The 110,892-nt window shown below is 58.5% G+C and carries 112 protein-coding genes, 1 tRNA gene, 1 other RNA gene, 1 pseudogene and 1 riboswitch (2 of these 116 running past the window's edge); of the genes and pseudogenes, 61 read left to right on the forward strand and 54 right to left on the reverse strand.

Going from position 1 to position 110,892, the window contains the following annotated elements:
* The 3 genes from ACVWVQ_RS00535 to ACVWVQ_RS00545 all read right to left on the reverse strand — a co-directional run.
* Positions 1–372 carry the 5' end (the start) of a GAF domain-containing protein gene (locus tag ACVWVQ_RS00535; protein ID WP_457506328.1) on the reverse strand. Its footprint begins 2,508 nt before the window's first position, so 372 of the gene's 2,880 nt are visible here — the first part of the coding sequence; its start codon is at positions 370–372; its stop codon lies beyond the left edge, outside the window.
* A gap of 356 nt (positions 373–728) precedes the next feature.
* Positions 729–1,304 carry an NADPH-dependent FMN reductase gene (locus tag ACVWVQ_RS00540; protein ID WP_457506474.1) on the reverse strand — a complete coding sequence of 192 codons (576 nt, stop codon included), beginning with the start codon at positions 1,302–1,304 and terminating at the stop codon, positions 729–731.
* Positions 1,305–1,491: 187 nt separating this feature from the next.
* On the reverse strand, positions 1,492–3,813 hold the full coding sequence (locus tag ACVWVQ_RS00545) for a spermidine synthase (RefSeq protein ID WP_457506330.1): 2,322 nt from the start codon (positions 3,811–3,813) through the stop codon (positions 1,492–1,494).
* Positions 3,814–3,995: 182 nt separating this feature from the next.
* Between ACVWVQ_RS00545 and ACVWVQ_RS00550 the strand changes: the two genes are divergently transcribed.
* Complete coding sequence (locus ACVWVQ_RS00550; RefSeq protein ID WP_457506332.1) at positions 3,996–4,949, forward strand: alpha/beta fold hydrolase; 954 nt, start codon at positions 3,996–3,998, stop codon at positions 4,947–4,949.
* A 66-nt stretch (positions 4,950–5,015) separates the two neighbouring features.
* Here ACVWVQ_RS00550 and ACVWVQ_RS00555 read toward each other — a convergent pair whose 3' ends face one another.
* Positions 5,016–5,498, reverse strand: a complete 483-nt coding sequence (locus tag ACVWVQ_RS00555; RefSeq protein ID WP_414357271.1) for a pyridoxamine 5'-phosphate oxidase family protein — start codon at positions 5,496–5,498, stop codon at positions 5,016–5,018.
* A gap of 199 nt (positions 5,499–5,697) precedes the next feature.
* On the opposite strand from ACVWVQ_RS00555, the gene ACVWVQ_RS00560 reads away from it, so the two are divergent.
* The gene (locus ACVWVQ_RS00560; protein ID WP_414349692.1) at positions 5,698–5,919 is read left to right on the forward strand and encodes a high light inducible protein; all 222 of its coding nucleotides are present in this window, start codon (positions 5,698–5,700) and stop codon (positions 5,917–5,919) included.
* A gap of 579 nt (positions 5,920–6,498) precedes the next feature.
* Here ACVWVQ_RS00560 and ACVWVQ_RS00565 read toward each other — a convergent pair.
* From ACVWVQ_RS00565 to ACVWVQ_RS00575, 3 genes are all read right to left on the reverse strand, one after another.
* Complete coding sequence (locus ACVWVQ_RS00565) at positions 6,499–8,658, reverse strand: CHASE2 domain-containing protein (RefSeq protein ID WP_457506334.1); 2,160 nt, start codon at positions 8,656–8,658, stop codon at positions 6,499–6,501.
* Between the two features lie 175 nt (positions 8,659–8,833).
* Entirely contained in the window at positions 8,834–10,972 is a 2,139-nt protein-coding gene (locus ACVWVQ_RS00570) for a polyribonucleotide nucleotidyltransferase (RefSeq protein WP_414349690.1), read from the reverse strand.
* A gap of 59 nt (positions 10,973–11,031) precedes the next feature.
* Complete coding sequence (locus tag ACVWVQ_RS00575) at positions 11,032–11,313, reverse strand: MoaD/ThiS family protein (RefSeq protein WP_414357275.1); 282 nt, start codon at positions 11,311–11,313, stop codon at positions 11,032–11,034.
* A gap of 251 nt (positions 11,314–11,564) precedes the next feature.
* On the opposite strand from ACVWVQ_RS00575, the gene ACVWVQ_RS00580 reads away from it, so the two are divergent.
* Positions 11,565–12,482 carry an arylamine N-acetyltransferase family protein gene (locus tag ACVWVQ_RS00580; RefSeq protein WP_457506336.1) on the forward strand — a complete coding sequence of 306 codons (918 nt, stop codon included), beginning with the start codon at positions 11,565–11,567 and terminating at the stop codon, positions 12,480–12,482.
* Positions 12,483–12,553: 71 nt separating this feature from the next.
* The gene (locus tag ACVWVQ_RS00585; RefSeq protein WP_457387587.1) at positions 12,554–14,194 is read left to right on the forward strand and encodes a 2-isopropylmalate synthase; all 1,641 of its coding nucleotides are present in this window, start codon (positions 12,554–12,556) and stop codon (positions 14,192–14,194) included.
* A 130-nt stretch (positions 14,195–14,324) separates the two neighbouring features.
* Here ACVWVQ_RS00585 and ACVWVQ_RS00590 read toward each other — a convergent pair whose 3' ends face one another.
* The 4 genes from ACVWVQ_RS00590 to ACVWVQ_RS00605 form a co-directional block, all read right to left on the reverse strand.
* Complete coding sequence (locus ACVWVQ_RS00590; protein ID WP_457506338.1) at positions 14,325–15,353, reverse strand: ABC transporter ATP-binding protein; 1,029 nt, start codon at positions 15,351–15,353, stop codon at positions 14,325–14,327.
* A gap of 132 nt (positions 15,354–15,485) precedes the next feature.
* On the reverse strand, positions 15,486–15,689 hold the full coding sequence (locus tag ACVWVQ_RS00595; RefSeq protein WP_011433055.1) for a phycobilisome linker polypeptide: 204 nt from the start codon (positions 15,687–15,689) through the stop codon (positions 15,486–15,488).
* Between the two features lie 166 nt (positions 15,690–15,855).
* Entirely contained in the window at positions 15,856–16,341 is a 486-nt protein-coding gene (apcB, locus tag ACVWVQ_RS00600) for an allophycocyanin subunit beta (RefSeq protein ID WP_011433054.1), read from the reverse strand.
* A gap of 63 nt (positions 16,342–16,404) precedes the next feature.
* Positions 16,405–16,890, reverse strand: coding sequence for a globin family protein (locus ACVWVQ_RS00605; protein WP_011433053.1), 486 nt, complete (start codon positions 16,888–16,890; stop codon positions 16,405–16,407).
* A 342-nt stretch (positions 16,891–17,232) separates the two neighbouring features.
* On the opposite strand from ACVWVQ_RS00605, the gene hslO reads away from it, so the two are divergent.
* Both hslO and ACVWVQ_RS00615 read left to right on the forward strand, forming a co-directional pair.
* Positions 17,233–18,123 (forward strand): Hsp33 family molecular chaperone HslO, encoded by an 891-nt coding sequence (gene hslO, locus ACVWVQ_RS00610; protein ID WP_457506476.1) that lies wholly within the window; start codon positions 17,233–17,235, stop codon positions 18,121–18,123.
* Between the two features lie 52 nt (positions 18,124–18,175).
* A complete protein-coding gene (locus tag ACVWVQ_RS00615) occupies positions 18,176–19,186 on the forward strand; it encodes a glycosyltransferase family 2 protein (protein ID WP_457506340.1) in 1,011 nt (336 codons plus the stop codon).
* Positions 19,187–19,202: 16 nt separating this feature from the next.
* Here the strand turns inward: ACVWVQ_RS00615 and ACVWVQ_RS00620 are convergent, their stop codons facing one another.
* A complete protein-coding gene (locus ACVWVQ_RS00620; protein ID WP_457506342.1) occupies positions 19,203–20,426 on the reverse strand; it encodes a YcjF family protein in 1,224 nt (407 codons plus the stop codon).
* A gap of 287 nt (positions 20,427–20,713) precedes the next feature.
* Between ACVWVQ_RS00620 and dpsA the strand changes: the two genes are divergently transcribed.
* From dpsA to ACVWVQ_RS00640, 4 genes are all read left to right on the forward strand, one after another.
* Positions 20,714–21,265, forward strand: coding sequence for a DNA starvation/stress protection protein DpsA (gene dpsA / locus ACVWVQ_RS00625; RefSeq protein ID WP_414343201.1), 552 nt, complete (start codon positions 20,714–20,716; stop codon positions 21,263–21,265).
* 124 nt (positions 21,266–21,389) lie between these two features.
* On the forward strand, positions 21,390–21,668 hold the full coding sequence (locus ACVWVQ_RS00630) for an Asr1405/Asl0597 family protein (RefSeq protein ID WP_457506344.1): 279 nt from the start codon (positions 21,390–21,392) through the stop codon (positions 21,666–21,668).
* Complete coding sequence (locus ACVWVQ_RS00635) at positions 21,652–22,272, forward strand: (2Fe-2S) ferredoxin domain-containing protein (protein ID WP_414408127.1); 621 nt, start codon at positions 21,652–21,654, stop codon at positions 22,270–22,272. Before ACVWVQ_RS00630 ends, ACVWVQ_RS00635 begins: the two co-directional genes overlap by 17 nt.
* A 135-nt stretch (positions 22,273–22,407) precedes the next feature.
* Positions 22,408–23,415, forward strand: coding sequence for a Gfo/Idh/MocA family protein (locus ACVWVQ_RS00640; protein WP_457506477.1), 1,008 nt, complete (start codon positions 22,408–22,410; stop codon positions 23,413–23,415).
* Positions 23,416–23,434: 19 nt separating this feature from the next.
* Here the strand turns inward: ACVWVQ_RS00640 and ACVWVQ_RS00645 are convergent, their stop codons facing one another.
* From ACVWVQ_RS00645 to ACVWVQ_RS00670, 6 genes are all read right to left on the reverse strand, one after another.
* Entirely contained in the window at positions 23,435–24,685 is a 1,251-nt protein-coding gene (locus tag ACVWVQ_RS00645) for an LL-diaminopimelate aminotransferase (protein ID WP_457506479.1), read from the reverse strand.
* Positions 24,686–24,718: 33 nt separating this feature from the next.
* Positions 24,719–24,994, reverse strand: a complete 276-nt coding sequence (locus ACVWVQ_RS00650; RefSeq protein WP_414358425.1) for a hypothetical protein — start codon at positions 24,992–24,994, stop codon at positions 24,719–24,721.
* A gap of 166 nt (positions 24,995–25,160) precedes the next feature.
* Complete coding sequence (locus ACVWVQ_RS00655) at positions 25,161–27,047, reverse strand: AAA family ATPase (RefSeq protein ID WP_457506346.1); 1,887 nt, start codon at positions 27,045–27,047, stop codon at positions 25,161–25,163.
* A gap of 122 nt (positions 27,048–27,169) precedes the next feature.
* Positions 27,170–27,859 carry a hydrogenase nickel incorporation protein HypB gene (hypB, locus tag ACVWVQ_RS00660; protein WP_457490425.1) on the reverse strand — a complete coding sequence of 230 codons (690 nt, stop codon included), beginning with the start codon at positions 27,857–27,859 and terminating at the stop codon, positions 27,170–27,172.
* 35 nt (positions 27,860–27,894) lie between these two features.
* Positions 27,895–28,464: a phycobiliprotein lyase gene (locus ACVWVQ_RS00665; protein ID WP_457502483.1), complete on the reverse strand. Its 570-nt coding sequence runs from the start codon at positions 28,462–28,464 to the stop codon at positions 27,895–27,897.
* A gap of 64 nt (positions 28,465–28,528) precedes the next feature.
* Positions 28,529–29,056 (reverse strand): HNH endonuclease, encoded by a 528-nt coding sequence (locus ACVWVQ_RS00670; protein WP_457506348.1) that lies wholly within the window; start codon positions 29,054–29,056, stop codon positions 28,529–28,531.
* A 167-nt stretch (positions 29,057–29,223) separates the two neighbouring features.
* Between ACVWVQ_RS00670 and ACVWVQ_RS00675 the strand changes: the two genes are divergently transcribed.
* From ACVWVQ_RS00675 to ACVWVQ_RS00695, 5 genes are all read left to right on the forward strand, one after another.
* On the forward strand, positions 29,224–31,431 hold the full coding sequence (locus ACVWVQ_RS00675; RefSeq protein WP_457506350.1) for a glycoside hydrolase: 2,208 nt from the start codon (positions 29,224–29,226) through the stop codon (positions 31,429–31,431).
* A gap of 27 nt (positions 31,432–31,458) precedes the next feature.
* Positions 31,459–32,409, forward strand: a complete 951-nt coding sequence (pip, locus tag ACVWVQ_RS00680; RefSeq protein ID WP_457506352.1) for a prolyl aminopeptidase — start codon at positions 31,459–31,461, stop codon at positions 32,407–32,409.
* Positions 32,410–32,672: 263 nt separating this feature from the next.
* The gene (locus ACVWVQ_RS00685; protein ID WP_414373387.1) at positions 32,673–33,212 is read left to right on the forward strand and encodes a PDZ domain-containing protein; all 540 of its coding nucleotides are present in this window, start codon (positions 32,673–32,675) and stop codon (positions 33,210–33,212) included.
* Between the two features lie 35 nt (positions 33,213–33,247).
* The gene (locus ACVWVQ_RS00690; protein ID WP_457506354.1) at positions 33,248–33,553 is read left to right on the forward strand and encodes a hypothetical protein; all 306 of its coding nucleotides are present in this window, start codon (positions 33,248–33,250) and stop codon (positions 33,551–33,553) included.
* 10 nt (positions 33,554–33,563) lie between these two features.
* Positions 33,564–35,159 carry a hydantoinase B/oxoprolinase family protein gene (locus ACVWVQ_RS00695; RefSeq protein ID WP_457506356.1) on the forward strand — a complete coding sequence of 532 codons (1,596 nt, stop codon included), beginning with the start codon at positions 33,564–33,566 and terminating at the stop codon, positions 35,157–35,159.
* On the opposite strand, the gene ACVWVQ_RS00700 is transcribed toward ACVWVQ_RS00695, so the two are convergent.
* Complete coding sequence (locus tag ACVWVQ_RS00700) at positions 35,096–35,488, reverse strand: thioredoxin family protein (protein ID WP_041437173.1); 393 nt, start codon at positions 35,486–35,488, stop codon at positions 35,096–35,098. The two genes, ACVWVQ_RS00695 and ACVWVQ_RS00700, sit on opposite strands and share 64 nt — an antisense overlap.
* Before the next feature lie 34 nt (positions 35,489–35,522).
* Positions 35,523–36,263, reverse strand: coding sequence for an NnrU family protein (locus ACVWVQ_RS00705; protein ID WP_457506357.1), 741 nt, complete (start codon positions 36,261–36,263; stop codon positions 35,523–35,525).
* A 65-nt stretch (positions 36,264–36,328) separates the two neighbouring features.
* Here ACVWVQ_RS00705 and psb27 point away from each other — a divergent pair, with 65 nt between their 5' ends.
* A complete protein-coding gene (gene psb27, locus ACVWVQ_RS00710) occupies positions 36,329–36,730 on the forward strand; it encodes a photosystem II protein Psb27 (protein ID WP_414329352.1) in 402 nt (133 codons plus the stop codon).
* Between the two features lie 185 nt (positions 36,731–36,915).
* Positions 36,916–37,419 carry a YHS domain-containing (seleno)protein gene (locus ACVWVQ_RS00715; protein WP_457443243.1) on the forward strand — a complete coding sequence of 168 codons (504 nt, stop codon included), beginning with the start codon at positions 36,916–36,918 and terminating at the stop codon, positions 37,417–37,419.
* 24 nt (positions 37,420–37,443) lie between these two features.
* Here ACVWVQ_RS00715 and ACVWVQ_RS00720 read toward each other — a convergent pair whose 3' ends face one another.
* From ACVWVQ_RS00720 to ACVWVQ_RS00730, 3 genes are all read right to left on the reverse strand, one after another.
* Positions 37,444–38,226 carry a sensor histidine kinase gene (locus ACVWVQ_RS00720; protein WP_457506359.1) on the reverse strand — a complete coding sequence of 261 codons (783 nt, stop codon included), beginning with the start codon at positions 38,224–38,226 and terminating at the stop codon, positions 37,444–37,446.
* Between the two features lie 120 nt (positions 38,227–38,346).
* Positions 38,347–39,234: a peptide chain release factor N(5)-glutamine methyltransferase gene (gene prmC / locus ACVWVQ_RS00725; protein WP_457506361.1), complete on the reverse strand. Its 888-nt coding sequence runs from the start codon at positions 39,232–39,234 to the stop codon at positions 38,347–38,349.
* A 12-nt stretch (positions 39,235–39,246) separates the two neighbouring features.
* Positions 39,247–40,095, reverse strand: a complete 849-nt coding sequence (locus ACVWVQ_RS00730; RefSeq protein ID WP_457506363.1) for a Tic22 family protein — start codon at positions 40,093–40,095, stop codon at positions 39,247–39,249.
* An 888-nt stretch (positions 40,096–40,983) separates the two neighbouring features.
* On the opposite strand from ACVWVQ_RS00730, the gene ACVWVQ_RS00735 reads away from it, so the two are divergent.
* From ACVWVQ_RS00735 to ACVWVQ_RS00745, 3 genes are all read left to right on the forward strand, one after another.
* Positions 40,984–42,084: a serine hydrolase gene (locus ACVWVQ_RS00735; protein ID WP_457506365.1), complete on the forward strand. Its 1,101-nt coding sequence runs from the start codon at positions 40,984–40,986 to the stop codon at positions 42,082–42,084.
* A gap of 126 nt (positions 42,085–42,210) precedes the next feature.
* Positions 42,211–43,596 (forward strand): NAD-dependent succinate-semialdehyde dehydrogenase, encoded by a 1,386-nt coding sequence (locus ACVWVQ_RS00740; RefSeq protein WP_457506367.1) that lies wholly within the window; start codon positions 42,211–42,213, stop codon positions 43,594–43,596.
* Complete coding sequence (locus ACVWVQ_RS00745) at positions 43,596–43,847, forward strand: RNA-binding S4 domain-containing protein (protein WP_457506369.1); 252 nt, start codon at positions 43,596–43,598, stop codon at positions 43,845–43,847. The genes ACVWVQ_RS00740 and ACVWVQ_RS00745 overlap by 1 nt, the downstream gene beginning before the upstream one ends.
* A 5-nt stretch (positions 43,848–43,852) precedes the next feature.
* Here ACVWVQ_RS00745 and ACVWVQ_RS00750 read toward each other — a convergent pair whose 3' ends face one another.
* The 3 genes from ACVWVQ_RS00750 to ACVWVQ_RS00760 all read right to left on the reverse strand — a co-directional run bounded on the left by ACVWVQ_RS00750 (position 43,853) and on the right by ACVWVQ_RS00760 (position 45,676).
* Positions 43,853–44,380 carry a hypothetical protein gene (locus ACVWVQ_RS00750; protein ID WP_414399642.1) on the reverse strand — a complete coding sequence of 176 codons (528 nt, stop codon included), beginning with the start codon at positions 44,378–44,380 and terminating at the stop codon, positions 43,853–43,855.
* Positions 44,381–44,389: 9 nt separating this feature from the next.
* The gene (locus ACVWVQ_RS00755) at positions 44,390–44,776 is read right to left on the reverse strand and encodes a plastocyanin/azurin family copper-binding protein (RefSeq protein ID WP_457506371.1); all 387 of its coding nucleotides are present in this window, start codon (positions 44,774–44,776) and stop codon (positions 44,390–44,392) included.
* Between the two features lie 234 nt (positions 44,777–45,010).
* Positions 45,011–45,676 carry a DUF4439 domain-containing protein gene (locus ACVWVQ_RS00760; protein ID WP_414329579.1) on the reverse strand — a complete coding sequence of 222 codons (666 nt, stop codon included), beginning with the start codon at positions 45,674–45,676 and terminating at the stop codon, positions 45,011–45,013.
* 247 nt (positions 45,677–45,923) lie between these two features.
* On the opposite strand from ACVWVQ_RS00760, the gene ACVWVQ_RS00765 reads away from it, so the two are divergent.
* The gene (locus ACVWVQ_RS00765; protein ID WP_414329577.1) at positions 45,924–46,673 is read left to right on the forward strand and encodes a WecB/TagA/CpsF family glycosyltransferase; all 750 of its coding nucleotides are present in this window, start codon (positions 45,924–45,926) and stop codon (positions 46,671–46,673) included.
* A 205-nt stretch (positions 46,674–46,878) separates the two neighbouring features.
* Positions 46,879–47,565 carry a cell division ATP-binding protein FtsE gene (locus ACVWVQ_RS00770; RefSeq protein WP_011433482.1) on the forward strand — a complete coding sequence of 229 codons (687 nt, stop codon included), beginning with the start codon at positions 46,879–46,881 and terminating at the stop codon, positions 47,563–47,565.
* A gap of 177 nt (positions 47,566–47,742) precedes the next feature.
* On the opposite strand, the gene metE is transcribed toward ACVWVQ_RS00770, so the two are convergent.
* Positions 47,743–50,007, reverse strand: coding sequence for a 5-methyltetrahydropteroyltriglutamate--homocysteine S-methyltransferase (gene metE / locus ACVWVQ_RS00775; RefSeq protein ID WP_457444495.1), 2,265 nt, complete (start codon positions 50,005–50,007; stop codon positions 47,743–47,745).
* Positions 50,008–50,464: 457 nt separating this feature from the next.
* Positions 50,465–50,669, reverse strand: a riboswitch (cobalamin riboswitch).
* A 248-nt stretch (positions 50,670–50,917) separates the two neighbouring features.
* Here metE and ACVWVQ_RS00780 point away from each other — a divergent pair.
* The 16 genes from ACVWVQ_RS00780 to ACVWVQ_RS00855 all read left to right on the forward strand — a co-directional run bounded on the left by ACVWVQ_RS00780 (position 50,918) and on the right by ACVWVQ_RS00855 (position 70,857).
* Positions 50,918–52,543, forward strand: coding sequence for an ABC transporter substrate-binding protein (locus ACVWVQ_RS00780; RefSeq protein WP_457466966.1), 1,626 nt, complete (start codon positions 50,918–50,920; stop codon positions 52,541–52,543).
* Positions 52,528–53,529: an ABC transporter permease gene (locus tag ACVWVQ_RS00785; protein ID WP_011429070.1), complete on the forward strand. Its 1,002-nt coding sequence runs from the start codon at positions 52,528–52,530 to the stop codon at positions 53,527–53,529. The genes ACVWVQ_RS00780 and ACVWVQ_RS00785 overlap by 16 nt, the downstream gene beginning before the upstream one ends.
* On the forward strand, positions 53,526–54,419 hold the full coding sequence (locus ACVWVQ_RS00790) for an ABC transporter permease (RefSeq protein WP_011429071.1): 894 nt from the start codon (positions 53,526–53,528) through the stop codon (positions 54,417–54,419). Before ACVWVQ_RS00785 ends, ACVWVQ_RS00790 begins: the two co-directional genes overlap by 4 nt.
* Before the next feature lie 4 nt (positions 54,420–54,423).
* Entirely contained in the window at positions 54,424–55,353 is a 930-nt protein-coding gene (locus ACVWVQ_RS00795; protein ID WP_457506372.1) for an ABC transporter ATP-binding protein, read from the forward strand.
* The gene (locus tag ACVWVQ_RS00800; RefSeq protein WP_011433476.1) at positions 55,340–56,014 is read left to right on the forward strand and encodes an ABC transporter ATP-binding protein; all 675 of its coding nucleotides are present in this window, start codon (positions 55,340–55,342) and stop codon (positions 56,012–56,014) included. The genes ACVWVQ_RS00795 and ACVWVQ_RS00800 overlap by 14 nt, the downstream gene beginning before the upstream one ends.
* A 93-nt stretch (positions 56,015–56,107) precedes the next feature.
* Positions 56,108–57,019, forward strand: coding sequence for a cell division protein FtsX (locus ACVWVQ_RS00805; protein ID WP_457491087.1), 912 nt, complete (start codon positions 56,108–56,110; stop codon positions 57,017–57,019).
* Positions 57,020–57,080: 61 nt separating this feature from the next.
* Positions 57,081–57,683, forward strand: a complete 603-nt coding sequence (locus ACVWVQ_RS00810) for a hypothetical protein (RefSeq protein WP_238376736.1) — start codon at positions 57,081–57,083, stop codon at positions 57,681–57,683.
* Between the two features lie 57 nt (positions 57,684–57,740).
* Positions 57,741–58,925 (forward strand): pyridoxal phosphate-dependent aminotransferase, encoded by a 1,185-nt coding sequence (locus ACVWVQ_RS00815; RefSeq protein WP_457506374.1) that lies wholly within the window; start codon positions 57,741–57,743, stop codon positions 58,923–58,925.
* 130 nt (positions 58,926–59,055) lie between these two features.
* Positions 59,056–59,856, forward strand: coding sequence for a ParA family protein (locus ACVWVQ_RS00820; RefSeq protein ID WP_414351212.1), 801 nt, complete (start codon positions 59,056–59,058; stop codon positions 59,854–59,856).
* A 1-nt stretch (position 59,857) separates the two neighbouring features.
* Positions 59,858–60,685 carry a hypothetical protein gene (locus ACVWVQ_RS00825; protein ID WP_457506375.1) on the forward strand — a complete coding sequence of 276 codons (828 nt, stop codon included), beginning with the start codon at positions 59,858–59,860 and terminating at the stop codon, positions 60,683–60,685.
* Positions 60,686–60,979: 294 nt separating this feature from the next.
* On the forward strand, positions 60,980–62,605 hold the full coding sequence (locus tag ACVWVQ_RS00830) for a peptide chain release factor 3 (protein WP_457506377.1): 1,626 nt from the start codon (positions 60,980–60,982) through the stop codon (positions 62,603–62,605).
* Between the two features lie 270 nt (positions 62,606–62,875).
* Positions 62,876–64,027, forward strand: coding sequence for an aminotransferase class V-fold PLP-dependent enzyme (locus ACVWVQ_RS00835; RefSeq protein WP_457506481.1), 1,152 nt, complete (start codon positions 62,876–62,878; stop codon positions 64,025–64,027).
* 162 nt (positions 64,028–64,189) lie between these two features.
* Entirely contained in the window at positions 64,190–66,847 is a 2,658-nt protein-coding gene (locus ACVWVQ_RS00840) for a TIGR03960 family B12-binding radical SAM protein (protein ID WP_457506482.1), read from the forward strand.
* A 1,075-nt stretch (positions 66,848–67,922) separates the two neighbouring features.
* Positions 67,923–70,094, forward strand: a complete 2,172-nt coding sequence (locus ACVWVQ_RS00845; protein WP_457506378.1) for an Rne/Rng family ribonuclease — start codon at positions 67,923–67,925, stop codon at positions 70,092–70,094.
* A gap of 35 nt (positions 70,095–70,129) precedes the next feature.
* Positions 70,130–70,771 (forward strand): ribonuclease HII, encoded by a 642-nt coding sequence (locus ACVWVQ_RS00850; RefSeq protein WP_457506380.1) that lies wholly within the window; start codon positions 70,130–70,132, stop codon positions 70,769–70,771.
* 12 nt (positions 70,772–70,783) lie between these two features.
* Positions 70,784–70,857: transfer RNA gene (locus ACVWVQ_RS00855), tRNA-Arg, on the forward strand.
* Between the two features lie 17 nt (positions 70,858–70,874).
* Here ACVWVQ_RS00855 and msrP read toward each other — a convergent pair.
* From msrP to gvpA, 6 genes are all read right to left on the reverse strand, one after another.
* Positions 70,875–71,831: a protein-methionine-sulfoxide reductase catalytic subunit MsrP gene (gene msrP, locus ACVWVQ_RS00860; protein ID WP_457506382.1), complete on the reverse strand. Its 957-nt coding sequence runs from the start codon at positions 71,829–71,831 to the stop codon at positions 70,875–70,877.
* 324 nt (positions 71,832–72,155) lie between these two features.
* On the reverse strand, positions 72,156–72,575 hold the full coding sequence (locus ACVWVQ_RS00865) for an LptA/OstA family protein (protein WP_414408152.1): 420 nt from the start codon (positions 72,573–72,575) through the stop codon (positions 72,156–72,158).
* Positions 72,576–72,647: 72 nt separating this feature from the next.
* Complete coding sequence (locus ACVWVQ_RS00870; protein ID WP_414408153.1) at positions 72,648–72,983, reverse strand: gas vesicle protein; 336 nt, start codon at positions 72,981–72,983, stop codon at positions 72,648–72,650.
* Between the two features lie 41 nt (positions 72,984–73,024).
* Positions 73,025–73,909: a gas vesicle protein GvpN gene (gene gvpN / locus ACVWVQ_RS00875; protein ID WP_011433426.1), complete on the reverse strand. Its 885-nt coding sequence runs from the start codon at positions 73,907–73,909 to the stop codon at positions 73,025–73,027.
* A gap of 79 nt (positions 73,910–73,988) precedes the next feature.
* Entirely contained in the window at positions 73,989–75,011 is a 1,023-nt protein-coding gene (gene gvpC / locus ACVWVQ_RS00880) for a gas vesicle protein GvpC (RefSeq protein ID WP_457506384.1), read from the reverse strand.
* 289 nt (positions 75,012–75,300) lie between these two features.
* Positions 75,301–75,519 (reverse strand): gas vesicle structural protein GvpA, encoded by a 219-nt coding sequence (gvpA, locus tag ACVWVQ_RS00885; protein WP_011429717.1) that lies wholly within the window; start codon positions 75,517–75,519, stop codon positions 75,301–75,303.
* 304 nt (positions 75,520–75,823) lie between these two features.
* Between gvpA and ACVWVQ_RS00890 the strand changes: the two genes are divergently transcribed.
* The 6 genes from ACVWVQ_RS00890 (at position 75,824) to aroH (ending at position 79,328) form a co-directional block, all read left to right on the forward strand.
* Positions 75,824–76,144, forward strand: a complete 321-nt coding sequence (locus ACVWVQ_RS00890) for an Hfq-related RNA-binding protein (protein WP_414415719.1) — start codon at positions 75,824–75,826, stop codon at positions 76,142–76,144.
* A gap of 323 nt (positions 76,145–76,467) precedes the next feature.
* Positions 76,468–77,151 carry a V4R domain-containing protein gene (locus ACVWVQ_RS00895; RefSeq protein ID WP_457404021.1) on the forward strand — a complete coding sequence of 228 codons (684 nt, stop codon included), beginning with the start codon at positions 76,468–76,470 and terminating at the stop codon, positions 77,149–77,151.
* Positions 77,148–77,399, forward strand: a complete 252-nt coding sequence (locus tag ACVWVQ_RS00900) for a hypothetical protein (RefSeq protein ID WP_414399553.1) — start codon at positions 77,148–77,150, stop codon at positions 77,397–77,399. The genes ACVWVQ_RS00895 and ACVWVQ_RS00900 overlap by 4 nt, the downstream gene beginning before the upstream one ends.
* 36 nt (positions 77,400–77,435) lie before the next feature.
* The gene (locus ACVWVQ_RS00905) at positions 77,436–77,894 is read left to right on the forward strand and encodes a globin family protein (RefSeq protein WP_414330903.1); all 459 of its coding nucleotides are present in this window, start codon (positions 77,436–77,438) and stop codon (positions 77,892–77,894) included.
* Positions 77,895–78,163: 269 nt separating this feature from the next.
* Positions 78,164–78,850: a V4R domain-containing protein gene (locus ACVWVQ_RS00910; protein ID WP_457404022.1), complete on the forward strand. Its 687-nt coding sequence runs from the start codon at positions 78,164–78,166 to the stop codon at positions 78,848–78,850.
* Between the two features lie 103 nt (positions 78,851–78,953).
* Positions 78,954–79,328 (forward strand): chorismate mutase, encoded by a 375-nt coding sequence (aroH, locus tag ACVWVQ_RS00915; RefSeq protein ID WP_457506386.1) that lies wholly within the window; start codon positions 78,954–78,956, stop codon positions 79,326–79,328.
* Between the two features lie 350 nt (positions 79,329–79,678).
* On the opposite strand, the gene ACVWVQ_RS00920 is transcribed toward aroH, so the two are convergent.
* The gene (locus tag ACVWVQ_RS00920) at positions 79,679–80,080 is read right to left on the reverse strand and encodes a hypothetical protein (RefSeq protein ID WP_414522792.1); all 402 of its coding nucleotides are present in this window, start codon (positions 80,078–80,080) and stop codon (positions 79,679–79,681) included.
* 181 nt (positions 80,081–80,261) lie between these two features.
* On the opposite strand from ACVWVQ_RS00920, the gene ACVWVQ_RS00925 reads away from it, so the two are divergent.
* The gene (locus tag ACVWVQ_RS00925; protein WP_414408159.1) at positions 80,262–81,065 is read left to right on the forward strand and encodes a Ycf66 family protein; all 804 of its coding nucleotides are present in this window, start codon (positions 80,262–80,264) and stop codon (positions 81,063–81,065) included.
* Positions 81,066–81,146: 81 nt separating this feature from the next.
* Here the strand turns inward: ACVWVQ_RS00925 and ppc are convergent, their stop codons facing one another.
* Positions 81,147–84,083, reverse strand: a complete 2,937-nt coding sequence (gene ppc, locus ACVWVQ_RS00930) for a phosphoenolpyruvate carboxylase (RefSeq protein ID WP_457506388.1) — start codon at positions 84,081–84,083, stop codon at positions 81,147–81,149.
* A 288-nt stretch (positions 84,084–84,371) separates the two neighbouring features.
* Here ppc and ACVWVQ_RS00935 point away from each other — a divergent pair, with 288 nt between their 5' ends.
* The 6 genes from ACVWVQ_RS00935 (at position 84,372) to ACVWVQ_RS00960 (ending at position 88,735) form a co-directional block, all read left to right on the forward strand.
* Complete coding sequence (locus ACVWVQ_RS00935; protein WP_457506390.1) at positions 84,372–84,734, forward strand: hypothetical protein; 363 nt, start codon at positions 84,372–84,374, stop codon at positions 84,732–84,734.
* On the forward strand, positions 84,731–84,925 hold the full coding sequence (locus ACVWVQ_RS00940) for a hypothetical protein (RefSeq protein ID WP_457406572.1): 195 nt from the start codon (positions 84,731–84,733) through the stop codon (positions 84,923–84,925). The genes ACVWVQ_RS00935 and ACVWVQ_RS00940 overlap by 4 nt, the downstream gene beginning before the upstream one ends.
* On the forward strand, positions 84,922–86,064 hold the full coding sequence (gene ribD / locus ACVWVQ_RS00945) for a bifunctional diaminohydroxyphosphoribosylaminopyrimidine deaminase/5-amino-6-(5-phosphoribosylamino)uracil reductase RibD (protein ID WP_457506392.1): 1,143 nt from the start codon (positions 84,922–84,924) through the stop codon (positions 86,062–86,064). Before ACVWVQ_RS00940 ends, ribD begins: the two co-directional genes overlap by 4 nt.
* 346 nt (positions 86,065–86,410) lie before the next feature.
* Complete coding sequence (locus tag ACVWVQ_RS00950) at positions 86,411–86,962, forward strand: hypothetical protein (protein ID WP_457506394.1); 552 nt, start codon at positions 86,411–86,413, stop codon at positions 86,960–86,962.
* A 17-nt stretch (positions 86,963–86,979) separates the two neighbouring features.
* The gene (locus tag ACVWVQ_RS00955) at positions 86,980–88,173 is read left to right on the forward strand and encodes an RNA-guided endonuclease InsQ/TnpB family protein (RefSeq protein ID WP_457506396.1); all 1,194 of its coding nucleotides are present in this window, start codon (positions 86,980–86,982) and stop codon (positions 88,171–88,173) included.
* Positions 88,174–88,327: 154 nt separating this feature from the next.
* A complete protein-coding gene (locus tag ACVWVQ_RS00960; protein ID WP_457506398.1) occupies positions 88,328–88,735 on the forward strand; it encodes a hypothetical protein in 408 nt (135 codons plus the stop codon).
* 114 nt (positions 88,736–88,849) lie between these two features.
* Here ACVWVQ_RS00960 and ACVWVQ_RS00965 read toward each other — a convergent pair whose 3' ends face one another.
* On the reverse strand, positions 88,850–89,071 hold the full coding sequence (locus ACVWVQ_RS00965) for a hypothetical protein (protein WP_011433444.1): 222 nt from the start codon (positions 89,069–89,071) through the stop codon (positions 88,850–88,852).
* A gap of 67 nt (positions 89,072–89,138) precedes the next feature.
* Positions 89,139–89,519, reverse strand: a complete 381-nt coding sequence (locus ACVWVQ_RS00970; RefSeq protein ID WP_011433445.1) for an Npun_F0494 family protein — start codon at positions 89,517–89,519, stop codon at positions 89,139–89,141.
* A 95-nt stretch (positions 89,520–89,614) separates the two neighbouring features.
* Here ACVWVQ_RS00970 and ACVWVQ_RS00975 point away from each other — a divergent pair, with 95 nt between their 5' ends.
* Positions 89,615–89,863, forward strand: a complete 249-nt coding sequence (locus ACVWVQ_RS00975; RefSeq protein ID WP_011433446.1) for a hypothetical protein — start codon at positions 89,615–89,617, stop codon at positions 89,861–89,863.
* Positions 89,864–90,178: 315 nt separating this feature from the next.
* Here the strand turns inward: ACVWVQ_RS00975 and ACVWVQ_RS00980 are convergent, their stop codons facing one another.
* Complete coding sequence (locus tag ACVWVQ_RS00980) at positions 90,179–91,009, reverse strand: DUF1350 family protein (RefSeq protein WP_457506399.1); 831 nt, start codon at positions 91,007–91,009, stop codon at positions 90,179–90,181.
* Between the two features lie 319 nt (positions 91,010–91,328).
* On the opposite strand from ACVWVQ_RS00980, the gene ACVWVQ_RS00985 reads away from it, so the two are divergent.
* Both ACVWVQ_RS00985 and ACVWVQ_RS00990 read left to right on the forward strand, forming a co-directional pair.
* Positions 91,329–92,384, forward strand: a complete 1,056-nt coding sequence (locus tag ACVWVQ_RS00985) for a TauD/TfdA family dioxygenase (RefSeq protein ID WP_457506401.1) — start codon at positions 91,329–91,331, stop codon at positions 92,382–92,384.
* Positions 92,385–92,584: 200 nt separating this feature from the next.
* A complete protein-coding gene (locus ACVWVQ_RS00990) occupies positions 92,585–92,767 on the forward strand; it encodes a hypothetical protein (protein ID WP_414342619.1) in 183 nt (60 codons plus the stop codon).
* A gap of 89 nt (positions 92,768–92,856) precedes the next feature.
* Here the strand turns inward: ACVWVQ_RS00990 and ACVWVQ_RS00995 are convergent, their stop codons facing one another.
* Genes ACVWVQ_RS00995 through crtE form a run of 4 tightly spaced genes read right to left on the reverse strand, consistent with a single transcriptional unit; the run spans position 92,857 to position 95,831 of the window.
* Entirely contained in the window at positions 92,857–93,699 is an 843-nt protein-coding gene (locus ACVWVQ_RS00995) for a SirB1 family protein (protein ID WP_414350903.1), read from the reverse strand.
* 45 nt (positions 93,700–93,744) lie between these two features.
* Positions 93,745–94,392 carry a hypothetical protein gene (locus ACVWVQ_RS01000; RefSeq protein ID WP_414356278.1) on the reverse strand — a complete coding sequence of 216 codons (648 nt, stop codon included), beginning with the start codon at positions 94,390–94,392 and terminating at the stop codon, positions 93,745–93,747.
* A gap of 13 nt (positions 94,393–94,405) precedes the next feature.
* The gene (locus tag ACVWVQ_RS01005; protein WP_414328881.1) at positions 94,406–94,888 is read right to left on the reverse strand and encodes a divergent PAP2 family protein; all 483 of its coding nucleotides are present in this window, start codon (positions 94,886–94,888) and stop codon (positions 94,406–94,408) included.
* Between the two features lie 49 nt (positions 94,889–94,937).
* Positions 94,938–95,831: a geranylgeranyl diphosphate synthase CrtE gene (crtE, locus tag ACVWVQ_RS01010; protein WP_414350897.1), complete on the reverse strand. Its 894-nt coding sequence runs from the start codon at positions 95,829–95,831 to the stop codon at positions 94,938–94,940.
* Positions 95,832–96,073: 242 nt separating this feature from the next.
* On the opposite strand from crtE, the gene hemE reads away from it, so the two are divergent.
* Both hemE and ACVWVQ_RS01020 read left to right on the forward strand, forming a co-directional pair.
* Positions 96,074–97,168: a uroporphyrinogen decarboxylase gene (hemE, locus tag ACVWVQ_RS01015; RefSeq protein WP_457506403.1), complete on the forward strand. Its 1,095-nt coding sequence runs from the start codon at positions 96,074–96,076 to the stop codon at positions 97,166–97,168.
* Between the two features lie 77 nt (positions 97,169–97,245).
* Positions 97,246–98,229 (forward strand): glycosyltransferase family 2 protein, encoded by a 984-nt coding sequence (locus ACVWVQ_RS01020; RefSeq protein WP_011433457.1) that lies wholly within the window; start codon positions 97,246–97,248, stop codon positions 98,227–98,229.
* Here the strand turns inward: ACVWVQ_RS01020 and ACVWVQ_RS01025 are convergent.
* Positions 98,184–99,065: an inositol monophosphatase family protein gene (locus ACVWVQ_RS01025; protein WP_011433458.1), complete on the reverse strand. Its 882-nt coding sequence runs from the start codon at positions 99,063–99,065 to the stop codon at positions 98,184–98,186. The genes ACVWVQ_RS01020 and ACVWVQ_RS01025 overlap by 46 nt on opposite strands.
* 141 nt (positions 99,066–99,206) lie before the next feature.
* Here ACVWVQ_RS01025 and ACVWVQ_RS01030 point away from each other — a divergent pair, with 141 nt between their 5' ends.
* The gene (locus ACVWVQ_RS01030) at positions 99,207–101,183 is read left to right on the forward strand and encodes a protein kinase domain-containing protein (protein WP_457506405.1); all 1,977 of its coding nucleotides are present in this window, start codon (positions 99,207–99,209) and stop codon (positions 101,181–101,183) included.
* 207 nt (positions 101,184–101,390) lie between these two features.
* Here the strand turns inward: ACVWVQ_RS01030 and ssrS are convergent.
* Positions 101,391–101,578, reverse strand: a non-coding RNA gene (gene ssrS, locus ACVWVQ_RS01035) — 6S RNA.
* Positions 101,579–101,663: 85 nt separating this feature from the next.
* Between ssrS and ACVWVQ_RS01040 the strand changes: the two genes are divergently transcribed.
* Entirely contained in the window at positions 101,664–102,188 is a 525-nt protein-coding gene (locus ACVWVQ_RS01040) for a YIP1 family protein (RefSeq protein WP_414356283.1), read from the forward strand.
* A 262-nt stretch (positions 102,189–102,450) separates the two neighbouring features.
* Here ACVWVQ_RS01040 and ACVWVQ_RS01045 read toward each other — a convergent pair whose 3' ends face one another.
* The 4 genes from ACVWVQ_RS01045 to ACVWVQ_RS01060 all read right to left on the reverse strand — a co-directional run bounded on the left by ACVWVQ_RS01045 (position 102,451) and on the right by ACVWVQ_RS01060 (position 105,544).
* Positions 102,451–102,678 carry an indolepyruvate ferredoxin oxidoreductase subunit alpha gene (locus tag ACVWVQ_RS01045; protein WP_011434056.1) on the reverse strand — a complete coding sequence of 76 codons (228 nt, stop codon included), beginning with the start codon at positions 102,676–102,678 and terminating at the stop codon, positions 102,451–102,453.
* A gap of 395 nt (positions 102,679–103,073) precedes the next feature.
* Positions 103,074–103,718, reverse strand: coding sequence for a rod shape-determining protein MreD (gene mreD, locus ACVWVQ_RS01050; protein WP_011434054.1), 645 nt, complete (start codon positions 103,716–103,718; stop codon positions 103,074–103,076).
* The gene (mreC, locus tag ACVWVQ_RS01055; RefSeq protein ID WP_457506407.1) at positions 103,696–104,448 is read right to left on the reverse strand and encodes a rod shape-determining protein MreC; all 753 of its coding nucleotides are present in this window, start codon (positions 104,446–104,448) and stop codon (positions 103,696–103,698) included. The genes mreD and mreC overlap by 23 nt, the downstream gene beginning before the upstream one ends.
* 67 nt (positions 104,449–104,515) lie before the next feature.
* On the reverse strand, positions 104,516–105,544 hold the full coding sequence (locus tag ACVWVQ_RS01060; RefSeq protein ID WP_414356309.1) for a rod shape-determining protein: 1,029 nt from the start codon (positions 105,542–105,544) through the stop codon (positions 104,516–104,518).
* 193 nt (positions 105,545–105,737) lie between these two features.
* Between ACVWVQ_RS01060 and ACVWVQ_RS01065 the strand changes: the two genes are divergently transcribed.
* The 3 genes from ACVWVQ_RS01065 to ACVWVQ_RS01075 are packed head-to-tail and all read left to right on the forward strand — an operon-like array spanning position 105,738 to position 107,338.
* A complete protein-coding gene (locus tag ACVWVQ_RS01065; RefSeq protein WP_414356286.1) occupies positions 105,738–106,118 on the forward strand; it encodes a Rid family hydrolase in 381 nt (126 codons plus the stop codon).
* A gap of 27 nt (positions 106,119–106,145) precedes the next feature.
* On the forward strand, positions 106,146–106,859 hold the full coding sequence (locus ACVWVQ_RS01070; protein WP_457506410.1) for an isochorismatase family protein: 714 nt from the start codon (positions 106,146–106,148) through the stop codon (positions 106,857–106,859).
* A gap of 53 nt (positions 106,860–106,912) precedes the next feature.
* Positions 106,913–107,338, forward strand: coding sequence for a VOC family protein (locus ACVWVQ_RS01075; protein WP_414408175.1), 426 nt, complete (start codon positions 106,913–106,915; stop codon positions 107,336–107,338).
* On the opposite strand, the gene ACVWVQ_RS01080 is transcribed toward ACVWVQ_RS01075, so the two are convergent.
* From ACVWVQ_RS01080 to ACVWVQ_RS01105, 6 genes and pseudogenes are all read right to left on the reverse strand, one after another.
* Complete coding sequence (locus tag ACVWVQ_RS01080; protein WP_457506412.1) at positions 107,335–107,928, reverse strand: SAM-dependent methyltransferase; 594 nt, start codon at positions 107,926–107,928, stop codon at positions 107,335–107,337. The genes ACVWVQ_RS01075 and ACVWVQ_RS01080 overlap by 4 nt on opposite strands.
* 133 nt (positions 107,929–108,061) lie before the next feature.
* On the reverse strand, positions 108,062–108,829 hold the full coding sequence (locus tag ACVWVQ_RS01085) for an RNA polymerase sigma factor SigF (RefSeq protein ID WP_457506414.1): 768 nt from the start codon (positions 108,827–108,829) through the stop codon (positions 108,062–108,064).
* Complete coding sequence (locus tag ACVWVQ_RS01090; RefSeq protein ID WP_457506416.1) at positions 108,819–109,010, reverse strand: hypothetical protein; 192 nt, start codon at positions 109,008–109,010, stop codon at positions 108,819–108,821. Before ACVWVQ_RS01090 ends, ACVWVQ_RS01085 begins: the two co-directional genes overlap by 11 nt.
* Positions 109,011–109,381: 371 nt before the next feature.
* Entirely contained in the window at positions 109,382–110,560 is a 1,179-nt protein-coding gene (locus ACVWVQ_RS01095; RefSeq protein ID WP_457506417.1) for a tetratricopeptide repeat protein, read from the reverse strand.
* 52 nt (positions 110,561–110,612) lie between these two features.
* A pseudogene (locus tag ACVWVQ_RS01100) lies at positions 110,613–110,796 on the reverse strand (hypothetical protein); the annotation flags it as partial.
* Positions 110,797–110,866: 70 nt separating this feature from the next.
* Positions 110,867–110,892, reverse strand: partial view of a hypothetical protein gene (locus ACVWVQ_RS01105; protein ID WP_414413414.1) — the end only. It continues 280 nt past the right edge of the window; the window shows 26 of its 306 coding nt (coding positions 281–306); its start codon lies beyond the right edge, outside the window; its stop codon occupies positions 110,867–110,869.

Here is a 110,892-nt window from a genome sequence, read left to right on the forward strand (position 1 = left end):
CAGTCGCCTGGCCTCCCGCTGCCAAATGCCCATGCGCGGCTCCTGAGAGAGGTCAGGCAGGCTGATCGGTCGCTGCTCGATCACCACCTGCTCCAGGATCTCCCCCGGCTGTAGAGGATGCACCGCCCGCAGTAGGGTTTGATCCTCAAGAAGGGTCACTCCCCCCTGGCCCACCAACTGGTGATTTTGATAATCGTAAAAGGCCAGCCAGACCAGCGGCGCCCCAAACACCGCCCCGACATAGTCGAGGGTGAGCTGAATTAGCCCATTGGCATCCGTTTGCTCTCGCATCTGTTGCAATGTCGCTTGCAGGGCCACCAGGGGAGATATTGGCCCAGCTCTATCGGAATGAGGGGGAACAGACTGAACCATACCTGTGTGGAGCTATTCTGCGGGTTCCTCTGCAAGTCAATGCCCTCTCAGCCAGATCTCCGTCGGATCTGAGCCTTATTTGTTGCTGGGCAACGCTGAGGCAACAGGTGAGAAGAAGAGGGCCCGGACTTGTTGCTGTTTGGAACAACTTTGGCATACTCTCCGCCCCAAGGGGCAAGGATTCTCGACGTCGGGCGTTCGCCCCATCCTCGACGCAGTGAAAGATTTGGTTTTCATCTCTCACCCAGCCCCAGTGTAGTCTGTCTGCAGCCGTCCTTCATGGCTTCCTAACTTCCCTGGGGTTGGTCGCGGAACGCTTGGAGAGTGTCTCAATCTAGTTTGGAATGACTGTAATTTCAGGAAGGCTTCACCACTGGGATCCCGCGCAGCTTGTGAGTGTGGGTCACCAAGCTCTGGACAAAGTGTTGAAAGCGCTGTTTTAGCTTCTCATCTTTGAGATTGCCTTGCTCGTCAAAAGCGCTCCAAGCCCGACCGATGGCGATCTGCTCGGGGATCACCCAGCCATGCACCCAACGCACAATCAAGCGCATCTGGTTCAGGGTATTGCTGTTGCTCTCGCCGCCCAAAACGCTGATTAACCCAAAGACCTTACCCTCCAGTTGCTCAAAGCTCAACAGATCCAGTGCATTTTTCAGGCTGCCGCTGATGCCGCCGTGGTACTCCGGGCTGGCTAGGATGATCCCATCCGCCCGCTTCATGGTTGCTCGTAGGACTGCCACATCGGGATAATCCGCATAGGACTCTGAGCCATCCACAAAGGGCAACTTCATCTGCCGCAGATCGAGGATGTGCAACGGGGTCCCCAACTTCTCAAACTCGCGCCGCGCCACCTCCAGCGCCTGGTACGTTAAGGAATTGGGCCGCAGGCTGCCCCCGATTGCCACGAAACGGGCCTCAGAGGCTTCAGCCATGGTGGTTTGAGGATCGACAGTAAGGGCTTGCAGAGGAGACATGAGCCGGGTTCCTGAGCAGACATTAGTTACGTTGCAAACAATCATAACTCATACCAACTCCGAGTTGTAAAGATTTCTTTAACTTTTCTGCTCCCCAACCCTAATGCATTCGCCGAAGCGTTGCATAGCGATAACAGCCGGATTCCTATCCAGAACTGGGGATCTGGATACCTCTCGGCAAAGGGATCCAAGGCCAGCGGATCACCTGCAGCAGGTTGGAAAAGTCATCCCGCCAGACGGGATCCCCGGCCTGGGGCAAAAGGGGCTGCCAGGGATCCAGTTCCTGCAGGACTCCAGAGTTTTGGGCCAAAGGGCTCCGCCCTACTGAGGCGGTCGTCGAAGCGTCGCGCGGCGATAACAGCACCCAGCGGGAAGGGGCCAGCCCCGCCTGCCGTTGCTCAGGGGAGAGATCCCGGTGGTCTTGGTGCCAAGCGTGAAGCTGCAGGGATCCGGCCAGGCCGGCCAACACCGGGGCCAAGTCGAGGTGGCGGTTGGTGATGTTGAACAGCAGCCAGCCCTGGGGCTTGAGCTTGCTCAGGTAGAGGGCCAAAGCCTCTTGCGTGAGCAAATGCACCGGCACCGCGTCAGAGCTGAAGGCATCCATCACCATCAGGTCGTAGCTGCCCTCTGGGATCCCCTTGAGGCTGAGCCGGGCATCGCCGAGGATGACCTGCACCTGCGCCCGTGCCTGAGCCCACCGGAGATAGGAAAAATAGCGGCTCGCCCAATCGACCACGGTGGGATCCAACTCGAAAAACGTCCACTCATCCCCTGGCTCGGCATAGGCGGCCAACGTGCCGATCCCCAGCCCCAACACCGCAATGGCGGGCGTGGGATCCACAGTCTGGGCTCTGAACGCCGCAAACACCTGCCCAACGGGCCCAGGCCGAGCGAAATAGGTCAGCGGCTCCAGCGCTTTTTCCGGATCCAAGTTTTGGCTGCCGTGTAGAGTGGTGCCGTGCAGAAGGCTGCGGAAGGATCCCTGCTCAGTTTGGTATTCCACGATCCGGTTGAGGCCGAAGGCGCTGCGCTCGCTGTGGATCACCTGCAGTCCCAGCTGCAGCCAGGGTTGCCCCAGCAGCACAACCAACCCCGCCATTGCTCCCACCCAACCGACCTTGGCCTGCCAGCCAGGGGCTCCGCTCTGCTGCTGTGAACGGCTCTCCCCTGACACCAACAGCGCCAGCACCGCCCAGCCCAACGCCAAACCCACCCCAGCGCCCACCTGCAGCAACGCCTGCGGTTGAAAGTGCAACAGCAGCAAAGGCAGGAGCAGCCCCAGCCCCAGCCACAGGCCCACCCGCCCCCCCTGCGCCCCCAGCACGGCCAGCGACATCCCCAGCAACAGGGGATATTCCAGCACCGTCTCGAACACCTGCGGTGCCAAGAGGGCAGAGAACATTCCCCCCAAACTCCCCCCCAAAGCCAGCCACAGGTAAAACTGCGTCAACTGCTTCACCGGCGGGCGACGGCAAGCTAACCGGCTGTGGCAGCCCCAGCTCACCAGCCCAAAGGTGATCAGATGCAGCGGCAGAAGCAAAAAACCGGGCCTCACCCAGCCCAAGACCTGTACCCCCACCGCCCCGCAGGCCAGAAGAGCTGTTGTTCCCAAAACCCACTCATTGGGGTGGATCCCCCCGAAAGCCAGCATGAGTGTCAGCAGATAGATCCCCAGAGGAATGGCCCACAACAGGGGCACTGCCGCCACGTCGGTGGTCAACAAGGTGGTGACCGCCACCAACAGGCCCGCCGGCAAAAAAGCCAGACCCGCCCAGCGCCAACGCTCTCGCCAGGAAACAGTCAAATCCCCCGGAGCAGCGCCGGATCCCTGGGAATCTGCCCCGCGTTCTTGTTGCTCCGCAACGCTGTTGCGACTGAGCAGCAGACCCACCCCGCTTAGCAGCACCAGGGCTGCCACCAGCGCGTAGGATCCCGTCCACAGGTGAGTTTGCCCAGCCAAAGACAGGCGGGGCTCCAACAACAGCGGGTACCCCAGCAGCCCGCCCAAGCTGCCGGCATTGCTGGCCACATAGAGAAAGTAGGGATCCGGGATCCCCTGTTGTTCCGCGCCCCCTCTTGCTGCCAACCCCCGTTGCAGCAACGGCGTCGTCGCCGACAGGAGAAACAGCGGCACTCCAGCTCCCAAAGTCAAGTCTGCCAACAGAGCGAGAGGGGGCCACCATCCTTCCGGTTGGCCGGGGATCCCCAGCTGAAAGGGCAGAAGCCTCAGCCCGACCAGCAGCAAGATCCCGTGGATCAGCACCCCCATCCTGGGATTGAGGCCGCGCCCCAGCCGGTCTGCCCACAGGTAGCCCAAAAGCAGGGTGGCCTGAAAAAAGGCCAGGCAGGTATTCCACACCAGGGGGGATCCCCCCCACAGCGGCAACAGCAACTTGCCCAGCAGCAACTGTCCCCAAAAGAGGCAAAAAGCGCTGCCAAACAAGCTGAGGCCAACCAGCCAAATCAAAGCCGACCTACCGCAAACCCCTCAACTGCCAGTATTGCCCACTTTCTCCCGGAAGCTTGAGGTGGGATTCACAGTCATTTCAGGTTAGCTAGACCGCCGAGAAGCCCCGCACTCTATGCGTCAGCATGAGTGCAGAAGTATGTCACGATCGCAACGCTGACTCAAACCTACACTGCACCCCCATGTTGCCATACAGCGCTAACGCGAACACAGAGCATCGCTGGCTCTGGCGTGACCAGCCCATTCGCTACCAACAGTCGGGATCCGCAGGCCCAGCCGTGTTGCTCATCCATGGCTTTGGGGCCAGCAGCGACCATTGGCGGAAAAATTTGCCGGAGCTGGGGCAGCACTGTCAGGTGTATGCGGTCGATTTGTTGGGGTTTGGGGGATCCGCCAAGCCCCTGCCGGGATCCCCTTTGCCCTACACCTTCGAGACCTGGGGATCCCTGGTGGCAGACTTTGTCCGAGAGGTGGTGGGCCAGCCAGTCTATCTGGTGGGCAACTCGATTGGCTGCATTGTGGCTTTGCAGGCGGCGGTTCTGGATCCGGCCCAGGTTTTGGGGGTGGCGATGTTGGATCCCTCGCTGCGGCTATTGCACGAGCGGAAACGGGGCCAGGTCTCCTGGCTGCGCCGCCAGTTTACCCCTTTGCTGCAATCCCTGCTGGGGTGGCCCCCCTTTGGTCGTTTCTTCTTTGCTCAGGTGGCCCAGGCTAGGGCCATTCGCAATATCCTCCTCCAAGCCTACGGGCGCAAAGAAGCGGTTACCGAGGAGCTGATCCAGCTTTTGCTCAAACCCGCTTTGGAGCCGGGGGCGGCAGAGGTCTTTTTGGCCTTTGTGCGCTATTCTCAGGGGCCTTTGGCTGAAGATCTCTTGCCTCAGCTCACCTGTCCCGTCTTGATCTTGTGGGGGGAAGCGGATCCCTGGGAACCCATTGCTCTGGGGCGGGCCCTGGCACAGTTTCCTTGCGTGGTGGGGTTCATCCCGTTGCCGGGGGTTGGCCATTGCCCCCAGGATGAAGCCCCCGAGCTGGTCAACCCGCTGCTTTTGGATTGGATCCGGGATCCCACCAAAAAACCTGAAAAAGGAGTTCGTTCCGCCGGGATCCCCTCACCCCCCCTGCAAGAGGAGAGCTAGGAAGTGGCGCAGCAGGAGCTTCCCCGTGCTGGGGAATGGCATGGGCTGCCCTTGGAATCCTCGTACCTACGCCCGACCGAGGTGCTCCAGTCGATCCAGGTTGGGGCCGCTCAGCCGGAATGCCTGGCCAAACCCCTGGATGAAGCTGCCAGCTTTGGGGATGATCTGACAGAAGTGAAAATCCGCCAAGCCCAGGATCATCTCGGCAATCTCGTACTTGGCGCGGTAGAGGGCTTCAAACCCCTGCGCCTGCGCCTCCTCGCGGCTGAGAAACTGGGCTTCTCCGCTCACCATCACCCGCGACAGGGCATGGTTACTGCGGGGATCCCCTGGGGTGGGCGGCTCGTGGATGAGCAGGCTGGCACGGGGATCTGCCCGCAAAGCCTGGGTGTGGCCAGAAAGATCGCTGATGACAATGGCAAAGCGCAAGGGATCCCGCTGCACCACAAAAGGCACCAACGACACCGCCGGGGATCCCTGCTCCAGCACCGCCAAGCTGGCCACCGGCTGGCCATCCAGCAGCATATTTAACTGTTCCAGCACCGACATGGTTGTCCTCCAGTCCCCTTGCTATTATCAGCTCCCCTGTACTGGGACAAGAGCCACAACCCTGCTTACAGGCTGTTCCTGGCCTGGTTGAACTCTGCCCGGCAGCTCGGAACATTGGGCGTCAACAACGTTGTAAATAAAACTTTACAATCCTATGCAAAGCGAGCTACGCTGGTGAAGAAAGCACAAGGAGAACCCTATGACCCGATATCGCTCCGTTGTCGTCGAAGAAGGTGGTCGGCTGAACAACTACGCCATCGAGCCGGAAATGTATGTGGACAGCACCCCCCGCGTGGGCTTCACCGAATATGCAGAGCGCTTGAACGGGCGTTTGGCAATGATCGGCTTTGTTGCCCTGATCCTGTTTGAAGCTCTGTCCGGTACCACCCTGCTCGGCTGGCTGCAATCCCTGGGCCGATAAGCCAAAGAACGCTTCCTAGGAAGAGGGCTGTCTCTAATCGCCGATTGACTGTTCGCGATAGTGGGACGGAGTCCTCACTTTGCTGCACAATTCTCTACAACCTGATGTGCAAACGCTAGGCAGTTGTGCGAGTGTGCAGGGAGCGGGTGGTTAGGTTTATGTTTCTAGACCCCAGCTACCGTTTGAAATGTACCCCAAGCTCTGGGGGAAGTGACATACTCCCATCACTGACCCTACGGGTACAGTGTGGGCTTCTCGCTTCATTGGGGAGCCTACGCAAGAACCCTCTGCGAGCAGACACGGGATGTCCCACCGCGTAGCTGCACCAGATTCCGGCAAAAGCCGTTTTGTGCAACTACTCTCACCATACACCATGTGGGGGTATCTGTATCCCGACACTGACGCTACGGGTACAGTGCGGGGCTTAGCTAACCCCACACCCCGACAAGCTAACGCCTGTGGAGACTCCTCTGGCGGGGTGGTAGGTCTAAAACCTACCGCTAGTCAAGGGTTGCTGAAGCAGGAAGAAAGCAACAGCGCTGAGCAAAAATCTGTTCTGTTCAGTGCTGTGTAGGTCTTTCAGAGCGGCATCTCCCAGTGCAGCTCGACATGGGTATGGCCTTCTGGGGTGCGGGTGCGATGCCAGGATCCCTTGGGTAGATAGCGGGCGATGGTGTTCATGGCCTTGCTGCCGTAGCCGCCGCTGAGGCCGGGAGCGTACTCGATGCCGTCATTGACCACAGAAAGGCAGCAGTGGCGATTCGTTTGGGCCAGCGACACTCTGACAAAGGAAGCATTGCCTTTGGGGGGTTGCACGTGGGCGATGACATTGCCGATGGCCTCTCGCAAGAAGCGCAAGATGTCTTCTCGCTGATCAAACCACTCGCCGGTGTTGGGCTCCTGCAGAGGTTGCAGTTGGCGCTCCACAGACAGCGTCAGGCTGCCCGCTTGGATCAGCTCGTCCAGATAGATCTCGATGCCGCGATGCAACCCCTCTCGCAAGCTGGGGGAGATGCGCAGCTTGGCGGCTAGGGTGCGCACATCGTTGAGCTGATTCCGGATCCCGCGTCCGATCCTCTCCAGTTGTTCGAGCAGGTGATCGTAGACGGCGGGGTCGGGCGACCTGCCTTGCTGCTGCTGCCATTGCAAGCTCTCCAAGTCGTCCATCACCACCTTCAACTCCTGCAGTTCCCGATCGTGAATGTCGGTGGCTACCCGGTAAAGCAACTTGCGGGCTTGGTCGATAGCTGCCTCCTGTTCGGCCCGACGCAGACGCTCCAATTCCTGCTGTTGGGCCAAGAGCCGCTCCTGATTCTCCACAATGATCAAAGTGAGCAGCAGGCTTACCCCCGTTAGCCCACTGGCCAAGGCTGGCAAGACGAGAGGCCAAACCCAACGCCACAGCAGAAACTGGGCCACAGCCCACCCTTCGTAAACGGCAAGCCCTACCATGGGTCGCAGGAGAAACTGCTGTTGCTTCCAGCCCCAATGGCTCAAAAGTGCTCCGCACCGCTGACGCGAACGTAGGGGGGGACGATAAAGCACCAAAAGCAGTCCCGTTCCCACTCCCAGCAGCAAAACCACCGCAGCCGCCACCCCCTCTGGCACAGATTGGTAGACCTCTCCGGTGAGCAGGCTGGAGAGGATTTGCGCCTGCAACTCCACCGCCGCAATCTGGGATCCATCCGCAGTCCGCACCGGGAAGGTCTCTGGATAGCCGCCCACAAAGCCCACCAGGACAATTTTGTCCCGCAGTTGGTCGGCAACTTCGGGGTCAAGGGGAGGGATCCCTTCTTGGCCGCGGCAGGCTTGGCTGGGGTTGATCATCGGGGCAACAGACCCGGATCCTGCCTGGAGAACAGCTGGAGGGCAAACCCGTTCGATGGGGATGATGGGGATCCCGTGCTGGGATCCGAGGGGGTTGAATTGGATCGGCTGCAAACCCCGTTCTCGAAACCAGCGGCTGGCCCGCTCCGGGTCGTATTTGGCAAAAGCCAGAGCCTCGACCGAGGCGAACATCTGCTCCTCTTGGCTGTCGCGGCGCAGGTAGAGCCCCCGCAACTGGGCCTGGCGCAGGATCCCGGCACTGTCTACCCGATGTTGCACCACCCCCTGCACATGTTCTGGCGGCACCAAGTACTCCAGCCGCAGAGAAGAGAAGGGCAGAAAATGGTTGTAGATGTTAATCTCGGAGCGGCCAAAGCTCTCGCTGCTGCGGGTGGCCAGGACCAAGCGATCTGGGTAGCGCTGTACCACCTGACGTAGAGGGGCATCTAAGTTCTCGTTGCCCAGGTTTTGCGGCACCACAAAGCTGCTGGGCAGGTTCAGCACCACCACCCTGGCCTTGGCTTCTTCCAATAGACGCAAGGTCAGGCCGGCGTAGTTGGCCCGTTCCAGAAGAAAGTCAACCTTTTGGCCAAGGTGCTCCGCACCACTGATGCGTTCACGAAAGTGTTGCAGAGCGACATCATTGCTTTCCCCCTGGCTGCTGATATGACCGTCAATGCCGACGATCACCACCTCTGGAGAAGGCTGCTGAGGGCCACGCCAAGCGTACAGCCACTCCTGGGCGTCGCTCTCCATCCGCACCAACAAAGGATGCTGAGCAGAAAGGTTAAGCAGAGCAGCCCAACCCAAGCCCCAAGCCAACGCCCAGCCCAGCCGCCGCCGGGAGGGGGACAGTCGAGCTGGAGAAGTATAGCCTTGGCCAACGAGAAAGGGAGGGACGGGATCCGGCATATTGCAAAGGGCTTTGCACCGCTGACGCGACCACACGAACGGCAGTGCAGACGCGAGCCAGCTAAAAAGCGCTCCGCACCGCTGTCGCGATGGAGTTTTCTCTGCCATTTTGGCCGCTGCCGGCGGCTGTCGAGGGGATCCCTGGCCCCCCCGTTGCTGGGGGAAAACCGCAGCCTCAGTGGTGATGGTTGCGCACCCGCGCTGCTTCCTCAGGGCTAATGCCGAGGCGAGTGAGGTTGATGCGGCCTTTGTGATCGATGCTGCGCACCTTGACCACCACCTCATCCTCCACAGCCACCTCATCTTCCACCCTGCCGACGCGGTACTCCGCCAGTTGCGAAATGTGGATCATGCCTTCTTTGCCGGGCAAAAACTCCACAAAAGCGCCGATGGGGATGATGCGGGTCACCTTGCCCAAATACACCTGCCCCTCTTCCACCCGCCGCACCAGATTTTCGATCATCTCCCGAGCGGCTTCGGCTTGCCCCCCCACCGAGGAAGACACGGTGATTGTGCCGTCGTCGCTGATGTCCACCTTGGCCCCTGTCGCTTCGGTGATGCCGCGCACGGTCTTGCCACCGGGGCCGATGATCTTGCCGATGTCCTCCGGATCCACCTTGAACGTGAGCAGACGGGGAGCCGTTTTGGCCAACTGGGGTCGAGGCGCAGCAATCGTCTCCAGCATCTTGTCGAGGATGAACTCGCGTCCGGCCTTGGCTTGCCGGATGGCCTGTTCCACCACGTCAACGGTGATGCCGGTGATTTTCATGTCCATTTGCAGAGCGGTGATCCCCGCCCGCGTACCGGCCACCTTGAAGTCCATGTCGCCCAGAAAGTCCTCGATCCCCTGGATGTCGGTGAGGATGCGCACCTCGTCCCCCTCCTTGATAAGACCCATGGCCACCCCGCTGACCGGCGCTTTGATCGGCACCCCGGCATCCATCAGAGAAAGGGTAGAGCCACAGACGGATCCCATCGAGGTGGAACCATTGGAGGAGAGCACTTCCGACACCACCCTCACCACGTAGGGAAACTCCTCTTCCTTGGGCAGCACCGGCACCAAGGCCCGCTCCGCCAGCGCCCCATGACCGATCTCCCGCCGTCCCGGCGAGCGTGAAGGCCGCGTTTCTCCCACCGAAAAGCCCGGAAAATTGTAGTGGTGCATGTAGCGCTTCTCATCCACCGGGTGCAAGTCGTCCAGCTCCTGGGCATCGCCGGGGGTGCCGAGGGTAGTGATGGAAAGGACTTGGGTGAGGCCGCGATTGAACAAGGCACTGCCGTGAACCCTTGGGATCAAACCCACCCGGCAAGAGACCGGTCGCACCTCGTCCAGCTTGCGTCCATCCACCCGCACCCCCTCTTGCAGGATCTGCTGGCGCATCAGCTTCTTGAGCAGAGCCTTGAACTGGTTGTCCAACTCTTTGGGGTTTTCCAGAAGATAGAGCCGCAAGGGATCCCCCTCTGGCCGTTCCTGGATTTGGGCCTCCAGCTTGGCCTTGAGCTCCTCCAGTTGCTGTTCCCGGCTGGTCTTGTCCAAAAACTGCCTGAGAATGGAGCGAATGCCCTCCTGAGCCTGCTCTTCTACAAAGGCAATCAGCTCCTCGTTTTTGGGGGGAGGGGGCAGCTCTACCGGGGTGATGTTGAGATCCGCCAGGACTTGCTGTTGGGCTTTGAGCAGCTCCTGGATGGCCTCAAAACCAAACTCGATGGCCTCCACCACATCCTTTTCCGGCAGTTGGTTGGCCCCGGCTTCCACCATGATCACGCCATCGGCACAGCCGGCCACCACCAGATCCAGATCGCCCGCCTCAATTTCGGCATAGGTGGGGTTGAGGATAAATTCATCCTTGACCAAGCCCACCCGCACCGCCGCCACCGGGCCGTTGAAGGGGATGCGAGCGCCGTGAATGGCTAACGAGGCTCCCAAAATACACAACACATCGGGCGGCACCGTATCATCTACAGAGAGGGTGGTGGCCACCACCTGCACATCGTCCCGCAGCCATTCCGGGAACAACGGACGAATGGGTCGGTCTATTAAGCGAGAGATCAAAGTGGCCCGTTCCGGTGGCCGACCTTCCCGCCGCAAATATCCCCCCGGGATCCGCCCCGCTGCGTAGAGGCGCTCTTCGTAATCGACCAACAAGGGCATAAAATCAACGCCAGGCCGGCCTGGCTGCCGTGTGGCGGTAACCAGAATCGAGGTTTCGCCCGAAGTCAGCCAAACCCCGCACCCCGCCTGGGGGGCCATCAGCCCAATATTGATGTCAATTTCCCGCCCATAAAAGGAAATCGACCGAGTGTATTCTGCCATGTAACGCTTCGCCTTCTTTTTTTCTTGCCGCTATCGTAGCATTCTCCTTTTGCTCCTTTTCAGCCCCCGCTGACCGGAGGGATCAGAACGACTTCGTCTCCCGCCGATAGGGGAGTGTCGGCAGCTACAAAATTGAGGTTGAGACCGAAGCGCGTTTGGGAGCGCCAAGGAGCCAAGCTGGGGTAGCGCTGGATCAGTTGATCGCACAGCTGCCCGACGGTGGTACCGGGGCTCACCTGCAGGCGCATCTCGGTTTGTCCGATTACTTCTTGATAGACGGCAAAGAGCTTCAGCGTGATGGGAAAAAGCTCATCGGAGGGCAAATTTTGGGCAGCAGCCATCGGTAGCGCTCCCACCTGCTTTGGACGGTCTTGTAAACCATCTTGGGCAAGCTTGGGCCTGGCCGTCCACCAGAATCCTCTGCCCATATCCTGGCCATCAGGGATCCCTACAGCCACAGAAAAATCGGCTCCGGGGAAAAGATGCCGTCTTTCGGATTCCAGTGAACTGTTCTTCTGGCTCTGGCCGGGGATCCGGGGCAAGGCTAGGGTAGGCCAAAAGCTTGCTTGGCAGCCAACCGGTTTCTGTGCTGATGCTAGAGCCACTGACCCCCTCCCAAATCAGGGCCTACTTGGATCGGATTGGCTACGTTGGCCCCACCCAGCCCACCCTGCAAACCCTCCGCCAGATCCACCTAGCCCACCTGCTGCGGGTGCCGTTTGAAAATCTGGACATTCATCGGGGTCGTGCCATTCGCCTGGAGCGGGATTTCTTGTTCCAAAAAATCGTCCGAGAGCGGCGGGGCGGCTTTTGCTTTGAGCTGAACAGCCTGCTGGCCGCTGCCTTGCAGGGAATGGGGTTTTCGGTACACCTGCTCTCAGGACAGGTGAGCCGGTCGGAGTCCGATGTCCGCTTTGGGCCTGAGTGCGACCACTTGGCTGTGCAGGTGAACATTGGCGATACAGCCTGGCTGGCAGATGTGGGGTATGGGGAGGCCTTTCGCGAACCGCTGCGGCTGGGGGATCCTGGGGTTCAGGCCCAGGCTGAAGGACGCTACCGCCTCACCCCTTGGCCAGGGGATCCCACCGCTCGTCGGTATTGGCTCGTTCAGCAGGAACAGCCGGATCGCACCTGGAAAACTCTATTTCTTCTGGATCGGATCCCACGCTCCCTGCAGGAGTTCGAGCCCATGTGCCACTTTCACCAAACTTCGCCAGAATCGATGTTTACCCGGCTGCGCCTTTGCACCCTGGCCACTCCGACCGGACGGGTCACCCTCACCGCCCGCGCCAATGGCTCTTTTAAGTGGATCGAGACCACTCCAGAAGGCCGCCGGGAACGCCCTCTCAGGGATGAGAAAGAGTATGAACAACTGATCGCCTGCGCCTTCGGGATCCACCTTTCTCCATCTCCTTCTGCCGCCGCTGGGGATCCCAGGGGAAAGGTTGCAAGACCCAAGCCCAATGACGTCTCAACAGAGCCCACCCAAATCTTCCCCAAACAAGGCTAGAACCCCTGCCAGTTAATGTCCCAGTTAATGTCAGAATAATGAGGTAGTGTTTCGTTATCCCAGTAACCGTTATGGATGCTGCCGCGGTCGCCGGGTTTGATGGCCAAGCTTTGGATCACGTACTCATTTTCGACACCACCCTGCGAGACGGGGAGCAGTGCCCCGGCGCCACCCTCAACACCGAAGAAAAGCTGGCCATTGCCCGGCAGTTGGCCCGGCTGGGCGTCGATATCATCGAAGCGGGATTTGCCTATGCCAGCCCTGGTGACTTCGAGGCCGTGCAGAAGGTGGCCGAGCAGGTGGGAACGCCCGATGGCCCTGTGATTTGCAGCCTGGCCCGTGCCCTAAAGCCGGACATTGAGGCAGCCGCTGCAGCCCTAAAGCCTGCTGCCAAGCCCCGCATCCACACCTTCATCTCCACCTCAGACATTCACTTGAAGTATCAGTTGCGCAAAACCCGCGCCGAAGTGCTGCAAATTGCCGAGGAGATGGTGGCCTACGCCAAGTCCTTCGTGGACGATGTGGAGTTCTCCATGATGGACGCCACCCGCTCCGATCCCGAGTTCCTATACCAGGTGATTGAGGCGGCCATTCGGGCGGGGGCCAAAACCATCAACATCCCCGATACCGTCGGCTACGTCATGCCGGAGGAGTTCGGCCAACTGATCAAGGGCATCCGCGAGAACGTGCCCAACATCAAGCAAGCGATCCTTTCTGTGCACGGCCACGACGATCTGGGGGTTTCGGTGGCCAACTTCTTGGAAGCGATTAAGCAGGGCGCCCGTCAGGTGGAAGTGACGGTCAACGGCATTGGTGAGCGGGCCGGCAACACAGCCCTGGAAGAGTTGGTGATGGCCCTGCATGTGCGGCGCAGCTACTTCAACCCCTACTTCGGCCTGCCGGTGGACTCCGAGAAGCCCCTCACCCACATCAAAACTCAGGAGATCTATCGCACCTCCCGCCTGGTCTCCAACCTCACTGGCATGTTGGTGCAGCCCAACAAGGCTATCGTCGGCTCCAACGCCTTTGCCCACGAATCTGGCATCCACCAGGACGGCATGTTGAAGAACCGCCAGACCTATGAGATCATGGATGCCCAGACCATCGGCCTGCAATCGAGCACCTTGGTGTTGGGCAAGCACTCGGGCCGCAACGCCTTTCGCACCCGCCTCAAAGAACTGGGGTTCGAGCTGTCGGAGCAGGATCTGAACAAGGCCTTCTTGCGCTTCAAAGAGCTGGCTGACAAGAAAAAAGAAATCTCCGACCTGGATCTGGAAGCGATTGTTAACGACGAAACTCGCCCGGTGCCCGAACTCTACCGCCTGGAGCATGTCCAAGTGGTGTGTGGCAATCGAGAGGCTCCCACTGCCACGGTGCGCCTGGTAACCCCGGAAGGGGAAGAGCGGGTGGACGCTGCCGTGGGCACAGGCCCGGTGGATGCGGTGTACAAGGCCATCAACCGCATTGTCAATATCCCCAACAAGTTAATCGAGTTTTCTGTCCAATCGGTTACTGCCGGCATCGACGCCATTGGGGAAGTCACCATCCGCCTGCGCCACGAAGACCGCATCTTTTCCGGCCATGCCGCCAACACCGACATCATTGTCGCTTCTGCCCAAGCCTATATGAATGCCCTCAACAAGCTCTACTCTGCGCTGCACGCGGCACGCTCGACGGCTGACCAGCGCGAGGCTGCTGCCCAGAAGATCTGAGGGAAGGGTTAGGGAATCCCAGTCGTTTCCAACAAAGCTGGGATCCTTCGCTGCTGACCCTCACCCCCAGCCCCTCTCCTCTTGGGGAAGAAGGGAGCCCACGCTCAACCTAACCCTGTTGCAAATGACCCTATGGGCTGGCCGAAGGGAGCCCATCCGCAAACACCCGCCCGATCACTTCCTCGATGGGCGGGTCGGTTACCGTTAGATCCAGCACATCCAGCTCCGCCAACAGCTTGGCCACCGTTTGGGTGAGCTGCTCCCGCTGCACCCACAGCCGCGCCTCACAGCTGCCCGGATCCCCGTCCGTGCGCACCTCTCCATAGAGCTGCAGTTGAGCCACAGGGCAAGGGCGGGCCAATTCCAACTTCACCTCTCGGTAGGGGGCAAAGCGCTCCAGCAATGCCTCGAGGTCGCCATCGTACATGAGCTGCCCCGCGTTGATGACCAGCACCCGTTGGCACAGCGCAGTAATATCGGCCATGTAATGGCTGGTCAACAGCACCGTTGCTCCATAGCGGCGGTTGTAATCCCGCAGAAATTGCCGCACGCCGGCCTGGGCGTTGACATCCAACCCCAAGGTGGGCTCGTCCAAAAACAAGATCTGCGGGCGGTGCAACAGAGCCGCCAACAGCTCCGCCTTCATCCGCTCCCCCAAGGAAAGCTTGCGCACTGGTTGCTTCAGCTTGCTTTCTAGGTCGAGCAGCTCCGCCAGCTCCCCCACCCGCTCCCGAAACTCCTTCTCAGGGATCTCGTAAACGGCAGCGTTGATGCGCAAAGAGTCCATTGCCGGCAGATCCCAAATGAGCTGCTGCTTCTGCCCCATCACCAGGGTGATCTGCCGCAAAAACGCCGGCTCCCGGCGGTAAGGCACATGACCCACCACTTGCACCGTGCCGCCGGACGGATAGATCAAACCAGTCAACATCTTGAGGGTCGTGGTCTTGCCCGCCCCGTTGGGCCCCAAAAATCCCACCATCTCCCCCGGCTGAACTTGAAAGCTCACGGACTGCACTGCCGGGATGTGGCGATAGGTGCGGCGAAAAAAGTGGCGCAGGGTGCCAACCACTCCGGGATCCTTGACGGCCACCGGGTAAACCTTGCTCAGGTTGTGGGCGGCAATGATTGGCTCCAACCGGGTCGGAACATCAGTTGACATCTGTCCTTACCCCCACGAAATAGCCAGACCCGCTACCCCAACCCCAAGGGCAAATCTTCTGGAGCTGGGCATACCGGATCTGGAGAGGGCTATTCTCAGTATCTGAGGGAAAGGAACGACTGGATAGGGGAACTACAACAGTCCTACGTCCATCCCAGGCTTACCCGTGGCCAGCTCCACCTTCAGGATGCGGCCACCCGATTTCTGGATGCGCTGCTGTTCCCGAAACCAGTTCTCATAGGGCACCAGCTTGGTGAAGTAGGTATTTTGCAGCTCCCGCTGGGTGCGAATTCGGGTTTGGCTGGGCACACAGGCCGTGATCTTGAACATGCGCATGATATGGGATCCCCGCTCAACAACAAAATGGGCTATCTTGACCAGCAAAACAGGCGACTCACCCCAGAAAGCTCGCGTACTTCAGCTAGCACACCAGATCCCTGTGGCAAATCGCCCGCCGTGCTCGTTGAAGAATGCACCTCCCCTGAGGCAATGACGCCGGGAGTTAGCTCAGGCCAGAGCAGATGTAATCGAAGTACACCCCCATTTCCTTGCCGGCCTCAGCACCCACCAGAGCGGCAGTTACCTCTTTCATGGCTTGGATGGCCTGGATGGTTGCCCCAATGGGCACTCCCAGGGAATTGTAGGTCTCCTTGAGCCCGTTCAGCACCCGCTCGTCCAGAATGGAGGGATCCCCGGCCAGCATGGCGTAGGTGGCGTAGCGCAGGTAGTAGTCCATGTCGCGGATGCAGGCAGCATAGCGACGGGTGGTGTACATGTTGCCGCCAGGACGGGTGAGATCAGAGTACAGCAACGCCTTGGCAGCAGCATCCTTGACGATGGTGGAAGCATTGGCAGCAATGGTGGCAGCCGCCCGCACCCGCAGCTCGCCCGTGGCGAAGAAGGCTTTCAACTTCTCCATAGCCGAGCTGTCCAGATACTTGCCTTGGACATCGTAGCTGTTGATCACAGCGGTAATCGCGTCTTGCATGATGAGCTTCCTAAATCCAAATCGACGAACAGCAAAGGGTTGTGCGGCAAGAACAATGAGGGATTAGCTCATTGCCCCCACCACAAAGTCGAAGTAGTAGCCGGCTTCAGCCGCATCGTCAGGAGAGAGCAGACCCATGGCCACCTGCTTCATTTGACGAATGCTCTCGGCCACCGCCGGAATGGGTGTGCCCAAAGAGTTGTACATCTCGCGAACACCCACCAGGCCGATCTCTTCAATCGGGGTGACATCGCCGGCAATGATGCCGTAAGTGATCAGGCGCAGGTAGTAGTCCATATCCCGCAGGCAAGTCGCCGTCATCTCTTCCCCGTAGGCATTGCCCCCCGGAGAGACAATGTCAGGGCGCTTCTGGAAGAGCTGGTCGGCAGCTTGTTTGACGATGCGCTCACGAGACTCGGTCAAGACTTGAGCAATGCGCAACCGCTTCTCACCCGAGGTGACAAAGGACTTGATCCGATCCAGTTCCCCCGGGCTGAGGTAGCGGGCCTCCGCGTCCGCGTTCACAATCGATTTCGTAACAACACTCATGGATATCCATCCTCAAGTCGATTTTTTAAAGAGTATGACGAGCATACCCGCAAGTTATTTTCCGATATGCTTGCCGTCTGCCATCTCAGATCTTCACACTTCTTAAAATTTCTCCCAGAAAAGGGACAGTCCCATTCCCGCCCCGACAGGGCAGTTCCCTCCCCAAAGTCCGGCAAGAGAGGGGCTACAATCTCACTTAGACTCACTTAGAATGAAGGCTGAGTCGCCAGGGGATCCCTGCAGGCTTGGTTTAAGACATGCGTTGAGGTTGCGATGACGGATGCCTCTGGGTCAGAACGATTGAAGCGAGCGAAAGGTATTTCTGAGGGTACGCCCTCATCTCTGCCGGATCACCTCATCCGGGCCACGGCGGCAGAAGGCAAAATTCGGGTGGTGGGCTTGGTGTCTACCCAGGCGGTACAAGAGGCACGGGAACGGCACAAGCTGTCCTATGTCGCGACGGTGGCTCTGGGGCGGGCCATGAGTGCAGCCCTGTTGCTAGCGGCCAACCTGAAGCGGCGCCAGGCGCGGATTAACCTGCAACTGAAAGGGAATGGCCCCTTGGGCAACATCTGGGTGGATGCCGGCTCGGATGGCACGGTACGCGGGTATGTGAGCAACCCCGCCATTGAGCTTCCTCTCACTGCCGAGAGCAAGTTGGATGTGGGCCAAGCCGTTGGGCGCTATGGCTACCTCCATGTGCTGCGGGATCTGGGGTATGGCCAGCCTTACACCAGCGCGGTGGAGCTGGTTTCGGGAGAGGTGGGAGACGATATCACCTACTACCTCTCCTCCTCAGAGCAGATTCCCTCGGCAGTCCTTCTGGGAGTAAATCTCGACTCACAGCGGGTACGCGCCGCCGGCGGAGTGTTGTTGCAGCTGATGCCAGGGGCGCCGGCCAGTCTGATCCCAGAGATGGAAGCCCGTTTGGCCAAAGTGGAAGAATTTAGCCCGATGTTGGCTGGTGGCGGCGGCTTGCGGGAGCTGTTGCAAATCTGCCTGGGCGACTTGGATCTGAAAATTGCGCCGGAAATGCGCACCATCCGCTTCTACTGCAAGTGCAATTCCGACCGAGTGAAGGGGGCCCTGCGCATGCTGGGGCGGGACGAGTTGCTCGATATGATCCACACCGACAAGGGGGCAGAAGCGGTTTGCCAATTCTGCAACGAGGTCTACCGCATCTCGGAAGACGAGCTGCGCTCGATTGTGGCGGAGATGTCGGCCACCCCCTGATGGCACAATGATGGCCAACTACGGGATCCTCATTGTTTTCTGACACCTCTCGATGTTGTCTGAGCCCCCGGTTGAGTTGGTTGAATTATCGGTTGTTGTCCCCTGCAAAAATGAGGCGGATAACCTGGAACACCTGTTTGAGCGTCTGCGGCAGACCTTGGATCCTTTAGGGATTCCCTACGAGATCATTTGTGTCAACGATGGCAGCCAAGACGACACACTGGAAAAGCTGATCGCCTTTCACCATCAGGATCCCCGCATCAAAGTGGTGAACCTTTCCCGGTGTTTTGGCAAGGAGATCGCCCTCACCGCCGGCCTCGATCACGCCTCTGGCAACGCTGTCGTTCCCATCGATGCCGACCTGCAAGATCCGCCAGAGCTGATCCCGGAGATGCTGCAGCAGTGGCGGCAAGGCTATCAGGTGGTTTATGCAGTGCGTCGCAGCCGCCAAGGGGAAAGCTGGCTGAAACGCTTGACTGCCAACGGGTTTTATTGGGTGATCGATCAACTCAGCCAGGTGCGGATCCCGCGCAATACAGGAGATTTTCGGCTGCTGGATCGGCAGGTGGTAGAGGCGATTAAGCAACTGCGGGAGCGCACCCGCTTTATGAAAGGGATCTTTGCCTGGGTGGGCTATCGTCAGGTGGCCATCTTTTACGATCGGGCTCCCCGTTTTCGCGGCAAAACCCAGTGGAACTATTGGCGGCTCTGGAACCTGGCCTTGGAAGGGATCACCTCCTTCAGCTCCTGGCCCTTGCGGGTGTGGAGCTATTTGGGTCTGGGGATTTCCGTGCTGGCTTTGCTCTACGGTCTTTTTCTGATCATCCGTACCTTGCTGTTTGGATCCGATGTGCCCGGCTATGCTTCTTTGGCGGTGATGACTTTGTTCCTGGGCGGGATCCAATTGATCAGCCTGGGCGTGATTGGGGAATACTTAGGCCGCATTTTTGAAGAGGTGAAGGGACGACCTCTTTATTTAGTGCAGGGAACTTTTGGGTTCAAGACCTCGGCAGCCCATCCCGTTTGCAACCCAGGCGCGATGCACGTCCAAAAGTCTGGGTAAATAAGTTAGGGAGAAATTACGCCCAGTCCTCACTTTTGAGGGTGCGGCGTTTGGAATTCATATATTCTCGATACTCTCGCACAAAGATGTCTTGAATCTCCGACTGAGATAGCTGAATCCCTTTGATTTTGGCGCGGGCGATGGCTTTCATGAGCTCAATGTAGGCCAAGCCAAGGGAAAGGGTTAGGGTGGCTGCTGTGGTGGATTGGATAATGCCGCCTGCAATGGGTCCCGCGCCGGGAAGCAACTTCAGCAAGTTCGAGACAATAGACCGTCCGGTTAGTGTTGCTGCCCCAGTGCCCGCCAAAGCCGCCATCAAGGAGTAGTAAAATTCAGGGGAAGCCTTGTAACCAAAAATAAAGCTGATATTGGCAATCATGCCGATTTGAGCAGCCACCAATAGAGGTGCATCGGCAAAGGGAAGGGGAGCTGCCCCGATAAACGCTGCACTGGCCACATACCCCGACACATACTTAAAAGCGGCATCGGCTTTCAAATCGACCCGCAGCAATTGCTGTTGAATAAAGGCAAGACGGGCAATCTCCGGCAGCAGCTCCACAGTGCAGCCAATCAGCTCCTCCAGTCCATGAGAAGGAATGGTGATTTGCCGGTTGATGACTTTGTCGCGAGCCAAGACAGGAACGATGTATTTGACGGGCAGGTTTTGGCCCTGCAGGTACCTATAAAACTCACTTTCTTCAGGGTCAGAGTATTCCAGGCACTGAGTTAAAACCAGGATGACCGGCACACTTTTCAGATCCAACTCCTTCAGCCATTCTCGCTCGGTTTCCTCTAGGCGCTTCAGCTCATGATGAATGCAGTACCAGATCACGTGAATGTGATGCTCGGGTTCCTGAAAACGCAGCTCTTCAATAAGCTTGGCCACCTCTAGGCAGATCTCGGTATTTGCCAATTCCATCCCCGGTGTGTCGTAAATGGTGATCGGGCAGTCTTGCTTGGAGTATTTGCGAATATGACGGGTAACAGGCTCGCCGACACCGGTTTTGGCCAGCTCATCTTTGAAAACAGCATTGACCAGGGTACTTTTGCCTACCCCCGTTTTGCCAATCACCATGACGTTGCAGCGGCCCAACTCTGCCTGCGCTTCTGGGAAGCTCTCCTTCTGAGACAGCCACTTCCACAGAGATTCAAAAACTTCTGGGCTGCTTCGGGCACGGTCAACAATTTGGCGGGTTAGGTCAGTCAGTTTCTCTAAGAAGGATGGGCTTTTCTGAGACATGCTTCTTGCTTCTTCCCCTAAGGCCGATAGCCCCACAAAGGTAGTTCAGGGCGGATCCTACTGCCAAGTTTCTTCCGATACCGGAGACTGACCTAGCCAAGGGCCAATCTGTCTGCGCCCTGATCCCACTCCAAAGGGATCCGCAACAACGGGCTTATTGAGAGTTATTCACAAGAGCCATTTTCTGCACTATGCTAGATTTGGAGGCAAATACCCAGGGATCCCAGGCCCGCTATGGCGGGCGCTCTAGGATTCACAGCTCCTTTTAACTTGTGCTGGAGAGTTTTATGTCCGAAACTTCAACCCTGCGCCAGTCTTTCAACAGCGTGCGCGACAATCCTGTCTTGCTTGGCACTGAGATAACCCAGCCGGTTTGCGAGGGGATGAACGCCCTGCTGGCCAGCTTCCAGGGGCTGTACTTGCAGTACCAGAAGCATCACTTCGTGGTAGAAGGCACTGAGTTCTATCCGCTGCACCAACTCTTCAAAGATCACTACGAGCAGGCGAGGGAGCATGTCCACGACCTGGGAGAACGCCTAGAAGGGCTGGGAGGTGTGCCGGTAGCCAGCTTTGCCACCTTGGCCCAGCTTTGCTGCTTTACCCCTGAGCCGGATGGAGCTTTTGGGGCGCGGCAAATGTTGATGAACGACCTGGCGGCAGAGCAGGCCATCATCGATCTGCTGCGGCGGCAGGCAGCCCAGGCGGAGAGCCTTGGGGATCGGGCCACCCGCTACCTCTACGAGCAGATCCTGTTGAAAACAGAGGATCGCGCTTTCCATCTCCATCACTTCCTGGCCAACGATAGCCTGGTGTTCGGCTTGATGAACGGCAGAGCCTAGCCAGAAGGTCCACAGGTGGGCTTGAGCCTGCCTGGTTTCCGACCTCTGGCTTTTTTTTGAAAAGCTATTGAGAATCTGTTTCATTTCTCTACCATTCTTTACCTCTGAGGTGCTGATCCCGGCCATGAACCCCGCCTTTCTGGACTCTGAGCGCGGCTATCTCTTGAACATTCCTCTGGGCGAGCGCTGGCGCGTTGGTCGGCGGCTAATGGAATTGGGGATCCCGGCAGTTTGTACGGGAGATGGCCGTCTGCGGGTGGAGGCGAGTACTCCGTTGGCCGTTCTACAGGTGCGCAGCGTGATCCGTCAGCACACAGCGCGACGACAGGAGCTATTGGATGGCCTAGAGGCTTGTTGGCAGCTCAACACGGAGGCTGGGGGTCAAGATGAGCAAGTTTCCTAAGCAAGGGATCCCGTTTGAGTCGGAGGGCCGGTTTTTGGGATTTCTTCCCGATAAAGACGGCAAGCTCAAGTACCTGCGTTGGCAAGCCGGAGCGGACGTTTTTTCCGGCAAGATCCCCAAGCCCCTGCGTTCTGCCCTTTACCGCACCCTCAAACCTGGCGATGCGGTGCAGATCTCGGGGGAGCGAGAAGTGGATCTGCACAAAGGGCGAGAAAAATGGGTGCTTTACCGGGTGGTTCCCCTCGGAGAGAAGGCGGAGGGTATGTCTTTGACGACAGCTCCAGCTTCCGGGGGTGAGACGGAGCCGGTTGTCCCAAAGGTCAAAGGTAAGGTGCTGGTCTGCCAGAAATCCGACTGTTATCGGCGGGGGGCCGGAGCGGTGATGCAAGCCTTGAACTCCCATTTGGCCGCCTACTCCGGTTCGATTTGCGTGCAGGGGGTGGGCTGCATGAAAGATTGTAAACGGGGCCCCCATGTGGTGTTTATGCCCGACAAAGCCCGTTATAGCGGCGTTTCCCCCCAAGGGATCCCGGCTTTGTTGGAGCGGCATTTTCCGCTTTCCTCGCCGCAACCCCAAGAGGTTGAAGCAGCAGCTTCTTCCTAACGCCCATGGGATCCCCACCGGCGAACAGCTCTGTGAGGTAGGCACAAAATCAAAGGGTGCAGCAGGAGTTTTCCGGCAAACCTAGGCGGAGCGAGATCCGGATTGCCGGGTGGTACAAAGGATCCCTGCTGTGTGATGCTGAAGACAGGGCTAGGCGAGGGGAGGGAACAGACCTTGCGGGTGGGGATCATCGGCACTGGCTATGCCGCTCGCTCACGGGCTGAGGCAGTGAGCAAGGATGGCCGAGCGCAGGTTGTGGCGATTGCCGGTCGACATCCAGAGCGGGCAAGCTCCTTTGCGGCTGAATTTGGGGCGGTGGCCTGTCCAGATTGGCCTGCTCTGCTCCAGGATCACCGGCTGGATCTGGTCTTTGTCAGCACCATCAATCGGGATCATGCCGCCATTGCCCGTGCTGCTCTGGAGGCAGGGATCCACACCGTCGTGGAATATCCCCTCGCCCTCAGCGCTGCCGAAGCGCGTTCCTTGGTGCAATTGGCAGCCGAGCGGCAAGTGCTGCTGCACGTCGAACACATCGAGCTAATTAGCGGCGTTCACCGGTTGCTGAAACAAGAGCTGGAAGGGTTGGGCAAGCTGTTTGCCGTTCGCTACATCACTCTCACCGCCACCCACCCCGCCCCCGATCGCTGGACCTATCGGCCTGAGTTGTTTGGCTTCCCCCTCATGGGGGCCGTTTCTCGCATCCACCGCTTGGTGGACTTGTTGGGCAGGGTAGAACGGGTGAGCTGCCAACTGCGCTACGACGGGCCGGATCTGCCCCACCGCTACAGCAGTTGCTACTGCACAGCCCAGCTGAGTTTTGCCAGTGGGTTGCTGGCGGTGTTGACCTATGGCAAGGGGGATTCCCTGTGGTGCTCGCAGCGGCTACTGGAGTTCCACGGTCAACGGGGGGGCCTATTGATCAACGGCGAAGAGGCAACGTTGCTGCGGCCCGGCAGCGCCCACCCTCTAGAGACGGGATCCCGCCACGGCCTGTTCGAGCAAGACACCCGCATGGTGCTGGATCACCTGCGCCACGGCAGACCCCTCTATATCCATACTGAAAACATGCTCCACGCCCTGGCGGTGGCCGAGGCAGCCGAGCGATCTGCCCAAACCCAGCAGGTGGTTTGCGTTCAGGATTGATCCCAGAGTCAAGACCCAATTAACCAACGGCTCCAGCCCCCGCAAACACGCTGCCGATGCGGCGCATCGCCTCTTCCACGTTGGCGCGGCTGTTGAAAGCTGACAGGCGCAGATAGCCCTCTCCGGCGCTGCCGAAGCCAGAGCCGGGGGTACCCACCACATGGCAGGTGTGCAACAGCTTGTCGAAAAACTCCCAACTGCTCAGCCCAGCGGGTGTTTTCACCCAGACGTAGGGGGCATTCACGCCGCCATAGACTTGGATCCCCACCTCGGCCAATTGCTCGCGAATGATGCGGGCATTTTCCAGGTAAAACTGCACCAGACCTCGCACCTGCGCCTGCCCCGCTTCGGAATAAACTGCCTCTGCCCCTCGTTGCACAATGTAGGACACCCCGTTGAACTTGGTGGATTGGCGGCGATACCACAAGCTCCACAGATCCACCCAGGATCCATCGGCAGCTTGCCCCCGCAAAGACTTGGGCACTACCGTAAAGGCGCAGCGGGTGCCGGTAAACCCAGCGATTTTGGAAAAGGAGCGGAACTCAATAGCGCATTCCCGCGCCCCCGGAATCTCGTAGATGGAGTGGGGGATCCCAGGCTCGGTGATGTAAGCTTCGTAGGCGGCGTCGAACAGGATCAAGGAGTTGTGGGCACGGGCATAGTCCACCCAGTTCTGCAGATGCTCCCGCGTGGCCACTGCACCTGTGGGGTTATTGGGGAAGCAGAGGTAGATCACATCCACCTTTTGGCTGGGCAGGCTGGCGGTGAAGTGATTTTCGGCGGTGATGGGCAGATAGACTAGGCCCTCATATTCGCCGCGTTCGTTGGCTGGCCCTGTATGGCCCGCCATCACGTTGGTGTCCACATAAACCGGATAGACGGGATCCGTGATGGCAATGGTGTTGTCGTGGCCGAGGATATCCAGGATGTTGCCGCAGTCGCACTTGGAGCCATCGGAGACGAAGATCTCGGAAGCATCGATATCGCAGTTGCGAGCTTGGAAGTCGTGCTGGGCAATGGCCTGGCGCAGCCACTCATAGCCTTGTTCTGGCCCATAGCCGCGGAAGGTGGCCCGTTCCCCCATCTCTTCCACCGCCCGGATCATGGCTGTCCGACAGGCTTCCGGCAGCGGCTCGGTGACATCGCCAATCCCCATTTTGATGATCTGAGCTTCGGGATGGGCGGCGGCAAAGGATTGTACCCGTCGGGCAATTTCAGGGAAAAGATAGCCGGCTTTGAGCTTAAGGAAATGGTCGTTGATCCTGGCCATGGAGATTTGCCGAAGAGGAGTTGACATTCCCCCCTAAAAGCAGGGGATTCTTTCAAGCGCTCCGCGCCGCCAGAGGCGAACAGCGCTATGGGCATGGAGCTCATTCTCTGAGGTGTTGGGGAACCAGCGCAGGAGGCCGGTGGGTTTGAGCCACAGACCTTTCTTGCGCACCACGCGCCAAAAGGCGACGAGGGCTCTGAAATACAATTCTCCAGAGGCCAAAGCCAACTGGTGCAACTGTGGGAAAGTCGCTGACTTCAGCTCCGGACGCAATACACTGACTTTCACCAGTGCCTCGAGAAAGATCATAGCGCTCTGTGCCACCAGAGGCGTTCGCGAAAGCATCGCGTAGCGATAAAGCAAAAGCCGCCCTACTGGCTTGCTAAGGCCTACGGCCCGCCAAGGCGAACCGCGTAGCGGTAAGTCGGGGCTTGTTCGTTTTAGCAGCGCGGAGCGCCGAACCCGGTTTTCCTGGTCAGCCGGCTTGGCGTTGCTGCTGCAGCTCGGCAAAGGCCCGACAGAAGTCTTCCTGTTGGATGACCAGGGTTTTGGCATCCACCGACTCTGAGGTGGCCCGGTGGCGACGAATGGCAGCGATGGCGGCGCGATTGCTGAGCAGGGCGAGGTCGGCACCACTCCAACCTTCGGTTTGCTCAGCCCACCCTTGCAAATCCACATCGGGCCCCAGGGGACGCTTGCGGTTGTGAACCGCCAAAATTTCCCGTCTCCCGTTGCGATCTGGCAGCTCCACGCTCAAGTGCAGCTCCAACCTGCCGGCCCGGGTGAGGGCGGGATCCAAACTGGCCTTGCGGTTGGTGGCGGCCACCACCAATACCCCTTGGCTGGGGCGGATCCCGTCCAGCTCTGCCAGCAGTTGCCCCAGAACGCGGTCGCTGACCCCACTATCCCCGGAGTAGCTGCCTCGCGCCGGGGCCAGGGTATCGATCTCGTCGATGAAAATCACGCAGGGGGCACACTGCCGAGCACGGGCAAACAGCTCCCGCACCGCCTGCTCGGAGGATCCCACCCATTTGCTGAGCAGCTCCGGGCCGGAGACGGCGATGAAGTTGGCCTTAGCCTGGGAAGCGATGGCTTTGGCCAACAGGGTTTTGCCGGTGCCGGGCGGCCCGCTCAGGAGGATCCCCTTGGGTGCTTGGGCCTGAGCCTGCTCGTACAACTCAGGGTGAAGCAGGGATCCCTCGATGGCCTCTTGCAAAATCTGCTTGGCGTGATCCAAACCGCCAATTTGATCCCAGCTCACCTGCGGGGATTCAATCTCCACCGAGCGCAGCACCGCCGGCTTCACCTGTTGCAGAGCCTGTTGAAAATCCGCTGCGGTTACCGTCAGGGACTCGGGGATGGGGGATCCCAAATCGGGCACCTGCCGCCGCAAAGCCGCATAGGCTGCTGCCTGGCACAGGCCCCGCAGATCTGCCCCCACAAAGCCCAGTGTCTGATCCGCCAGGCTGTCCAGATCCACATCCTCCGCCAAGGGCATGCCGCGGGTGTGGATGGCCAGGATCTCCCGCCGCCCCTCCCGGTCCGGCACCTTGAAGATCACCTCCCGATCAAAGCGCCCCGGTCGCCGCAGAGCCGGATCCAGAGCCTCGGGCCGGTTGGTGGCTGCCAGCACCACGATCCCCTTTTGGGCCACAAATCCATCCATCAGCCCCAGCATCTGGGCCACCAGGCGTTTTTCCACCTCCCCCTCGACAGTGGCGCGGTTGGGCACTAGGGCATCGATTTCGTCAATAAACACCAGACAGGGAGCCGATTTGGCTGCCTTTTCAAACAGTTGCCGCAGGCGCGCCTCCGCCTCGCCGTAGTACTTGCCGATCAGCTCCGGGCCGACAATGGCGATGTAGTTCACCCCCAGGCTCTCGGCCAGGGCGCGGGCCGTCAGGGTTTTGCCGGTGCCGGGGGGGCCTACCAACAACACGCCGCGGGGCGGATCCAACCCCAGCTTGGCCAGCAGATCGGGCCGCTTGAGGGGGATCTCCACCATCTCCCGCAGCGCTTGGAGCTGTTCCCTCAGTCCCCCCACATCCTTGAGGCGTGGCCCAGCCCAAGACTCTGGGCGGTCGGCAGAAGTTGCTGGCGGGTCGGGCACAGCGGCCTTGGACGGTTCCTGGAAGCGAACCGCAGACATCACTTGGGGCTCGCTGCTCCAGGGGGGATCCCCCGTTTGGGCAGGGCTGCGGCGGCGGGGGATGGAGCCGGAAGGGGGAATAGAACTGCCCAGAGGACGGGCCTGGATGCGGACTTCGGTTCGCAGCTCTCCACTTTGTTTTTTCTCATCCAGCTTCTGAGCCAGCTCGATCAACTGCTCAATGCCCTGTACAAAGTCGCTTAAATTGGCCATAGCCGGGATTTTCCATCCACACACGTTATCTGAAATTGACCCGCCAGAGGTGCTAACTCATCCCCTGCCTGGCCAGCTCAGGTGAGGAGAGTTCCACGGCCAGATGCCCAGTATGATACCCTTCACTGCGGCTGCTGTCGGCGTTGGGCCAGGAGAATCTGCTCTCGGATCCAGCCCAGCCAGGGCTCCAGCCCGACGCCCGTCTTGGCAGAAAGACAAAAAATCGGCACAGAAGGGTTGATCTCGCGGATGTTGGCCTGGATCCGCTCCAAATCCACCTCTAAGACAGGAACCAGATCCACCTTGGTGATCAGTAGACAATCCGCCTCTCGAAACATAATCGGGTACTTGAGAGGCTTGTCTTCCCCTTCTGTGACGCTGAGCAGGGCTACCTTGGCGTGTTCCCCCACCTCAAACTCCGCCGGGCAGACCAAGTTGCCGACATTTTCCACCAGCAGCAAATCCAGTTGCTGCGGATCCAGTAGCGCTTCCAATTGCCGCAAGCCCCCGGCCACCATGGCCGCATCCAAATGACAGGCCCGCCCTGTGTTGATGGCGATCACCGGGATCCCGTAGCGACGCAACCGCTCCGCGTCCAGTTGGGTCGTCATGTCTCCCTCGATCACCGCCAGGCGCAGCGAGCCGGCAAGAGCGACCACGGTTTTCTCCAGCAAAGACGTCTTACCCGCCCCCGGCGCGCTCATGAGGTTCAGACAGGTTACTCCCCAGGCATCAAAATGCTCCCGGTTGTGGTCGGCCTGGTGTTGATTGGCGTGGAGCAGGTTAATCCCCAGATCCAAGACTTGGTGCATAGCACAACCCGCGTTGCAGTTGAGGAGAAACAGCTCTAGCTGCGGAAAGGGCTGGATTCGGCCACCGTAGGGGTGGGAGAAGGGCCGGCGGAGAGTTTGCGCACCTCTGAGCAGAAAGAGGCCATGCTGAAGCCGCCGAACCGCTTGACAGTGCTGGCCCGCAGGCGCAAGTTGGGGCTGGCAAACCAAATGCGCTCTTCCGATTCGGTCATCTCATACTGGGTGTAGAGGGTGAGGGCACCATCGGATCCCATGACATAGGTACCGGCCACCGGTACTTTCTCAGCGTAGCCCTGATCCCGCAGCAACTGCCCGCGCATGGGATCGGTCTCATCGGGGATAGGTACCAGCACCACATCTCCCTTGTACTCTTCGTTATCCCACTCCTGCTCGCCATCCCACTGCACCCGCGCTGCTCCCACAGCTCGTCGGGGATCCACCTTGAACAACTCGCAAACCCGTATGACTGCCGGATCGGTTGCCGAAAGCGTTGCAATTTGGACTCTCGACCTCCCCCCCTCAGAGCGGCGAAAAGCCAAATGATGGCTGGTGCGCTGGCACATCCACTCCCCGGCACTGAGGGCAAAAAACTCCATTACGGTCATCATGGCCGACGCGGATCCTCATCGATGGAACAGGGTTCGCCGATCTTAGCTTGCACGGCAACCCTCAATCTTGCCGATCTTGCCGACTTTGGTGCTCGCGCCAAAACTGTTCTGCAAAAGCCACCGTTGGGTGGAGAGGGGCACGGGGTTTGCTGCGCAGGGGCATGTTGGCTTCTTCAGGGGTGCGGTTGCCCTTGCGTTGATTGCAGCGTTCGCAAGCCGTCACCACATTGTCCCAACTGTGGGATCCCCCTTTGGAGAGGGGCACGACATGATCCAAGGTCAGATTGTGGGTGCTGCCACAATACTGGCAGGTGTGGTGATCCCGCCGCAAAACCTCCCGCCGATTCACAGGGGGCACGCGCCAAGCGCGCTCTTTGCCCTTGATGGTCAGGCGAATATGTTCGGGCACCTCGATGACCTGGCTGGGGGAGCGCACCTTCCACACCGGCACATTCATCATCGAGAGCGGTTCGGCTTTGCCTGTTAGCAGCAGCACGATTGCCCGCTTGATATTGACCCGGCTGATGGGCAAATAGTTTTGGGAAAAGACAACGATCGACTGTTCCAGAAGGTGGGTAGCGGCAGTCATGGCTCAGCTCTTCCTTTTGCCGCCATTCTCCTGAGGAATCTGCCGAATGGCAAGCTTTTCCCCACCGCCATCGACACCGGCAGCGCTCAGACATTCAAGAGTTTCTTACGATCGCCAGCCAGACAGATGGGCTAGTATCCGGGTGATGGTTGGATCCGGTACCGCCCATGACCTACCCGCTGCACGTCGCCCTGGTTTGGCACCAACACCAACCCCTCTACAAAAGTCCGGTGGCGGGTAAATATCGCATGCCTTGGGTGCGCCTACACGGGATCAAAGATTACCTGGACTTGGTCTTGCTGCTGGAGCGCTATCCCCGCTTGCACCAAACGATTAACCTGGTGCCCTCCCTGATTCTACAGATCGAAGAGTATGTGGCCGGCTCGGCTTTTGATCCTTACCTGGAACTGACCCTATCCCCTGTCGAAAAGCTCGGCCCCGATCAACTGCGCTTTGTGGTCGAGCGTTTTTTCGACAGCCACTACCCCACCATGATCGAGCCCTACCCCCGTTACCGGCAGCTCTACAACCAACGGGAATCTCAGGGGGTGAACTGGTGTCTGCAGTACTGGACTCCGCAGGACTTCAGCGATCTGCTGGCCTGGCACAACCTGTCTTGGTTTGATCCCCTCTTTCAGGAGGATCCTGAGATTGAGGGCTGGATCAAAATGGGATCCGGTTTTACCCTGGCGGATCGGCAGCGGATCTACGCCAAGCAACAACAGATCCTCGGCGCCATCTTGCCCCAACACGCCAAACTGCAGAGCAGCGGCCAACTGGAACTGACCACCAGCCCCTATACCCACCCCATCTTGCCCCTGTTGGTGAGCGAGCGCTCGGCGCGGGTGGCTCGGCCAGGGTTGCCTTTGCCTCGCTACCCCTTTCACTGGGAGCAGGATGTCCACACCCAACTGGAGCGGGCTAAGCAGATCTATCGGGAGCGCTTTGGCCGCGAGCCGCGGGGCCTGTGGCCTTCCGAGCAATCCGTAAGCCCTGCCATTGTGCCGATTGTGCAAAAACAGGGCTTTGATTGGATCATCTCCGACGAAGGGGTTTTGGGGTGGAGCCTGGGCCAGCCTTTTCATCGCGATGGGCAGGGCCACATTCTGGAGCCGGAGAAGCTCTACCGCCCCTACCGCCTGGAAACCGAGCGGGGGGATCTGGCCATCGTCTTTCGGGATCACCGCCTTTCGGATTTGATTGGCTTCAGCTACAGCGCCATGCCCGCCGATGCTGCCGCCAAAGATCTCATTGGCCATCTGGAGAGCATCCGCAACCGCCTGCCCCAGGAGCAGCCCTGGCTGGTGACCATCGCTCTGGATGGGGAAAACTGCTGGGAGTACTACCCCCAGGATGGCAGGCCCTTCTTGGAAAACCTCTATACCCGCCTCAGCCAGCACCCGGCGCTGCGCTTGGTGACGGTCTCCGAGTTTCTGGATCAGTTTCCTCCCACTGAGTTTTTGCCGGCAGAGCAGCTGCACAGTGGCTCCTGGATCGAGGCGGACTTCACCACCTGGATTGGGGATCCCGTCAAAAACCGCGCTTGGGAGCTCTTGGCTCAGGCCCGCCAGGTGATTCAGGATCATCCCCGCGCCAATCCCCAAGCCTGGGAGGCCCTCTGGGCCGCCGAGGGATCCGATTGGTTCTGGTGGTTTGGGGCAGGCCACTCCTCCGCCCATGATGCCGTTTTCGACCAGTTGTTTCGGGAGCACCTGCAGGCGCTCTACACTGCTTTGGGAGAGGCGGTGCCGACCGTGCTGCAATTTCCCCTGGAGGATCATGACGGCCTAGGGGATCGCCTGCCGCAGGGGTTTATCCACCCGGCCATCAACGGTCGTCCGGCAGAACGGGAGTGGAGCCAAGCGGGGCGGGTGGAGATTGGAGCGGCCCGAGGCACCATGCACCGCAACAGCATTGTTCGTCGCCTCTGGTACGGGTTTGATCACTTCAACCTCTACCTGCGGCTGGATTTTAACTCGGTGGTGCAGCGGCCCAGGCAATTGCTGGTGCTGTGGTTCTATCCCAACCGCGTCACCGTCAACAGCCCCATTCCCCTGCAGGGATTGCCGGCAGAAGCCCCTCTCAACTACCACTACCGCCACCTGTTGCGGTTGTCACTGCCGCCTCCCGGCACCGGCCAGCATCCGGCAGAGGTGCAAGCCCAGCTCTTGCAGGCAGGGGAGTACCACACCTGGCACGCCATCGGCCATCAAGTGAAGGCGGTGGTGGATGCCTGTTTGGAGGTGGCCATCCCCTGGAGCAATTTGGGCGCCCAGCCGGGGCAGGAGCTGCAATTTGTCATCCTGGCCGCGGATGGCGAGACCTTTCAGGAAGGGATCCCGCCCAAGGCCACCATTGCCCTGCGCAGACCCTGAGAGTGATGACCAGCAGAGCTTCAAGTTATGTCGCGCGATCTCTATCCCCCCATCGAGCCCTACGATCAAGGCTTTCTGGCGGTTTCCTCCCTCCACACCCTGTACTACGAGCAGTGCGGCAACCCGGCAGGCAAGCCGGTGGTGTTTTTGCACGGGGGGCCTGGAGGCGGGATCGATCCCATCTACCGGCAGTATTTCGATCCCAGCCGCTGGCGGGTGGTGCTGTTCGATCAGCGGGGCTGCGGGAAAAGTCGCCCCTATGCCGAGCTGCGGGAGAACACCACCTGGGATCTGGTGGCAGACATCGAGAGGTTGCGCCAGCATCTGGGCATTGAGCGCTGGTTTGTGTTCGGGGGCAGCTGGGGCAGCGCTCTCGCCCTGGCCTACGGGCAAACCCACCCCCAATCCTGCCTGGGGTTTGTCTTGCGGGGCATTTTTCTCTTGCGCCCTTTTGAGCTCCGCTGGTTTTACCAGTCGGGGGCCAGCTACTTTTTCCCCGATGCTTGGGAACATTACCTGGAGCCGATCCCTCCCGAAGAGCGGGATGACCTGCTGGCAGCCTACCACCGCCGCCTCAACGACCCAGATCCCCAGGTACGGCTGAGGGCAGCTCGCGCCTGGTCTGTTTGGGAGGCCAGCACCAGCAAGTTGATCCCCAGCCCAGAGCTCATCGAGCGCTTTGGTCGGGGAGAGTTTGCCGAGGCCTTTGCCCGCATTGAGTGCCATTACTTTGTCCACGGCGGTTTTTTGGATCCGGAGGATCAGCTCCTCAGGGAGGTGGGACGGCTGCGGCATCTGCCGGCGGTGATCGTCCAGGGGCGCTACGACGTGGTGTGCCCGCCCATCTCTGCTTGGGAGCTGCATCAGGCTTGGCCGGAAGCGGAGTTTCGGATGATCCCCGATGCCGGACATTCCATCACCGAACCCGGAATCCGCGCTGCCCTGCTGGAGGCCACCGATCGCTTTGCCAGCCTGTGAGCCCTGTAGCCGGGTGAGCTGAGGGCTGCAAGGGATCCCAAGACTTGAAGAATTGCTACAGGAAGGCCGGCAAAACCTCGGGAGCCAGCCCAGAAGCACGGCCAAGCCTATCGACAGTTGGCGATTTTGGGTTTATCACTGAGGGAAGGGCGGTGCAAGCTGCCCGGTCGGCGGTTTCCGCTGCTTAGCATCTGGCTGGTGCATCCACCTAAGCGTCTTGCGGATCCGAGCTTACCTTTACTTGCCGTTTCCAGGGTCGAACCATGCAGAAACCAACCCATCTGTTCAAGCTTGCCCTAGCCCTGCCCGCCTCTTTTTTGCTGGCAGATGCAGTTGTGGCCTACCCCTGCGGCTCGGTTGGGGGTGAAGCTTACAATCCCTACAGCTCCACGGTTCAGGTCAGCAGCGACGCCAACAGCTTCGGGGTCCAGTGGTCGCCTGCCTCCTCTGCTGTAGGCAACGGCTTCATTGGAGTTGCCATTGAAACGGTGAACGGCGAGCAGGCTCAGAGCGCCATCAGCCGTCGTCTGTTCGGCCCCGCACCGCAAGTTCAAGGGGTGCAGGTGGTCGGCCTGCTCCAAGACGGCCCTGCTCAACGAGCTGGTTTGGCCCAAGGCGATATCCTGATTGGCGTGGATGGGCAGCGGGTCACCTCCGTGCAGCATGTGCAACAAATCATTCAAAACACCCCGGTGGGCCAATCGGTGCCGATTACCTTCCGTCGCGGCGGGCAGGTGCTGTCAACGGTGGTTGTGGTGGGGGATGGCCGTGTGTTGCGCCCCTTGATGCTGCAGCAGCAGTGAGGCTTGTCGGGATCCCTACCCGGAGACCTCCGTAAATGCCGATGGGAGTTTCAGGATGGGCCGTCTGGGCAGTTTGTGCTCTTAACGGGCTGCTGTTTCTGGCTCTGATCGCCCTTATCCCCATCATTTTGAGCCTGCGCTCGGCTCTTGGGGTTACGGAGCGGGCCATGGCTGATTGGCGAGAAGCAGCTCAGCAGGCTTTGGCTCCCACCCCGGCTGAGTTGCTGCGTCTGCGGGATCGTCTGCGCGAGAATCGCCATACCCTTGCCCGCTGGCAACGTCGTTTGCAGTTCTGGCAAGGGATCCGCAGGGTGGCCGTTTGGCTGCGGCGCAGGCTTTGATTGGAGAGGTATGGATAGCAACCGTCCTGTCTCCAACCCCATCCGGTTGCAGGTCATGGCCAACGCTCTGGCGGGGATTGCCGAAGAGATGGGGGCGCGCCTCATCCGCGGTTCATACTCGGCCAACATCAAGGAACGGCGGGATTGCTCCACAGCTCTGTTTGACTCGCAAGGGGCTTGCATTGCCCAGGCAGCTCACATCCCGGTGCATTTGGGCGCCCTTTCGCAGGCGGTGCGAGCGGTGGTGGCAGCCAACCCGCGACCCGGAGATGTGTTTGTCCTTAACGATCCCTACCAGGGGGGATCCCATCTGCCGGACGTTACGGTGGTCGCGGCCATTCCCGGCTGGAGGGATCCCGACCGGATTTGCGCCTATGCCGTGAACCGTGCCCATCATGCCGACATTGGAGGGATGCGCCCCGGCTCCATGCCCGCCGACTCCAGCGAAATCTGGCAGGAGGGGCTGGTGATCCCGCCGGTACGGCTGGCTAGGCTCTCTCTGGAAGGAGCGTTGCACTGGCAAGAAGATCTGCTGCGCCTAATTCTGGCCAATGTGCGCAATGCCGAGCAGCGGCGGGGGGATTTGCAGGCCCAAGTGGGGGCCAACGGGGTTGGGGTGAGCCGGTTTCGGGAGCTGCTGGCCCGCTTTGGAGAAGAAGAGGCTTGGCAGTTGGTTGCGGGGGTGATCGAATACAGCCGCCGACGGATGCGGGCGCAGATTCAGGCTCTGCCAGATGGGATCTACACCGCTGAGGACTGGTTGGAGGGCTACGGGGATCCGCCCGAACCCATCGAGATCCGGGTGCAGGTGGAGGTCAGGGGCGAGAAGCTGCGGGTGGACTTCACCGGTACCGCTCCGGCCATGGCGGGAAACCTGAATGCGCCGCTGGCCGTCACCCGCTCGGCAGTGTTGTTTGCCCTGCGTTGTCTGTTGGATCCCACGGCCCCCAGCAATGTCGGCTTGGAGGATCCCATCGAGATCGTGGCGCCGCCCGGCTGCTTGGTGAATGCCCAGTTTCCGGCAGCAGTGGTGGCGGGCAATGTGGAAACCTCGCAGCGCATTGCCGATGTGGTGTTCAAAGCTCTGGCTCCCGTGGCCGGATTGCGGAGCATCGCTCAGGGGCAGGGCACCATGAACAACTGTGTGCTGGGCAACCGCCACTTCACCTACTACGAAACCCTGGGAGGTGGTCAGGGGGCCAGCCGGCAACGACCGGGTTTGGACGGAGTGCATGTGGGCATGAGCAATACCCTCAACACCCCCATCGAGGCTCTGGAGCTGGAGTATCCCCTGCGGGTACTGCGCTACGAGCTCCGCCAGGATTCCGGCGGCCATGGCCAACAGCGGGGCGGCTGGGGACTGATCCGCTCCATCCAGACTTTGCAGGATTGCACCCTCTCCCTGCTCACCGAGCGGCGCCACTATGCCCCCCAAGGAGAACAGGGAGGCGGGCCAGGCCAAGTGGGGATCAACCTCCTCAATGGGGATCCCTTGCCTGGCAAAATCAGCCGCTCCCTAAAAGCCGGCGACGTAATCACCCTCTACACGCCGGGCGGCGGGGCTTGGGGCTCAAACGAGGATGAGCAGGCTCCCGAACCCAGGTAGCGCAGGTGGTCAAGAAACAACTGCTCGCAGCGGCGAAGCACCTCATCGCGGCTGGCGAAGTGCTCCAGCCTTTGCACTTCTTGACCTTTCTCAAACAAAATTAGGGTTGGCAAAGAGCGCACCCGATAGCGGCGCGGCAGCCAAAAATTGTCGTCTACATTCACCCGCAGTACTTTGACCGCCCCTCCCCACTCGGCTACGAGACGGTCGGTAATCGGCTGAATGAAGCGACACAGGCCACACCAAGGGGCGCCGAAATCCACCAAAACCAACCCATCACTTGTCAAAAGTTCTTGATTAAAAGCATCTAAAGCAACTTGCAAGGCCATCACTCCCAAACTAAAGAAGTTCTTTGGGATCATGCTACCAGGCAACTTGGCTGGCTGCAGAAACCATTTGGGGATGGAAAGCATAAAGAATCAATACAAAGCTGAATACCCCCAGATAGGCCCAGCGAAAAAACTCTTGGGGGCGCAGTTGCTGTCGCTTCTGCAGAATGGCCAAGCCGGGGATCACGGAGGTGCGCGCCTTGAGATCGCGGAAGGCCTGCCCGTATTTCCGCTCCAGGCGGTGATCCCCATGCCAAACGGCAAACAGGTGGTAGGCAATGAGCCCAAGCGAGGTCACCACCATAAAGCTGGAGCCAATCCAAAGGGTATGGGCTACACACCAGATCACCTGGCCCACCATTTGCGGATGACGGGTGATGCGGATGATCCCGGTCTCAAACAGGTGGATCTCCGGCTTGCGAATGGCGGCGATCTCCAGCAAGTTGAAGGTGGCCGGATACAAAAAGAAAAAAGAGAGGGCAGACAAAAGAGTAACGGTGGTGCGGATGCCTGGGACGGCTTGGAGATCCCAGAGAATCACCCCGTCGTAGCGATGGTTAAAAAAATAGATCAGCAACAGTGGTGCCAAACTGAGGCTCACCAGAGCAAAGAAGATGCGGTACAGACGGGATCCCAGCCAGCTTTCCCCCCAGGGCCGCAAGTAGGCTAATCCGCTGTGAGCACAGGCAAACCCCAAGATCAGGGCTAACATTGTCCAATGGGATCCGTACTGGCCTAGCCTCTGCAGAAAGTCGCTGAAGGGCGTGAACAGCATCTTTTGGATGACTCCTCTGGTGTTGCTGTGGCTTATGCTTAAAAATAAGTTACATTAGGTTCCCCATGCTCAAAACTTTTTTTCGGCGTCTTGTCAGCCTGCTCCTGTCTGTAGCCCTTTTGCTGGGATCAGGGAGTTCAGTTGCTCAGGCTGCCCGTCTCACCGGCAAGTATTACGAAGACAGCATGACCTTGATCCAAACCCTGCGCACCGTCCTTTCCGAAGGGGATCCCCTGATGAACCCAGAGGAGGCGCGAGCGGAAGCCATGCAGGCCATCCAGGAGTTTTCTGGGCGCTACCACGGCCATCGCTACGACAAGCTGCAGTCTTTTACCACTTTGCGCACGGTGTTTAATACGCTGGCCTCCCAGTACCGCACTTCCAACCGGCCTCTCAACCCCGAAAAGGTGGAGCGGGTGCTAATGCAACTGGATCGGGCCGAATTGGCCCTGCGCCGAGAAGGTTGAGCTTTTTTTAGATTGGATCTCCCCGATCCAAATCACAGGCAAATTTCCCCGCTGCGGCCAGACTGTTCCCAGTCCGCAGAAGCCAGGGTCTTCTCAGGTCTCTTTTTGAATCTGAGAGGAAGGGCGCAGTGCTTTTCTGGAAGTGGAGGAGATTTTTATCTCGATTGAGGATTGGGGAGGTTGTGATGGTCAAAAATCGTTGGGCTTTGATCCCGCTGCTGCTGATGGTTGGAGCTGTTGCTTCTCATCCGGCTTGGCTCCTGTCTCTCCCAGCCCAAGGACAGGTTGTTGGGGCTGTCGAGGAGGGATCCCCGGGCCCCTTTTTTGCAACGGATGGCCTGGCCCTGCGGGGCTATGACCCGGTGGCCTATTTCATCGACGGCAAGCCCGTCAAGGGATCCCCAGAGTATGAATGGGAGTGGGGAGGGGTGACCTGGAGGTTTGCCAGCGCCGAGAATCGGGAGCGGTTTCGCAACGACCCAGAGCGCTTTGCCCCCCAGTACGGCGGGTTTTGTGCCTGGGCCGTGGCCCACAACTACCTTTACCCGGTGGATCCCTTTGCCTGGAAAATCGTCGATGACAAGCTGTACCTGAACGCCAACCAGCGGGTACAGCGTAACTGGGAGCGCGACATCCCCGGCTTGATCAAGAGGGCAGATGCCAACTGGCCAGCTTTGAGAAGCCGATAGGCCCAAGTCCCTCTGGCCTGGGGTTCAATGGGCGAGGCGCAGGGTCACCTTGATGCCAACTCGGTAGGGGCCGCTTTCGCAGAGTTCCAGCTGGCCTCCCATTTCTCTCAGGAGCCGCTCGCTTACCCGCCAGACGGCACAGCCCTCTGTTTGAATGGGCACATGGCATCGCCCCTCAAGGTTCCACCCCAGGCACAGTCGCCCCTCTTCTTCTGCGGTGGGATAGGGGTGCAAAGCCATCGAACCGTAGCGTAGGGTGCGGATGCCCCAGCGACACACTCCCAGCAGCGCCTGCACCAAGCCGTGGGGATCCGCCCAAACGGTGAGGCTGTCGGGGAGAAGGGGCACCTCAAAGGCCGAGGTGGGTTGTAGGGCCGGCCATTCGTAGCGAATGCCCTGATCCTGGGCCTGTAGGCGAGTTAGGCTGTACACATCCTGCAGGAGGGGGCGTAGTCGGGTCGGTTCCGGTCGCAGGGGTTGGATGGGCAGGTCATGGCGAGCCAGGCGGGTGTATTCCTCAAGCAGCTTGATCAGACGCTCTACCGCCTCTTTGGCACTTTGCAGGTATTCCCGCTCCTCTTCGGGAGAGTCACATAGATCCGACAACACCAACTGAAGGGATCCCATCTGGCTGCTGAGGGGATTGCGCAGCTCATGGCCGATGCTGACGAGCAACTCTTGTTGAAAGGCTCGCATCACCTCAGAGCGTTCAAAAGCAAATTGCCAATCCACGGCCCCTTGCCCGTCGGCAGGGGCGGCCTGCTGTAAGGGTGGGTCGGGTTTGGCTGTAGGCGAAGGCTCCCTCAAGAAGTGCTCCTGGCGAAGGACAGGGGATCCCATCCGTGCTCAGATCTCTGGGCTCGGAGCTTTAAGTTTTGGACAGTTCCGGCTCCGGCGATACCCCATCTTATGGGATCCTACCCTTTTCTATCCGACGAAGTGGGCGCTGACCACCCGTTCAACCCCGGCCAGATCTCGGTGAACTTGGATCTGCCGATAGCAGCCTCTAGCTTGCAACTGCTCCGCCACCCAAGGGGCTTGGCCTCGCATCACTTCCACCGCCCAAAAGGAGTTCGGGGCCAAGTAATCCGGTGCTGCTTGAATCAACAGCCGCAAGTGGGCTAGGCCATCTTCTCCGCCATCCAGAGCCTGTCGTGGCTCGTGCAGTCGCACCTCTGGCATGAGAGAGGCCAGCTCAGCAGAGGGAATGTAGGGAGGGTTGGAAACCAGGCCGCGCAGCTGCCCCCGCCAGGGATCCAAGGGCACAAACCAGGATCCCAGCAGCAACTTCACCCGCTCCTGCAGATGATGGGCTGCCACATTGTCTGCTGCAATAGCCAAGGCCTCTGGGCTAGAATCCACGGCCAGAAGCCACAACTGGGGGTGCTGATGGGCCAACGCAATGGCAATCGCCCCGCTGCCTGTACCCAGGTCGGCAAAACAGGATCCCGGCGGCAGAGGATTGGCCTGCAGCCAGAGGGAAGCCTGCTCCACCAGCAGCTCGGTCTCCGGGCGCGGGATCAGCACCGCCGGCGTCACCCGTAAGCTCAAGCCCGCCCACTCAACTTTGCCCAACAGATACTGTAGGGGGATGCGCTCTTCCACCCTTTGCCGCCAAAGGGCCTGCACCTCCTCCAGGGGATCCCCCTCCCCAGCCGGAGCGCGACCCATCAACCGCTCCAATGGCCCCCACCCCAGCCGTTCCCTGAGCAAAATCTCCACTTCCTCGGCAGGGATCCCAGCCGCTTTTGCCGCCCTCAGGGCTTGGGCACGCCACTCTGTTAACCGCTTCACCAGAGCAGACGGGGATCCCATCAGGGGCTTAGGTTAACGCTGAGGCTGGGGACTTGCAGAAGGATTGGCAGGCCGGGCCAGGGATTGGATATACTCCAGCGCCGAGCGAGAGGGGATAAAGGCAATTTTCTGCACATCGGCCTGCGCGTCGGGGGCCAGCATACGCTCTACCACAATGGCCAGCGAGGTCACTTCAATCTGGGTCTTTCCAACTACATCCGGGTTCTGCGCCGCCGCCCGATCCAAAGCCCTCCGCAAATCGTTGCGGTCGAAGAAGAAGGGCACCACCTCATGGCCATCCTGCTCGATGGTCAGCAGCCCCTCGCCGGAGCGGCCATAGAACAGAGGCACGCCGATTGCCTCCGGGGGCACATCTTGTCCGGTTTCCTTCAGCACCTGCTTGGCTGCCTCCACATCAGAAGCCCGAGGCACCACCTCAAAATACAGGTCACTATTCTTGGCGCGCTCCTCTTCCGATTTTTCGTAGGCATACCCCAGCGAGAGAGGCACCACCCGGGCTTGACTGGCTATCTCGGGGTTGCTGGCTTTCACCTGCTCCAACATTTGTTGGGCCTGGGCCTGATCCAGCCAGAAGGAAACCACTTGGATGGTGCGGCCATCTCGCTCCACATTGGCGACAACGGGGGTGCCGTTCTGAGACACAATGGCAAAAACAGGCACCAGATTTAGCCGCTCCGCCACCTCTTGCCGGCTCATGGGGCCTGCGGCTGCCTGAGCCAGTAGGGCATTCTCCTGAGCCCAAACAGGAGTCACAGCCAAACCCCCCCAAGCTGTTCCGATCAGGATCCCGGCTACGCCGCCCACCTGAGCTGCACAGCGGCAGAGGGAGCGCACAGGCGATATTACATTACAACGCGTCATTCTCATCTCAACTCCCGGCATCGCGCCTTGTTCTGGTTGCTATGGGGTCAGCTTCCTAAGTACTAACCAACAGCCTGGGGCAAATCAAAAGCTGCCTAGATTAAACCCGCTCAACAGGGCTTAGGCTAGCGATGCGGCACACTCTCAGCCTTAGGATCCCGGTTGGCCATCGCTGACAACACCCCGGCACACCTATCTTGAAGAGCGCTCTTGGGCCACCCTAGAAGCCAAGGTTAGAACATCTGCTCGACCTCTGTCGAGGGGCAAAGCCCCTATTTTGGGTGGGGATCCCGCATCACCCAATACTATATACGGAGTCGCATACAACTGATCCACGCTAGATGCAGATCCGCTTGAATCATTGCATACCTGGCTCTTCCTCCAGCACGCTGCTTGTTCTGGCCTTGTTCAGTTCACCGTGCGGAGCTGCCACCGATCCCTGTGGTCAAGGATGGGGTTCTGAGCCGCCGGGCCGGGGGATGGTACATCTCGTCACTGCCCCACACTGCTAACGCGGACGTGGAGGCATAGTGTAGTGATGACAGTTTGATGGGCGTTTTGCAATCGTAGGTCAGGTTGGTCAATTTGTGGGTTTAATTAAGCCAAGCTCACCGAAGTTGAGTCGGTGAAACGGTCAGCATTGTCTGTTAGGAGCATGGCGTTAGTACTCCGCACCGCTGTCGGGAAAAGGCAACCGTTCTCATGACCAAAGCAAGGGAGAGGAAAGGCACCGATCCATCCGCGCTAGCGGGCCGTAGGCCTTTGCCAGAGAAGTCGCGGGATCCCCGCCGCCCTCCACAACCTGCCAAGAACGCCGTCCCGCCTCCAGAGGGGTCAAAGCCGCAAACAGGTTCTGGTCGCCTGCTTCCTGCCCCTAGGGGATCCCTATTGGTTTCCCGTCCTCAACCGCTGCGTCTTGCCCGCCAGAAAGCCATTGCTCGTCTGCGCCAACGGGCTGCCCGGCCTCGCCGCTTGAGACGTTCTCCATCTCTCGGGCAAGTGTTGCTCAGGGGACTGAGCTTAAGTCTCATCCTGGGCCTGACGATGGCGGGCCTCTCGCAACTGCTGCAATCGACCACCGCTGGCCGGACAGAACAGTCCACGACGCAGCTTGGGGATCCTCCCCCGCCGGCATTGCCAAGTGACATTCTGCGGGGAGAAGCGATCCCGGCTTTGCAGGAGCGCTTGGCCGCTTTGGCCGACCAACCGGGTTTGACGGCAGGAGCCCTGTTTTGGGAGGTGGAAACCGGCGCCTTTGCCGGGGTTAGGCCGGATCAGGCTTTTCCTGCCGCCAGCGTGATCAAGATCCCCATTCTCTTGGCTTTTTTCCAGGCTGTGGAAACCGGACAGGTGCGGCTGGATGAGAGGCTCACCCTGCGGGAAGATCTCAAGGGAGGGGGGGCAGGCGTGCTGCAAACCCGCCCGCTGGGATCCCAGGTTTCTGCTTTGGAAGCGGCCACCCTGATGATCACCCTCAGCGACAACTTCGCCACCAATCTGATCATCGATCGCCTGGGTGGGCAGGAGGCTCTCAACCAAAAATTTCGGCAGTGGGGGCTACAACACACGCAAATTTCATGGTGGCTACCGGATCTGGAAGGCACCAACACCAGCAGCCCGCGCGACATGGTTTGGCTGCTCAGCCAGGTGGAACAGGGGCGCATGCTCAGCCGCCGCAGCCGCGACCGTTTTCTGGACATTCTCTGGCGCACCCAACGGCCCTCCTATTTCCGGCCCAACTTGGGTCAAGAGGTGCGCATTGCCCACAAAACGGGAACCTTGAGCTCCGTGGTGGGGGATGCCGGGATCCTGGATTTGCCCAACGGGCGGCGCTATGTGGCGGCGGTGTGGGTGAAGCGAGAAACCCCCAACGACCCCAGAGCCGAAGGGCTGATCGCCAGCCTGTCGCAAGCAGCCTACGAGTTCTGGTCTGCTCCTGGATCCGCCCCGCCATCCCGAACAGACACCACCGGCAGCCCGCAACCCTGAGTCCCCCACTCCGCAAATCTTTCCATATTGCTACGCAACGCTTACGCGAACGCAGTAGCAGTGCGGAGCACTATTCCAGGCAGAGCACAAATGCCAGAGTGGAGAAACAGGCGTTGAGGGAAAACGATGGGGCACCTGGTCAGCATCAACCCCGCCACCGGAGAGGAATTGGCTCGCTACCCCGTTTTCGACGCTGGGCAGATCCAAAGCTGTATCGCCCAAGCCCACGAGCGGTTTCAGAGCTATCGTCGGATCCCGTTTGCTCAACGATCCGCCTGGCTGAAGCGGGTGGCAGGGATCCTGGAGGAGCGCAAAGCGGAGTTTGGCCGCCTAATCAGCCTGGAGATGGGCAAAACCTTGGCCTCTGCCGTTGCCGAAGTGGAAAAATCCGCTTGGGTTTGTCGCTACTATGCCGAGGAGGCAGAGGGATTCTTGGCCGAGCGCTCCATATTGCTACGCAACGCTTACGCGAACGCCAGCGATGCCAGCCGCAGCGGGATCCGCTACCAGCCGCTGGGGGTGATTTTGGCGGTGATGCCCTGGAACTTTCCCTTTTGGCAGGTGTTTCGCTGTGCCGCCCCAGCCCTGATGGCGGGCAACACCCTCTTGCTGAAACATGCATCCAATGTGCCCCAATCGGCTTTGACCCTAGAGCAGATCTTTCGGGAGGGGGGATTTCCGCCAGGGGTCTTTCAAACCCTGCTGATCACAGCAGCCCAGGTGGCAGAGGTGGTGGCGGATGAACGGGTGCGGGGGGCCGCCCTCACCGGCAGCGAAGCCGCCGGCTCCAGCCTGGCCCGTTTGGCCGGTCAACATCTGAAAAAAACAGTGCTGGAACTGGGAGGGAGCGATCCCTTCATCGTGCTGCCCAGCGCCGATCTGGAGGCAGCAGTTGCCACAGCGGTCACGGCCCGTCTGATCAACAACGGCCAGTCCTGCATTGCCGCCAAACGATTTATCTTGCACAGGGCTATCGCTGAACCTTTCACGGCTGCCATGACGGAGCGATTTCGCCGGCTCAAGGTAGGGGATCCCTTGGATCCGCAAACCGATGTGGGGCCTCTGGCTACCCCCAGCATCCTGCAAGAGGTGGACGGACAGGTGCAGGCTTTGGTGCAAGCAGGAGCCAAAGTCCATATCGGCGGATCCCCCTTGGGAGGAAATTTTTACCCGCCCACGATCCTGAGCGACATCCCCCCGGATCATCCGGTGGCCCACCAGGAGGTGTTCGGGCCGGTGGCGCTGCTGTTCACCGTCCCGGATGTGTCGGCAGCCATTGAGCTGGCCAACAACACGCCCTTTGGCCTGGGTGCCAGCGCCTGGACAACCGATCCAGAGGAACAAGAGCGCCTGCTGGAGGAGCTGGAGGCGGGATCCGTATTCATCAATGGCATGGTCAAGTCCGACCCGCGCCTTCCCTTCGGCGGCATCAAACGCTCAGGATATGGACGGGAACTGAGTCGGGAAGGGATCCTGGAATTTGTAAATGTCAAAACCTTTTGGGTGAAGTGATGGCGGAGACTCCTCAAAGGGATCCCCAGCCGGCGGCGGATCCCGTGATCAAGCTGGATCAGTTCCTCAAGCTGGCGGGGGTTGCTCCCACCGGTGGGCAGGCCAAGCAGCTCATCCAAGCGGGGCAAGTGCGGGTGAATGGCGAGGTGGAAACCCGGCGGGGACGCAAGCTGCGCCCTGGGGATGAAGTGGCCGTGGGAGGTGGAGTTTGGCGAGTGCGCCTGGATAAGACCCCAAAGTCAGATCAGTGAACGGGTCAGTGCAACCGGATCAAAAGAAGCATGGCCAAAGCCCCGATTCCCCCTGCCACCGCAAACTGCCATTCCAGCCCCCACAGCAGGCAGGCAACTCCGGCCAGGATCTGGATCCCACCGGTGATCCAGTAGGGGAGACGCGGCGGATCCACCAAGCCGTTGAGCCAGTGACCCAGCCCCATTTGCCACAGCCAAAACACCCCCAGGTATGGGCTCAAAGCTGCCAAAGGGGTACGCCCGACAAAGGGCAGCACCGAGAGGATCATGCCCTGGGCGATCACCAACGTCCACACCAAACCCACAAAGTAGAGGTGGGCCAGTCCGGCTGTTCGAAACTCCGGCAAGCTAGTCTGCCGCACCATGTAGCCCAACCCAATCAGGGAAATCACCAGCCACAGCCAGTTGATGTTGGCCTCTTGGTGAAACTGGGTGGCAGCAAACCCAATCCCCAAAAGGACGGCCCAAACCAGGTACACCCGCCGACAAATGTTCCAGAAGGGAAGAGGGGATCCCAGGGGTTCCATTTGCATGGCCTTCACCTAATCGACGACGACAATACGGCCCACCATGCTGGGGTGGATATCGCAGAAATAGTCCTGGATCCCAGCTACTTCGAACACCACCGCTTTGCTCTCGTTGCGCCTCAGCCGTCCCGTCCCTTGAAACTGCGCTCCCTCTATGGGAGTAGCCGTGTGGGGGGTGGAATCCAGGTTGGTGAAGGTCACCTTGCCCCCCCGCTTGAGGGTAACCTCCGAGGGCAGGTATTGAAACCCGCGAATGATTACCTCTGCTGCCGCCGTTGCTTCGACAGGATCCCGCTCCGCAACGGAGCTGGCTTGTCGCCACCGATCCACGGCCAAGATGGCCCCCGCATTGAGCAGGGATCCCAGCCCACTGAGCAACAGCAACCGCCGCGTCATTGGCATAGGGCTTTCTCCACACAGGTTAGGAAGCGAAAAAAAGCTGAGGCGTTCAGAAGAAGGCGATTGCGACAGCGGTGTGGAACACCTTGACCTCCAAAGAACCTCCAAAGATCTCCAAACCCCAAGATCCTACAGAGGACGTTGGAAGGCTTTGGAGATCAGCGCCGGTGGGGGTTCTACACCTTGCTGTCGCCGGGGGTTGGCGGCTTTAGCTGGAAGTCATCGCCGGCAGGGGCTTTACACCTTCAGGATCCAGCGCTCCCGAGTCTCGGCGCTGACAAAGGGGGCAGGCACCACCAGAATGCTGGGATCAAGGCTGTGGAACACGGCCCGGATTGCGGTGGCATGGGCAACTTCGTTGGGGCCAATGGTGCTGGCGGCAGCCACCAGGTCTTTGTTGGAAAGCTGGGTAAACGCGTCGTTGTAAGCCAAGGCTGCATCAAACTCCAGAGCCAGGGCCAGCTTGGCAATGTTGGCATCGGAGTCGAGATTGCCTTCTTTGTTGTCGATGTAGGTGGAAAGGTCGTAGCTATCCCGGGCCCGAGAGGGGATCCCTCCCAGTTGCCGCACGGCACCCGCCAGCAGATCCCGGTGCTGTTCGTGATCCTTCAGGTTCTTGGTGGCCACTTCCAACACGATCTTGCCCACCTCGGTGTTGCTCAACTTGCCGGCAGCGGTTTTGTAGGCCCAGATTGCCTGCTGTTCCAAGTCGATGGCGGCGTTGAGAATGGCAATATCAGCAGTGTTGGACTGAGCGGCACCGGGCAGGGTGCGCAATCCAATTGCTCCACCTACGCCCGCCAGCAAACCAGCCAACAACAAGCTGCGGCGGGAGGTTGCAGGGCTGGGATCCCATTCGGCGGCCAATTGAGGCAGAGCGAAGGGAGTCTTTGCAGTCTTCATCTCAAGTCTCCTGTCTCGAAAGATGGCAACCAACCTTCAGGGGCTTGCTCTGGGTCGGGCAATTCCCTCTGGCCTGGTCTGATGGAGATACGCCGTGGATGCCGCCGCGGATGCCTGAGGGAAGAGATTTTCGTGGTCAAATAGCCATGAAATGCCTCCTCGAACTCCCCTCTCCCTCTGGGAGAAGGTCCGGGCTATCTTAAAAGCGTGTCCAACGGCTCCAGTGGGGGCCAGCATTCAGTCGGTAGTGTCGTTATCCATCCATGCGATTCTGGGCGTGAACCTGCACCTTGCTCTGCCGGAGGCCAGCCTACAGAGCTACGCCACCTGGATTGAGGCGCGTATTCGGGAGGGTCAGGGCGCTCAGGTGGTTACCTGCAACCCGGAAATGATCATGCAGGCGCAGCGGGATCCCGCCTTTGCCCAGGTGCTGCAGGCAGCAGAGCTGGTGATCCCCGATGGCATTGGGGTGGTGTGGGCCCTGCGGCGGCAGGGGATCCGCGTCCAGCGGGTGCCGGGGATCGAGCTGGCAGAAACCCTGATCCCGTTGGCGGCAGAACGGGGGTGGCGCTTGGCCCTGGTGGGGGGAAGGCCGGAAGTCAACCGGGCAGCAATTCGATATTGGCAAGCCCAGTGTCCTGCTTTGGCCCTCTGGGGCTACCACGGCTACTTCTCTAGCGAGGAAGAAAAAGAGCTTCTGCAAGCTCTCCAGGAATTTCGACCGCAACTGGTGTGGGTGGGGCTGGGATCCCCGCGGCAGGAGCTGTGGATCCAAAAGTGGCGTCCCCTTTTGCCCCAAGCCATCTGGATGGGGGTGGGGGGCAGCTTGGACATTTGGGCCGGCCAAAAACGGCGAGCGCCCCGTTGGTGGCGTGACCATCACCTGGAATGGTTGTATCGTCTCTATCAGGAACCCTGGCGCTGGCGACGCATGTTAGCTCTGCCCAGCTTTGTCTGGCGAGTGCTGTGGGATCCCTCTTCTCGTTTGCGCCCCTAGTCTGCCGGCGCTCTCTCCCTCCTCTGTCTAGGCGCTTACTATGGTGATCGGTCAGCACATCGGCTATCCTCCTCGCTTACACCCTCGCTTACACCGTTGGGCGGGTACGGCTCCGACCCCTCATCCCCCTGCCCCAGCCCATCCAGAGGCCACCCTGGGCTTTTACAGCAGCACCCAATCCGGATCCCTGCAAGCCCCGGCCAGCATGGTGTCCTTGCGGGGCGTGAGCAAGGTCTTTCCCAACGGCAACTTAATTTTTCAGGATGTGAACTTGGAGGTGCGCCGCGGCGAGTTTGTGTTCGTAACTGGGGTCTCCGGGGCGGGCAAGTCCACCCTGCTGCGGCTACTCTACGGGGCGGAACAGGCCACCGAGGGCACGGTCATCGTCGATCAAGTCTGTCTCTTTTCTTCTGAAGGGCGGCGGCGACCCTACCGCATCCCACCGCGTCCGCTGGCCATGTTACGGCGGCGCTTGGGGGTGGTTTTCCAAGATTATCGCCTTCTGGCCAACCGCACCCTGGCAGAAAATGTGGCCTTCGTGCTGCGCGCCCAAGGGCTGTCCCCCGCAGAAATCCGCCGTCGCATTGGGCCGACCCTAAAGATGGTGGGGCTGACCGAAAAGCGAGATCACTTTCCCCATGAGCTTTCGGGGGGGGAACAGCAGCGCCTTAGCCTGGCCCGTGCCATTGTCAACATGCCGGTGCTGCTGCTGGCGGACGAGCCAACAGGAAACCTAGATCCGGAAAACTCCCTCTTGGTTCTCCAGATTTTGGAGCGGCTCAATTCCTTTGGGGTGACCGTCATCATGACCAGCCATGACCCCTATCTGGTGGAGCGGGCCGGCCACCGGGTGGTGCGCATGGAGGGAGGGCGCCTGTATGATCTGCGCTGAGGGGCTACCGGGATCCCTACTTTGCTCTTCACAAGCTTTTTGAGATCCCGGAGAGCAGCTTTGCCGGTTGCATCAGCAGACCGTAGGCCCTAAGCCAGCCGCATCAGCACAACAGCGGCACCGCCCGCGGCGACTTGTCAAGCCAGCCCGACCAGTTACATCAGCGGGTCGTGGGCCTTACTCGCGCAGACCCTCAGGTTGGGTTTCCAGAAGCTCCTCCCCTAGCTGATGAGCGGCAGCCACCATATTTTTCAGTGCGGGGATCACCTCCTCCCAGCGGCGGGTCTTGAGGCCACAATCGGGATTAACCCAAGTTTGCTCCACAGGCAAGTGGGCCAGTCCTGTGCGCAGCTGCTGCAGGATTTGCTCAACGCTCGGCACCGCAGGGCTGTGGACATCGTAAACGCCGTTGCCCACCTGGTGACGATACCCAGCCTGGGCAATTTGCAGCAGGGTTTTGTTGTTGCTGCGGCTGTTTTCAATGGAAAGCACGTCGGCATCCAGCCGCTCAATGTGCTCGATGATGTCCCCAAACTCTGAGTAGCACATGTGGGTGTGAATCTGGGTTTCCGGCTTGGCCCCGCCGGTAGCTAGGCGAAAGGCATCCACTGCCCAGCTGAGGTATTCTGGCCAGCGTTCTTTTTTCAGAGGTAGCCCCTCCCGCAGTGCCGGCTCATCCACTTGCACCATCACCGCTCCAGCCGCTTCCAGATCTGCCACTTCGGCTCTCAAGGCCAGGGCAATCTGCAAAGCCTGCTCCCGCCGGGGAATATCAACACGGGGAAAGGACCAGTTGAGCATAGTCACTGGCCCCGTGAGCATGCCTTTCACCGGCTTTTGGGTGTGGGACTGGGCTACTTGGAATTCCCGCACTGTCATGGGTTGGGGGCGAACCACGTCGCCGTAGAGAATGGGAGGGCGCACGCAGCGGCTGCCGTAACTCTGCACCCAGCCGTGTTCAGTGAAGGCAAAGCCTTCCAGCTTCTGGGCAAAGTACTCCACCATGTCGGTGCGCTCAAATTCCCCATGCACCAACACATCCAGGCCAATCTCTTCTTGAATGCGGATGCACTTGGCAATCTCAGCGTCAATGGCTGCTTCGTACTCCGCCTGCGAAACCTCCCCTCTTTTGTACTTAGCTCGCCACTGCCGCACCTCTGGAGTTTGGGGGAAGGAGCCAATGGTGGTGGTGGGCAAAGGTGGTAGCTGAACCTGCCGACTTAGGCGCTGCTCGTAGGGCAGGAATCGCTCGAAGTCCTGGAGCTTGAGGTTGGCCAAAGCCTGGCGCACTTGGGGGTTGGGGGGGCTAAACTGCGCAAAGCTCTGCCATTGCTGCTGGATTTCCGCCTGCTGGGCAGCAGTGTCTTCGCCGTTGAGGGCTCGCGCCAGGAGAGCTACTTCGGCCAGCTTCTGTTCGGCAAAGCTGAGGACATTTCTGAGGGGTTCCGGCAACTGGGCTTCCAGAGCAGCGTCGTGGGGCACAAATTGCAACGAAGCGGAAGGCTGCACTCGTAGGTTGGGAGCTACCCCCTGCAGCTCCCGCAGGCTGGCCAAGACGGTCTCAGGCTGAACCTTCCAGACATTCCGAGCGTCCACTACGCCAGCACCTAGGATCTGGTCAGCCGGAAAGCCATAGGTTCTTACCAGATCCAGGGTGTGGCCACGGGTAAAGTCAAGGCTAATGCCGGCCACCGGCAGTTGCACCACCCAGGGGTAAGTCTCCCCCAGGTCATCGAAGTAGGTGACCAAGTGGATAGGGATCCCGGCGGTTGCCAACTGGCGGTAGCTCATTTCCACAGCTTCCCGCAGGCCACTTCCCTGGCTGGTAACCAAAATGGGATCGTGAATCTGGACTTCTGGGATCCCCAGCTGTTTTAACTCCTGGAGGAGATCCCGGTACAGAGGAAGGAGCTTTTCCAAGTCCGCCCGCAGATCCCCAGATCGCTGGCTAAGGCAGAGCAAAGTCACTGGACTGAGGACAACGGGGCTGGTGCGCTCCCCTAGGATCCCTTGGGCCCGCCGAACTCTTTCCAAAAAATCCCCAAAGTTAGGACTGGGATCGGCTTCCGGCTCAATTTCGGGTACCAAGTAGTGGTAGTTGGTGTCAAACCACTTGGTCATTTCCAAAGCCGGCAGGCCCTCCCGCCCCCGCGCCATGGCAAAGTAGCGGTCTAAACCCGACAGACCTCGGAACCGAGAGGGGATCAGCCCCAGCCAGGTGGCCCAGTCCAGTACATGGTCGTAGAGAGTCTGATCCCCTACCGCAATGTGATCAATCCCAGCTTGTAGCTGAGTCTGCCAGGCTTGAGTCTCCAAATCCCAAAAGGTAGCCAGCAGAGCCTCTGACCCTAGGGCACCACTCCAAAAGCCTTCCAAAGCTTTTTTGAGCTCGCGGCGCTTGCCCATGCGGGCATACCCCAATGTCATGGTTTGTGCAGTCATGTTGTGTGCCATCCCAAATACTGAGTTTTCTAATTTTCCTGCGTTCAATTCGCCCTCAACTGGGATCCCGCCCGCCAAGGAAGAAACCGGCTGTTCCTCTCTTGCCTCTGGAACCCCAACAAAACACTGCCTTTTGCGCAAAAAAGATACTCAACGCAGCCAGCGATCGCAGTGGCTACTTGCCAGCCTACCAATTGAAGTCAGGAAGCCTGACATCTCACTCTTTCCTTCGCGTAGGCGGGCTGTAGATCTTGATAGATCTTGGTGCAACAGCACCCAAAATTTACTCTCTCCCGGCCAACTTGCTCAGAGTCTTGCTTGGGTTCTTGGACTTATTTCTACTGCTGAGGAGTACCGAAAGCTTGTGGGAGCAACGCCGGGAAAATGCTCAGGATAACGAAAGCAGAAACGAGCTAAAGCCAAGACAGTTACCATCTGTACCTCGCAGATGTTGTGAAGTTTAGAAAAACCATCGGCGGGCATTCTGACTGACACGGTTTTGGGGGACAAGATCTGGATCGGCAGCGAATGACTCTAGAGATTTGCTGCAGAACTTCTCCTAAACCGGATCACAGCTGCGGGACAGCGGCAGATTCTCACTGCTCTTTCCCCGTTTCCTCTGGCGGCTGATCCCCGTCAGAACCGATAGCTGAGCTACATCGTATCACGGAGTTCAGAGACGGGAGTAGAGTGCTTCAATCATCACCAAGCCAGCAGCCTTTGGAGCTACCAGACCTCACCTTTCACCCAGCGGTCTTGCAGGAAGTCATCGGAACCCTCTAAGCATCCTCCCCCCCTGCATTGCTCTCAAGATAAGGCAGTGGTAGCTTAGCTGCCATAAGTCTTGTCCAGGAGGCAAGGGGGTTTGCTCCTTTTTGCTTTGCTGAAAAAGCGACAGATCGGGGTTTCTATGGCATCAAGCTTAAAAGTAACTGTGTGGTCTGTGGGCCTCTTCTTGCTGAGCCAGATGTGGGCTGGATGCGCTCAGAATGCTGCTGAGCGGACAGCTTTCGATCCAAAGCTAGCAGGATCCAGCGATCAAATCGTGCTGGCCATTGGAGGGGAAAGGGAAGAAGGATTTGATCCCACCCTGGGCTGGGGACGTTACGGTTCGCCTTTGTTCCAAAGCACTCTGCTGCGGCGGGACGAGAACCTTGAGATTGTAAACGACCTGGCGACTGGCTACACTGTCAGCCAAGATGGCCTAACCTGGACGGTAACCCTACGAAAGGATGCAGTCTTCTCCGATGGAAAACCTGTCACAGCAGCGGACGTGGCTTACACCTTTAACCAAGCAGCTCGGAGTGGTGGTCTGGTCGACCTAACCGCCCTAAAGGAAGCAGTAGCTATCGACACTCATACGGTGGAGCTGCGGCTGCAAAAACCCCAAAGTACTTTTGTCAACCGCCTCATCACCTTGGGTATCGTGCCTCAACATGCCCACGGGCCTGATTATGCTCGCAAACCCATTGGCTCTGGCCCCTACCGACTGGTGCAGTGGGATGAGGGGCAACAACTGATTGTGGAGGCAAATCCCTTATATTACGGCCAGACTCCTGGCATTCGGCGGCTGGTTTTCCTTTTCCTGGAGGAGGATGCAGCCTTTGCAGCAGCCCGAGCCGGACAGGTACACGTGGTTAGCGTGCCTCAGTCTTTGGCTAAGCAAACTGTTAAGGGCATGAAGCTTCACGCCATTCCCAGTGTGGATAACCGAGGGCTGATGTTCCCCTTTCCCCCTAAAACCGGTGCGACAACCCCAAAGGGATACCCCATCGGCAACGATGTGACTTCTGACTTGGCGATTCGCAAGGCGGTCAACTTCGCCATTGACCGACAGGCGCTGGTGGATGGAGTCCTAGAAGGCTACGGATCCCCTGCCTATGGCCCAGTCAGCGGTTTGCCCTGGGAAGAGCCGACCGCCAAGATTGAGGACAACAATCCAGACCTGGCCCGTCAGATTCTAGCTGAGGGAGGCTGGAGCGATAAAGATGGGGATGGGGTAGTGGAAAAAAACGGGCTGCGGGCTGAGTTCACCGTGCTCTACCCGGCCAACGACAGTATTCGCCAAGCCCTGGCCCTAGCTGTTGCAGAAATGCTGCGGCCTGTGGGCATCCGAGTCAATGTCGAGGGCAAAAGTTGGGATGACATCACTCCGCTCATGCACAGCAACGTGGTGCTGTTTGGCTGGGGCAGCCATGACCCAACTGAGGTGTACAACCTCTACCACAGCAAAGCGGCCCAGGGGGGATTTTTCAATGCCGGCTACTATGCCAACCCGTTTGTGGATCGAATGCTGGATCTGGCTATGGAGGCCCCCTCTGAAGCTGAAGCTATCCCCTTCTGGCGGGCAGCCCAGTGGGATGGAAAGCAAGGCTTTACTGCCAAAGGAGATGCAGCCTGGGCTTGGTTGGTGAACCTGGATCATACCTACTTTGTCCACGAGTGTTTGGATATAGGCCAGCCGCAGGTACAGCCTCATGGCCATGGTTGGCCAATCACAGCCAACATCACCCGTTGGAAATGGACGTGCAACTGAGGTCAGTTCTGCTGTTTCTGGCTTATAAGCTGACTCGGCTGGGGTTGCTGCTGGCGGCTGTGGCAGTCCTGACGTTTGCCCTGCTCAGCTTCTCCCCTGTTGATCCCGTACAAGCCTATGTAGGGGCCGACATGCTGCAGATCAGCCCAGCCCAACGAGACCTGATTGCCCAGCGTTGGGGGCTGGATCAGCCCATGCTGCTTCGCTTTGGGAACTGGCTTGGGCAGATGGTTCAAGGCAACTGGGGCACCTCAATGGTGTTCAATCAGCCAGTGGTGCAGGTCATTCAACAGCGGTTTGAGCTATCGCTGCCCTTACTGGCAATTGCCTGGCTGCTTTCCGGTTTCCTGGGAGTGGGGTTGGGGGTTTTGGCCGCAGCGTTTCAGGGCACTTGGGTTGACCGCGGTATTCGTCTTTACGCCTACACCCTCGCCTCTTCTCCCCCTTTCTGGGTGGCGCTGCTACTCTTGATCGCGTTTTCGGTAGAGCTGGGTCTAACACCTATCTGTTGCGCCGCGCCACCTGGCGCGTTGGCGGAGGAGGTGACTTTTTGGCAGCGCTTACACCACTTGCTCTTGCCTGCTTTCACCCTAACTTTCATCGGCGTTGCCAACATCACCTTGCACACTCGTCAGAAGCTCATTGACGTGTTGCACAGCAACTATGTGCTGTTTGCTCGTGCCCAGGGGGAAAGCCTGGCTGGGATCCTGTGGTACCACGGCTTGCGGAATATCTTGCTGCCTGCGCTGACGCTGCAATTTGCCTCCTTTGGGGAACTGTTTGGTGGCTCAGTGTTAGTGGAACAGGTGTTTGCTTATCCAGGACTGGGACAAGCAACGGTACAGGCAGCTTTGCGCAGTGATGTGCCTCTGTTGGTGGGCATTGTGTTTTTCAGCGCCTTGTTTGTCTATGCCGGCAATACCCTAGCTGACCTGTCCTACCAGATTGTCGATCCACGCATTCGCCTTGGCGGGAGGATAGGATGATCCCTTTTGCATCGCCTCGTGTTGCTGCTGCTGATGCCGATGGGGGGATGAAATTCTCAGAGTCCTCTGTTAAAGGAGAGCGCAGGCGGCAGACTCTGTGGGCAATTGGACTGTGTGCTTTTTTTTTGGTGTCTATCCTCTGCAGCGCTGGGCTTATCGGCGATACCGGACTGAGCCCGAACCTAACTCAGCGGAATCAGCCTCCTTCCCTGGCCCATCCCTTCGGCACCGACTGGCTGGGGCGGGATATGCTGGCCCGATCCTTGCACGGGATGTCTCTTAGTCTGTGGGTAGGCATGCTGGCTGCCGCCGTCAGCGTGGTGATCGCCGCTGTTTTGGGTTTGGTGGGTGGCACGGTGGGAGGCTGGGTGGATGCCTCGATCTGCTGGATGATTGACCTATGTTTCAGCCTGCCTCACCTGGTGGTGCAGATCCTTATAGCTTTTGCTGTCGGCGGCGGAGTTCGGGGAGTCATTGTTGCCGTTGCCCTCACCCACTGGCCCAGCCTAGCGCGCCTGGTGCGGGCCGAGGTGTTACAGGTCAGCAGTTCTGACTATGTCCAGAGTTCTTACCGACTGGGCCGCTCTTCCCTCTGGGTTGCCCGCTACCATATGATGCCTCACATTTTGCCCCAGCTCCTAGTGGGACTTATTCTGCTGTTTCCCCACGCCATTTTGCACGAAGCAGCCCTCTCATTCATTGGGGTAGGTATTTCGCCGCACCTACCGGCCATCGGCATTATTCTGGCCGAATCCATGCGCCACCTCTCCACCGGCTACTGGTGGCTGGGGGTTATGCCTGGACTGCTGCTGCTGCTGTCGGTCAAGGCTTTTGACTGGCTGGGAGAAAACCTGCAGGCCCTTCTCAATCCGCGTACGGCTCAGGAGTAGGGAAATGTTGGTGGTCTCCGGCCTAAACATTAGGTTCAGCCGATACGAGCGGGGGCTGCGCCGCCGCTACCTTCAGGTGATTACAGATCTGGATCTGGAGGTTAAGGCAGGGGAGGTGGTGGCAGTGGTGGGGGCCAGCGGATCGGGCAAAAGTTTGCTGGCCCATGCCCTCTTGGGTCTTTTGCCAGAGAACGCTACCCTGCGCGGTACTCTCCTATTTCAGGGGCAGCCCTTGACCCCTGAGCGGTGTAGGCAACTGCGCGGCAAGGCCATTGCTCTCATCCCCCAGTCTGTGGACTACCTGGATCCCCTCATGCAAGTAGGATCCCAGGTACAGCGGGTAGCTCGGCTCAGCGGTGCCTCCCAAGGCGAGGCCCGTAGAGCAGTGAGCCGCATCTTTGCCCGCTATAGCTTGCCGCCGGGAACAGAGGGCCTCTACCCTTTCCAGCTCTCCGGAGGCATGGCACGGCGGGTGCTGGTATCGACGGCGGCAGTTAGCAGAGCCAAGCTGGTGATAGCCGACGAGCCCACGCCAGGCTTGGACGCGGAGGTGGTGGCTGAGACCCTTGCCCATCTGCGGGAGCTGGCCCAGGAGGGCCGAGGCGTTATGTTGATTACACACGATATTCGGGCGGCGTTGTCGGTGGCAGATCGAGTGGCAGTCTTCTATGCGGGCACTACAGTCGAGTTGGCCTCGGCTCAGGATTTCGAAAGGGGAAACTTGCGCCACCCCTACACTCAAGCTCTGTGGCGATCCCTGCCCCAAAATGAGTTTGCTCCCCTGCCGGGCAACCAGCCTGACCCTGAGGCACTGCCTGCGGGTTGTTTGTTTGGGGATCGCTGCCCCTGGGCAAGTGAAATCTGTCGAGCTGAGCATCCGCCTCTGCGGGCGGTTGGAGGAGGGTGGGTGAGGTGTATCCATGCTCAAGGGTGAGCATCTCTGGTTTCGCTATGGACGGCATCTGCCTTGGGTGGTGCAAGATCAGACCCTTCAAGTAGAACTTGGGGAAGTTGTAGGGCTGATGGCTCCCTCTGGTTTTGGCAAAACTACTCTGGCCAAGTTGCTGGCGGGCTACCTTACCCCCAGCCAAGGTCGGGTGAGTGTGACAGGGCAGCCTTTGCCTCGGCGAGGGTACTGCCCAGTGCAGCTTGTCTTTCAACATCCAGAGCAGGCCGTTAACCCCCACTGGCGCATAGCTCAGGTCTTGCGGGAAGGGCCTCCTCCCCAGCCAGAGGTTCTCCACACCTTAGGCATTTCCCCCAGTTGGCTCAACCGCTATCCCCATGAGCTAAGCGGGGGAGAATTGCAGCGGGTTGTCATCGCCCGGGTTCTCAACCCACAAACTCGCTATTTGATTGCAGATGAGATGACAGCCATGCTCGACGCCAATACCCAAGCCCTGATCTGGCAAGCTGTCTTGGCCTATGGGCGGGCACATCAGATGGGGCTTTTGGTCATCAGTCATGATCGCTTTCTCCTGGAACGGCTCTGCAGCCGCTACGTCATCATGACCAGCCATGACCCCTATCTGGTGGAGCGGGCCGGCCACCGGGTGGTGCGCATGGAGGGAGGGCGCCTGTATGATCTGCGCTGAGGGCTGCCGGGATCCCTATTTTGCTCTCCACAGGCTCTGTTGAGCTCCAGGGGGCAAGGGTCTGAGCCCATTGATTGTTGGATGGAGAACAGCATGCAATCTCTCTCCCGACTTCTCAATAAAATCCGCTATCTCCTACAGGAGACTTTTTTGGGGTTGCGGCGGGGGGGCTGGCTGAACTGGGCTGCGGTGAGCACCCTGCTGGTGTTGCTGTTCCTGGTGGGGATCGGCGTTGAGCTGTCCTGGGGTGTGGATGCAACGGTGCAGTCTCTGGGGGGACAACTGGAGATCTCCGTCTATCTGGAGCCGGAACGACAGGGGGTGGAGCTGCAACCCCAGGTTGCCCAACTGCCTCATGTGGCCGAGGTGAAGGTCATCACCAAAGACCAAGCTTGGCGCACCCTCTTGATCGAGATGGGGATCCAAGACGAGGCGGCCATGGAAACCCAGTTGGGGGAGAACCCCTTGGTGGATGCTCTGCGGGTTAAGGCGGATTCCACCGAAGCCTTGGGGGAAGTGGCGGAGCAGATTCGCCAACTGGAAGGGGTGGATGAGGTCTACTACGGCGACCGCATTGTGGAGCAACTGGCCCAGCTCCAGGACATGCTACGGCTGGGATCCCTGACCATTACCGGCGTGTTGGCCCTGACAGCGGTGGCGGTCATCACCACCACCATTCGCCTCATCGTCATGGCGCGGCGGCGGGAGATCGAGGTGATGCAATTGGTGGGGGCGACGGCAGCCTGGATTTACTTGCCCTTTATTTTGCAAGGGTGCCTGTTTGGGGTGATCAGCGCAGTGGGAGCTTGGGGATTGATCTTGGGATCCCAGCAGTTGCTGCAGGAGCTGCTGGAGCAGTTGATTGCCTTGCCCTTCCTCAAGGTGATGCAGGCAGATCGCAGCCAACTGGAGTTTTGGCTCTTGCCGTCGATGTTGTTGGGGATGGGGGTTTTTCTGGGCACCACCAGCAGCTTGATCGCGGTGCGCAAGTCGGCAGGGCGATGAGCTGGAGGCGATGCTGAGGAAAGCCCTGGATATTCCAATCTGAGGATCGCCATAGGATAAGATGATGGACTCTACTTCCCTGGCTTTCCAAGATCTGGCCGCCATGAACCCATTGCCTCCTCCCGCCCACCCCTACCAGTTCCGCGCTTTGGGCCTGATTAAGGGATCCCTGAAATCGATCCCCAAGACTTATGCGCAGGCAACCTTGGTTGCCTCTGACGGAGCAGAATATCCGGCTACCCCCGGACGCGCCGAGCTTCTCGGCCCCTTCGAGCACTGCATCAAGAGCGGCCATACCTACTGGTACTACGTGCAGCCGCAGCCGCGTTCAGGGGGGGCTTTGGGCTTGAGCATCATCCGCATCCTGGCCCTGCCGGAAGAGGAGCAAGACCCAGAGTGGGAAGAAGAACCGTTTTTGCCTGCCCCTGAGGACACAGAGGAAGGCTTTAACATCCGCGGCATTGTCGAGCCCCACGATGGCTTTGTTGAGGTGACCGTGCGGCGCAAGCCCCAGGGAACCAAGCAATTTGCTCCTCTGCAATTGCGCTTGGAAGGGTTCTTGCCCGGAGCTGTGGCGGGCGAGTTTTGGGATCTGTTGGCAGAGCGAGAGGGCAACAAACTGCTGTTGGTGGATGGTACCCGCCTGTTGACCGCAGTAGCCTAGCTATCTAGATTGGCCCTGCTTGAGAACCTTAAAATAAACCAAAGAGCTTCCCAACCGATGGTGTCTGCTGCCGGCTTGTCCCAACGGGTCGCCCATCTATCCCCTTCCCCCACGTTGTCCATTTCGGCTCTGGCTAAAGCCATGCAGGCAGAGGGGCTGGATGTGTGTAGCTTGAGCGCAGGCGAGCCGGATTTCGATACACCTGACCACATTCGGGCCGCGGCCATCCGTGCTCTGGAAGAGGGCAAAACCCGCTACGGCCCCACCGCTGGGATCCCCGCCCTTCGCCAAGCAGTGGCCGATAAGCTGCGGCAGGAAAACGGCCTGGAGTTCAGCCACGACCAAATCCTGATCAGCAACGGCGGCAAGCAAACCCTGTTTAACCTGGCCATGGTGCTGCTGGATCCCGGCGATGAAGTGATCCTGCCTGTTCCCTACTGGGTCAGCTACCCCGAAATTGCCATTTTGGCAGGGGCAAAGGTTGTGCAGGTGCAGACGGAAGAGGCCCAGGGGTTCAAGCTCACCGCCGCCCAACTGCGCCAGGCCCTCACCCCCCGCAGCAAGCTGCTGATTCTCAACTCGCCGGCCAACCCCACCGGAGCCGTTTACCACCAGGACGAGCTGGCAGCTCTGGCAGAGGTGATCCTCTCCGCCCCCCATCTGTACGTGATCTGCGACGAGATCTACGAAAAGCTGGTTTATGGACAAGCCCGCCACATCAGCCTGGGATCCCTTTGCCCTGACTTGATGCCGCGCCTGATTCTCAGCAGTGGCTTCGCCAAAGCTTACGCCATGACCGGCTGGCGGGTGGGCTACTTGGCCGGGCCCAAGCCCATCATTGAGGCGGCCATCAACCTGCAAAGCCACAGCACCTCCAATGTCTGCACCTTCGCCCAGTACGGTGCTCTGGAAGCCCTGACCAGCCCCCTATCGGCAGCGGCTGTGGAAAAAATGCGCCAAGAATTCTGGCAGCGGCGAGATCTGATGCTGGACGGGATCCGCACCTTGCCGGGGGTGACTTGCCCGGAGCCGGAGGGCGCATTTTATGTGTTTGTCAACATCGGCCAAACCGGGTTAAGTTCGGTGGAGTTTTGCCGGCAGCTGCTCAAGGAACACCACGTGGCTGCTGTGCCGGGGGTAGCCTTTGGGGCAGATTCCTACATTCGCCTTTCCTACGCTGCCGACCGCACCACCCTCGAAAAAGGGCTGCAGCGGCTGCACCGGTTTGTGTCTTCCCTCTGAGAATTCAATCCGAGGATCGAAAAGAACTGAGGAAGCTCAGCTCCCAGCGGCGAGATCCCTATCTGAAGTGTGAACACCATTGCTTAACCCTAGCTATAGTGTTAGGGGATGGGCTACGAGGGGATAACTCATGTCTGGCAGAACGGCGCTTGTCATCACCGTTGCCTGTTTGAGTGGGGGATCCGGAAAGACCACAGCCGCCCTCAACTTGGCCATCATGCTGGCCGAGCATGGCAAGACGCTGGCTGTTGACTTTGACCCACAGGGCAACCTGAGCCAGTGGATGGGCTGGACGGATCTGTCGGAGTCGGCCACCATTGCCGAGACGATTTTGCCGGGGGCGGATCGGGTTCACATTCGGGAGATTATCCGTCCGCCGTTGAATGAGGATCGCCAGGAGCGGCTGTGGTTGGCCCCCAGCGATTACAGTCTCTCGCGGGCCATGGATGCGATCGTGATGGAGCCGGGGCGGGAGCTGTTTTTGAAGCGGGCTTTGCGACCGATTTTGCCGGAGTATGACTTTTTGGTCATCGACAGCCCCCCCTCGAAAGGGTTGCTCACCTACAACAGCATTCTCAGCGCCGATCTGCTGGTGGTGCCGACGGAATGTACCCAAAAGGGGGTGATGGGGGCCCTAAGTACCCTGGTGCTGTTGAAAGAATTGGAAGAGCTGGATTTTCATGTGCCCAAGTTTTTGGGGGTGCTCCCCACACGGGAACAGTGGGTGGGCAACAACCGCACCAAAATGTCGCGGGCCGCGGTGGAAGCCTTGGCGGAAATGATGCAAGGGATCCCCATTTTTACGCCGGTGCGGCAAAGTACGGTCGTTCAGCAAACCAACAGCATGGGCTGGTCCTTGGCGGAGGCAGGGGAAGATCTCCTGGCCCAACCTTATCGCGAGATCCTCAAGGCTGTGCTGGAGGCCCGCTAACATGGCTACCGCCAAGAAGCCTCCCAAAAAAAAATTGCCCACCGGCCCCACCAAGGCGGATCTGCTCTCGCGCATGGGGGTGAATAAGCAGCCAGAGCCGATGGAACTTGCGCCTACGGCTGCCGACTGCGTTGATGCTCCGCTCCGTCCAAAAGACGACAGGGGAACGGATTCCCTGGATCTGTCTCACCCTGCGGCATTGGATATTGAGCCCGATCCATCTCTCGCGGCCTCGTCCCGTCTGTGCCCCACAACCCCGCCAGAGCTAGGGCCGATTCCTCTCCTGGCCAGTGTGCTCTCCACACCTGAAGCTCCTTCTCGGGATGCGGATCCCTTGTCCAACTTGTCGCCCGCTCCGGTCGAGGTGGAAAGGGTTGTCTCCCCACCCCAGGTCAGTCCGGCCAAATGGGCCGGTACTCCACCGCCAACCGAAGGGCCAGCCGAGCTTTTGCCCCCTGCTACCGCCGGCACCGGCAATGGGGTTCGCCGCAATGGCGCCTATCATGGGCACACTGCCCAGTCGGATCCCCGCGAGGCTCTGGATGCACAACTGGGCCTGCAAAAGCTTACCCTCAAATGGTCTGCCGAGAGGGTAGAAAAGCTGGGATCCCTGGAAAGCGCCACCGGGCTACCGGGCGAGATTTTGCTGGAAGTCCTGCTGGATCATTGGGAACAATTGCCCAAGCCCTTGCAGCAAGATTGCCTCCTGCAAGCCCACCGCATTCGCGTCGAGCGGCTGGTGATCAGCCAAAACTTCACCATTGCCACGATTGAGCAACTGCTCTTCACGTCAGCGTTGCGCAACAACAACGAGCAGCATCTGCTTTGAGTTCTGGCCGGTTGGCCTGGGAAATTCCCCCTCAAGATCTCCGCCAGTATGCCAGACAACAGGGATCCCTGTTCCTGTGCTAGGGTCAAAATGGTTCTGTTGGCTTTTCGCGCTTTTCGGCCTGTGCTCTCTCCCCCTCGCTACCTGGCGGCAACCCAACCTCATTATTCTCAAGCGTATTTCCCACTGATTTTCTATTTTTTCCTTCTCCGTATTTCTCCCATCCTTTAGGGGACAACATCGCGGCGGAATCTTCTTTAAGGCGACCAGGTTGTAGTGGAGCGGCAACAGTTGATGAAAGAACTTGATTTGGCCAAAGCTGTAGAGCAACGGCGCACCTTTGCCATTATTTCCCATCCCGATGCGGGGAAGACCACCCTCACCGAAAAGCTGCTGTTGTACGGGGGGGCCATTCAAGAAGCGGGAGCTGTGAAGGCCCGTCGGGCGCAAAAGCGGGCCACTTCCGACTGGATGGAACTAGAAAAGCAGCGGGGTATTTCCATCACCTCTACCGTCCTGCAATTTGATTACCGCAACATTCGTCTCAATCTGCTGGATACTCCCGGCCACCAGGACTTCAGCGAAGACACCTATCGCACCCTGGCAGCGGCTGACAATGCTGTGATGCTGGAAGATGCCGGCAAAGGGTTGGAAACCCAGACCCGCAAGCTGTTTGAAGTGTGTCAGATGCGGGGACTGCCGATTTTTACCTTTATCAACAAGATGGATCGCCCAAGCCGGGATCCCTTGGAGCTGATGGATGAAATTGAGACGGAACTGGGCCTCAAGCCCTATCCTGTCAACTGGCCAATTGGCTCAGGCGAGCGGTTTACTGCCCTATTTGACCGTCGGACTCAGGAGTTTCATTTCTTTGAGCGGGTATCTAGGGGGCGGCTAAAAGTTCAAGATACCGTTATTAAACTTGGGGATCCGCAAATTGAGGAGTTGATCGACAAGGACTTGTATTACCAATTCAAGGAAGAGCTGGAACTGCTGGATGGTCTCATGCCCACCTTGGATCTAAAACAGGTGCATTCTGGCAAACAAACCCCGGTCTTTTTCGGCAGTGCCATGACCAATTTTGGGGTGGAGCTTTTCCTCAATGCATTTTTGGAGTATTCCTTACCGCCAATGCCTCACGAGAGCACTGCTGGGCTAATCCCGCCCGAACATCCTGAGTTTACGGGCTTCGTCTTTAAACTGCAGGCCAACATGGATCCCCGCCATCGGGATCGCGTTGCTTTTGTGCGCATCTGTTCCGGCAAGTTTGAGAAGGATATGGTGGTCAACCATGCCCGCCTCAATCGTCCCATTCGCCTATCTTATCCCCAGAAGTTGTTTGCTCAAGAGCGCATCTCCATCGATGAAGCTTACCCTGGGGATGTGATCGGCCTGAATAATCCCGGCATCTTCACCATTGGGGATACCATCTACACCGGCCCGAAGCTGCGCTACGCCGGGATCCCTAGCTTTTCTCCTGAGCTGTTTGCCTACTTGAAGAATCCCAATCCTTCCAAGTTTAAGCAGTTCCAGAAAGGGGTAGCGGAACTGCGGGAAGAAGGGGCTGTACAAATCATGTACTCTATCGACGATTCCAAACGGGATCCGATTGTGGCAGCGGTGGGCCAGTTGCAGTTTGAGGTTTTGCAGTACCGCCTTGAAAGTGAATACAACGTCGAAACCCGACTGGAGATGTTGCCCTACACCCTGGCCCGCTGGGTCGAGAATGGCTGGAAGGCGCTGGAGAACATCCCCAGCTTGTTTAACACCCTCATTGTCAAAGATATTCAAGACAGGCCCGTTCTTTTGTTTAAGAATGAGTGGACTTTGCAGCAGTTTGTTGCCAGCAACCCCAAAATCAAGCTCAGCAAAATTGCCCCTATCTCGGATCTCGGCCCAGAATTGGGTGACGGCCAATAGATCAACCTAAGAGAATCCGTCTCAAAGAGCCTTAGGTTCTGACATTCAGTCGAGATGCCATTGGTCTCCACATCAGCGGTGTTGATAGGTGTTGATATCTTCGGATTTCTGAGCAAACCCCTCACACAGATCGCAGCAATTCCCCCATCTTTTTCCTGCATCGTCCAGGGACAGAGGGAGTGAACCATGCCTTTCTTCTCCAACCTGGGATCCGATTCTCCCCACTTTGGCGCTGCCCTCAGTGCTTGTGCGCCACTTTGCGAACGCTCCTTGTGGGGACTGGATCCGCAAGCCGTTTTTTTGAATCACGGCTCCTACGGCGCGACCCCGAAAAAGGTGTTGCAGGCCCAGAGTGTATGGCGGGAACGCCTTGAGGCTCAGCCGGTGCAGTTTATGGGAGAGGAACTTCCTCGAGCCTTGCGGGCGGCGGCAGCAGAACTGGCCCATTTCGTCGGGGCCGAACCCGAAAATTTGGTGTTTGTGGAAAATGCCACCAGCGGGGTGAATGCCGTTTTGCGCTCGCTGCGGTTCCGGCCAGGGGATCAGATCGCCTGCACCAACCACGGCTACGGGGCTGTTCGTCAGGCGCTACAGTATGTCTATGCCCAGTGGGGAGCCATCCCGGTTGAGGCGCAGATCCCTTTTCCCATTGCAGGGCCGGAGCAGGTTATCGCCGCCTTCGAGACTATCCTCACCCCCCAAACCCGTTTGGCGGTCTTGGATCACCTCACCTCGCCTACGGCTCTGATCTACCCCCTGCCTGAGCTGATCGGCCTCTGTCGGGAGCGCGGGATCCCAGTTTTGGTGGATGGCGCCCATGCCCCTGGGGTTCTCCCCTTGGAGTTGGAAAGGCTGGGGGCCGATTGGTACACCGGCAATGCCCACAAGTGGCTGTTTGCCCCGAAAGGCTGTGCTTTTTTGTGGGTGGCCCCCCACCGACAGGCCCAAACCCATCCTACGGTGATCTCCCACGGCTTTGGGCAAGGGTTCACAGCCGAGTTCGACTGGGTGGGCACACGGGATCCCAGCGCTTGGTTGGCCGTTTCAGCAGCCCTGGCGTTTATCCAGGAGGTGGGGCTAGACAATATCCGTCAGCACAACCACACTCTGCTGCTGCAGGCGCGGCAGTTGCTTTTGGAGACTCTTGAAGGGATCCCGCCCGCCCCTGAAGAAATGTTGGGCTTTATGGCCACCCTACCCTTGCCGCCCTTCTGGCAACAGGGGATCCCTGAGCTGCCTCTTGGGGAGCGCGCCCGTCGCCTGCACGATTACCTGTGGCACACGTACCGCATTGAGGTTCCGATCATCCCCTTCGCCGGGCAGCTTTGGGTACGCATCTCGGCTCAGGTCTACAACCATTTGGCAGAGTACGAACAGTTGGCGCTGGCCTTGCAGCGTCCGCCGCAGAGTTTTCCCGGTTGAACAGACTTCACGACATTGCAAGTATGGTTGTTTCGCCTACCGGTAACCTGCAAACTTAGAGAGGCAAAGCGCGAGGCAAAGCGCTTTCCCTTGGGTTGGGTCTGCTCGAAGAGTTCGGCTAGAGTCAGATCAGTGGCTGTATTAACGTCTCGGCGGATCCCCATGCTCTCTCTGGCTGCAACTGAACCGCATCTGAGTCCCATCGATCTGGATCGCCTGCTTACCCCTGAGATTCAGCGGCCGGCCCGCTACTTGGGCAAAGAGTTCGGTGCCGTCCACCGTCCTTGGGATTCGGCGCGGGTGCGTTGGGTGCTGAGCTATCCAGAGCTGTACGAGGTGGGAGCTTCCAACCTGGGCCACCTCATCCTCTACAACATCCTCAACGCTCAGCCGGATCAACTGTGTGACCGCACCTACTTGCCAGGCCCGGATCTGGCTGCCCGCCTGCGGCAGTTGGGGATCCCGCTGTTTGCCGTGGAGTCCCGCCGCCCTCTGCGCGCCTTTCACATCATCGGCTTCAGCCTGGCTTACGAGCTGGGGGGCACCAACATTCTGGAGATGCTGGACCTAGCCGGGATCCCGCTCAAGTGGTGGGAGCGGCAGCCCTTTACCCCGGAAGAGTGCCCTCTGATCTTTGCCGGTGGGCCAACCGCCACTTCCAACCCGGAGCCCTTTGCCGACTTTTTCGATTTCTTCGTCTTCGGAGATGGGGAAGAGGTGCTGCCGGAAATTGGCCAAGTGCTGGCCGGATCCCTGTCCAAGCCCCGCCGAGAGGTCTTGCTGGAGCTGGCCCAGGTGCCGGGGGTGTACGTGCCCCAGTTTTACGAAGGGATCCCACCGCGGCCCATTGTGCCTGGGGTGCCGGAGCGCGTCCGCCGTCGGGTGGCCCTGCCTCAACCCCAATACTCCGTCGGCCTGGTGCCTTTGGTGGAAACCGTCCACGACCGCCTGGTGATGGAAGTGCGGCGGGGCTGCACACGGGGCTGCCGATTTTGCCAGCCGGGCATGCTCACCCGCCCAGCGCGGGATGTGGATCCGGAAGCAGTGGTGGAGGCTGTGGTGCAGGGCTTGCGGAGAACAGGTTACAACGAATTTTCCCTCTCTTCTCTCAGTTGCTCCGACTACCTTTCCCTGCCGGCGGTGGGAGCGGAGCTGCACAACCGTCTCCTCAGAGAACACATTGCCCTTTCCCTGCCCAGCCAGCGGGTGGATCGCTTTGATGAGCAAATTGCCGCCATCATGAAGGGATCCCGCCGCTCCGGCCTCACCTTTGCCCCCGAAGCTGGCACCCAAAGGCTGCGGGACATCATCAACAAGGGCCTCACCGATGCCGACTTGATTCGCGGCATTCGCACCGCCGTCCAAGAGGGCTGGGACAAAATCAAGCTCTATTTCATGATTGGCCTGCCCGGCGAGACCGACGCCGATGTCCTGGGGATCGCCCGCACCGTCGAGATGCTGCAGCGAGAATGTGCAGCCCTGGGTCGCAAGCGGGTGGAGTTTACCCTCACCCTCTCCAACTTCACCCCCAAGCCCCACACCCCCTTCCAGTGGCACCGGGTAGACTATGCCGACGTGCAGCGGAAGCAGGCCCTGCTGCAGAAGGAGCTGCGGCGGCTGCGGGGAGTCAAGGCCCACTTCACCGATATCCGCTTCAGCATCCTGGAAGACTTCATCGGCAAAGGGGATCGCTCCCTGGGACAGATGATCGAGCGGGCCTGGCGGGCTGGGGCCGGCATGGACGCCTGGTGGGAAAACATCGACGCCGCCTACGCTGCCTGGGTGAGGGCCTACTGCGGCGAAGAGGTGGATCCTGCCGCCGATCCGGTCGCCCTCTGCGCCCATCTCCCCATCCGGGAATTGGGCCTGGAGGATCCCTTGCCCTGGGATCACATCGATACCGGCATTGACAAGAAATGGCTGCAAAAAGACTACCGCCGCGCCCTGGAAGCCCTCACCGTGGAAGACTGCTCCTTCGAGGGCTGCTCCGCCTGCGGCATCTGCGGCCCCGGCTTCGGCCACAACATCGTCATTCCCCCTCCGCCCGTCCCGCCCCTGCAGAGCAAACCCACCCCCACCCCGGATCCCCTGGAGCCGGAGCCACCTGCCCAGCGTTTCCGCATCACCTACGGCAAAACCGGGGATCTGCGCTGGCTGGGCCACCTGGATCTCATGCGCCTGTGGGAACGGGCCTGTCGGCGAGCGGGGTTACCTCTGGCCTTCAGCGGCGGCTACCACCCCATGCCCCGCCTGGCCAACGCCAACGCTCTGCCCATCGGCCAGGAAGGCTATGGCGAAATCCTGGATCTGGAGCTGCTGGATCGGCCTGAAGGTCCTCTGACGCCTGAGAAACTGCGCGCCCTTCTGAGCGAACAGCTGCCCCCGGAGATCCCCATCCAAGCCGTCCAAGAAATTAGCCTTCGGGATCCCTCGGCCACCGCAGCCGTTTACGCCGCCGAATATCAGCTTACGGTGAGCTGCGAGTTGCCCAAAGCCATTTGCGGCAGCGAGACGGAGTCCTCTTGGCCTGCCTGGGTCACCCAGATTCTAGACGCGCAGGAAATCTGGATTGAAAAAACCTCCAAGTCTGGCAAGTCCTCTCCCTTCAATGCCCGCGCCCTACTTTACTACCTAGAGTTTCAGGGCCTGACCCCCGAGGGCAGCGCTTGCCTCCTTTACCGGGGCAGTTGCCGCAACGACGGTGCCTACCTGCGGCCCACCCATCTGGTTCAAATGGCCGAGTCATTGGGGTTGCCCCACTGGACACTACAGACGGCAAAGCGGCTGCGCCTGTTGTGGGAGCATGACTCTAGTCAATAATAAGCTCAACTATACTGAAAATAATGTATAATATGTTCAGTACGGATTACTACCAGTTGATCTTTCTGTTTACTTTCGAGTCTGCCAACATGGTAGCCAAAGCAAAGCAGAAAATTGGTAGTAAGACGACACGGAAACTGCGCTTTGGGTATTCTACTCAAAGCTTTGCGGGATACCGCCATTCTGTTTGGACTCCGTCCCGCTAACGCGAATGGAAACAAACAGAATGCTATCGCTGCATAGTTGAACAGTGATGTTCAGCAGTGTTCAGCGTAAATGTATCAGAACCCCCTAGCCGATCCAGATTGAGCACTTCCTCTGGGAGCAACCCAAGGGCTAAGGGTCTGTCTGGGCTGAGGGATCCCACAAGCGCTATAATGCTGCTATTGCTGGCTCCTGCCGCTGTGGGGCTTGCCAAGCATCAACTTGACCAAGGGCGGGGTGAGCAGCAGGCAAAAGCTGGGCCGGATTTTGGAATGGAGACACTCTTAACTCAGTACCCAGGGCAGGTAACAGGCGTGATGGGGTCGAGTCGATAGGTGCAACAGAAAAGTGTGCCTCTTCGACCTAGCCCAGATCTAACCAGAAAATTCTACCCTGAGAAGGTGCTTCTTTCCGCGCGCAAACCCTGTCTTGTTGTGGACTATCGCTACGCGACGCTTTCGCGAACAGGCTGGGCCGCACAACTGGGGTTCTGCAATGGGCCAGCGTTCGATCTCCCGAGGCGGAGCCGTCTTGCTCCCTGAGCCTATCGATTGAGCCCATCCATGAATCTCCATGCAAGCCTCACCGAATCCATTCATCCCATCCGATGAGTTTTCCTTCCAATCAGCAGAAGCCCCCCGCTGTACCCACCAGAGCCAGCATTGGGTAGTTCACATGCACTTAAACTCACCTCACCCATTGGAGAGGAAACAAAGCCAAGCGTCAAAGCAGAGCTGAGGGTAATGGACAGCCCCATGACGACTCGATCCTGGTTAAAGAAACTTGAGCAGATCCCAGCAAAAGGACAACACCTCGCCAGAACGAGGGTTCAGCCCGTAACCGCGTGCCCTTGGGGCGGGGAGGGAAGTTAATGCCCAGGCAGATTGTCATTGCCGAGCAACATCGAGTGGCAGCCGTCTTCGCCGAAGATCAAGTGCAGGAGCTGATCGTCGCCAGCGGCGCTCACCAAGTGGGAGACGTTTACGTCGGAATCATCGAGAACGTTCTGCCCAGCATCGATGCCGCTTTCGTCAACATCGGCCCTGCAGAGCGCAATGGGTTTATCCACGTCAGCGACCTGGGCCCGCTGCGCCTCAAGCGAAGTCATGCCTCGATTTCTGAGCTGGTCTTGCCGCAGCAAAAGGTGCTGGTACAGGTGATGAAAGAGCCTACCGGCAACAAAGGGCCAAGGCTTACCGGAGATTTGGCCTTTCCAGGGCGGTATTTGGTGTTGCGACCCTACGGAAAAGGCGTTCATCTGTCCAGCCGCATCGAGGATCGAGAAGAACGCAACCGTTTGAAGTCGCTGGCCATTTTGATTAAACCCCCGCAGATGGGCCTGTTGGTGCGCACCGAAGCGGAAGGTGTGTCCGAAGAAGCGATGATCGACGACCTGGAGCAATTGAAGAAACTCTGGGAAGATATTCAACAGCAGTATCAGGCAGCACGGGGGCCGGGGCTACTCAACCGGGATGACGACTTTATTCAGCGGGTGCTGCGGGATGTTTACTCCGACGATGTGAACCGTATTGTGACCGACTCTGCGGCAGGAGCGAAGCGAGTCCGTAGCTATCTGCAGGGCTGGAACAAGGGCCAAATGCCCCCTGGTGTCGTTGTCGATGCCCACCGCGAGCCCACCCCCATTCTGGAGTATTTTCGGGTCAACGCGGTTATTCGGCAGGCGCTGCGGCCACGGGTGGATCTGCCCTCTGGTGGCTACATCATCATCGAGCCCACCGAGGCCCTGACGGTAATTGATGTTAACTCGGGCTCCTTCACCCAATCGGCCACTTCTCGGGAGACAGTGCTGTGGACAAACTGTGAGGCGGCTACCGAGATTGCCCGCCAATTGAGGCTGCGCAACATTGCCGGTGTGATTGTGGTGGACTTCATCGATATGGATTCCCGCCGCGACCAGTTGCTGGTTTTGGAGCATTTTAACAAGGCCCTCTCCAGCGACAAAGCTCGCCCACAGGTGGTCCAACTGTCGGAATTGGGGCTGGTGGAGCTCACCCGCAAACGGCAGGGGCAAAGCCTTTACGAGATCTTCGGCCATTCTTGCCCCACCTGTGAGGGGCTGGGGATCCTAGCCCGCTTGCCGGGGGCCGAGCCAGGGCATCTGTTAACAGTAGAAAGCGGCCTGACGGTAACGCTACCCACCGAGGTGGAAGAAGGGGATGAGGAAGACGCCGGCCCGATCCTGCCCCGCGATGGCAACTCCCAACGGGCGCGCCTGCGAGTGGGAAGCGATGGGCTGTCTCGAGGCGATAGCCGTGCGCTGCTGCGGCGGTCGCGCTCTGCCCCCGGACAACGACGCCCCAGCCCGGATCCCTTTACGACTTCAGACGATCTGGAGGAAGAGCCACGGGTTGAAACGGGACGCAAGCGTCCCCGTGAAGACCGGGGGGATCCCCGCACTGGCCAGCGCCTCGTTGCCCGGAGCCTGGATACTCCTGTAGAAGAGGAAGCCCCAGAGCCGATGCAACTGCCAGGGGGCGGAGCAGACCTAAAGCGTCAAGAACACCGCCGTTCTGGCCCTGGGGAAGAGGCAGAATCCGCCTCACGCAAAGATCACACTTCCCCAGCCCGCACCGTTCGCGCCAGCGGGACGGAGTCCTCAGAAGGCCGTCCGGCTCCGGTACGGCAAACCGTCACCGTGGAGATGACCCCGTTACAACAACGGGTCTACTCGGAGTTGGGGCTGTCGCCGCTGTTGCTGCTTGACCAGCCGCCGCCTTGGGGCCGAGACACGGCGGTTAGGGTGGTTCTGCCGGGAACTGTCGAGGTGGAAAGTAGCCCAGAGGTGGAGACTGAGGCAACTTCTCAGGCGGAGGAGTTGGCGCCCGAACCGGATGCCTTGCAGGAGAAGGAGCCGCTGGATACCGTTTCTCCACCCGAACCCTCGGAACCCGAAATCTCCTCTGCTGAATCGTTCCCGTCAGCCGTGCAGAGCAGCTTGGCCGAGCCAGCCGCGGAACTGGGGATTAGCCCTGCCCAGCAATCTCCGGCAGCCTCTAGGCGACGGCGCTCCCGCAGCAGTTAGCCGCCGCTCCCAAGCTCAGGGGCAGGCATGGGGATATGGCAATGCGAACAAAGCCCAGTTTGGTTTGGGAGGGATCCCTTTGGCAGCAGGGGATCCTGCGGGTGGCGGGGGTGGATGAGGTGGGGCGGGGGGCCCTGGCCGGGCCGGTAGTGGCAGCGGCGGTGATTTTGCCCGCCCAGATGGATCCCAAAGAACTGGAGGGAGTGAGGGATTCCAAACAACTGCGTCCGCAGCAACGCGCTCAATGGGCGGAACGGATTCGGCAGGTGGCTTTGGCTGTGGGCGTTGGCAGTGCCTCTGCTGCTGAGATCGACCGGCTCAACATTCGCCAGGCCACGGTGCTAGCCATGCAGCGGGCTTTGGCCAAGTTGGATCCAATCGAACACATTTTGCTGGATGGATTGCCGCTGGCCGAGCTGGGATCCCGGCAAACGGCGCTGGTCAAGGGGGATCAAATCAGCCTCTCCATTGCCGCCGCTTCAGTTGTGGCCAAAGTCTGGCGAGATGCCTTGATGCAGAGCTGGGATCGGCAGTACCCCGGCTACGGCTGGCGCACCAACGTTGGCTATGGCACGCGGGAGCACCGACTGGCGTTGCAGAACTTGGGGCCCACCCCGCAGCACCGCCGCAGCTTTGCCCCCTTGGCAGAACTGAAAGTCAGCAGATATGATGGTTAATGCAGTTGCATTGCCCACGTAGCTCAGTGGACTAGAGCACTGGGTTCCGGTCCCAGGTGTCGGAGGTTCGAATCCTTTCGTGGGCGTCTTCAGACATATAAGTTCAGCTATATAAGTGGGCAACATACTCTCCGTACCCGTTGTAGGGCAAGGTGGGAACGATTTGCCACTGGGAACGGGATCCGAAACCAATCAAGACTTCCTGCTCCTGTGACCAGCGGGGGTGGGGCACCCTAGGATCCACATTGGCCTCAAATCCATACTCCTCAGGGGCGAGGGTATTCCAAAACGTAGAGGGTTGATGATCCAAAAACTCGATTTTGACGATGGATTTTCCCCCTTTAAAGCCATACTTCCAGGGAACTACCATGCGAATTGGCGCTCCGTGCTGTTTGGGCAACGGCTTGCCATAGATGCCGAGGGCAAAAAAGGCCAACTCGTTGGCCATTTCCTCGATCCGCAACCCTTCCGTGTAGGGCCAAGGCAAGTTGGGGGGCCAGATTGGGCCAGGCATAATTTCCGGATCGTAAAAGGAAGTGAAGCGGACAAATCGAGCCGTCGGCAAAGGATCCACCCGTTCCAGCAGCAGCCGCATCGGAAAGCCCAACCACGGCACCACCATCGCCCAGGCTTCCACACAACGAAAGCGGTAGATGCGCTCTTCGAGGGGAAAGTGAAACAGATCTTCCAAGCCCAACCGCTGAGGATGCCGCACCAGCCCGCCAATCTCGACAGTCCAGGGATCCGTGGGCAAAGCCTGTGCAGCCCGCCAGACGCGCTTTCCGGAGCCAAACTCGTAAAAGTTGTTGTAACGAGCAGCTACAATCTCCTCGGTGACGGGCCTGCCCACATCCGAAAAGTGGGGGTTGAGCGGGATCCCCCTCAGCTCTCGTTCTACCGAGGGAGCAGCTCCCCTGCTGCCAAACCCAAAAATAGAAAAACTGGCTCCCACCCCAACGGATCCCAGTTGCGCTAGAAATTGCCGCCGGCTGAAAAACATCTCTTCTGGAGTGACCTGTGCCTCTCGTTGCCAGGGGTGAGGAACTCGGATCCCGAACATCCATCAGCCATCCTTTGATTCAGAGTCAGGGAAAAAGTCTGCCGCCCGAACTACTACATCCTAAATGAATTACTACATCCTAAACGGATCTAAGCCGACATTCCCCGAGCTCGTTTCCAGCGCTGCCCCATGTGTAGTCATTTCAAATGTAGTCATTTCAAACAGCAATGAAACGATTTGTTATGTCTGTCCCTGGCTCCCCTCTCCTTTTGAGAGAGGGGTTGGGGGTGAGGGAAACCCTGCAGGCTGGGATGATCGGTGACGAAATCACGGTATAGCCGTGTTGGCTGAGTCCGTGCTGCTGGAAAAAAGTGTGGGGATCAGCTAAGGACTTGAGCTGGGCTCCGGCAAAACGTAGATGGACTCCACTTGCCGCCCTGCCGATGGCACTGCCTGGATGGTGCCCTTGTCGATGTGGTAGATGACCTTCTCTGCTTGCAACTGATTTTCCCCTTGGTTGATGATGACTTGGCCCTCCAGCTCAATGCGTTGCTCCTGGCTGTAGTAAACAGCTCTTTGGGCACGGGCCGTCAGCCGCTCGGCAGGAAAACTGAGGGTGACATTGCCGATGGCCGTAAAAACTCCTGTGTTGGCGTTGGCCTCCTGAACATCAGCGCTGATGCTGATGGCACGGGGATTCTGACCCCAGGCCGGGATCCCAAGGGCCAGCACCACACCCACAGCCCAGCCCAGTGTCTTCAGCCGCTTCCAACTCTTCCGGTCAAGCGTTATCTCCAAAGTCATGCCCCATCACCCCGTCAAACCACCCCAGCAGCCAGTCTAGCTTCTCAATCCTGGTCATAATGGCGGGGCAGCCTACTGATCCGTTCCCTTTCTCCCCTGGGGTAGAGCTTGGGCAAGCTGTCTTTCCAATTCGGCAACCCGCTGCATGAGCTGTCGGTTGGCTTCCAGCAGCTCCCGCGCCTGGCTGTTGAGGTAGGGATCCGACTCCCACCAATTGATGCCGATCTCCTTGGCCTTATCCACCGAAGAAATCAGCAGGCGAATGCGCACATTCAGCAACTCCACATTGCCCACCGAAACGGTGATGTCTCCGGCGATCACAATGCCCTTGTCCAGCACCCGCTCCAGCACATCGGCCAGCGAGGAGCCATGAGTAGCCGTGGTCAAGGGTTGAGAGCTAATCGGCACAGGGTTAATCGACCTCCAAAGTGTACCAACAGGCAAAAGACTCAGCCAGGCAGTTGGTCTAGCAGATAATTCAGCAGCTGGGATCCCTCTTCATAGCGCTTGCCGGCTCGCGGCAACAGCACATCCGCACACAAAGCGCGAAAATCGGCATTCTCTTTGCTAACTGCCAGCTCATGTTCCTTGACAATGCGCCCGATCATCAGACAACTGCGCAGGCTGGGGTGGCGCGTCAGATCCAGCTTGCGGCGAAAAGCCCGCACAATGTGGACGATCTTGAGTGCATCGGGGCCGGATAAGCCTATTCGCGAGGTGAGGATTTCTTTTTCGGTCTCGATGTCCGGTTCCCCCATATCGATGGTGATCATCCGATCCAGCAGCGCATCTTGGGCCCTGTGAACCCCGGTATATTCCTCCGGGTTAGAGGTAAAAATGGCCCGGAACTGGGGATGCACCCGCAGATATTCCGAGCGGTTGCTGTCCGGCGGCAACACCAGCAGCCTCTCCTCCAAGGCACTCAGGAGAGCATTGTTGGCCTCAGGGCGGGAGCGATTGAACTCGTCGTAGATGAGGGTAAACCCCTCTCGGCAAGCCAAGGTAAGGCGGGCATCCACCCAGCGCTGCTGCACATCCTCCTCCGTCTTCACCACCGAGTGAATGAAGTTGTCCACCACCCGCCGATGGGTAAAACCGGTGCGCCCCCCGATGAGGTCGGAAGAATCGAAGCGGTCATCCCCATAGATCAGCATGATGGGGCGGCCCAGCAGGCTGGCCAGATGCATCGCCAAAGTGGTTTTGCCCGTACCCGAAGGCCCCCGCAAATGCACCGCAAAGCCCGATTGCAAATAGCGCAAAGCGCGGCGGGTAATCCGCTCAATGTAGGGGGTGTTCACGAACTGGCGGGGACGCGCCTGCAGAACCGTGGCCATGGAGATACTCAACCTCTTTGCTGCCCTAGACTCCTTTGCCTTGACTATAGCCCGGATGTTCTTCCTGCGCTCGGCACAACTAAACTGCGACCGCCCCCGACACCATGCGCCGCAGCGTAGCCAAGATTTCCGAGGGATCCAACCCCAGATCCACCGCGCCGCGGGCCAACAAATCCCGCACCCGTTCCCGATCCCCAATTACCTGCAGCAGGGTCAAGTTGGGATCCTGCGCTTGTAGATCACTCACATACTTGTTGACATAGTCAAGGATGGGATCCACCTGTTTCTCAACAGTAGGCGGAACTTCAGGGGGTTCAGGCGTTATTAAACCCTCCGAGGGCTGGGGCTGGGGAACAGAGACGGGAGCAGGCGGCTCCACCGGGGCTTGGTCTTCGGCTACAGGCGTTGAGTCGGAAGCAGTCTCACCGGCAGTCGCAACGGCACTGTTAGAGCTTGCACTGGAAGTGGAGACTTCAGGTTCTGGGATGAGGTCAGGGATCCCATTGCCCCACACCTGCTTATGCAACTCCGCCCGGAAAGTGGCCAGGGATCCCCGCAGGGCCTGGGCCTGGGCTTGCTGTTCCTGAGCCATCTGAGCCAGCTCCTGTCGAGCCATTTGCCGGAGAGCCTGTACCCACTGCCGCAAATCGGCGCAAAAAGACTGCCGCGCTTGCTGAGTTTTGTCGGCCATCGCCTGCCGAGCCTGCGTATAGGTGCTCAGCAAATGCTCCACAGCCGCAGTCAAGTTAGCCCGGAAAGCCTGCAATTGCTGCCGGCTGACTTCCAATTGAGCAGCTCGTTCCTGCTCCAGGCGAGCCAGACTCTTTGCCACCGACTTGGCCCGCTGAGCCGCCGCTTCCGAACGGGAGCATTCGTCCAGGGATCGCCTCACAGCCCGCTCCTGCCTCAGTTTCTGCAATTGGCTGCGGGTTTGCTCCGTCTGGTGCCGTAGTGCTTCTTGTCGTTGCTGGCGGCGCTGCCCCAGCTCAACCATCAGGGCTTGGTGCTGCTCTAGGCGCTGCTGCCGGGATCGGCTTAACAAACTTCGATTCTGAGCCACCCGCCGGCTGCGGGCCATGGCCCATTGTTCCTGCAAACTCATGATCTCCAATCCCTCACGTCGTTTTCAATGCTTGGGTGGATACAGCTTCTCTGCCTGTTCCCAACTCGATGGCACTGCCAACCTGTAGCTCAGTGCGGCTGCAAGACTCAATCCTCGAACAAAACCCGCAGAAGCAAGGCAGAGACCGGCGGTGGATCCCTGCCTCGCTTTCCGACGGCTAGCTTCCTACGCCTCCGCCCAGAGAGCATAACTCATCCAACCATTGCGATGCTCAAGGCGAGAGGGTTGTGGGCACTTTCCTTGGTTGAGTGATTTTGGTTAGGCAGATTTAGACGGCAGGAGCAGCAGCAGTAGCCGTCAGACCCACAGCCTCAGCGTACTTCAGGTAGGTTTCCACAGAAGCCACAACGACGCGGGCTTCAATGGCCAACAGCTCGATCCCAACCAAAGAAACCCGCACCCAGGCATCGACCACGATACCTTTATCCAAGATGCGATCGATCACTTCGGCCAAGCTGGACGAGGAGTTCACTTTCTCTACTGCCATAACGATCTCTCCTGCACTGATACTGCTGATACTGATGAGGGTTGAAAAGGACAGACAACTCGGCGGCAAAATGGCATGTAAAAGGGATCCCAGCTGAGGATTCACCTTCCCTAGGGCGACAGCCGCACCCTCTATCACCCTAGCCCTATTGTGCTGGCTTTTTTCGGGGAGAACACCCGTAGATTCGCTTAAAAAAGACGGCGAACTCGAAAGGTTTACCGCTTTTCTAAGCGCCATCCCCCCTACATAGTACTCGCCAGCAGAAAAAATGGGCAAAGATGAGGGCGAGTTTTGAGCCCAAGTTGTGGAAGTGTGGTGGAGGGGCAGTGGGAAGCGGCAGGGATCCCCTATACTGGGGGCAGTGGGCTTGCTGACATACCGTTTCTCGCTGGCTGATAGGGCTGTCGTGACCGATTTCAACACCGGGATCCCGAGCGTGCGTCGCCTGCAGAAGGTCATCAAGGATCGGGAAACCCTCGAGGTCAAACTCAATACCGGAGATGTCTTCGTCGGCCAGTTGCGCTGGCAGGATCCCGATTGCCTCTGTTTAGCCGATGCCGAGGGGCGGGAGTCGCTGCTGTGGCGGTCTGCCATTGCTTTCATCAAGGTCAGGCCTCAGTCTTAAGTACTGCTCCGGATCCCTGTACAGCTCTTCTTCCCAATTTTTGAATAAATCTTTACAACAACTCAGGGCTTTTCTGTCTCCCTCTGAGGGCAGTTTTCTCCAGTTGACCCACTCCTGCTGGGTTTTTGGAGCGGTTGACTACCCTGCCGTCGCCCTGAGTCTATCCCAAAGCCGTCCCCCATTGCTCCGCAACGCTGTTGCAACTGCGTCAGCGGGCCGTAGGCCTTGAGGACGAGGCTTTAGACCCAGTTTTTTGGTAAAAATGCCAATTAAGAAGGGTATGATAAGGAGTGTTAAAAAATCTGATCTCTCCTCACCCAACCATGACGACTACCCCCATTGAGATACCTCTTCAGCCTGCCGCCCAACGGCATAACCACTACAGCCGCGAAGACTTTTTCCGCTTTAATCTCTCCCAGGGATCCCTTGTGGACTGGACGGGCGCCCGCAATGTCTTGGTGAGCGAAGACTTTATCCTGGGTTTACAGCAGGGCCTGGAGGAAGAAGTGGGAGATGCCTCGGCTTCTCTGATGTACACCATTGGCCGAGAGTGGGGACGCAACGATGCCCTCCATTTTTCCCGCTGGTTTGAGGAGGAATATCGGCGCCAGCCCAAGCAGAGTAATCTCATGTTTCTCTTGGAAACCTGGTGGTGGCCTCTGACCTCGCAAGGATGGGGGCGCTGGGAGGTAGAAACCGAGAGTCGGCGGCAAGGGTTTATTTTCATCAACCTCTTTGACTCCGCCGTGGCCCGCACCCTGGGGGATGTGGGCAAACCTGTCTGTCATCTTTACGCCGGATTGTTTGCCGGCTTTTTTAGCACCATGGTGGAACGGCAACTGAACTGCATCGAGATCCAGTGCTACTCCATGGGAGAAAGCTACTGCAAGTTTTTGCTCGGCAGCAAAGATCGCATCGATGCGGCTGCCTTCTGGCTAAACGAAGGGGCCAGTGCCAGCGAAATTGCCCAAAAATTGCGTTCAGGCCAGGGAGTAGCCAAGGCATGACCTGGAAGATTGCTTTAGAAGATTCGGTGCAGAGCTTTTTTGCCCGTCTAAATTGGGATAACCGCCCCCTACAGATGCGCTCTCTGCCAATGCCTTTTCTGCAAGTGCGGGAGCATTTTGGTTCCATCCCCTGGGCGGGGGATCCCCTGAGTTTGGCCGCGCATTCTCTGGGATCCCTGTCGGCAGCACCAGAACCCGAGCCGGCAGAAGAACAGATCACCTTGGCAGATCTGTTCAGCTTGTTTTGAGTCTCCTAGCACCCACTGACATCCGGAAGAAGCGAGATGGTAAGCCCCTTGGAGCAGATGCTGATCGAGTCGGAAGCCCGCTACCTCAAGCCAGAGGAGCTGGAGCATCTGAAGGCCTATGTTCTCGGCTGGCCAAAACGACAACATGTGTACCGAGTTTTGCGGGAACGGGAGAGCCAGGTGGTGAGCAAAACCCTAGATGCCCTGCAAAAGGAGATGCCCGACCTTTCTCCCCAAGTGTTGGATCTGTGCCGGCGACACCTGCTGTTGCTGCTGCGTCACAGCGCTATGGCCATGTTGCTGCAGGACGAAAACCTCCTGAAGGAGCGGCTGATCGAGTGGATGGAAGAAGAGGTGCGCCTGTACGGGCTGCAGAGGGTTTATGAGGTTGCCTATCGGATTTTCCAGCAGGAGCTGAGAGACCATCTGGCCCCTGGAGAGTTGGAGTTTATCCGCCCCTTAATCACCCAGGTACAGGTGGCCTTGCTGTTTTAGAGCTAGATACTTTTTTGCTTTTTGCATTTTTCGGTGCTAGAGCGCTCTATCTCAACTAGCCGGAGACTTCAGTGTCGTTGGAGTTAATGTTAGCGTTGTAGTAAATCTGCCCAAGGGGTATTCAATTGCTGGAGGGATCGCCATAAGATTTGGAGCGTAAACAACCGTTCTCCCAGCTCAACAACCAACGAACTGTCAACTGCACCCTGCTCCTATTTGGATGCTTAGAGCTCAATAACGACTTGGATTGGATAACCAGGGGATCCCTTATGAACGGCACCAGCTCTATCTCCAATGGCTCAGTCAACTTCGATCCCTATACGCCTGTTTTGGCCAACTACTATGCACCCAGCGCCTATCTGCGAAGCGATTTGGAATCGGGCTTGCTGGAAAGTCGCCACGGTGAGCGTCTCTTGGCCCTTCCAGAGGCATTGCTGCGGGGCATCTACACGGGCCTGGAATACGAGACTGGCCAGGCTGCTCGTTTGGTATTGCGCAACTGTGGTCGGATGTGGGGCAAGGAGTTTTTCCGCCGTTTTGCCCAAGAACTCTCCGACTACTACCAGAAGCCTTTGGCCGAGCTGGAGATGGGCCTTTTCCTGCAAAGTCTGAGACAAGCTTGGAAAACTCATGGCTGGGGATTGATCGAGATCGACTGGACTTACAAAGATCAGGGAGTCCTGGTGGTGTCGATTCGCAATTCCCCCTTCGCTGCTGTCACCCCTCCCCATTTCAAGCGTCCGATGGGCTTTTTGGAGGCAGGGCTGTTGGCCACCTGGTTTAGCCAGCTAACCGGCCAGGATTTGCTCTGCGTGCAAACCGCCAGCGAGGCTTTGGGAGCGAAGAGCAATTTGTTTGTCGTAACCGCTGCTGCCCGCCTCAAAGAGGGAGAAGCCTGGGTGGACTCCGGCCTCAGCCACGAGCAGATCCTGGAAAAGCTCCTGCAGCCCAGCTAGGCGATGGGGGCTGGTTTTCCCCAGAGGGATGGGATCCCAGTAGAGATGAGTCTGTATAATTTTCTGGAAGCGAGGCGAGCTCAAGCGCACGAGGGTGTGGCCATTGGGGTGGCGAGTCAGAGCAATTCGGGGAGCCATCACCGTACCTACAAACAGTGCCGAGGCCATTGGCGCGGCGGTGGCTGAGCTGCTGGATACGCTAGAGCACCGCAACGCCTTCGATCCGGCTGAGTTGGTCAGCGTTATTTTTTCTGTTACTCCTGATTTAAATGCAGCTTTTCCTGCCCAATTTGCCCGTCGTCGCCCTGGCTGGGAGTCGGTGCCTCTGTTGGATGTACAACAGATGGAGGTGAGCAGCGACTTACCCCGTTGTATTCGTGTTTTGATCCAGTTGAATACTCCACTTGCTCAAGCGGACATGCAGCATGTTTATCTGCGAGGTGCCCGCGAGTTAAGGCCAGATCTCAGCGCAGTTTGATTGAGGTCGTACAGCACCAATACGGCAGCGTAGCCACAGCAATCGAACAGCAACGGGACAACCTATCGCCTTGGGCAATAGGGAGCGCAATCGATTCTGGTTTTTCCCTGCTTATTTTGGGGGAAGAGAATGTCTCAACCCAAGTTGATTCAGGTCTTATAACTACGGATTTGGCGATCCCAGCCGCCTTGATCTGGATTCACTCACAGATGCACTTAGCCCAACTTAGCCCAAGAGTATGGTCATTTCAATTCAAACCAGGACACTAAACCCATGACCCAATGTTGACTGTAAGGGGCGAGATAGCCCAGGCGTCTCACCCTAACCCGAAACGACTATAGTTTGAGAACTCAGGAGGATAGTTTTTCTCGCAGACGGTTTTCCCACTGTTGCAGTTGCTCTTGGCGAGCGGCTACCTCTGCTTCGCGACGGCTCAGCTCCTGGCTTTGCCGAGTCAAGGATTGCCGCCAGCTTTCGATTTCCGACAGATCCACCAGACTGCGGCTTTGAGATAGGTTGTGCAGCATCTCCACCAGCTTCATGGCTGCCTCTTCCACCCGCTGTACCTGCCGCTCTTCTGAAAGCTCAACCAGCAGCAACACCCCAATGTTGTAAGGGCCAGCCTCTTTGCAGGTGACCCATTCTGGCTGGCGCAGCGGCGTCCAAACCCCACCCTCGGCCTGCCGGGCCAAGAGCTGCAGCTCCCCCTGGCCGAAGAGACCTTTTTTGTGTACCCGTGCCAGATACAACATGGAACATGCAGGAAGATGCTGCCGATTTTAGCACCGATCCCTTTTGTTCAAGAGGGATCCCGTCCCTAGACCCAAACCTGGGCTTCGTTGTCCGTGCCATTGGGAGGATCAATGTTAGGATCGGCTGTGGAATGGATAAGGCTCAACGCTCTCCCGTCTTCATCGTTTAGGGATCCCTGGCATGTTTCTCACCCAAAGCCCCTACTTCTTGATGGCAGCGCTGGTGGCTATTGCCAGTGGAGCCATCTTCGCGGTTCGGTTCATCAAGCGAGAGGCCTCCGCTGAGTATGACGTGATTTTTGCCACGATGGGCCTGATCTATTCCGTCTGCTTGCTCTTGGAAGGTCAGCGGCTCATCCCGTTGCTGTTCTTTGCGCAGGTGTTGCTGGCGGTGATGGCCGGCTGGTTTGCCATCGAAACCTTCCGTTTGCGGATTCTCTTAAGCGAAAAAGCACGGCAGGTGGGCGGGGCTCGTCCGACCGTTCGGCGGCAAGGCTTCAGCCGCACCTATCCCCCGGATGGCTATGCCCAAGGACGCACGGTTTCCACTCGAGCCGAGGGATCCCGTATCCGCGATACATCCTCTTACAGTCGCTCCATTCCTGGGCGCAGTGGTGAAGATCCTAGCCGTCGCCCCAGGCCCCAACTGACCGGCGATACCCGTGTGCGTCCACGCCGCCGACCCGAAGGAGATGAGTATTACGAGGAACCAGGATCCCGCCCGCGTCAGGACACCGACTACGATGAGCCGGCTCCGCCGCCAGAGGCCCGTCGCCCCCGTCGCCCTGCCGGAGAGTATCCAGAGGATGTGGATGTGCAGGAAGAGCGCAGCACAGGTACAGCTACCCGCCGCCGTCCCCCACGGCTGCCCCAAGACCAAGGGGAAAGCTACGCGGATGAACCTCCCCGCCGTCCTTCCCGCCGCGTTGTCGAAGTAGAGCCAGTAGAAGTGGAGCCAGAAGAGTACGATGACGATCTGTTCTGATAAGCTCTCGACACTGCTCTGAAACTCAATAGGGACAGCGCCAGCCTTGCTTGGGAGGTGTGGTGAATCCGGTTGGATCCCTCAGCCTGTGTTGCGCATCCCGGCGGCAATGCCGTTAATGGTAAGTAAAGCTCCACGCAGAAGTTCAGCTCGGTTGTAGCGCGTTCTCCCGGTACGGGATCCCTGATGCTCTCGCAGGCGCTTGAGGAGGGAGACTTGGATAAAGCCGAGGGGCACAATAGAGCGGTTGCGCAACTGCACCGAGCGCTTCAAATAAGGGTCGTTCTCCAACAGTTCGCTGTGACCCGTAATCTGCAGCACTATTGTGCGGGTGCGGTGCATTTCTTGGGCAATACACTCAAACAGCTCCATCGCCCGCTCTAGACGTTCTGGAGAGCTCATCTCCCGCACGTAGTGACGCGCTATTTGCAAATCCACCTTGGCCAAGGTCATCTCCACTTTGGAGATCACCATGCGGAAGAAAGGCCATTCGCGATACAGGTGCTGCAGGTGGTTGAGGTTGTGCTCGCCCTTGGCCACGTATTCCTGTAGGGCGGTGCCAACTCCATACCAGGCCGGCAGGAGAAAGCGGCTTTGCGTCCAACTAAATACCCAGGGAATGGCCCGCAGGGATCCAATATCCTTCTGGCTGCCGCTGCGGCGGGCAGGACGGGAGCTGATCTGCAGTTGGCTGATCTCTTCAATGGGGGTGACCTCGTGGAAAAACTCCACAAAACCTTCCTGCTCATAGACCAGGTTGCGATACACCTGCCGGGAGCGATCCGCCAAGGATTCCATTAGGCGCGACCACTCGTGCAGGTCGTTGGGGTAGGTGCGCAGCAGGCTGGCCTGGATCACAGCGCTGGTAACGGTTTCTAGGTTAAAAATGGCCAGATCTTGGAGGGAATACTTAGAGGCCAGCACCTCTCCCTGTTCGGTAATTTTGATGCGGCCCCCCACACTGCGCCCTGGCTGAGCCAAGATGGCCTCGTAAGCCGGGCCCCCCCCACGGCCCACCGAACCACCCCGGCCATGGAAGATTTGCAGCTTCACGCCATAGGATTCGGCCACCGTCTGCAGGCGTTGTTGAGCTTTGTAAATCTCCCAGTTGCTGCTCAAAAAGCCGGAATCTTTGTTGCTGTCGGAGTAGCCCAGCATCACCTCCTGCAGATTTCCCTGCTGAGCCAAGTACTGGCGATAGAAAGGGATCTCCAGCAACTGCCGCAAAACTTCCGGGGCCCGCTTCAGGTCTTCGACGGTCTCGAACAGCGGCACCACCGCCAGGGATCCGCGACCGCTAATGGGATCGTAGAGCCCCACCTCCTTGGCCATCAGCAGCACCTCCAACAGGTCGCTCAACTGGCGGCTCATGCTGATCACATAGGTTTGGCAAATGGCCAAGCCGAATTCCTGCTGCATGCGGCGCAGGGTGCGAAAGGTGGCGATCAGCTCTGCCGTTTTCTCGGAAAAGGCGATCTCCAGCGGTATCAGAGGCCGACGTGTTTGTAGCTCCTGCAGGAGAAAGGCGGTTTTTTCCTCTTCCGTCATCTCGTTGTAGGGACGCGGCAAAATGCGCAAGTACTCGAAAATCTCCGTGAGAGCGGCTTCGTGGTAGCTGCTGTCTTGGCGGATATCCAGATGGGCCAGGTGAAAGCCAAACACCTGTACCTGTTGAATGAGATGATCCAACTGACGGCAGGAAAGGCCGCTGTTTTTCAAGCTTTTCTGGATAAGCTGCAAGTCGGCCAGGAATTCTTCCGCGTTGGCATAGGCGTTGTCCACAGGGGGAGGGGTGGGCAAACAAGCGGAGTCGGCCAAGTTGCGGTTGCGCTCCCGCGTCAACTCCAGCCGCCGCTGAATGTAGCTGAGCTTGAGGCGGTAAGGCTCCTGGCGATATTGCAGCGAAAACGATTCGTAAACCTCGGGCATGAGGCGGTGATCCTGCTCAAGGGCATCCAGCAGTTGGCTGTCCACATCCCCCCAATGCAGGGAAATGCTCAAGGTTTTGGTGAGAGCCTTCACCGATTCGATGTACTTGCCCAGGATGAGGTTGCGCTGATAGCGGGCCGTTTGCCAAGTCACATCGGCGGTAACGGAAGGGTTGCCATCCCGATCCCCGCCTACCCACGAGCCGAAGTTGCAAAATCCTGCCGGCGGTGGCTCGACGCTGGGAAAAGCTTTTTTCAGGCTGCGGCTGAGGTACTCGTGCAGCAGGGGGATGGCCTGAAACAACACCTCTTCAAAATAGTGCAAAGTGTAATCGACCTCGTTCAAAACAGTCGGCTTGGACTGATGCAACTCGTCGGTGCGCCACCAAAGCAAGACTTCTTCCGCCATCTGTTCTTTTATCATCTGGGCCTGCAAAGGCTGGGTTTGTTCTGCCCAATCCAGTTGGCTGAGCAAGCGAGAGAAAGCTCGTTGCTTCTCGCGGATGGTGTGGCGGACGATCTCGGTGGGGTGGGCGGTAAAAACCATGCGAATGTGCAACTGCTCCAGCAATCTGCGCAGTAGGCCCGGCGGCACCCCTTGAGCCCGCAGGTAAGGGAACAGCCGTTCAAATTTTTCGTTTTCTCGCACGGTACGTTGTTGGCTATCCACCATGCGCATGTCCGAGTCTTCTGCCCGTTCGTAGTGCTGTTCAACAATGTTGATCAACTGGAAGAAGAGGGCAAAGGCGCGCGCCGTTTGGATGGTGGCGTCGAGGCTGAGGTACTCGATAATTTGTAGTACCTCTGGGATCGGGTACTCCAGGGCTTGTCCTTCTGGGGAACACATGGAACGCAGTCGCTGCAACAGATCCACCAGAGACTGACCGCACTCCTGCAGGATCACCGATTCCCAGAGTTCTTCCACCAATTGCAGGCGACGGTTCAACAGGTTGTTCCTGCGGTTGAAGGCTTCGTTGACTTGAAGGGAATGGGCCAAGGGATCCCGTTCCCCAAACAGGGATGCCTCCTTCAGCCCGTTGGCAGAACCCGCTGCCCCCTCTGCAGCGGTCAGGTGGGGGGAAGAGGTCATGAAGGCAGCTCCTAGAATAACCATCCCAATATTAGAGCCTGTTTGTCGAAACGGCAGATGTAGCAGGTATCACGCTCAGATTGCGGTCTTCTCCGCGTCGGATTTTGTAGTTGAGCCTACAAATTGCAAGAAAAAAGTGTTTTACCTTGCCGCAATACCGGTCTAACGCCTTGTTGACAGGAGTTCTGGTGGCTGCCACCCTGTTTATCAACGCACATCTGCTGGATCCCGACCAGGGATTGGACAAAATCGGGCAACTGGGTTTTCACGTCGGTGGGGGATTTTTGTTTGCCTGCGGATGAGGCGGGGATCCGCTCAGGGGTGACCACGGTGGTGGATGCGGGGACTTCTGGCACCCTCACCTTCCCGGCGTTTTGTGCAACGGTGGCGTCAACTGCCCAGACGCGGGCTTATGCTTTCATCGATCCCTCTCTCCTCTACATCGCCACTGCGGATTTCATCGCCCACCGCCTCAGGCTGGCTGTGGATTGGAAAAATCAAGATCTGGATCGGGCCAGAGCAGTGATCGAGACCCATCGCCAGGTGGTGGTTGGCCGCAAGGCTCGTCCCACCCTCAAGCTGGGAGAGAGGGAATCACCCACGCTCACTTCCGCTCTGATTCTTGGCGAAGAATATGCCTGCCGATCATGATTCATCTGGGCCGCTTCCCGATGGATGAGGTGTTGGATCCCTTCGATTTGTTGGATCGCCTGCGTTCGGGAGAGATTGTCAGCAACGAACAAAAGGCCCGCGCCCGCGACTACGCATTGCAGGTGGTAGAGCTAGAATCCAAGGCAATTGCAGCTTTCAACCGCAAGCTGGCAGCCTTGTCACTGCTTTGAGCCACTCTGGATTGGATGCCCATTTTGTGATCTCGGATCAGCAGTGGATGGAACGGTGTCTATCCCTGGCCCGTTCTACACCTCAGCGTCCCTCTCCCAATCCGCGGGTGAGTTGCGTGATCGTGCAGGGGGATCGGGTGGTGGGGGAAGGCGTTCATCCGGGGGCAGGGCAGCCCCATGCGGAGGTGTTGGCTCTGCAACAGGCGGGATCCCTGGCCAGAGGGGCAACGCTCTACGTCAACCTGGAGCCCTGCAACCACTATGGCCGTACCCCTCCCTGTACCGAGGCCATCCTAGCTGCCGGGATCCGGCGGGTTGTGGTGGGGATGCAGGATCCCAATCCCTTGGTGGCCGGCAAAGGGATCCGACGCCTGCAGGAGGCGGGGATCGACGTGACGGTGGGAGTGCTGGAGCGGGAGTGCCAGGAGCTGAACGAGGGGTTTGCCTTCGCCATTGTGCGGCAACAGTGTTTCGGCCTGCTGAAATACGCCATGACCCTGGATGGCAAGAGCGCCGCCGCCACCGGCCACAGCCGCTGGATCAGCAACTCTCCGGCGCGGCAGTGGGTACACCAACAGCGGGCCTGGCATGATGCCGTCATCGTTGGATCCCGAACCGTTTGGCAGGATAACCCGCGCCTCACCTGTCGCCTGGCGGAGTTGCAGGGATCCCAGCCGTTGCGGGTGGTCCTCAGCCGTTCCCTGAACCTACCTCCCGTCGCCCATCTGTGGCAGGTGGAAGAAGCGCCGACGTTGGTGATCACAGAAGCTGTGGCAACCCATCCTTTGTGGGGATCCCTGGCCAAGCAGGGGGTGGAGCTGCTGCATCTGCCCCAAGTAACCCCCTCGCGGGCGGCACAGGTGCTCTTTCAGCGGGGGTGTCTGAGTGCCCTCTGGGAATGCGGGGGCACGCTGGCCTGGGCAGCCCTCAAAGATGGGGCGATCCAGAAAGTAGCCGCCTTCATCGCTCCCAAGATCCTAGGCGGAGCCGCTGCGCCAACCCCGGTAGCAGGGGAGGGGATCCCTGATGTAAACCAGAGCTGGCAACTGGTGGAGCCCCGACTGGAGACCTTGGGGGATAACTGGTTGATCATCGGAAAGATCTCCTCTTCAGTTGGCCGCAGTGACTTACTACAGTAACCAGCTTTCAATTGCCATGAGGTTTCTGAACGAACAGGCTGATATCTGTTCAATGTAAATGGATATACTCATCAGAAAAACACGGCATTTCTGCAAAGTGAGGTTCAGAATTGAGCTCAATTGTGCTAGGCTGGTCAATGTTTTGGGGGGGTCAATTGACGTTTTGGTAAGGTCAGCAAAATCAAGCTGTAGGGATCTATCGAGATTTTCCTGAGGTGAGCCTTGCAAACGGCAACGACGAAGACTCTAGCCTCTTTGTCCAGCCCTTCTTTGCTTGCCCAGTGAGCGGCTTGAAAGTCGTCCTATCTCATTTTCAAGTGCAAATCCCAGGATAAGGAAGGGCATTGTGTTGAATCTTTTTGCCGGCCTGCTGTTTGCATCCGCTTTCATCAGCCCCTCGGGAAACGTTGTTATCGAAGGGGATTCGGGGGAATGGGTTTTCGCCGATCATCAAGTCCTAGAAGGGCTTACTCTAACCCTTCTCATACGGCCTGGAGAGAGCTTGGCCTCTTGGAGAGAAATGCTCTCCGTCATGGACGTTCATGTCCAGGGATCGCCGCGCTTTCTTGCCAACCACATGCGGGACAACATCCTGGCTAGCTGCCCCCAAACGACTTGGGAGTTCCATCGGGAGAGCGAAGAAGATGTGCTCTACGAGTTTCGCAGTGCTGGCTGTCGTGGAACGGTGAGTGGAGTTGAGGAACATGAGATTGGCCGGATCACCCGAGGCCCAAGCGGCAGTGTGCGCATTGCCTATGCCGCAAAGCCAGAGATGACGTCCGAAGTGCGAAGCCGCTGGCTGAACTTACTGGGCAGCGAGGTGGGGACAGCTCAGCTAGAAATCGCAGGAGCCCCGCACTGTACCCGTAGGGTCAGTGCCGGGAGGAATGCGCTTTGATGAAGTACAATGAACTTATGAGCCAAGTCCTGACCATATCCTGCAAGCTCAAGGTGTCCCCGTCGCAAGCCGCCAAATTGGACGCGACGATGGATGCCTTTGTACAGGCATTGAACTGGGTCAACCAAAACACACCAGAAAAAGTAGTCAACGCAGTCAAACTCCAATCCCTTTGCTACTACGAGATTCGAGCCCGGTTTGGCTTGTCCAGTAACTTGGCTCAACAGGTGTGCAGACGGGTAGCGGGTTCCCGCAAAGTGGCTAAGCAGAAAAAGCGTCCCGTCAAGGAGTTTAAGAGCGGCTTTGTTACCTACGACGCTCGCATCTTTTCGTTCCGTCAAAAAGACTGGACGGTGTCGCTGACCACGGTGGAAGGGAGAGAACGCTTTGAACTGGCCATTGGCAACTACCAGAGGGGAATGCTGGCTGGTTCCAACCCCAAATCTGCCACCCTGGTCAAGCGCAAAGATGGCTCCTACTACATCCAGATTTGCGTAGAGAAAAAACCACCCAAGCAACAAGATACCGACAAGGTGATCGGGGTGGACTTTGGAAGGACAGATATTGCCCATACGTCAGAGGGGGACAACTGGAATGGACAGCAGTTGAACAGAGTCCGAGATCACTACTCCCGGTTGAGGGCGGTACTCCAACGCAAAGCCAGTAAGGGCACACGCAGTTCGCGGCGCAGATGCCGTCAACTGCTGCAACGGCTGTCTGGCAAGGAGAGACGCTTTCAAACGTGGGTCAATCATCGCATCTCTAAAGCTATTGTCTCCAGGGCAAAGGCTACCAACAGCGCTATCGCCCTGGAAGACCTGACAGGGATCCGGGAAAGAGTCAATCAACAACCCCGCAGCAAAGCCGAACGGCGCAGGGCCAACAGTTGGGCGTTCTACCAACTACGTCAGTTTCTGGAATACAAGGCGAGGGTTGCAGGGGTTTCTCTGATTCTTGTTCCGCCTGCCTACACGTCGCAGACCTGCCACCGGTGTTTGCACATCCATCTCGACCCTGCGCAATCCTATCGCAGTGGCAAGTCGTTCAAGTGTGGGCATTGTGGATGGGAAGGGGATGCGGATTTGAATGGTGCGAATGTGATTGCGCTTTTGGGGGCTGTCGTAAACCAGCCTAGAGGTCCGGGCTTGTTTTGTTCTCTGGTAGAGCAGAGCAGGCCCAGGGCTACTGAAAGCCCGCTCCGTACCGCTTAGCGGTCGGAGCCGGGTAGTTTACGGTTTTCCCATTCGCAACCTCAGCGGGGCGATTGCACAGCCTTCTTCCCCGGTTTCGGAAGCCCCAACCGCAGAGCGGCAGATCGCCCAGTGGCTGCAGGAAGCAACCGATGCCCTGAAGCAGCAGGAAGATTTGCTGGCTGAGCTGGATCGCCTGGGTCAGGCTGCGCAAGCAGATGCCCGTGCCTACAGCGGAGAGATCCCCAAAGGGGCGGGGCTGAAGACAATCGGCCTGTACCGAGGTCGGGGGGACGGCAGCCCTGGCGAGGCCACAACCGAGTTCAAGACCACCGACACGTTGATCTGGGCCATCTTGCCAGTGGGCAACCTTCCTGCCAACGCCAAGGTGGAGATACTCTGGTACTACGAGGGCGGAGAAGCCGGGGGCGAGCAACTGATCCGCAGGCTCGATGTTCCCTGGGATCCCGGCGACACGGTGCAAGGCTATTTGAGCTTCAGCCAACCCTACACCGGGCGCTACCGCGTCGAGATTCATGTCAACGGCGAGAAGGTGGGAGTTGGCCGCTTCACAATCCAATAGTCTCCTGCAAGAAGTACCCCTCCTACGGGGTTACACAGGTTTGGGGGTGGACAATCTCCATCACCAACTCTGACGGGGTGAAGACTGTTGTGCTGGGATCCAGAGGGGGGCTTGCTATCCTCGACGGGTTCTGCTGACAGGCCTGGCTTTGAGGTTGTAGATAAGGCTGGTGCGGTATTGCAACAGCAAATTGCGCAGATAAAGGGGCAAGTTGCGTCGGTAGAGGGAGCGGGTTTTGCGGTAGATAGACTTGCTGCGCCGGTTAATTGCTTGGCTGCGCCGCTGCAAAGAGGTTTGGAGTGGACGTTGGAGTGCCAGGGATCCGGGCACACGCATCAACCTTGGCCGTACCATATCCCCCCTCGAGAGCGGCGTTGAAAGTTGGATCCAGTGTAGGGGATCCTCAGGGGAGCAGCCGCCAGCGGGTCAGCCTATTCTGCAGGTGGTCTGCCCAGCTTGCCGAGATCCCGGCAAAAGCTTCATCCCTCTCCAGATCTTGCAACAACTGCCGACCCAGAGGTGCCAGACGGTACCGGTCGGTGATCCCCTGCCCATCCACTTCCCGTCGCAACAGCCCTACCTGAATCAGCCACATCAGCTCCTGATCCACCCGCATTTCCGATAACGGGCGTCGGCTGTAGCCCGCTTGAACGCCGGCCCAACCTGCAATCTTCGCTGGTGGGATCCCTTTTGTGCTCATGGCCTGCAGCAAGGGCAACCGAAAAGGGCTGCAAATCCAGGCACGCCAAGCCCTTCTGTACACTGACTCAGAGTCATGGAGCATGAGGGACAAGGGGAGTCCTTATGTTCTTATTCAATTCTGTCAATGGCCGTTGAGCAGCAGGCTTGTTACAATAAATTACGATATTAAATTACGATATGTTGATCATCCTTGCCATTGTTGTCCTCCTGGGATTCTGGGCGCTGCGCTTGATGGAGCAGGCTTTTCAGAGTCAAGAGTTCTCGCGCATGTTGGCAGGGACACTGGTGGCTGTGGCTGCCGGCGGCGTCTTGACCTGTTACTTTCTGATGAGCGATACCCTGCAGATGTTGTTTCATCTGCAAGCGCAGTCCCCCTCTTCCTACTCTCAAGATCTGCTCTCCGATTTGAGCTGGCTTGATCAGTAAATGGGCGGTCATGAGCTACACCAATGCAGTAGCTCCGCTAGCGAGGTTGTGACGCAGCTTTTATAGTCGTTTTAAGCCGGAATGAAACATTTCCATCTAGCTCCCCTCTCTTGCTGGGGGTAGGGCGGCAGCGGAGAACGCTTAGGGAGTGTTTCAATCTAGTTTGAAATGGAAGGCCAAAGTATCTGGGGTTATGGCATCCTCCTGCATCCGCAAGGATGGAGTAGCAAGACCTGCCGCCCGCTTGCCAACAGTGAGCGGGAGAAATCCTGCAAGCTGTGAAAAAATCCGTTGACTTGAGCCGTGGGAAGAATGTCAATGGGCCAATTGGGTTGCTAGCCAGGCTTGAATGCTTCGAATCATCTGGTGATTGGGGGCCAGTAGGTTCTGGTAGATCAACTGTCCAAAAGCATCGATGGGGCTGAACTCCTCCCCGACTTGGAAAGGATAGCTAAAACCCAGTGGAGTGAGGTGATCCCCCTCGAGATGCTGCCACTCGGTGTGGCCTTGATACTTGCGGCAAAGCTGTTGGTAGAGCAGAGGAATGTCGTCAATATCATCCTGTCGAAATTCTACGAGCAGGTTGTGTCTAACCGGATACTGCTCCTCAATTAAGCGGTTGGTTTCTGTCGGGGAAGGCTCGAACTCTAACCACAGATTCACAGGTGGCGAGGAGGATCCCATCCACATCCGCCACAGATCGGCGAGCTGTTGTTGAGGCCAAGCTTGGGCCAACAGCCGCAGCAATGGCAAAGCCCGATCCAACCCAGCGTTGCTGTAGGCCAGAAAAATATTGCCTCGCCGACGGGATCCCAGAGAAGGAACGGCTAGACAAGAGAGGATCTGCAACTTACAGCCCAGGCTATGACCCAAACCAAACAGGGGCAACTCCAGCAAACCCTTGCTTTGCAGGCTTCTGTGCAAAGATTGGGCTGCGTTGAGCGCCAGTTGGGCGTGATCGATATCGGTGGTGTAGGGGGTGGCAACAACGGCCATGCCCATACGGGCCAGTTCTTCCAGCAGGCGGCTGTAGAACACTTGCGGGGCAGCTCCCACAAAAGCTCCACCCAGAAAGTGAACGACGGCGCGGGGTTGAGGGGGCAGAAGGAACCAAGTATGCCCATCGGTTTGCCAAGTTGGTGCCATGGTGTTGCAACCTCGCCTGCGAGTTTGTTGAAGCTTTCCCCATAACCCAGCGCTCGGCAGATCCCACTTTGCCCACTTTACGCCGGTTCCCCGCGCTGGCCAGCCCCTGGAACTCATCCTAATGGACATCTTGCCCAGACATGGGGATCCCCAGTTAACTTCTGATGCAGCAGGCAAAACTCTGCCCCGCCTCAGACTGAGGTTCTAGCACCGAAGGGTAGTGCGCTACACTCGCCGAGATTGGGTTTTGAGTGTAGGATCCCTGCCCAAAAGTTGCTGCGGCTGCTATGACTAGGGCAGTGGGTGGTGAGGGATCGTGATGAAGACTTCACAGCTTGAAAAAGGATGCCTGCTGATCGATTGTCGGGGCTTTGATGAAAAGACGATAAACCTGTTTTTGGCACCTGGGCCCGATCCCTATCGGGAAACAGAAGAATTTCTCCTGGACTGCGAGATGCGGGCAGATGAGCTGCCCCGTTATCTGCGGCGGGCCTTGCTGGAGTTTCAGTTGTATTCCAATTCGGAAGGGATCCTGCTGCTGCGGGGCTTGCCCGTGGATCCCGGACTAGACCATACCCGCACACCGGCTCTGGCGCAGCGCTCTGAGGAGAAAACCACTTTTGTCAGCGAACGCTGCTTGGCAATGATCGGCAGCCGCTTGGGGCATTTGGTCTCCTACATCCAAGAAAAAAACGGGGATTTGTTTCAAAACTTGGTGCCTACTCCCGACAGCGAAGAGGTGCAATCTTCCGAGGGATCCCGCACCCGGCTGCAGTTTCACCGCGAGACGGTTTTTCATCCCTACTCACCAGAGTTTTTGCTGCTGTTTTGCCTGCGCCCCGACCATGACCGTGTGGCGGAAACCACCTACGCCAGCATCCGTCATGTCCTGCCTCTGCTAGGAGAGCGAGAGCGGGAGCTGCTGTTTGAACCCCTGTATCGCACCGGCATCGACTACTCCTTCGGCAACCGGCAAGCCCTGATCAATGGCCCCATTTTGCCGGTGTTGTATGGCCGTCGAGAGGATCCCTTCTGGAACTACGACGAAGACCTGATGGTGGGGCTCACCCCCGAAGCCAGTCTGGCTCTAGAAGCCCTGAGGAAGGGAATCCACGCTGTCTACCGAGGCATCAAGCTGGAAACAGGGGATCTGCTCTGTATTGACAATCGCCGCACCGTTCACGGACGGACTGCCTTCTCTCCCCGCTACGATGGCTTCGACCGCTGGATCCAGCGCTCATTTGTGGTGCGGGATCTCGGCCTTTCGGCAGGGGATCGCCATCCCGGTGAGCGCATCATTCGCACCGCCTTCGCAACAGATGATGAGGCCCAAGCTGCCCTCAATGGGGAGCAGGTCTGTCTCAGAAGATCCTGAGAAGTTCGCAGACTTCAGCGCCATCCATAGCTCAAGTCCGTAAAAGTACTATTGGCGATTTCCCCGAAAGGGTTTGGATGAGTCGCCCCAGATTCTGATGTCAAAATACGTGATCCTCACGATGGCTATCGCAGAGCGTTTCCAGCATTCTAGGCTTATGAGCCAAAGCCATCAATTCTTCTCACGATTGCGAGGTTAAGATGAGCATTCGCCAGATCATCGATGAGGTTTTACAATCTTCGGTTTTAACTCTGCAGCAGGAGTCCAGCATTAACCAAATCCTCTGGGAAAAAAACTATGATCTATCTGATCTAGAGGCTTTAGATAAGCTGGTGGAAGCCATTTTGCGCCAAGAGGTAAGGGCTGCTTCCGATCCCTGCTAGAAACCTAGCCTTGCTTGCAAACGACGGCAGATCTTGCTCAAAACTTACACACTTACACAACGCACAACTGAGAGCAATTGTGCATGCTCCTAGCATGAGTCCGGATGAGATTCCAATCTCTCGACAATTTCCCGGATTAAATGCTCATCAGAGCGATTGATCTCGGGGTGGAAAGGCGCCTGTTTTAAGTAGCGCTTGAGATCCTGGCAGGCTTGCTGCCAACGGCCCAACTGATAATACAACAGCCCGCGATCCCTTAGGTGGGGCAAGGATTCAGGGATCAACAACAAGATCCGTTCCGCTGCTGCCAAAGCGGGTTCCAGTTCGGCGCGGCTCAGATAAATTTGCTTGAGGTTGTTGAGCAAGCGTACCAAGATCAGGCGGGGAGGGGTGGGGCGTAGGTGGTGTTCTTGGAAAGGGATCCCAGGCCCGTAGATTTGCGACAAAAGCTCTTGACAATCTTCTGGAAATAAAATCTCCCCCTGCTGAAAGGGATCCACAAAAATCTCGGCGCCTGCAAACAGGGGCCGGATTAAAAAGTGGCCGGGCATGCCCACTCCTGCCATGGGAAAATCGATCCGCCGCGCCAGCTCTAGATAGATCAGCGACAGCGTAATCGGGATCCCGGTGCGCCGATCGATCACTTCGTTCAAAAAGCTGTTGCGTGGGTCGTAATAATCTTCGCGATTGCCACGAAAGCCCAGATCCTCAAAGAGATAGTGATTCAAGATCTTGATGACCCGCAGGGGATAACGCTCCGGGGGAAGGCGCTCTTGCACCTCTGCGGCCATCTCATCCAGAGCGGCCACATACTCTTCCACCTCCAGATCGGGATAGGCTTCTTGGGCAATCCAGAGGGCCGCCCGACCCAGATCGATGGGCTCCGATTGGATTTCAAGGGCAAAGCGTTGACGGGCAGCAGGAATGCTCATGAAATGTTAAATATTAAATATTGAGGTTCTTTGCAAGGATCTCGGTTAGAACAGCAGCGTGCAAAAGCTGGTCAACAGCAACGTCACTGCCGTCAAGAGCAGGCTGAAGCTCCAAAGCCACAAGGCTGCAAGCAGCAGGATCCCGATCACCCAAATCAGCAGAGCATTCCAATAGGGTCGGTTGGGGGCTTTGGACACATTAATTTTCTGGAAGAAGGGCAGCAGGATGAACGATACATCCAACAACAGGCGCGGCAGCCGCAAATTGTCCGGCAGCGGCAGATCTCGCACCGCCAAATAAAGCAGCCCCCAGCTCAACAAAAGCGGGATTAGGAGCAGATAGTTGGATTCGGCCAGCAGGGGTCGATCCACCACCAGCGGAAACAGAGGGCTGATCCCCCAGAGCAGATAGAGGTAAAAGTTGAAGTTCAGCAGCGGCTGTAGCAGAGGGGGCACCTTGAAGCGTTGACCTTGGGATCCGATCCCGTTTACCTGAGCTGCGATTTTCTGGCCCAGGGATCCACCTTTTTGAGGGGTTTGCGCTGCCGGAGCCGCCCGCCAACCGCAGTGGTCGCAGTAGGGAGACTTGAACCGGTAGGCTGGGATCGGCTTGCCACAGGAAGGGCAACGTTGGATCGGACGAGGTTGAGAACTGGAAGCCATGACCACCCCGCGGTACTTCTGCCTTAGCATGCCCCAATGGCTCTCAGTTTACTCCCAGGGCAAACGACAATGTAATACAGGCTGCCCCCAAAGCCGCGCCGGCCATGACCTGAACGGGAGTGTGCCCCAGCAATTCTTTCAGGTAGGGTTCTGGAAAACGGTCGGCGCCCTTTTCTTCAAACCATTCTTCCAGGAGGCGATTCAGCACCCGCGCCTGTTTTCCAGCGGCTTGGCGGATCCCGGCAGCATCGTACATCACCACCAATGCGAAAACCACCGTCGCGGCAAACAGCAGGCTGTCCCAGCCTTCCTGCATCCCCACCCCAATGGACAAAGCCGTCACCAACGCTGCGTGGGAGCTGGGCATTCCCCCGGTTTCCACCAAGACTCGCAGGTTAACCTTGCCTGACCGCACATAGGAAAGGATCAGCTTGATGGCTTGGGCCAACACACTGGCCAGCAAAGCAACCCAGAGGACATGATTGGCCATCAACTGTTGCAGCATACGGCTCTCCAGCACAGACATGCGAGCAGGGTCTCCAGGGATCCCATCTAACTTGTCCCCTTGTCCTGTCCTAATGCTGACGGCGAGTGATGAAATCTGCCAGGGCCAACAGCGGCTCTGCCCGCGATCCATAGGGGCGCAACGTTTCCTTGGCCGATTGAATCAGCTCCTCGGCTTTTTGCCGGGAGGCCTCTAGGCCCAACAAGCTGGGATAGGTGGCTTTGGCGGCAGCTTGATCCTTGCCTGCCGTTTTGCCCAGTTGCTCGCTGGTGGCGGTGATGTCCAAAATGTCGTCCACAATCTGAAAGGCCAAGCCAATATCGCGGGCGTAGCGGCTCAGGCGGTCCAGCAGCTCCTCATCTCCCCCCGCCAGGATCCCTCCCGAAACCACCGAGACCTCCAGCAGAGCGCCGGTCTTGTGGCTGTGAATGTACTCCAAAGTTTCCAGGGAAATGGCCTTGCCCTCCGACTCCAGATCCACCACCTGTCCCCCCACCAAACCGGTTGCCGCCACAGCATGGCCAATGCGGGCAATCACCTGCAACACCAACTGCGGCGGTACCCCCTGAGTTTGGCTAGCAATGTGCTCAAAGGCAAAAGCCAGCAGAGCATCTCCCGCCAAGATGGCAATGTCTTCGCCGAACACCTTGTGGTTGGTGGGTTTGCCGCGGCGAAAGTCGTCATTGTCCATGGCCGGCAAGTCGTCATGGATGAGCGACATGGTGTGGATCATTTCCAGGGCACAGGCGGTAGGCAGAGCCTGCTCCACAGTGCCGCCGGCCAACTCGCAAGCAGCCAGACAGAGGATGGGCCTGAGGCGCTTCCCCCCTGCCAATAGGCTGTAGCGCATCGCCTCGTAAATGCGCTCCGGATAGGCGGGAACCAAAGCTGCAGAGAGAGCTTCTTCCACCTGTTGCTGACGCTGGCTCAGGTAGGCTTTCAGGTTAAAGGTTTGGGCAACCAAGCGGGGTTTCCTCTCAACTCGGCAATGGGGGGATCCTTGTCGAGCCGTTCTTCAACAGGCTGGCCAGGTGTCATTATCTCATGTCCACTTTAATGGGGATCCCAGCCCAGAGGCCAAAAGGACAAAAAGTGACGGCAAGTTGCAACCGATGAAGAAACCGCAGGGATCCTGAGCCGCCAACTTGCGGTTGCTGTCGCCACAATGTCAGGATTCATAAGGATCTTTAGCCGGATTGCCCTCCTATGTCCCACTCGCCTGTTCAGCTCAGCGCCCCCCCCTCCCCAGCCAGCGGTGCGGAGCACTTGCGTTTGCTGCGGGCGGCCCGAGGGGAAGTGCTGGATCGCCCTCCGGTCTGGATGATGCGCCAGGCGGGTCGCTACATGGCGGCCTACCGCGAGCTGCAAAGCAAGTACACCTTTAAGCAGCGCTGCGAGATCCCGGAGCTGGCCATCGAGATCTCGTTGCAACCGTTTCGGGCCTTTGCCCCTGATGGAGTGATCCTGTTCAGCGATATCCTCACCCCCCTTGAGGGCATGGGCATCCCCTTTGAGCTGGTGGAGCATCAGGGGCCGATCATCGACCCGCCGATTCGTTCCCAAGCCCAAATTGAGCGCATTCGCCTACTGGAACCGGAAGAAAGTCTGCCTTTCATCAAGACCATTCTCAGCACCCTGCGCCGCGAGGTGGAAGGAAAAGCGACGCTGCTGGGATTTGTCGGCTCCCCCTGGACTCTGGCCTGCTATGCCGTGGAAGGGCGCAGCTCCAAAGATTATGCCCACATCAAAAGCTTGGCCTTTACACAGCCGCAATTGCTGCATCAGTTGCTGAGCAAGCTGGCCGACAGCATTGCCCGCTACGTGATCTACCAGATCGAGTGCGGCGCCCAGGTGGTGCAGTTGTTCGATACTTGGGCCGGCCAGCTCAGCCCAGTCGATTACGAGTGTTGGGCCTTGCCCTACCAAAAGCAAATTGTGGATCAGGTGAAAGCTCGCTATCCGCAGGTGCCACTGATCCTCTACATCAACGGCAGCGCCGCTTTGCTGGAGCGGGTGGGCAAAGCCGGCATCGACGTGTTCAGCCTCGATTGGATGAGCGATATGGCAGAGGCCAGGGCCCGCCTGGGATCCCTGGCGGTGCAGGGCAATCTGGATCCAATGGTGTTGCTGGGATCGCCAGAGTTCATCCGGCAGCGCACCCTAGAAGTGATTCAAAAAGCCGGATCCCGTGGACACATCATGAACTTGGGCCATGGCATCCACCCAAGCACTCCAGAGGCCAATGTCCATTACTTTTTCGAGACGGTGCGCCAGTCGGCAGAGCTCCTAAAAGCCCTCTAGCCCAACAGGCAGTGGGAACCCCTCTTCCCTGAGGTGTTTTTGCTCAAGGGCTGTACAGCCATCCCTAGGGATCCCCGGTGTACATCAGCGTCATCATTCCCACCTACAACCGCCGTCCCATTTTGGAGCAGTGTCTGCGGGCCTTGGCGCAGCAACAGCCCGGCCCCTACGAGGGCTACGAGGTGGTGGTGGTGGACGATGGCTCCACCGATGGCACAGTGGAATGGCTGCAGAACAACCCCGTTGGCTTGCCCCAGTGGAAACTGTTGCAGCAGGAGCACCGCGGCCCCGCCGCTGCCCGCAACTTGGGGTTTCGCCACGCCCAGGGATCCCTCATCGTCTTTATCGACAGCGACCTGGTGGTGGTGGATCACTTCTTGGCCAGCCACGCCCAGATGCTGCGACGACACGGCGTCACAGGGGATCCCCGCTCCCCCCACGAGGCCAAGGTCTTCACCTACGGGCGGGTGATCAACACCAGCAATTTTCAGGATCCCCGCTCCGAACCCTTCAAGCCCACCGATTTTTCGGCAGCCTTTTTCGCCACCGGCAACGTGGCCATTGCCCGCCATTGGTTGGAGCTGGCCTGCGAAACCCCCGCCGGCCCCTTTGACGAGCGGTTTCACCTCTACGGCTGGGAAGACCTGGAGCTGGGGGTGCGGCTAAAACGTTTGGGCCTGCGCCTGGTCAAGTGCCCCCAGGCCACCGGCTACCACTGGCATCCACCCTTTGAGCTGCAGCAGATCCCAGGATTGATTGAGCGGGAACGGCAGCGGGGCCGCATGGGTATTCTCTTTTACCAAAAACACCCCACCTGGGCCGTGCGCCTGATGATCCAACTGACGCCCCTGCACCAATTCCTGTGGGGCCTTTTATCCCTGGGGGGCTGGCTGAACGAGAAGCGGGTGGAACCGCTGCTGCGCTGGTTGATCCGGCATGGCCGCTCGCAGTTGGCCTTGGAGCTGTGCCGGATTTTTTTCCTCAACTGGTACAACGTGCAGGCCGTTTACGAAAGCTACAGAGCGATGAAGGCGCGAAATAAGGGGATCCACTCGGCTTGAGCTGCCACCAGGGCGGGGTAAGTGAGTCGGCCATAATCCTTGCCGGGAATGAGAGGCTGGCCGGGATCCGGATCGGCACAGCTCAGGGGTTCCCAAACGGCGCCGGCCCCCTTGACAATGGCCCACACTGCCGCCACATCCCAGATCTTGGGCGAGCGTTCTACCGCCCCCAAAAGGCTGCCACCGGCCACCGCCAGCAGGTTGTAGGCAGCGCCCCCCAACATCCGCGCTTTGCAAGGGAATTGCGGGCTAATCCAATGGCTGCTGCGGGAACAGAAATTAAACAATTGGTTGGGGCCGGGTGAGGCGGTGCTAGGACGGATTGGCTGGGGACAGGCGGGATCCCGGTCGTGGCGGGTGAGAAAAGCTCCTGCTGCTGCATCCCCAGGAAACCGAGGCCAATAGCCGTAAAAAGTCTGGCGGATGGGCGGCAGATGGACACAGCCAAACACCGGCACGCCCCAATGCAGCAAAGCCAAGGAGCTGCCCCAAATGGGGATCCCACGGGCAAAATTGGTGGTGCCATCCAAAGGATCCACTACCCAACACCACTCCTTCTCGGGAAAAATGTGGTTGGATTCCTCGCTCAGATAACCGTGATCGGGGTAGGCAGCGGCAATGGCCCCTTGAAAAGCGCGATCCGCCCACTGGTCAGAAGAGGTTACCAAGCTGCCGTCGGCTTTTAAGGACTCCGTCCCGCTGGCGCGAACCGTAGGGTGGGCCTGGCCAAAGTCTGCCAAGAGCTGGGATCCCACGCTGGCCGTAGCCTGCAAGGCAAACTCGGTAACCTCCAGCCAGAAAGGGGATAGAGCAGCAGTTGCAGAAGGAGCACTCATGCCCCAATCCTAGCGGGATCCCTGGCTTTTGGGGTGGAAAAGGGGTCGCAATGGCAGCGGATCCCTCACAAGCAGGTTCTAGGCCCATAAGCTGAATAGAATCAAATCATAGGTAAACTCCCCAGCTGGCCACCCTCCTCCATGAACCAGCGCCTGATTGGACAACTGATTGGCAACCGCTACCGGCTGACCCGCCACATCAGCGAGGGTGGCTACGGCAATGTGTTCGAGGCGGTGGATACCCAGCTCAATGACGAGCTGGTGGCCGTCAAGTTGTTGCGCCCGCCGCCCCCGGACATGGGCCCAGAGTACTACCAGCAACTGCAGCAACGCTTCATGGATGAGGCCAGGGTCAGCGCTCTATTGGGCGAGCACCCCAACATCGTGCAGGTGCGCTCTTACGGCCTGTACCAAAACCAGCCCTATCTGGTGATGGAGTACCTGAATGCCAAACCCTACAGCGGCCAGGGGTTGGACTATGTGCTGGCTCGGGAAGGCCCCTTGCACCCAGAGCGAGTGGTGAACTTGGCTCTGCAAATTTGCTCTGCCCTGCACCACGCCCACAACTTTCAGATGGATCTGGGCAAGCACTCCATTCGCGGCGTCATCCACCGCGACATTAAACCCAGCAACATCTTTGTGCAGAAAGGGCACGATGGGAAAGAGCGGGTCAAGATCCTGGACTTTGGCATTTCCAAGCTCATGGGGGAGACCTCTCGTGGCCTGACGCAGACGGGCTATTTTTTGGGCACGATGGTCTATGCCTCGCCCGAGCAAATGCGCGGAGAAAAGCTGGATGGCCGCTCCGACATCTATTCCCTGGGGGTGGTGCTGTACGAGCTGTTAACTGGTGCGTTGCCCTTCGAGCCGGATACCGACACCTTGCAAGGCTGGTACCACGTCCACAACTTTCAAAAGCCCCGCCCCTTCCAAGACCACAAGCTAGCCCACCCCATCCCTGCTGCTCTGGAGAGGGTCATCCTCCAGTGCCTAGAGAAAGACCCTGCCCTCCGCCCAGCCAACATGGAAGTGCTCGGCCAGCAGCTACAGGCTGTCTATGGAAACAAGGTTGCCCCTCCTGCCCCGTTCGTCCCCTCAAGTTCATCTCCTGCATCTCCAGGTGTTCGCCCCCCGCGGATCCCGACCGGATTTGGCCAGCCGACTTCCCAACAGCCGATGGGTCGAGCCGCCGCAGACGAGGAAGAAAAGCTACAACGGGCGGTAAGGCTGATCGAGGCAGGCGAGTACAAGATGGCCGTCCATCTGCTCAATGAGCTGATCCAGAGCGCCCCCAACGAAGCCCGCTACTATCTCTACCGCGGTCTGGCCCACCAACGGCAGGGACATTGGGGCCTTGCCCAGATGGATTATCAAGGGGTGCTGCGGCTGGAGCCGGGTAACCCTTCAGCGGAACAGGGGCTGCGCGAGGCGGAACAGAAGGTTGGGCAGGAACATGTCAACAGCAAGTCCGGCTCTCATCTGTTGGATGCACCCCTGAATGCACCCCGCCTGGGCAAAGGGTCGGCGTTGAGTTGGCTCTTGGCCAATTTGGGGGCGGCTGGGATCGGCTACCTGGGGTTGGGGGCATTGGCTCCTCTGCTGGCGGCTTTGGGATCACTACAAGAAGCGGTGGCTGGAGCCGGCCTTGGCTTGCTGATGGGGCTGCTGCAGTGGGCGGTGTTGCGGCGGCAGGTTTCGGTGGGATGGGTGGCTGCAACTTTGCTGGCCACGGCTTTGGGCTGGGCGGCGGCGGATTTCCTCGCTCCCCAGGTGGGGGTAGCAACCTCTGCTTTTAACCCGACGGATCCCTGGCTCCAAAATGTCTTGCAGGCAATGGGAGATGCGCTGCGCGGTTTGCTGGTGGGGGTCGGCGTCGGTGGGCTGCAATGGGCCTTGTGGTCTCAGCGCTGGAAAGGTAGACGGGCTTGGCTCTTGGCGGCAGTTGCCGAAGGGGCAGGATCGGCTCTGTTGATGGGTTGGCTGCTGGACAATACTACCTTGAACAGTTGGCTGCTGCTGATCGTGGGGCTACTGGCCAACACGCGCCCCCTCAGCGCAATGGTGCTTTTGAATTTGCGCCGGATCCCTACTGTTCAAAATCAACAACAAGCCTCTTAGGCCCCAGGGATCCCGTTCCGAAAAACAACCGCAGTTCGACAGTCCCTTTGACTCTCTCTAGGAAAGAGGGGAGCCAGGAATTGAAATAGATCATCATGGTACTGGATCCACCTGGCTATGGGCAATTTGGCTTGGGATCCCGTAAAGCAATGGCAATTCAACTGCAACATTCAAGCAACAAAAAGGCCCCCTTTCGAGGGCTCTTTTGAGGATACTGTTGCGCCGTTTTACCGTGGTTTTCGACCTGGAAAATCCAGTGTAGGATACCGGGGATGATTGTTGATAGTTTCCAAATCTAAGTTTGGCTTACTGCTCTCACATCCACTTCCCATCCTAATTGTCGAAGGGTATAGATCGCAAAAACATAACGGCAGTCACCAACGCCGCAGAATCCTTTTCCAATCATACCCCATTTTTGGGATGTGCCTGTCAAGTGCTCATAAGGGCTAGGATGAAAGATAGCTTGACTTGTTGCCGGCCATGCTCGGTTCCTGGTTAGACAACATCTATGGCGCTTGGTTTCTGCCGGAGCGCACTTTTCGGGCACTGCGGGAACAGCCCGTTCTCTGGCAAGCCTTTGGGGTGGTGGGGCTGCTTAACGTCCTAGAGGCGATTCGCCGCTCTGGGGCAAGCCTGCCGAGCATGGTGCTGGCAGTACTGATGGGATCCCTGGGCTGGGTGAGTTTGGCGGCTTTGCTGCAGTTGCTGGCCTTCTGTTTAGGTCGGGCTGCCCCTTCCTTTTCGGCGCTGCTGTGCTTGACGGGGTTTGCCGGCTTGCCGTGGCTGCTGCTGGGGCCTGCTCAATCGTTGGGTGGGGTACTGGGATCCCTGCTGGGCCTTGCAGCGCTGCTGTGGTTTGTGGTTTGGCAGGTGCGGGCGGTAGCTGTAGCGCTGGATTTGGAGTGGTGGCGCCTGGTGGGCCTGATCCCATTGGCTTTCCTAGGGGGGATCCTGTCCCTGAGCTGGCTGACCAGCGGCGTCGTTGCTCTGGCTTCCTTGCGCTAAAGCTTATAGTTGTTTCAGGTTAGGGTGAGACGCCTGGGCTACCAAGAAAAGCCTTCTGGTTCTGCGTATTGTTGCTCCGCAACGCTATTGCTATGCCTACGGCACCCTGACGGGAACCGCAACGCTATTGCTCCGCAACGCTGACACGACGACGCGAAGACGCGACTAACGTTCTAGGTGTGGGTGCAGCGTCCTGGTTGGAATTGAAATGATTGTAATTCTCGTTGAATCCCGGCGTGTGGCCAGGGATGCTTCCCTGGAATTAGCGGGGCACTCGCTGCAGATGCGGCTTTTCCTCCGGCAGAATAGCGCCCTCTACGGGGCAGACCTGTAAACAGATGCCACAGTCAATGCAGGTGGAAAACTCAATCCAAAAGTAGTCGGTGCCTTTGGCATTTTTGGTATCGCCGGGGTGGATGCAGGCGACGGGGCAAGCCTCTACACAGTCGGCCACACCTTCACAGATATCGGTGACAATTGTATGCGGCATGGATCCCTCCCAATGATTGCTCTAAGTCAAATTCTAAGTGCAGTTGCCACAAGGTCAGCCTTGACGTCGCCTGCGCTTCCTATGCTGTTGACTTTTTGATTAGAATGCGCGATATTTGCCCGAAGCTGCCTGAAAAAGATGGGACTTATATCTCAGTTCTAGGGTTCATTTTAGGCCAAAATTGCTCCCCAACGAAGAATTTTCCGGATTGTCGCTTTTTCTGACTTTGTCTGGGGCCTCTCAGCACAGCGCCAACATGTGGGAGGTCAGAGACAGTCGGCAAACCGGCTCCCGCCGCCTCGAGAGTTCTCTCTTGCCAAAAATGCCAAGGGACATACTCTGCTTTGGCCTAAGTTTTAACCGAAAGGTAGGATGATTTGCCACAAAACCAAAGGCTAAATCTCTCTGGGATCCCGCTCTTGAGACTGCCACCAACGGCTGAGGGGCCAATACAAAGCGGGTGCCCAGAGGCTACTTAAAATAGCAGACGTGAGGGCATTGCGTTGATGGTTCCACCAGATGCTCTCCAGAGAACGGGGGCCATCGCCACCAATGTTGCCGAAAAACCGAAGGGAGTTCTCCAATCCATCCAGCAAGGTTTGCGTTCCTGCTGGATCCAGGTCATCGGATCCCTGCGAGGCCACGAGCCACATCCATTGCAGTGCCATCAAGGTTTCGGCGATCACCACCATACCAAAAACGATCAAGGCCACCGAGATAAAGTCTTCTTGCATGTAGCGTTGTTTTTGCAACTTGGCGGTGAGGATCCCAACTACAGCCAGCCCCAGCGCATGGGTAGGACAAGGGCTGGTCAGCGCATCTTGCAGAAAACCCAGGGTGACCCCGGCAACAGCCCCCTGCCAAGCTTTGCGCCGCACACTCCAGCACACCACCCAGATCAAGGGCCAATCTGGGGTTAAGCCTGCTAGCTCCAAGCCCGGCCCGCGCCACCAAGGGGCCACTGCTGCCAGCAATCCTGATAGGGCAGTCACCACCCAGTTGAGGTGAGACTTGAGCTTAAGAATCAGAGGGTTGAGCATAGCGGTAGATCAAGGCCCATTCCAAGAGGCCCAGCGGCGCCGACAGTTCGACAGTGGCTTGGGGGGCAGGGCTGGCATCCAAGTTGACCGCTCGAACCGTTCCCACCACCACCCCGGCTGGGTAAAAGCTGCTCAGGCCCGAGGTCACCACCACATCCCCCACCTCTACTTTGGGAGCCTTGTCGAAAAAATCCAAAATGGCGCTCTGGGTGCCCGTACCCCTCAGGATGCCCATGTGTCGGCTGCGACTCAGCATTACCCCGACACGGCTGGTGGGATCGCTGATCAGGAGCACTCGGCTGGTGTTGGGCGTGACCGACTCAACTCGCCCGATCAACCCGCCCGGCGCCATGACTACATCTCCCACCCTGACTCCATGCCGGCTGCCGCGGCTGAGGGTGAGCTGTTGCCACCAGTGATCGGCGCTGCGACCCACCACTGCTGCCGGGATCCCCGCTTGGGGCATCTGCTCGGTAAATTGCAGCAGCCGCTTCAGCTCGCGGTTTTGGTACTGCAACTCGGCTACCAGGGCTTGCAGCTCACGGTTGGCGGCCTGGCTGAGCACCGCGGCGGGATCCACAGGTGGACGGGCCGGGGCGGTGATCCAACTGTACAGCTCCACCAACAGGGATCCCTGGGTTTGGCGCAGGCCCAGCGCTACCCCCATCGCCAAAGCAGACAGGAGCAACCCCAGGCTATGGCGCCTCCACCATTGGCGTAGCCGATTCAAGCAATACCTCTCCGACCCACTCGACTCACACCTCAAATCAGGAAATCAGGGAGAGGGAGAAGCGCCTCTAGCCCTTGAAGCTGCCGCTCAACACTCGACCCAAGGTTTTGAAATCCTCCAGAACTCGCCCTGTACCCAGCACCACACAACTGAGGGGATCCGGAGCAATGTGAACCAAGATCCCGGTTTCATGGCTGATCAGGGCATCCAGACCCTTGAGCAAGGCTCCTCCGCCGGCCAGCATGATGCCGCGGTCGATAATGTCGGCAGCCAATTCCGGTGGAGTGCGCTCCAGGGTGCGCTTAATGGCTTCCACAATCACCGAGAGGGGCTCGGCCATGCTCTCGCGGATTTCGGTGCTTTTCACCGTAACGGTACGGGGTAAACCGGAGAGCAGGTGTAACCCGCGCACCTCCATGGTCAGTTCCTCTTGAATCGGGTAGGCAGAACCGATCTGAATCTTGATCTCTTCGGCAGTGCGCTCCCCGATGGTGAGGTTGTGGACTTTTTTCATGTACTGGGCGATGGCCTCGCTCAGTTCATCTCCCGCTACCCGCACCGACTCGCTCAGCACGATCCCCTGCAAGCTAAGGACGGCTACCTCAGTGGTGCCGCCGCCAATGTCGATGATCATGTTCCCGGTGGGCTCTTGCACCGGCAGCCCGGCCCCAATGGCTGCTGCCACCGGCTCATCCACCAAATACACCTCCCGCGACCCGGCCTGGAGAGCGGCTTCCATCACAGCCCGTCGCTCCACCCCAGTCACGCCGCTGGGGATCCCAATCACAATGCGCGGAGCAATGAGGTACCGGCCCTCGTGTACGCGGTGGATGAAGTGTTTTAGCATCATCTCCGCCGTGTCGAAGTCGGCAATCACCCCATCTCGCAGAGGACGCACCGCCACGATGTTGCCTGGGGTACGGCCCAACATTTTTTTGGCATCTTCCCCCACAGCCAGGGGTTGCTTGGTGTTTTGGTCGATGGCAACCACAGAGGGCTCTTGCAGGACAATGCCTCGCCCGGCCACGTAGACCAGCGTGTTGGCAGTGCCCAAATCAATGCCCATATCACGGGAAAATCGGCTGAAGAACCCCACGGTAAGTCGCTCCAGTCTTGACTTGGGAAGAAGCAGCAAGCTTTGGTACCTACTATAGTCTAGTTCTGCTAGAGAATCTCCCCCGAAGATCGGGAATCTGCTCCAGAGAAACCGGCTGTAGCTGTATCCCAGCCAACTGTGGAAGATCGAATTCGCCGCTAAGGTGCAATCCTGTTGTGATTCGGGATCCCATATGCCTAAGGTTGCCATTGCTCCAGCCGGATATCCGGCCATCGCCCCCTATTCTCCCGGCGTGAAGGTGGGCAATACCCTCTACATCTCGGGCACATTGGCCCTAGATCCGGAGGGCAAGACGGTGGGATCCGACATCGCCACCCAAACTCGCGTGGTGTTGGATCTGATTAAAAGCGTCGTTACAGAAGCAGGAGGAACGATGGAGGACATCGTCTTCTGCAGCGTTTTCTTGACCGACTACGCCAACTATGCGGGCATGAACGCCGTATACAAAGAGTATTTTCCGGGGGTATTACCGGCTCGATTTGTGGTGAAAGCAGACTTGGTACGTCCTGATCTGCTGGTGGAAATTGCTGCCGTGGCCCACATTGGGGCTTGAGGATTTGAGTCTATTTGGAGATTTTCAATGCCGACTCCTATTGTGATCCCCAGTCGCCCGGATCCGGTTACCTTTCAGTTGGAAGAAACCGCCTTGATCGTGGTGGACATGCAAAATGCCTACGCCAGCAGGGGCGGGTATGTGGACCTTTTGGGTAGTGATCTCGGCGAAGCGCCGGCGGTCATTCAGGTTATCGCCCGTGTGCTGGAAGCGGTTCGCCCTTTACAAATGCCGATCATCTTTACTCAAAATGGCTGGGATCCCCAACTTGAGGAGGCAGGTGGTCCCGGCTCCCCCAATTGGTACAAATCCAACGCCCTGAAGTTGATGCGCCAACGGCCCGAGTTGTCAGGAAAATTATTGATTAAGGGCACGTGGGACTATGATTTTGTTGAGGCATTAAGACCTCTCCCTGGAGAAATCGTTCTCCAGAAAACTCGCTACAGTGCTTTCGCCGGAACTCATTTTGATATGCTGCTGCGGCAGCTGCGGATTCGCAATCTCGTGTTTACAGGCATTGCCACCAATGTCTGTGTGGAATCCACCATCCGAGAAGCTTTTCACCGCGAATATTTCTGTTTGCTGCTATCTGATTCCACCCTGCAGGTGGGGCCGCCCCTGCTCAAGGAGGCCGCCTTAGCCAATATTGAGAAGTTTTTTGGCTGGGTTTGTAGCAGCGATGAGTTTCTCCAGGCTTTGCAAGCTGCTGTGCCGACACGGGTTGGTGCAAAGACTGCATAAGGGGGTTCTTCGACGTGGAGCATTGAGGAACTAAGATAAAGCAACTCGGTCTTTTGGCGGTTGCGATGCAGCTCTCCGGCGCCTTGGTCAGCGTGGCTACCCCAGACTTGCCCCGTCTGCAGCGCTTCTATCGGGCTCTCTTGGGGATCCCTCCCCAAGTCCAGCTTCCAACAGAGGGGGATCCGGTGTACGTGGAGTTTCGTCTGCCGGGGTTGCGGCTGGGCCTTTATCGCAGCCGTCATCTCGATTGTGGTGCCCAAACCGAAGCGGTGAGCCTCTGCCTACAGGTACAGGATTTACAGGGATCCCTGACAACACTGGAGGGGTTGGCGGAAGCTTATCAGATCTCCATTTCCCCTCTGCGACAAGCCTTTCACGGACAGGAGGTGGATTTTCGGGATCCCGATGGCAACCGGATTGTACTGCACCAGCCTTCTGCTGCTTTTGGGGAAGCGACAGCCTGGGATCCCCAGGGTTAGATCCGCCAAAGGTAGATGGTGTAGGTGTTGATGACATCCGATACGGTGGTGGTGGCGGTGGGGGGCCAATCCCCCATGTCGAAGGAGTGGGTGACCAGACGAGCGCCGGGCCGAAGCTGGGAGCGCAACTTGTCTCGGATCAGCAGGTGGGAGCTGGGCAGCAAATAACAACTCACCACCGTCGCCGGGGTTAAGTCCAGAGTGAGCAGATCCTGCTGGAGAAAGGTGACTCGATCCTGAACTTGGGCTTCTTGGGCCCGCTGTTGGGCTTCCAGGATGCGCTCCGGGTCGATATCCACCCCCACGCCCCGCGTGCCAAAGCGCTGTGCCGCCCGGATGAGAATGCGGCCATCCCCACAGCCCAAGTCGTAGAGAGTATCCTCGCTCCCCACCTGGGCCAAATCCAGCATGGCATCGACAACCAAGGGCAAGGTGCGCACATAGGGGGCCAAGCGGATTCCCTCTGGACTTTGCAGGTTGGGCTGGCATTGGAAGAAGGGATCCCTGCCCACCGAGTTCTGACCGAGCTTAGGCTTGAAACCGCGGGGTGCCAAGGGTCGATCCCGAGAAGAGCGGTTTTTTCTATTCATCAAATACTCTCGTCCATGTTTCCATCAGTCTATCAATCTGTTGCGGTACAGAGCCCTCGCTGTTCTACAGGGTGGAAAGCCACCGCCAGTTGCGTCGGTTCCAGCATCTCGAAAAATATTCTGATTCAACAACTTAAAAAATATCTTGATTCAACAACTTGGCCAGACGTTCCAGCCCCTTTTTGACTTGGCGGGAAACGGTAACGGCGCTGATCCCCAGCCGCTCTGCCGTTTCTTTTTGGGTGAGGTCGTAGAAGAAGACAAATTCCAAAATCTTGCGGGTGCGTTCCTCCAGCTTGGCCAAGGCATGCTGTAGGCGAATGCGGTCTTCTTCGGCCAGTTGAAAACTGCGGTAGCGCTGATCCGGAACGACCTCCCCCAAAGCGACGCTGTCTTCCTCGGTTTGAATCGGGGCATCCAGGCTGAGCAAAAGGCTGTTTTGTTGAGCCAGTTCCAGCTCTCGCCATTCCTGCTCCGTCAGTTGTAGGGCTTCTCTCACCTCGGCCTCAGAGGGAGAACGGCCCAACTCTTGCCGCAGACGGGCAATCACCTTCTTGGCTTGTCGTTGCAGAGTTGTCCAGCGGCGTGGGATCCGCATGGTGGGGCTCTTGTCTCGCAGGTAATGTTGAATTTCTCCGCGAATGTAGGGCATGGCAAAGGAGCTGAAAGCCAGCCCACGGGTAATATCAAACCGTTCGATGGCCTGAATCAAACCCAAGCAGCCAACTTGCACCAGGTCGTCGTACCCCTCATTGCATTGGTTGCGCCAGTGGTGGGCCTCTTTGCGCACCAAGCCCAAGTTCATTTCCACCAGCCGGTTGCGCAGGGCTGGATCGCGATTCTGGTGGTACAGCCGCAACAGTTCGGCAGTTCGGGCTTTAACATCCTCACTAGATGCCATAGATCCACATGCGGCTGGGAATCCGGTCTTGGCCAAAGGCAATGGAGGGGGGGCCGCCGGTCGCCTCAGGGAGACGGAGTTCTTGGGAGAGGTCAGGCGAGGGGCCGTTATCATAGACAACCACTTTACCGATTTGCCGAAAATAACTGTAGAACCAGCACTCAAGGAACTCGAAAACCATTCAAAGGTTGAGGATCCCACCCATAACCAACACCTATCCAGTCAAGAGACGCTTTTACCCAGCCAGACCCTGCGCAAGCAGGTGCTACAGGGCTACAGGGATGGCGTTAGAAGCACAACCGGACACTGTTGAGATTTGCCAAGAGCTGGAACGTTCTTAGTTTGACCAGGTTTCTTGACCCAAGCAACAGCATCTCCACGGAAAATCGGCGGGTTTCATCGGCAAAAGAGCGCAATTTTCCCGTAAGACCCAACGAAATTGCCGGATTTCTGTTGTTGGCGTGCTCTCGTGGTTATTGGTGATTGGGTCAGGTTGGCGGTGAAACAGCCTGTGCATTCCAGCCTCTCCTCTCCTTCTGGGAGGTGAGAACGTCAAGAGGCTGTTCGTGACAGCGGCGGGGGGTTCTTGGGGGGATCCGTGCCGGCAAGGGCTGCCAAAAAGGATGCAAAACTCGGCTCCTCGCGAATGAGGTCGAAATAGGGCTCAGAGGAGAGCAAGGGGCGGTAGCGTTCCGGCTCCAGGCGTAGGGCTTGCTCCAAAGCTTGTAGGGCCTGAGGCACTTGGCCTTCCCAGGCGTAGCAGCAGGCTTTGGCGTAGTGAGCCTCGGCATTGTCGGGATCCATCTGCAGGGCCCGATCAAAACTCTGGATGGCCAGCTCGTAGAGGTTCAAGTCCATCAGAACCAGGCCGCGCTGCACCCAGATCTGAGGGCGTTTGGGATCTTGCGCCAGGGCACGGTCGTAGCTGTTGAGGGCCTCCATCGGGTTGCCGAGGCGGTGGTGGGCAAGGGCGTGGCCGGCCCAGAGAGAGACGGATTCGGATCCCAGTTGCAGGGCTCGTTCGTAGCTGGCCAGAGCATCGGCGTAGCGCTCTAGGTGAAACAGAGCCAGCCCCCGACTCTGCCAAACTTGGGCATCGACGGGGTTGATGGCGAGGGCTTTCTCGTAGCTGATTAGGGATCCCTGCCACCGTCCCAGAGAGGCTAAGGTTAGCCCGTGCAGGTACCACGTTTCCGGGCTGTCGGGACTGAGGGCAAGGGCCCGTTCGTAGGCACGTAGGGCTTCTTCGTAGCGGCCCAATTGCCGCAGCGTGTTGGCCTGGTTAAAGCGGGCCTCAAAAAAATCCGGCTTCAGTTGCAGAGCCCGCTCATAGCTGGCCAGAGCTTCCTGATGGCGACCGAGATCGTCCAGCAGAGAACCACGGTTGTTCCAGGCTTCGGGGAAATCCGGCTTCAGCTCCAGGGCGCGGTCGTAGCTGGCGAGGGCAGCTTGGGCTTGCCCCAGGTGGTCGAGGGTGGTGGCGCGGTTGTACCAGGCAATGGGATCCTGCGGCTGATCTCCCACCGCCTGCTCGAAGGGCTGTAGTTGAGCCGCCTGTTCCGCCGAAAGAGCCGATGGGTCAACCGCCGGGACGGGCGAAACGGTTGTCGATTCTGGGGAAGCAGCACGCTTCTGCCGCCGCAGCCACCAGGCCCAACCCCCGGCCAAAAGCAACAGGCTCGCCCCCAGCACCAGCACGCCCACGTCGGTCGGGGCAATCACAAACGGCATGACCCACTTCCTGATACATTTACGCTGAACACTGCTGAACATCACTGTTCAACTATGCAGCGATAGCATTCTGTTTGTTTCCAACCAGAATGGCGGTATCCCGCAAAGCTTTGAGTAGAATACCCAAAGCGCAGTTTCCGTGTCGTCTTACTACCAATTTTCTGCTTTGCTTTGGCTACCATGTTGGCAGACTCGAAAGTAAACAGAAAGATCAACTGGTAGTAATCCGTACTGAACATATTATACATTATTTTCAGTATAGTTGAGCTTATTATTGACTAGAGTCATGCTCTTTTCTGCGCGCCTCTACATCATCACCAAAAACGGCAGGG

It is taken from the genome of Thermostichus sp. MS-CIW-36, assembly GCF_054059035.1.

Coding starts and splice junctions, on each gene's coding strand:
- ACVWVQ_RS00540 (WP_457506474.1), bottom strand. CDS start 1,304: ATGGCTGAAGCCTCTGAGGCCCGTTTCGTGGCAATCGGGGGCAGCCTG.
- ACVWVQ_RS00550 (WP_457506332.1), top strand. CDS start 3,996: ATGTTGCCATACAGCGCTAACGCGAACACAGAGCATCGCTGGCTCTGG.
- ACVWVQ_RS00555 (WP_414357271.1), bottom strand. CDS start 5,498: ATGTCGGTGCTGGAACAGTTAAATATGCTGCTGGATGGCCAGCCGGTG.
- ACVWVQ_RS00560 (WP_414349692.1), top strand. CDS start 5,698: ATGACCCGATATCGCTCCGTTGTCGTCGAAGAAGGTGGTCGGCTGAAC.
- ACVWVQ_RS00565 (WP_457506334.1), bottom strand. CDS start 8,658: ATGCCGGATCCCGTCCCTCCCTTTCTCGTTGGCCAAGGCTATACTTCT.
- ACVWVQ_RS00570 (WP_414349690.1), bottom strand. CDS start 10,972: ATGGCAGAATACACTCGGTCGATTTCCTTTTATGGGCGGGAAATTGAC.
- ACVWVQ_RS00575 (WP_414357275.1), bottom strand. CDS start 11,313: ATGGCTGCTGCCCAAAATTTGCCCTCCGATGAGCTTTTTCCCATCACG.
- ACVWVQ_RS00580 (WP_457506336.1), top strand. CDS start 11,565: ATGCTAGAGCCACTGACCCCCTCCCAAATCAGGGCCTACTTGGATCGG.
- ACVWVQ_RS00585 (WP_457387587.1), top strand. CDS start 12,554: ATGGATGCTGCCGCGGTCGCCGGGTTTGATGGCCAAGCTTTGGATCAC.
- ACVWVQ_RS00590 (WP_457506338.1), bottom strand. CDS start 15,353: ATGTCAACTGATGTTCCGACCCGGTTGGAGCCAATCATTGCCGCCCAC.
- ACVWVQ_RS00595 (WP_011433055.1), bottom strand. CDS start 15,689: ATGCGCATGTTCAAGATCACGGCCTGTGTGCCCAGCCAAACCCGAATT.
- apcB (WP_011433054.1), bottom strand. CDS start 16,341: ATGCAAGACGCGATTACCGCTGTGATCAACAGCTACGATGTCCAAGGC.
- ACVWVQ_RS00605 (WP_011433053.1), bottom strand. CDS start 16,890: ATGAGTGTTGTTACGAAATCGATTGTGAACGCGGACGCGGAGGCCCGC.
- ACVWVQ_RS00615 (WP_457506340.1), top strand. CDS start 18,176: ATGTTGTCTGAGCCCCCGGTTGAGTTGGTTGAATTATCGGTTGTTGTC.
- ACVWVQ_RS00620 (WP_457506342.1), bottom strand. CDS start 20,426: ATGTCTCAGAAAAGCCCATCCTTCTTAGAGAAACTGACTGACCTAACC.
- dpsA (WP_414343201.1), top strand. CDS start 20,714: ATGTCCGAAACTTCAACCCTGCGCCAGTCTTTCAACAGCGTGCGCGAC.
- ACVWVQ_RS00630 (WP_457506344.1), top strand. CDS start 21,390: ATGAACCCCGCCTTTCTGGACTCTGAGCGCGGCTATCTCTTGAACATT.
- ACVWVQ_RS00635 (WP_414408127.1), top strand. CDS start 21,652: ATGAGCAAGTTTCCTAAGCAAGGGATCCCGTTTGAGTCGGAGGGCCGG.
- ACVWVQ_RS00640 (WP_457506477.1), top strand. CDS start 22,408: ATGCTGAAGACAGGGCTAGGCGAGGGGAGGGAACAGACCTTGCGGGTG.
- ACVWVQ_RS00645 (WP_457506479.1), bottom strand. CDS start 24,685: ATGGCCAGGATCAACGACCATTTCCTTAAGCTCAAAGCCGGCTATCTT.
- ACVWVQ_RS00650 (WP_414358425.1), bottom strand. CDS start 24,994: ATGATCTTTCTCGAGGCACTGGTGAAAGTCAGTGTATTGCGTCCGGAG.
- ACVWVQ_RS00655 (WP_457506346.1), bottom strand. CDS start 27,047: ATGGCCAATTTAAGCGACTTTGTACAGGGCATTGAGCAGTTGATCGAG.
- hypB (WP_457490425.1), bottom strand. CDS start 27,859: ATGCACCAAGTCTTGGATCTGGGGATTAACCTGCTCCACGCCAATCAA.
- ACVWVQ_RS00665 (WP_457502483.1), bottom strand. CDS start 28,464: ATGACCGTAATGGAGTTTTTTGCCCTCAGTGCCGGGGAGTGGATGTGC.
- ACVWVQ_RS00670 (WP_457506348.1), bottom strand. CDS start 29,056: ATGACTGCCGCTACCCACCTTCTGGAACAGTCGATCGTTGTCTTTTCC.
- ACVWVQ_RS00675 (WP_457506350.1), top strand. CDS start 29,224: ATGACCTACCCGCTGCACGTCGCCCTGGTTTGGCACCAACACCAACCC.
- pip (WP_457506352.1), top strand. CDS start 31,459: ATGTCGCGCGATCTCTATCCCCCCATCGAGCCCTACGATCAAGGCTTT.
- ACVWVQ_RS00685 (WP_414373387.1), top strand. CDS start 32,673: ATGCAGAAACCAACCCATCTGTTCAAGCTTGCCCTAGCCCTGCCCGCC.
- ACVWVQ_RS00690 (WP_457506354.1), top strand. CDS start 33,248: ATGCCGATGGGAGTTTCAGGATGGGCCGTCTGGGCAGTTTGTGCTCTT.
- ACVWVQ_RS00695 (WP_457506356.1), top strand. CDS start 33,564: ATGGATAGCAACCGTCCTGTCTCCAACCCCATCCGGTTGCAGGTCATG.
- ACVWVQ_RS00700 (WP_041437173.1), bottom strand. CDS start 35,488: ATGGCCTTGCAAGTTGCTTTAGATGCTTTTAATCAAGAACTTTTGACA.
- ACVWVQ_RS00705 (WP_457506357.1), bottom strand. CDS start 36,263: ATGCTGTTCACGCCCTTCAGCGACTTTCTGCAGAGGCTAGGCCAGTAC.
- psb27 (WP_414329352.1), top strand. CDS start 36,329: ATGCTCAAAACTTTTTTTCGGCGTCTTGTCAGCCTGCTCCTGTCTGTA.
- ACVWVQ_RS00715 (WP_457443243.1), top strand. CDS start 36,916: ATGGTCAAAAATCGTTGGGCTTTGATCCCGCTGCTGCTGATGGTTGGA.
- prmC (WP_457506361.1), bottom strand. CDS start 39,234: ATGGGATCCCCGTCTGCTCTGGTGAAGCGGTTAACAGAGTGGCGTGCC.
- ACVWVQ_RS00730 (WP_457506363.1), bottom strand. CDS start 40,095: ATGACGCGTTGTAATGTAATATCGCCTGTGCGCTCCCTCTGCCGCTGT.
- ACVWVQ_RS00740 (WP_457506367.1), top strand. CDS start 42,211: ATGGGGCACCTGGTCAGCATCAACCCCGCCACCGGAGAGGAATTGGCT.
- ACVWVQ_RS00745 (WP_457506369.1), top strand. CDS start 43,596: ATGGCGGAGACTCCTCAAAGGGATCCCCAGCCGGCGGCGGATCCCGTG.
- ACVWVQ_RS00750 (WP_414399642.1), bottom strand. CDS start 44,380: ATGCAAATGGAACCCCTGGGATCCCCTCTTCCCTTCTGGAACATTTGT.
- ACVWVQ_RS00755 (WP_457506371.1), bottom strand. CDS start 44,776: ATGCCAATGACGCGGCGGTTGCTGTTGCTCAGTGGGCTGGGATCCCTG.
- ACVWVQ_RS00760 (WP_414329579.1), bottom strand. CDS start 45,676: ATGAAGACTGCAAAGACTCCCTTCGCTCTGCCTCAATTGGCCGCCGAA.
- ACVWVQ_RS00770 (WP_011433482.1), top strand. CDS start 46,879: ATGGTGTCCTTGCGGGGCGTGAGCAAGGTCTTTCCCAACGGCAACTTA.
- metE (WP_457444495.1), bottom strand. CDS start 50,007: ATGACTGCACAAACCATGACATTGGGGTATGCCCGCATGGGCAAGCGC.
- ACVWVQ_RS00780 (WP_457466966.1), top strand. CDS start 50,918: ATGGCATCAAGCTTAAAAGTAACTGTGTGGTCTGTGGGCCTCTTCTTG.
- ACVWVQ_RS00785 (WP_011429070.1), top strand. CDS start 52,528: ATGGACGTGCAACTGAGGTCAGTTCTGCTGTTTCTGGCTTATAAGCTG.
- ACVWVQ_RS00790 (WP_011429071.1), top strand. CDS start 53,526: ATGATCCCTTTTGCATCGCCTCGTGTTGCTGCTGCTGATGCCGATGGG.
- ACVWVQ_RS00795 (WP_457506372.1), top strand. CDS start 54,424: ATGTTGGTGGTCTCCGGCCTAAACATTAGGTTCAGCCGATACGAGCGG.
- ACVWVQ_RS00800 (WP_011433476.1), top strand. CDS start 55,340: ATGCTCAAGGGTGAGCATCTCTGGTTTCGCTATGGACGGCATCTGCCT.
- ACVWVQ_RS00805 (WP_457491087.1), top strand. CDS start 56,108: ATGCAATCTCTCTCCCGACTTCTCAATAAAATCCGCTATCTCCTACAG.
- ACVWVQ_RS00810 (WP_238376736.1), top strand. CDS start 57,081: ATGATGGACTCTACTTCCCTGGCTTTCCAAGATCTGGCCGCCATGAAC.
- ACVWVQ_RS00815 (WP_457506374.1), top strand. CDS start 57,741: ATGGTGTCTGCTGCCGGCTTGTCCCAACGGGTCGCCCATCTATCCCCT.
- ACVWVQ_RS00820 (WP_414351212.1), top strand. CDS start 59,056: ATGTCTGGCAGAACGGCGCTTGTCATCACCGTTGCCTGTTTGAGTGGG.
- ACVWVQ_RS00825 (WP_457506375.1), top strand. CDS start 59,858: ATGGCTACCGCCAAGAAGCCTCCCAAAAAAAAATTGCCCACCGGCCCC.
- ACVWVQ_RS00830 (WP_457506377.1), top strand. CDS start 60,980: ATGAAAGAACTTGATTTGGCCAAAGCTGTAGAGCAACGGCGCACCTTT.
- ACVWVQ_RS00840 (WP_457506482.1), top strand. CDS start 64,190: ATGCTCTCTCTGGCTGCAACTGAACCGCATCTGAGTCCCATCGATCTG.
- ACVWVQ_RS00845 (WP_457506378.1), top strand. CDS start 67,923: ATGCCCAGGCAGATTGTCATTGCCGAGCAACATCGAGTGGCAGCCGTC.
- ACVWVQ_RS00850 (WP_457506380.1), top strand. CDS start 70,130: ATGGCAATGCGAACAAAGCCCAGTTTGGTTTGGGAGGGATCCCTTTGG.
- msrP (WP_457506382.1), bottom strand. CDS start 71,831: ATGTTCGGGATCCGAGTTCCTCACCCCTGGCAACGAGAGGCACAGGTC.
- ACVWVQ_RS00865 (WP_414408152.1), bottom strand. CDS start 72,575: ATGACTTTGGAGATAACGCTTGACCGGAAGAGTTGGAAGCGGCTGAAG.
- gvpN (WP_011433426.1), bottom strand. CDS start 73,909: ATGGCCACGGTTCTGCAGGCGCGTCCCCGCCAGTTCGTGAACACCCCC.
- gvpC (WP_457506384.1), bottom strand. CDS start 75,011: ATGAGTTTGCAGGAACAATGGGCCATGGCCCGCAGCCGGCGGGTGGCT.
- gvpA (WP_011429717.1), bottom strand. CDS start 75,519: ATGGCAGTAGAGAAAGTGAACTCCTCGTCCAGCTTGGCCGAAGTGATC.
- ACVWVQ_RS00895 (WP_457404021.1), top strand. CDS start 76,468: ATGACGACTACCCCCATTGAGATACCTCTTCAGCCTGCCGCCCAACGG.
- ACVWVQ_RS00900 (WP_414399553.1), top strand. CDS start 77,148: ATGACCTGGAAGATTGCTTTAGAAGATTCGGTGCAGAGCTTTTTTGCC.
- ACVWVQ_RS00905 (WP_414330903.1), top strand. CDS start 77,436: ATGGTAAGCCCCTTGGAGCAGATGCTGATCGAGTCGGAAGCCCGCTAC.
- ACVWVQ_RS00910 (WP_457404022.1), top strand. CDS start 78,164: ATGAACGGCACCAGCTCTATCTCCAATGGCTCAGTCAACTTCGATCCC.
- ACVWVQ_RS00920 (WP_414522792.1), bottom strand. CDS start 80,080: ATGTTGTATCTGGCACGGGTACACAAAAAAGGTCTCTTCGGCCAGGGG.
- ACVWVQ_RS00925 (WP_414408159.1), top strand. CDS start 80,262: ATGTTTCTCACCCAAAGCCCCTACTTCTTGATGGCAGCGCTGGTGGCT.
- ppc (WP_457506388.1), bottom strand. CDS start 84,083: ATGACCTCTTCCCCCCACCTGACCGCTGCAGAGGGGGCAGCGGGTTCT.
- ACVWVQ_RS00940 (WP_457406572.1), top strand. CDS start 84,731: ATGATTCATCTGGGCCGCTTCCCGATGGATGAGGTGTTGGATCCCTTC.
- ACVWVQ_RS00955 (WP_457506396.1), top strand. CDS start 86,980: ATGAGCCAAGTCCTGACCATATCCTGCAAGCTCAAGGTGTCCCCGTCG.
- ACVWVQ_RS00965 (WP_011433444.1), bottom strand. CDS start 89,071: ATGCGTGTGCCCGGATCCCTGGCACTCCAACGTCCACTCCAAACCTCT.
- ACVWVQ_RS00970 (WP_011433445.1), bottom strand. CDS start 89,519: ATGCTCCATGACTCTGAGTCAGTGTACAGAAGGGCTTGGCGTGCCTGG.
- ACVWVQ_RS00975 (WP_011433446.1), top strand. CDS start 89,615: ATGTTGATCATCCTTGCCATTGTTGTCCTCCTGGGATTCTGGGCGCTG.
- ACVWVQ_RS00980 (WP_457506399.1), bottom strand. CDS start 91,009: ATGGCACCAACTTGGCAAACCGATGGGCATACTTGGTTCCTTCTGCCC.
- ACVWVQ_RS00985 (WP_457506401.1), top strand. CDS start 91,329: ATGAAGACTTCACAGCTTGAAAAAGGATGCCTGCTGATCGATTGTCGG.
- ACVWVQ_RS00990 (WP_414342619.1), top strand. CDS start 92,585: ATGAGCATTCGCCAGATCATCGATGAGGTTTTACAATCTTCGGTTTTA.
- ACVWVQ_RS00995 (WP_414350903.1), bottom strand. CDS start 93,699: ATGAGCATTCCTGCTGCCCGTCAACGCTTTGCCCTTGAAATCCAATCG.
- ACVWVQ_RS01000 (WP_414356278.1), bottom strand. CDS start 94,392: ATGCTAAGGCAGAAGTACCGCGGGGTGGTCATGGCTTCCAGTTCTCAA.
- ACVWVQ_RS01005 (WP_414328881.1), bottom strand. CDS start 94,888: ATGTCTGTGCTGGAGAGCCGTATGCTGCAACAGTTGATGGCCAATCAT.
- hemE (WP_457506403.1), top strand. CDS start 96,074: ATGTCCCACTCGCCTGTTCAGCTCAGCGCCCCCCCCTCCCCAGCCAGC.
- ACVWVQ_RS01025 (WP_011433458.1), bottom strand. CDS start 99,065: ATGAGTGCTCCTTCTGCAACTGCTGCTCTATCCCCTTTCTGGCTGGAG.
- ACVWVQ_RS01030 (WP_457506405.1), top strand. CDS start 99,207: ATGAACCAGCGCCTGATTGGACAACTGATTGGCAACCGCTACCGGCTG.
- ACVWVQ_RS01040 (WP_414356283.1), top strand. CDS start 101,664: ATGCTCGGTTCCTGGTTAGACAACATCTATGGCGCTTGGTTTCTGCCG.
- ACVWVQ_RS01045 (WP_011434056.1), bottom strand. CDS start 102,678: ATGCCGCATACAATTGTCACCGATATCTGTGAAGGTGTGGCCGACTGT.
- mreD (WP_011434054.1), bottom strand. CDS start 103,718: ATGCTCAACCCTCTGATTCTTAAGCTCAAGTCTCACCTCAACTGGGTG.
- ACVWVQ_RS01065 (WP_414356286.1), top strand. CDS start 105,738: ATGCCTAAGGTTGCCATTGCTCCAGCCGGATATCCGGCCATCGCCCCC.
- ACVWVQ_RS01070 (WP_457506410.1), top strand. CDS start 106,146: ATGCCGACTCCTATTGTGATCCCCAGTCGCCCGGATCCGGTTACCTTT.
- ACVWVQ_RS01080 (WP_457506412.1), bottom strand. CDS start 107,928: ATGAATAGAAAAAACCGCTCTTCTCGGGATCGACCCTTGGCACCCCGC.
- ACVWVQ_RS01085 (WP_457506414.1), bottom strand. CDS start 108,829: ATGGCATCTAGTGAGGATGTTAAAGCCCGAACTGCCGAACTGTTGCGG.
- ACVWVQ_RS01090 (WP_457506416.1), bottom strand. CDS start 109,010: ATGGTTTTCGAGTTCCTTGAGTGCTGGTTCTACAGTTATTTTCGGCAA.
- ACVWVQ_RS01095 (WP_457506417.1), bottom strand. CDS start 110,560: ATGCCGTTTGTGATTGCCCCGACCGACGTGGGCGTGCTGGTGCTGGGG.